Source organism: Micromonospora vulcania, from assembly GCF_042658605.1.
GTDB lineage: Bacteria > Actinomycetota > Actinomycetes > Mycobacteriales > Micromonosporaceae > Micromonospora > Micromonospora vulcania.
Genome location: NZ_JBHSQS010000005.1, coordinates 1 through 113,688, shown reverse-complemented (window position 1 = coordinate 113,688; position 113,688 = coordinate 1). Strand labels below are relative to the sequence as shown.

At 71.8% G+C, this 113,688-nt stretch carries 103 protein-coding genes, 1 tRNA gene and 3 pseudogenes (1 of these 107 only partly in view); 69 read left to right on the top strand and 38 right to left on the bottom strand.

Features of this window, described 5'->3' with window-relative positions; translation table 11 throughout:
- The 4 genes from ACFQGL_RS09710 to ACFQGL_RS09695 form a co-directional block, all read right to left on the bottom strand.
- Nucleotides 1-606, bottom strand: partial view of a S8 family serine peptidase gene (locus tag ACFQGL_RS09710; RefSeq protein ID WP_377508691.1) — the 5' portion only. It extends 441 nt beyond the left edge of the window; 606 of the gene's 1,047 nt are visible here — the first part of the coding sequence; it begins with the start codon at nt 604-606; the stop codon falls past the left edge of the window.
- Nucleotides 607-698: 92 nt separating this feature from the next.
- Nucleotides 699-2,093: a hypothetical protein gene (locus ACFQGL_RS09705; protein WP_377508688.1), complete on the bottom strand. Its 1,395-nt coding sequence runs from the start codon at nt 2,091-2,093 to the stop codon at nt 699-701.
- Nucleotides 2,090-2,545, bottom strand: coding sequence for a hypothetical protein (locus tag ACFQGL_RS09700; RefSeq protein ID WP_377508686.1), 456 nt, complete (start codon nt 2,543-2,545; stop codon nt 2,090-2,092). The genes ACFQGL_RS09705 and ACFQGL_RS09700 overlap by 4 nt, the downstream gene beginning before the upstream one ends.
- 88 nt (nt 2,546-2,633) lie before the next feature.
- A complete protein-coding gene (locus tag ACFQGL_RS09695) occupies nt 2,634-2,846 on the bottom strand; it encodes an acyl-CoA carboxylase subunit epsilon (protein WP_377508683.1) in 213 nt (70 codons plus the stop codon).
- Nucleotides 2,847-2,936: 90 nt separating this feature from the next.
- On the opposite strand from ACFQGL_RS09695, the gene ACFQGL_RS09690 reads away from it, so the two are divergent.
- Nucleotides 2,937-4,913 (top strand): serine/threonine-protein kinase, encoded by a 1,977-nt coding sequence (locus ACFQGL_RS09690; RefSeq protein WP_377508680.1) that lies wholly within the window; start codon nt 2,937-2,939, stop codon nt 4,911-4,913.
- 89 nt (nt 4,914-5,002) lie between these two features.
- Complete coding sequence (locus ACFQGL_RS09685) at nt 5,003-5,245, top strand: hypothetical protein (RefSeq protein ID WP_377508677.1); 243 nt, start codon at nt 5,003-5,005, stop codon at nt 5,243-5,245.
- 109 nt (nt 5,246-5,354) lie between these two features.
- On the opposite strand, the gene ACFQGL_RS09680 is transcribed toward ACFQGL_RS09685, so the two are convergent.
- Both ACFQGL_RS09680 and ACFQGL_RS09675 read right to left on the bottom strand, forming a co-directional pair.
- Entirely contained in the window at nt 5,355-6,110 is a 756-nt protein-coding gene (locus ACFQGL_RS09680; RefSeq protein ID WP_377508675.1) for a GH25 family lysozyme, read from the bottom strand.
- A 123-nt stretch (nt 6,111-6,233) separates the two neighbouring features.
- On the bottom strand, nt 6,234-6,785 hold the full coding sequence (locus ACFQGL_RS09675) for a Uma2 family endonuclease (RefSeq protein WP_377508672.1): 552 nt from the start codon (nt 6,783-6,785) through the stop codon (nt 6,234-6,236).
- A gap of 101 nt (nt 6,786-6,886) precedes the next feature.
- Between ACFQGL_RS09675 and ACFQGL_RS09670 the strand changes: the two genes are divergently transcribed.
- The 5 genes from ACFQGL_RS09670 to ACFQGL_RS09650 all read left to right on the top strand — a co-directional run bounded on the left by ACFQGL_RS09670 (nt 6,887) and on the right by ACFQGL_RS09650 (nt 10,706).
- Nucleotides 6,887-7,630 carry a M50 family metallopeptidase gene (locus tag ACFQGL_RS09670; protein ID WP_377508669.1) on the top strand — a complete coding sequence of 248 codons (744 nt, stop codon included), beginning with the start codon at nt 6,887-6,889 and terminating at the stop codon, nt 7,628-7,630.
- 33 nt (nt 7,631-7,663) lie between these two features.
- Nucleotides 7,664-8,272, top strand: coding sequence for a class I SAM-dependent methyltransferase (locus tag ACFQGL_RS09665; RefSeq protein WP_377508667.1), 609 nt, complete (start codon nt 7,664-7,666; stop codon nt 8,270-8,272).
- A gap of 4 nt (nt 8,273-8,276) precedes the next feature.
- Entirely contained in the window at nt 8,277-9,260 is a 984-nt protein-coding gene (locus ACFQGL_RS09660) for a ketopantoate reductase family protein (RefSeq protein WP_377508664.1), read from the top strand.
- 62 nt (nt 9,261-9,322) lie between these two features.
- Nucleotides 9,323-9,823 carry a sigma factor-like helix-turn-helix DNA-binding protein gene (locus tag ACFQGL_RS09655; RefSeq protein ID WP_377508661.1) on the top strand — a complete coding sequence of 167 codons (501 nt, stop codon included), beginning with the start codon at nt 9,323-9,325 and terminating at the stop codon, nt 9,821-9,823.
- Nucleotides 9,816-10,706 (top strand): hypothetical protein, encoded by an 891-nt coding sequence (locus ACFQGL_RS09650; RefSeq protein ID WP_377508658.1) that lies wholly within the window; start codon nt 9,816-9,818, stop codon nt 10,704-10,706. Before ACFQGL_RS09655 ends, ACFQGL_RS09650 begins: the two co-directional genes overlap by 8 nt.
- A gap of 122 nt (nt 10,707-10,828) precedes the next feature.
- Here the strand turns inward: ACFQGL_RS09650 and ACFQGL_RS09645 are convergent, their stop codons facing one another.
- Nucleotides 10,829-12,412, bottom strand: a complete 1,584-nt coding sequence (locus ACFQGL_RS09645; protein ID WP_377508655.1) for an acyl-CoA carboxylase subunit beta — start codon at nt 12,410-12,412, stop codon at nt 10,829-10,831.
- An 84-nt stretch (nt 12,413-12,496) separates the two neighbouring features.
- On the opposite strand from ACFQGL_RS09645, the gene ACFQGL_RS09640 reads away from it, so the two are divergent.
- Together ACFQGL_RS09640 and ACFQGL_RS09635 are read left to right on the top strand one after the other, a co-directional pair.
- Complete coding sequence (locus ACFQGL_RS09640) at nt 12,497-13,372, top strand: biotin--[acetyl-CoA-carboxylase] ligase (RefSeq protein ID WP_377508652.1); 876 nt, start codon at nt 12,497-12,499, stop codon at nt 13,370-13,372.
- 148 nt (nt 13,373-13,520) lie between these two features.
- Nucleotides 13,521-14,093, top strand: a complete 573-nt coding sequence (locus tag ACFQGL_RS09635) for a PH domain-containing protein (RefSeq protein ID WP_377508649.1) — start codon at nt 13,521-13,523, stop codon at nt 14,091-14,093.
- A 37-nt stretch (nt 14,094-14,130) separates the two neighbouring features.
- Here the strand turns inward: ACFQGL_RS09635 and ACFQGL_RS09630 are convergent, their stop codons facing one another.
- The 4 genes and pseudogenes from ACFQGL_RS09630 to ACFQGL_RS09615 form a co-directional block, all read right to left on the bottom strand.
- Complete coding sequence (locus ACFQGL_RS09630; RefSeq protein ID WP_377508646.1) at nt 14,131-14,661, bottom strand: MaoC/PaaZ C-terminal domain-containing protein; 531 nt, start codon at nt 14,659-14,661, stop codon at nt 14,131-14,133.
- Nucleotides 14,658-15,353: a GtrA family protein gene (locus ACFQGL_RS09625; RefSeq protein WP_377509545.1), complete on the bottom strand. Its 696-nt coding sequence runs from the start codon at nt 15,351-15,353 to the stop codon at nt 14,658-14,660. Before ACFQGL_RS09625 ends, ACFQGL_RS09630 begins: the two co-directional genes overlap by 4 nt.
- A gap of 63 nt (nt 15,354-15,416) precedes the next feature.
- The gene (locus tag ACFQGL_RS09620) at nt 15,417-15,953 is read right to left on the bottom strand and encodes a GtrA family protein (protein ID WP_377509542.1); all 537 of its coding nucleotides are present in this window, start codon (nt 15,951-15,953) and stop codon (nt 15,417-15,419) included.
- A gap of 202 nt (nt 15,954-16,155) precedes the next feature.
- Nucleotides 16,156-16,245, bottom strand: a pseudogene (locus ACFQGL_RS09615) (GtrA family protein); the annotation flags it as partial.
- Between the two features lie 136 nt (nt 16,246-16,381).
- On the opposite strand from ACFQGL_RS09615, the gene ACFQGL_RS09610 reads away from it, so the two are divergent.
- The 4 genes from ACFQGL_RS09610 to ACFQGL_RS09595 all read left to right on the top strand — a co-directional run bounded on the left by ACFQGL_RS09610 (nt 16,382) and on the right by ACFQGL_RS09595 (nt 21,277).
- Nucleotides 16,382-18,226, top strand: a complete 1,845-nt coding sequence (locus ACFQGL_RS09610) for a phosphoenolpyruvate carboxykinase (GTP) (protein WP_377508643.1) — start codon at nt 16,382-16,384, stop codon at nt 18,224-18,226.
- A 37-nt stretch (nt 18,227-18,263) separates the two neighbouring features.
- Nucleotides 18,264-19,127: a hypothetical protein gene (locus ACFQGL_RS09605; RefSeq protein ID WP_377508640.1), complete on the top strand. Its 864-nt coding sequence runs from the start codon at nt 18,264-18,266 to the stop codon at nt 19,125-19,127.
- A 205-nt stretch (nt 19,128-19,332) separates the two neighbouring features.
- Nucleotides 19,333-20,475, top strand: coding sequence for an NAD(P)/FAD-dependent oxidoreductase (locus ACFQGL_RS09600; RefSeq protein ID WP_377508637.1), 1,143 nt, complete (start codon nt 19,333-19,335; stop codon nt 20,473-20,475).
- Nucleotides 20,476-20,506: 31 nt separating this feature from the next.
- The gene (locus ACFQGL_RS09595; RefSeq protein ID WP_377508634.1) at nt 20,507-21,277 is read left to right on the top strand and encodes an isoprenyl transferase; all 771 of its coding nucleotides are present in this window, start codon (nt 20,507-20,509) and stop codon (nt 21,275-21,277) included.
- 20 nt (nt 21,278-21,297) lie between these two features.
- On the opposite strand, the gene otsB is transcribed toward ACFQGL_RS09595, so the two are convergent.
- The 3 genes from otsB to ACFQGL_RS09580 form a co-directional block, all read right to left on the bottom strand.
- Nucleotides 21,298-22,122 (bottom strand): trehalose-phosphatase, encoded by an 825-nt coding sequence (gene otsB, locus ACFQGL_RS09590; RefSeq protein WP_377508631.1) that lies wholly within the window; start codon nt 22,120-22,122, stop codon nt 21,298-21,300.
- Nucleotides 22,123-22,189: 67 nt separating this feature from the next.
- Nucleotides 22,190-22,543 (bottom strand): hypothetical protein, encoded by a 354-nt coding sequence (locus ACFQGL_RS09585; protein ID WP_377508628.1) that lies wholly within the window; start codon nt 22,541-22,543, stop codon nt 22,190-22,192.
- A gap of 162 nt (nt 22,544-22,705) precedes the next feature.
- Entirely contained in the window at nt 22,706-23,149 is a 444-nt protein-coding gene (locus tag ACFQGL_RS09580; protein ID WP_377508626.1) for an XRE family transcriptional regulator, read from the bottom strand.
- 264 nt (nt 23,150-23,413) lie between these two features.
- Between ACFQGL_RS09580 and ACFQGL_RS09575 the strand changes: the two genes are divergently transcribed.
- From ACFQGL_RS09575 to ACFQGL_RS09545, 7 genes are all read left to right on the top strand, one after another.
- Entirely contained in the window at nt 23,414-23,758 is a 345-nt protein-coding gene (locus tag ACFQGL_RS09575; RefSeq protein ID WP_377508623.1) for a hypothetical protein, read from the top strand.
- Nucleotides 23,759-23,789: 31 nt separating this feature from the next.
- Entirely contained in the window at nt 23,790-24,125 is a 336-nt protein-coding gene (locus ACFQGL_RS09570; RefSeq protein WP_377508621.1) for a hypothetical protein, read from the top strand.
- 427 nt (nt 24,126-24,552) lie between these two features.
- Nucleotides 24,553-25,968 (top strand): PhoH family protein, encoded by a 1,416-nt coding sequence (locus tag ACFQGL_RS09565; protein WP_377508619.1) that lies wholly within the window; start codon nt 24,553-24,555, stop codon nt 25,966-25,968.
- A gap of 277 nt (nt 25,969-26,245) precedes the next feature.
- The gene (locus tag ACFQGL_RS09560) at nt 26,246-26,920 is read left to right on the top strand and encodes an aggregation-promoting factor C-terminal-like domain-containing protein (protein WP_377508616.1); all 675 of its coding nucleotides are present in this window, start codon (nt 26,246-26,248) and stop codon (nt 26,918-26,920) included.
- Between the two features lie 115 nt (nt 26,921-27,035).
- Nucleotides 27,036-27,689, top strand: coding sequence for a rhomboid family intramembrane serine protease (locus ACFQGL_RS09555; RefSeq protein ID WP_377508613.1), 654 nt, complete (start codon nt 27,036-27,038; stop codon nt 27,687-27,689).
- A gap of 104 nt (nt 27,690-27,793) precedes the next feature.
- Nucleotides 27,794-28,762: an NAD(P)/FAD-dependent oxidoreductase gene (locus tag ACFQGL_RS09550; RefSeq protein WP_377508611.1), complete on the top strand. Its 969-nt coding sequence runs from the start codon at nt 27,794-27,796 to the stop codon at nt 28,760-28,762.
- A 65-nt stretch (nt 28,763-28,827) separates the two neighbouring features.
- Nucleotides 28,828-30,441: a hypothetical protein gene (locus ACFQGL_RS09545; protein ID WP_377508608.1), complete on the top strand. Its 1,614-nt coding sequence runs from the start codon at nt 28,828-28,830 to the stop codon at nt 30,439-30,441.
- 18 nt (nt 30,442-30,459) lie between these two features.
- On the opposite strand, the gene ACFQGL_RS09540 is transcribed toward ACFQGL_RS09545, so the two are convergent.
- On the bottom strand, nt 30,460-31,431 hold the full coding sequence (locus ACFQGL_RS09540) for a DMT family transporter (RefSeq protein ID WP_377508605.1): 972 nt from the start codon (nt 31,429-31,431) through the stop codon (nt 30,460-30,462).
- A complete protein-coding gene (gene glpX, locus ACFQGL_RS09535) occupies nt 31,428-32,459 on the bottom strand; it encodes a class II fructose-bisphosphatase (protein ID WP_377508602.1) in 1,032 nt (343 codons plus the stop codon). The genes ACFQGL_RS09540 and glpX overlap by 4 nt, the downstream gene beginning before the upstream one ends.
- A gap of 156 nt (nt 32,460-32,615) precedes the next feature.
- Here glpX and ACFQGL_RS09530 point away from each other — a divergent pair, with 156 nt between their 5' ends.
- Together ACFQGL_RS09530 and ACFQGL_RS09525 are read left to right on the top strand one after the other, a co-directional pair.
- Complete coding sequence (locus ACFQGL_RS09530; RefSeq protein ID WP_377508599.1) at nt 32,616-33,473, top strand: DUF4245 domain-containing protein; 858 nt, start codon at nt 32,616-32,618, stop codon at nt 33,471-33,473.
- A 194-nt stretch (nt 33,474-33,667) separates the two neighbouring features.
- Nucleotides 33,668-34,519, top strand: coding sequence for a hypothetical protein (locus ACFQGL_RS09525; RefSeq protein WP_377508596.1), 852 nt, complete (start codon nt 33,668-33,670; stop codon nt 34,517-34,519).
- Between the two features lie 43 nt (nt 34,520-34,562).
- On the opposite strand, the gene ACFQGL_RS09520 is transcribed toward ACFQGL_RS09525, so the two are convergent.
- Nucleotides 34,563-34,784: an exodeoxyribonuclease VII small subunit gene (locus ACFQGL_RS09520; RefSeq protein ID WP_377508593.1), complete on the bottom strand. Its 222-nt coding sequence runs from the start codon at nt 34,782-34,784 to the stop codon at nt 34,563-34,565.
- Nucleotides 34,785-34,831: 47 nt separating this feature from the next.
- Nucleotides 34,832-36,046, bottom strand: a complete 1,215-nt coding sequence (xseA, locus tag ACFQGL_RS09515) for an exodeoxyribonuclease VII large subunit (protein ID WP_377508590.1) — start codon at nt 36,044-36,046, stop codon at nt 34,832-34,834.
- Nucleotides 36,047-36,201: 155 nt separating this feature from the next.
- On the opposite strand from xseA, the gene ACFQGL_RS09510 reads away from it, so the two are divergent.
- A complete protein-coding gene (locus ACFQGL_RS09510; RefSeq protein ID WP_377508587.1) occupies nt 36,202-37,188 on the top strand; it encodes a 4-hydroxy-3-methylbut-2-enyl diphosphate reductase in 987 nt (328 codons plus the stop codon).
- Nucleotides 37,189-37,246: 58 nt separating this feature from the next.
- Entirely contained in the window at nt 37,247-37,681 is a 435-nt protein-coding gene (locus tag ACFQGL_RS09505; protein ID WP_377508584.1) for a hypothetical protein, read from the top strand.
- Nucleotides 37,682-37,715: 34 nt separating this feature from the next.
- Here ACFQGL_RS09505 and ACFQGL_RS09500 read toward each other — a convergent pair whose 3' ends face one another.
- Nucleotides 37,716-38,879, bottom strand: a complete 1,164-nt coding sequence (locus ACFQGL_RS09500; RefSeq protein WP_377508581.1) for a DNA recombination protein RmuC — start codon at nt 38,877-38,879, stop codon at nt 37,716-37,718.
- Nucleotides 38,880-38,933: 54 nt separating this feature from the next.
- On the opposite strand from ACFQGL_RS09500, the gene ACFQGL_RS09495 reads away from it, so the two are divergent.
- Complete coding sequence (locus ACFQGL_RS09495; protein ID WP_377508579.1) at nt 38,934-39,758, top strand: hypothetical protein; 825 nt, start codon at nt 38,934-38,936, stop codon at nt 39,756-39,758.
- 63 nt (nt 39,759-39,821) lie between these two features.
- On the opposite strand, the gene ppc is transcribed toward ACFQGL_RS09495, so the two are convergent.
- Nucleotides 39,822-42,608, bottom strand: a complete 2,787-nt coding sequence (gene ppc, locus ACFQGL_RS09490) for a phosphoenolpyruvate carboxylase (RefSeq protein ID WP_377508576.1) — start codon at nt 42,606-42,608, stop codon at nt 39,822-39,824.
- 124 nt (nt 42,609-42,732) lie between these two features.
- A complete protein-coding gene (locus tag ACFQGL_RS09485) occupies nt 42,733-43,746 on the bottom strand; it encodes a hypothetical protein (RefSeq protein ID WP_377508573.1) in 1,014 nt (337 codons plus the stop codon).
- Between the two features lie 84 nt (nt 43,747-43,830).
- On the opposite strand from ACFQGL_RS09485, the gene ACFQGL_RS09480 reads away from it, so the two are divergent.
- On the top strand, nt 43,831-44,871 hold the full coding sequence (locus ACFQGL_RS09480) for a S66 family peptidase (RefSeq protein ID WP_377508570.1): 1,041 nt from the start codon (nt 43,831-43,833) through the stop codon (nt 44,869-44,871).
- A gap of 41 nt (nt 44,872-44,912) precedes the next feature.
- Here ACFQGL_RS09480 and ACFQGL_RS09475 read toward each other — a convergent pair whose 3' ends face one another.
- Nucleotides 44,913-45,833: a cyclase family protein gene (locus ACFQGL_RS09475; protein WP_377508567.1), complete on the bottom strand. Its 921-nt coding sequence runs from the start codon at nt 45,831-45,833 to the stop codon at nt 44,913-44,915.
- Nucleotides 45,834-46,517: 684 nt separating this feature from the next.
- Between ACFQGL_RS09475 and mfd the strand changes: the two are divergent.
- From mfd to ACFQGL_RS09455, 4 genes and pseudogenes are all read left to right on the top strand, one after another.
- A pseudogene (mfd, locus tag ACFQGL_RS09470) lies at nt 46,518-49,994 on the top strand (transcription-repair coupling factor); the annotation flags it as partial.
- A 47-nt stretch (nt 49,995-50,041) separates the two neighbouring features.
- Nucleotides 50,042-50,860 (top strand): hypothetical protein, encoded by an 819-nt coding sequence (locus ACFQGL_RS09465; protein ID WP_377508564.1) that lies wholly within the window; start codon nt 50,042-50,044, stop codon nt 50,858-50,860.
- Between the two features lie 2 nt (nt 50,861-50,862).
- A complete protein-coding gene (locus ACFQGL_RS09460) occupies nt 50,863-51,855 on the top strand; it encodes a nucleoside triphosphate pyrophosphohydrolase (RefSeq protein ID WP_377508561.1) in 993 nt (330 codons plus the stop codon).
- Between the two features lie 164 nt (nt 51,856-52,019).
- The gene (locus tag ACFQGL_RS09455; RefSeq protein WP_377508558.1) at nt 52,020-53,639 is read left to right on the top strand and encodes a DUF885 domain-containing protein; all 1,620 of its coding nucleotides are present in this window, start codon (nt 52,020-52,022) and stop codon (nt 53,637-53,639) included.
- Nucleotides 53,640-53,721: 82 nt separating this feature from the next.
- Here the strand turns inward: ACFQGL_RS09455 and nudC are convergent, their stop codons facing one another.
- Nucleotides 53,722-54,582: an NAD(+) diphosphatase gene (gene nudC, locus ACFQGL_RS09450; protein ID WP_377508555.1), complete on the bottom strand. Its 861-nt coding sequence runs from the start codon at nt 54,580-54,582 to the stop codon at nt 53,722-53,724.
- On the bottom strand, nt 54,579-55,271 hold the full coding sequence (locus ACFQGL_RS09445) for a hypothetical protein (RefSeq protein ID WP_377508552.1): 693 nt from the start codon (nt 55,269-55,271) through the stop codon (nt 54,579-54,581). The genes nudC and ACFQGL_RS09445 overlap by 4 nt, the downstream gene beginning before the upstream one ends.
- A 213-nt stretch (nt 55,272-55,484) precedes the next feature.
- On the opposite strand from ACFQGL_RS09445, the gene eno reads away from it, so the two are divergent.
- The 16 genes from eno to ACFQGL_RS09365 all read left to right on the top strand — a co-directional run bounded on the left by eno (nt 55,485) and on the right by ACFQGL_RS09365 (nt 69,229).
- Nucleotides 55,485-56,768 (top strand): phosphopyruvate hydratase, encoded by a 1,284-nt coding sequence (eno, locus tag ACFQGL_RS09440; protein ID WP_377508549.1) that lies wholly within the window; start codon nt 55,485-55,487, stop codon nt 56,766-56,768.
- A gap of 32 nt (nt 56,769-56,800) precedes the next feature.
- Complete coding sequence (locus tag ACFQGL_RS09435; RefSeq protein ID WP_377508546.1) at nt 56,801-57,442, top strand: septum formation initiator family protein; 642 nt, start codon at nt 56,801-56,803, stop codon at nt 57,440-57,442.
- Between the two features lie 34 nt (nt 57,443-57,476).
- The gene (locus tag ACFQGL_RS09430; RefSeq protein ID WP_377508543.1) at nt 57,477-58,034 is read left to right on the top strand and encodes a DUF501 domain-containing protein; all 558 of its coding nucleotides are present in this window, start codon (nt 57,477-57,479) and stop codon (nt 58,032-58,034) included.
- Nucleotides 58,031-58,573 (top strand): amino-acid N-acetyltransferase, encoded by a 543-nt coding sequence (locus tag ACFQGL_RS09425; RefSeq protein ID WP_377508540.1) that lies wholly within the window; start codon nt 58,031-58,033, stop codon nt 58,571-58,573. Before ACFQGL_RS09430 ends, ACFQGL_RS09425 begins: the two co-directional genes overlap by 4 nt.
- 53 nt (nt 58,574-58,626) lie before the next feature.
- Nucleotides 58,627-59,556 carry a Ppx/GppA phosphatase family protein gene (locus ACFQGL_RS09420; protein ID WP_377509540.1) on the top strand — a complete coding sequence of 310 codons (930 nt, stop codon included), beginning with the start codon at nt 58,627-58,629 and terminating at the stop codon, nt 59,554-59,556.
- Between the two features lie 158 nt (nt 59,557-59,714).
- Complete coding sequence (locus ACFQGL_RS09415) at nt 59,715-60,047, top strand: PadR family transcriptional regulator (RefSeq protein WP_377508537.1); 333 nt, start codon at nt 59,715-59,717, stop codon at nt 60,045-60,047.
- On the top strand, nt 60,044-61,015 hold the full coding sequence (locus ACFQGL_RS09410) for an HAAS signaling domain-containing protein (protein ID WP_377508534.1): 972 nt from the start codon (nt 60,044-60,046) through the stop codon (nt 61,013-61,015). Before ACFQGL_RS09415 ends, ACFQGL_RS09410 begins: the two co-directional genes overlap by 4 nt.
- Nucleotides 61,016-61,145: 130 nt before the next feature.
- Nucleotides 61,146-61,652, top strand: a complete 507-nt coding sequence (locus tag ACFQGL_RS09405) for an LppU/SCO3897 family protein (protein WP_377508531.1) — start codon at nt 61,146-61,148, stop codon at nt 61,650-61,652.
- A 217-nt stretch (nt 61,653-61,869) separates the two neighbouring features.
- Entirely contained in the window at nt 61,870-62,556 is a 687-nt protein-coding gene (locus tag ACFQGL_RS09400; protein WP_377508528.1) for a dienelactone hydrolase family protein, read from the top strand.
- A 19-nt stretch (nt 62,557-62,575) separates the two neighbouring features.
- The gene (locus tag ACFQGL_RS09395) at nt 62,576-63,289 is read left to right on the top strand and encodes a uracil-DNA glycosylase (RefSeq protein WP_377509537.1); all 714 of its coding nucleotides are present in this window, start codon (nt 62,576-62,578) and stop codon (nt 63,287-63,289) included.
- Between the two features lie 20 nt (nt 63,290-63,309).
- Nucleotides 63,310-64,113 carry a DUF4129 domain-containing protein gene (locus tag ACFQGL_RS09390; protein ID WP_377508526.1) on the top strand — a complete coding sequence of 268 codons (804 nt, stop codon included), beginning with the start codon at nt 63,310-63,312 and terminating at the stop codon, nt 64,111-64,113.
- Nucleotides 64,110-64,697, top strand: coding sequence for a hypothetical protein (locus tag ACFQGL_RS09385; protein WP_377508523.1), 588 nt, complete (start codon nt 64,110-64,112; stop codon nt 64,695-64,697). The genes ACFQGL_RS09390 and ACFQGL_RS09385 overlap by 4 nt, the downstream gene beginning before the upstream one ends.
- Nucleotides 64,697-65,704, top strand: a complete 1,008-nt coding sequence (locus tag ACFQGL_RS09380; protein WP_377508520.1) for an AAA family ATPase — start codon at nt 64,697-64,699, stop codon at nt 65,702-65,704. Before ACFQGL_RS09385 ends, ACFQGL_RS09380 begins: the two co-directional genes overlap by 1 nt.
- Nucleotides 65,704-67,155 carry a DUF58 domain-containing protein gene (locus ACFQGL_RS09375; RefSeq protein WP_377508517.1) on the top strand — a complete coding sequence of 484 codons (1,452 nt, stop codon included), beginning with the start codon at nt 65,704-65,706 and terminating at the stop codon, nt 67,153-67,155. Before ACFQGL_RS09380 ends, ACFQGL_RS09375 begins: the two co-directional genes overlap by 1 nt.
- Before the next feature lie 82 nt (nt 67,156-67,237).
- On the top strand, nt 67,238-67,798 hold the full coding sequence (locus ACFQGL_RS09370; RefSeq protein ID WP_377509534.1) for a hypothetical protein: 561 nt from the start codon (nt 67,238-67,240) through the stop codon (nt 67,796-67,798).
- 102 nt (nt 67,799-67,900) lie between these two features.
- Complete coding sequence (locus ACFQGL_RS09365) at nt 67,901-69,229, top strand: NAD(P)/FAD-dependent oxidoreductase (protein WP_377508514.1); 1,329 nt, start codon at nt 67,901-67,903, stop codon at nt 69,227-69,229.
- A 73-nt stretch (nt 69,230-69,302) separates the two neighbouring features.
- Here ACFQGL_RS09365 and ACFQGL_RS09360 read toward each other — a convergent pair whose 3' ends face one another.
- Nucleotides 69,303-71,168, bottom strand: a complete 1,866-nt coding sequence (locus tag ACFQGL_RS09360) for a hypothetical protein (protein ID WP_377508512.1) — start codon at nt 71,166-71,168, stop codon at nt 69,303-69,305.
- A gap of 101 nt (nt 71,169-71,269) precedes the next feature.
- Between ACFQGL_RS09360 and ACFQGL_RS09355 the strand changes: the two genes are divergently transcribed.
- From ACFQGL_RS09355 to ACFQGL_RS09340, 4 genes are all read left to right on the top strand, one after another.
- Nucleotides 71,270-71,353, top strand: a tRNA-Leu gene (locus ACFQGL_RS09355).
- A gap of 108 nt (nt 71,354-71,461) precedes the next feature.
- Nucleotides 71,462-72,277, top strand: coding sequence for a Bax inhibitor-1/YccA family protein (locus ACFQGL_RS09350; protein WP_377508509.1), 816 nt, complete (start codon nt 71,462-71,464; stop codon nt 72,275-72,277).
- Nucleotides 72,278-72,419: 142 nt separating this feature from the next.
- Nucleotides 72,420-73,178 (top strand): Bax inhibitor-1/YccA family protein, encoded by a 759-nt coding sequence (locus ACFQGL_RS09345; RefSeq protein ID WP_377508506.1) that lies wholly within the window; start codon nt 72,420-72,422, stop codon nt 73,176-73,178.
- 45 nt (nt 73,179-73,223) lie between these two features.
- Nucleotides 73,224-73,544: a hypothetical protein gene (locus ACFQGL_RS09340; RefSeq protein ID WP_377508504.1), complete on the top strand. Its 321-nt coding sequence runs from the start codon at nt 73,224-73,226 to the stop codon at nt 73,542-73,544.
- 13 nt (nt 73,545-73,557) lie between these two features.
- Here ACFQGL_RS09340 and ACFQGL_RS09335 read toward each other — a convergent pair whose 3' ends face one another.
- The 3 genes and pseudogenes from ACFQGL_RS09335 to ACFQGL_RS09325 form a co-directional block, all read right to left on the bottom strand.
- On the bottom strand, nt 73,558-74,820 hold the full coding sequence (locus ACFQGL_RS09335; protein ID WP_377508501.1) for an acetyl-CoA C-acetyltransferase: 1,263 nt from the start codon (nt 74,818-74,820) through the stop codon (nt 73,558-73,560).
- A 78-nt stretch (nt 74,821-74,898) separates the two neighbouring features.
- Nucleotides 74,899-75,711 carry an SGNH/GDSL hydrolase family protein gene (locus ACFQGL_RS09330; RefSeq protein WP_377509531.1) on the bottom strand — a complete coding sequence of 271 codons (813 nt, stop codon included), beginning with the start codon at nt 75,709-75,711 and terminating at the stop codon, nt 74,899-74,901.
- Nucleotides 75,694-76,760, bottom strand: a pseudogene (locus ACFQGL_RS09325) (SGNH/GDSL hydrolase family protein); the annotation flags it as partial. The pseudogene ACFQGL_RS09325 and the gene ACFQGL_RS09330, both read right to left, overlap by 18 nt.
- A gap of 150 nt (nt 76,761-76,910) precedes the next feature.
- Between ACFQGL_RS09325 and ACFQGL_RS09320 the strand changes: the two are divergent.
- Together ACFQGL_RS09320 and ACFQGL_RS09315 are read left to right on the top strand one after the other, a co-directional pair.
- Nucleotides 76,911-77,267: a YkvA family protein gene (locus ACFQGL_RS09320; RefSeq protein ID WP_377508498.1), complete on the top strand. Its 357-nt coding sequence runs from the start codon at nt 76,911-76,913 to the stop codon at nt 77,265-77,267.
- A gap of 72 nt (nt 77,268-77,339) precedes the next feature.
- Entirely contained in the window at nt 77,340-78,710 is a 1,371-nt protein-coding gene (locus tag ACFQGL_RS09315; protein ID WP_377508495.1) for a cystathionine beta-synthase, read from the top strand.
- Between the two features lie 268 nt (nt 78,711-78,978).
- Here ACFQGL_RS09315 and ACFQGL_RS09310 read toward each other — a convergent pair whose 3' ends face one another.
- The 4 genes from ACFQGL_RS09310 to ACFQGL_RS09295 form a co-directional block, all read right to left on the bottom strand.
- The gene (locus tag ACFQGL_RS09310) at nt 78,979-79,488 is read right to left on the bottom strand and encodes a GNAT family N-acetyltransferase (protein WP_377508492.1); all 510 of its coding nucleotides are present in this window, start codon (nt 79,486-79,488) and stop codon (nt 78,979-78,981) included.
- Nucleotides 79,485-80,414: a ribonuclease Z gene (locus tag ACFQGL_RS09305; protein WP_377508489.1), complete on the bottom strand. Its 930-nt coding sequence runs from the start codon at nt 80,412-80,414 to the stop codon at nt 79,485-79,487. Before ACFQGL_RS09305 ends, ACFQGL_RS09310 begins: the two co-directional genes overlap by 4 nt.
- A 367-nt stretch (nt 80,415-80,781) precedes the next feature.
- On the bottom strand, nt 80,782-81,444 hold the full coding sequence (msrA, locus tag ACFQGL_RS09300; RefSeq protein WP_377508486.1) for a peptide-methionine (S)-S-oxide reductase MsrA: 663 nt from the start codon (nt 81,442-81,444) through the stop codon (nt 80,782-80,784).
- Between the two features lie 105 nt (nt 81,445-81,549).
- On the bottom strand, nt 81,550-81,960 hold the full coding sequence (locus tag ACFQGL_RS09295; RefSeq protein ID WP_377508483.1) for an HIT family protein: 411 nt from the start codon (nt 81,958-81,960) through the stop codon (nt 81,550-81,552).
- 259 nt (nt 81,961-82,219) lie between these two features.
- Between ACFQGL_RS09295 and ACFQGL_RS09290 the strand changes: the two genes are divergently transcribed.
- Genes ACFQGL_RS09290 through ilvA form a run of 4 tightly spaced genes read left to right on the top strand, consistent with a single transcriptional unit; the run spans nt 82,220 to nt 86,986 of the window.
- A complete protein-coding gene (locus ACFQGL_RS09290) occupies nt 82,220-83,362 on the top strand; it encodes a cystathionine gamma-synthase (RefSeq protein ID WP_377509528.1) in 1,143 nt (380 codons plus the stop codon).
- A gap of 12 nt (nt 83,363-83,374) precedes the next feature.
- A complete protein-coding gene (locus ACFQGL_RS09285; RefSeq protein ID WP_377508480.1) occupies nt 83,375-84,784 on the top strand; it encodes an amidase in 1,410 nt (469 codons plus the stop codon).
- A gap of 43 nt (nt 84,785-84,827) precedes the next feature.
- A complete protein-coding gene (locus ACFQGL_RS09280; RefSeq protein ID WP_377508477.1) occupies nt 84,828-85,769 on the top strand; it encodes a DUF4328 domain-containing protein in 942 nt (313 codons plus the stop codon).
- Complete coding sequence (gene ilvA, locus ACFQGL_RS09275; RefSeq protein WP_377508474.1) at nt 85,766-86,986, top strand: threonine ammonia-lyase; 1,221 nt, start codon at nt 85,766-85,768, stop codon at nt 86,984-86,986. Before ACFQGL_RS09280 ends, ilvA begins: the two co-directional genes overlap by 4 nt.
- Nucleotides 86,987-87,042: 56 nt before the next feature.
- Here the strand turns inward: ilvA and greA are convergent, their stop codons facing one another.
- Nucleotides 87,043-87,540 carry a transcription elongation factor GreA gene (greA, locus tag ACFQGL_RS09270; protein WP_377508472.1) on the bottom strand — a complete coding sequence of 166 codons (498 nt, stop codon included), beginning with the start codon at nt 87,538-87,540 and terminating at the stop codon, nt 87,043-87,045.
- 169 nt (nt 87,541-87,709) lie between these two features.
- Complete coding sequence (locus ACFQGL_RS09265) at nt 87,710-88,150, bottom strand: DUF4307 domain-containing protein (protein WP_377509525.1); 441 nt, start codon at nt 88,148-88,150, stop codon at nt 87,710-87,712.
- Between the two features lie 198 nt (nt 88,151-88,348).
- On the opposite strand from ACFQGL_RS09265, the gene mca reads away from it, so the two are divergent.
- The 7 genes from mca to purE all read left to right on the top strand — a co-directional run bounded on the left by mca (nt 88,349) and on the right by purE (nt 97,169).
- The gene (gene mca / locus ACFQGL_RS09260) at nt 88,349-89,230 is read left to right on the top strand and encodes a mycothiol conjugate amidase Mca (protein WP_377508469.1); all 882 of its coding nucleotides are present in this window, start codon (nt 88,349-88,351) and stop codon (nt 89,228-89,230) included.
- A gap of 48 nt (nt 89,231-89,278) precedes the next feature.
- Nucleotides 89,279-89,572: a hypothetical protein gene (locus ACFQGL_RS09255; RefSeq protein WP_377508466.1), complete on the top strand. Its 294-nt coding sequence runs from the start codon at nt 89,279-89,281 to the stop codon at nt 89,570-89,572.
- A gap of 181 nt (nt 89,573-89,753) precedes the next feature.
- Entirely contained in the window at nt 89,754-92,285 is a 2,532-nt protein-coding gene (locus ACFQGL_RS09250; RefSeq protein ID WP_377508463.1) for a putative bifunctional diguanylate cyclase/phosphodiesterase, read from the top strand.
- Between the two features lie 91 nt (nt 92,286-92,376).
- Nucleotides 92,377-93,288: a hypothetical protein gene (locus ACFQGL_RS09245; RefSeq protein WP_377508460.1), complete on the top strand. Its 912-nt coding sequence runs from the start codon at nt 92,377-92,379 to the stop codon at nt 93,286-93,288.
- Nucleotides 93,289-93,383: 95 nt separating this feature from the next.
- On the top strand, nt 93,384-95,420 hold the full coding sequence (locus tag ACFQGL_RS09240; protein WP_377508457.1) for a thioredoxin domain-containing protein: 2,037 nt from the start codon (nt 93,384-93,386) through the stop codon (nt 95,418-95,420).
- A gap of 85 nt (nt 95,421-95,505) precedes the next feature.
- Entirely contained in the window at nt 95,506-96,681 is a 1,176-nt protein-coding gene (locus ACFQGL_RS09235) for a 5-(carboxyamino)imidazole ribonucleotide synthase (RefSeq protein ID WP_377508454.1), read from the top strand.
- Nucleotides 96,678-97,169 (top strand): 5-(carboxyamino)imidazole ribonucleotide mutase, encoded by a 492-nt coding sequence (gene purE, locus ACFQGL_RS09230; protein ID WP_377508451.1) that lies wholly within the window; start codon nt 96,678-96,680, stop codon nt 97,167-97,169. Before ACFQGL_RS09235 ends, purE begins: the two co-directional genes overlap by 4 nt.
- A gap of 9 nt (nt 97,170-97,178) precedes the next feature.
- Here purE and ACFQGL_RS09225 read toward each other — a convergent pair whose 3' ends face one another.
- A complete protein-coding gene (locus ACFQGL_RS09225; RefSeq protein ID WP_377508448.1) occupies nt 97,179-102,065 on the bottom strand; it encodes an SCO7613 C-terminal domain-containing membrane protein in 4,887 nt (1,628 codons plus the stop codon).
- 151 nt (nt 102,066-102,216) lie between these two features.
- Nucleotides 102,217-103,644, bottom strand: coding sequence for a UDP-glucose dehydrogenase family protein (locus ACFQGL_RS09220; protein WP_377508445.1), 1,428 nt, complete (start codon nt 103,642-103,644; stop codon nt 102,217-102,219).
- 251 nt (nt 103,645-103,895) lie between these two features.
- Between ACFQGL_RS09220 and ACFQGL_RS09215 the strand changes: the two genes are divergently transcribed.
- The 3 genes from ACFQGL_RS09215 to ACFQGL_RS09205 all read left to right on the top strand — a co-directional run bounded on the left by ACFQGL_RS09215 (nt 103,896) and on the right by ACFQGL_RS09205 (nt 107,850).
- Entirely contained in the window at nt 103,896-105,059 is a 1,164-nt protein-coding gene (locus tag ACFQGL_RS09215) for an acyl-CoA dehydrogenase family protein (RefSeq protein ID WP_377508442.1), read from the top strand.
- 290 nt (nt 105,060-105,349) lie between these two features.
- Nucleotides 105,350-106,951 carry an alkaline phosphatase D family protein gene (locus ACFQGL_RS09210; RefSeq protein WP_377508439.1) on the top strand — a complete coding sequence of 534 codons (1,602 nt, stop codon included), beginning with the start codon at nt 105,350-105,352 and terminating at the stop codon, nt 106,949-106,951.
- An 11-nt stretch (nt 106,952-106,962) separates the two neighbouring features.
- The gene (locus ACFQGL_RS09205) at nt 106,963-107,850 is read left to right on the top strand and encodes a discoidin domain-containing protein (RefSeq protein WP_377508436.1); all 888 of its coding nucleotides are present in this window, start codon (nt 106,963-106,965) and stop codon (nt 107,848-107,850) included.
- A gap of 89 nt (nt 107,851-107,939) precedes the next feature.
- Here the strand turns inward: ACFQGL_RS09205 and ACFQGL_RS09200 are convergent, their stop codons facing one another.
- Nucleotides 107,940-108,458, bottom strand: a complete 519-nt coding sequence (locus ACFQGL_RS09200; RefSeq protein WP_377508434.1) for a DUF4395 domain-containing protein — start codon at nt 108,456-108,458, stop codon at nt 107,940-107,942.
- Nucleotides 108,459-108,724: 266 nt separating this feature from the next.
- On the opposite strand from ACFQGL_RS09200, the gene ACFQGL_RS09195 reads away from it, so the two are divergent.
- Nucleotides 108,725-110,020: a multidrug effflux MFS transporter gene (locus tag ACFQGL_RS09195; protein WP_377508431.1), complete on the top strand. Its 1,296-nt coding sequence runs from the start codon at nt 108,725-108,727 to the stop codon at nt 110,018-110,020.
- Between the two features lie 32 nt (nt 110,021-110,052).
- Here the strand turns inward: ACFQGL_RS09195 and ACFQGL_RS09190 are convergent, their stop codons facing one another.
- Nucleotides 110,053-110,724 carry a hypothetical protein gene (locus ACFQGL_RS09190; RefSeq protein ID WP_377508429.1) on the bottom strand — a complete coding sequence of 224 codons (672 nt, stop codon included), beginning with the start codon at nt 110,722-110,724 and terminating at the stop codon, nt 110,053-110,055.
- 23 nt (nt 110,725-110,747) lie between these two features.
- Here ACFQGL_RS09190 and ACFQGL_RS09185 point away from each other — a divergent pair, with 23 nt between their 5' ends.
- Both ACFQGL_RS09185 and ACFQGL_RS09180 read left to right on the top strand, forming a co-directional pair.
- Nucleotides 110,748-111,266 (top strand): acyl-CoA thioesterase, encoded by a 519-nt coding sequence (locus tag ACFQGL_RS09185; RefSeq protein ID WP_377508426.1) that lies wholly within the window; start codon nt 110,748-110,750, stop codon nt 111,264-111,266.
- 231 nt (nt 111,267-111,497) lie between these two features.
- On the top strand, nt 111,498-113,495 hold the full coding sequence (locus tag ACFQGL_RS09180) for an acetoacetate--CoA ligase (RefSeq protein WP_377508423.1): 1,998 nt from the start codon (nt 111,498-111,500) through the stop codon (nt 113,493-113,495).
- Nucleotides 113,496-113,688: the final 193 nt, after the last annotated feature.

The following is a 113,688-nucleotide window of genomic DNA, read 5'->3' as shown; positions in this document are numbered from 1 at the left end:
CACGTCGATCTCGGGCCCGGTGACCGACACGGCGGCGTGAATCCCGTTGCGATCTACGCCCCCAACAGCAATTACTCCGGGATAGGCGGCCGGGAAGCCTACAAAACTGTCGCGTGGCCTATTCCCAGATCCTGCTACAACGACAACGTTTGCCCGCATGGCCATCTCGATGGCGCGTCTGAGTCGGTCGTTTGGTCCGGCCACAGACGAGACGCTGACGACGGTAGCTCCTCGCCTGACGGCAAACTCGATCCCGGCCGCGAGGTCATCGCTGTTGCCATCTTGATCGGTCAGACTTGTTCGGATGGGAAGGACGTTCGCCTCTGGGGCGATGCCGAGTGCGCCAATCTTTCCAGGCTGGCCGTGCGCAGCGATCAACCCGGCCATTCCAGTGCCATGGCTGCTGCCGTCCCGCCGACCATCGCCGCTGCCGCCTGCGACGATATCGGTACCGCTTAGAAGATTTTCGCGAATGTCAGGGTGTGGTTCCACGCCAGTGTCTGGCACTGCGACGATTACCCCTTTGCCGCGACTGATCTGTTGCGCTTCGGTTGCTTCAAGAAAACTTAGGTGCCATTGATCTTTGCGTACTTGGTCTACGCCCACAGGGCCCGGCTTGGCCCCCACTCTTCCCGGGACGGACAGGAGTGCGACCGTGAGACTTATGGTAATAAATGTCGCCCGGGAGGTACGCAGGATCAACGGTCAAGACCGATAGCCGGGCCGGGGTCGATGGGCCCCTCTTCATTCGGTGGGCGAACAACTGGGGCAACGCCCTCATCGGTATCCCATGGCTGGTCGGGGTCCCAGTGACGCTTCTCCTCGCGGGGCGTTTCATGGGCATCGGGACGCACGGTTGGGCGGCCACCTGTAGTTGCACCGATCCCCCCGTTGGCGCCAACGCCGTAGCCGGAGGGCGAAAGCCCGTGCATGGCACCCGATATCCGGCCCCCGCCTGGACGGGAGCCAGCCCCACCTGTGGGTCCTGTTCCTGCGCCACCCCCGCCGATTACACCGCCCACCGGGTTGATGCGGCGAGGCGAGCTGCTACCGCTTCCAGGTTGCCCAAGGCCCATCCCAGGTGTCCCACCGATCAAGCCCCCCGGGGGCATCGGTCGCGGCTGCGTGGGGGAATTTCCCGTGGTAGCTGAAGGGTTTCGGCTGCCCAGCTGATTAGTCGGGGAGGGCTGGGGGCGTGGCGTCCCCGATGAATCACCACGTGCAGAGGTGGTAGGCGGCAGCGGCGGTGCCCCGAAGCCGGGTGTTGGGTTGGGCGGCGTTGGCGGTGTGGCATTGATTGGTGGAGGTGAATTTGTTGGGCCGGGGGTGATTGTGCCGAGTACTCCGCCCAGCACCGGACCGACGCCGGGTGCGGTTGGCGCCGGCACCGAAGCCGTTGCGGGGGGTGGCTGGATTGTTGACTTGTTTGAGAGCGGCACTGGGATGATCGGAGGAAGGACCGGAGCGGCAATTGCGTCATACGCGTCTGCGTCACTCTGATCGATGCCGGGGTTGGTCTTCGGCCTGGGCGGTGGTTTTTGGAGGGTTGCTTGGGCTTGCTGGAGTTCCCCGCTGAGGTTGAACATCATCCCGCGCGCCTGCACGTTGAGCCGTTCCAGCTCGGCGTCGGTCACCGGTGATTCCGTGACCCGGCTGCCCATGACGGCTTTCGGGTCGGCGGCCGTGGCCTCGTACGCCTGCCTCTGTTGGAGCTTGCCCGCGTACTCCTCGTAGACCTTGCGGAGTTCGGCGCGGGTGGTGCCGATGGCCTGGGTGGCGGCGGACAGCGCCGTGTAGTTGGCCGCTGCGGCGTCGTGGGTGTGCTGAACCTTGGCGATAAGTTCGTCGAGTTCGGCGAGGTACGTGCCGGAGGCGGCGCTGGTCTCCGGCGGCCACGCCTCGGCAAGGCCGCGCCGGTACTCCTGAAGCCGGCCAAGGTGGATCTGTGCGAGGTCGCAGACCTTGCGCCAGCCGGCGACCTGCTTCCAGTGGTTGGCGGTGTCGTGGTCCTGCAGGCACGCCCACATGCTGTTGACGTCCATGAGTTGCCAGTCGGTGAGGCCGGAGGTGCGGCCGCTGCCCCTCTCGATCACGGCAGCACCACCGGCGTCTCGTCGGGGCCGGTGGGGTCGTGCAGTGTCGGCGTCGGGCCACCGGACAGGACGGCCCCCGGGTCGGCGAGGGCTCGTTCCACGTCCACCACCCGGGCGGCGGAGAAGGCGTCGGTGTCTCCGTATTTCGTGGCGACCCGGTCGGCCACGGCGGCCAGGTGGCCGGTGGCGCCGCGGACCGCGTACACCATGTCGGTGGTTGCCTGCTGGGTCTCGTGGTGTGCGTGCAGGAAGGCGACCAGCTCGATGAAGGCGTCGCACGGGTTGGGCAACTTGGCGGACATGTCGTCGGCGATGTACGACAGGTGCGGCGCGTAGTTGCTCTCGACCTCTGCGGCGAGCCGGTCGGCGAACTCCCGGAGTTGGCGGATGTCGGCCTCGATGCCGCCGTAGTTGCTCAGCCAGGGCGCTGGGCGGTCCTCTTCGGGGATCATCGGTACTCCCTACCCGTCACTGCACCGTTTCTCTCAGTGAGGTTAACGGCTCAAAGCGACCCTGGCAGCCCCCGTACGGCGGGTCGGGTCAGCGGGGCAGGCCAGCGGCGCGCCACGCACCCGGCCCGGCTGCCGGCGTCGTGCCGGCCGGTCGGCCGCTGCGGGCCCAGGTGGACGTGCTGGCCCGCGCGGGTGCGGCGGCCGGGCGGGACCGGACGACGATCGCACCCACCAGGGCGGCCAGTTCCTCTGCGGTGGGCACGCCACGAACGACCCGGAACAGGGGCTCTTCGGCAGACATGACCTCAGGGTACGCGGCGCGAAGGTCCGGGAAACGCACAGTGGCGTGCCGGCGGTGTGACGATCAGGGGGTCCGGGTACCGTCTCACCGATGTCGAACGCGCTTCCCCAACTTGTCGCTGACCGATACCGGCTTCTATCGCCGCTCGGCCAGGGCGGCATGGGTCGGGTGTGGAAAGCGCGCGACGAGGTGCTGCACCGGGACGTCGCCATCAAGGAGTTGGTGCCGCCGCCCGGTCTCACCGACGAGGAGCGCCGCGAGATGCGGGAGCGCTCGTTGCGTGAGGCGCGGGCCATCGCCCGACTCAACCATGCCAATGTCGTACGCATCTTCGACGTGCTGCGCACCGACGGCGACCCGTGGATCGTCATGGAGTACGTGGCGTCGAAGTCACTGCAGGACACGCTCGCCACGGACGGGCCGGTCTCGCCCGCCCGCGCGGTGGAGATCGGCCTTGGGGTGCTGGGCGCGCTGAACGCGGCGCACAAGGCCGGCGTCATGCACCGTGACGTCAAGCCCGGCAACGTGCTGCTCGGCGACGACGGCCGGGTGGTGTTGACCGATTTCGGTCTCGCCACCATTCCGGGCGACCCCAACGTCACCCGCACCGGCATGGTGCTCGGTTCGCCCGCGTACATCTCGCCGGAGCGGGCCCGGGACGGCACCGCCGGGCCGGAGGCCGACCTGTGGTCGCTGGGCGCGACGCTCTACGCGGCCGTCGAGGGCAAATCGCCGTACGCCCGGCCGTCGGCGATCGGCACCCTCGCGGCGCTGGCCACCGAACCGATGCCGCCGCCGAAGAACGCCGGCCCGCTCAAGGCCGTGTTGAACGGTCTGCTTCGCAAGGACCCGAGCGAGCGGATCACCGCCGACGTGGCCGAGCGCCTGCTGCGCCGGGCCGGTGGCAAGCGGACCCGTGGCATCTCGCTGCTCGATGGCGTACGCCGGCCAGGGCCGAACGGTCCGCGCGAGCCGCGCCCACCTCTCGTACCGGCACCGCGCCCCGGTGAGGAGCAGGCCGATCGGCCGGTCTCCCCGCCCGCGCCGCGTACCCCGATCGCCTCCGCCGCCGACGCCACGCCGACGGCCATCGTGCCCTCCGGTGCGGATGCCGAACCCACCGCGACGGTGCCGGCCGAGCCGACGGCCACGATCGACCGCCCGGCCACGTCCGATGCCGAGCCGACCGCGACCGTCGGGGCCCCGGGCGACACACCCGCCGACGGTACGACGACAGCGGCCGATGACGAACCGACCGAGGTCGACGGCCCGGTGGTCGAGCCGGTGCCCCCGGCGCAGCGTCGGCGGACCACCCCGACGTCGGTCATGCCAGCCCAGATGGGCTCGTCCGGGCGCGCGGCGGTGCCGCTGTCCGACGGTACGAAGCCCAACAACACCCGCCGCAATCTGCTGATCGGTGCCGTGGTGGCACTGCTGCTGATCGGCCTCGTGGTGATCGTGCCGGTGCTCACCAAGGGCGACGACGAGACGCCACAGGTCGGTCCGACCGGGACTGCCGTGACCTCGGGGCCGGCGCAGACGTCCGCTCCGGCGACGCCCCCGCCGACCACCGGTGCTCCGAGCCCGACGCCGTCGGCCACGCCGTCCGTGGACCCCAACGCGCTGCCGGCAGGCTGGACGCTGCACAGGGACCCGGCCGGCTTCGCCCTGCCGCTGCCCAACGGCTGGGTGCGCAAGCAGGTCAGCGGCGACACGGTCGTCTTCGACCAGGCCAACGGGCCGGGCGAGTTGCTCGTGCAGTGGACCCCCACACCGGGCAAGGATGCGGTCAAGGACTGGGAGGAGCAGGAGCCGAACCGCAAGGACTTCGTCAAGGACTACAAGCTCCTCCGCATCAAGAAGTGTGTCTTCTGGAAGACCTGCGGGGACTGGGAGTGGCTGGAGACCCGAGACGGGACCAGGATCCACGTCCGTAACCGCGGCTTCGTGACGGCCAGCAACCGCGGCTACGCGCTGCGGTGGGAGATCGCGGAGAAGGACTGGCAGGCCAACCTGCCGAACTTCGACCGGATCGCCAACGGCTTCGTGCCCGATCGCAAGGACTGATCGGCGGGATTCGCGCCGCCGCGAAACTGATTCGCATGACCTTCCGTCGTCCGGGGTACCTGACCTTCGACGACGGAAGGAGGTACGACATGAGTTACCGACGGAGGGACGCCCGGCCCCGGCTGGCACTGTGGATGCTCGTCGCCCTGGGCGACGCGGTCCTGTTGCTGGTCAGCGCCGGAATCTGGGCGTTCATCGCCCTGCTCAGCGTCGTGACCATTGCCGTCTGCGGGGTTGTCGCCTGGCGGCTGACCCGGCGGGGTGCGCTGGCTCACGACGATGCCAGGTCGGTGCCGGTGGCGGTGCCGATGGCCACCCGACGGCGGGCCTGACCCGTACTTGTGGACGTGGCGGCAGCCGGACCGATTGTCAACCAGGTGCTGACAGCCGATCCCGCTGCCGCCAACCGCCTCCCCAGGCGGATCGGGCGGACGGAACCGATCAGGCCGTGTTGTTGGCCAGTGCGATCAGCCGGGTCCGGTCCCCGTTCCAGTAGTTACGGTCCACGTTGCCGCTGATTCCGGAGACGCTGCCGGTGCTGGTGTACTGCCAGAAGCTCCAGACCGGCGCACCGGCCGGCAGGGTGCCCGGCGCGCTCGCCCAGCGGGCCAGCCAGAGCGGGTGGTTCGCCCACGGGCCGGTCCAACTGCCGGTGCACTGGTTCCACCAGCTGGTGGTGGTGTAGATGACCGCGTACCGGCCGGTGCGGGAGCGGTAGGTGTTCAGGAAGTCCTGGACCCAGTTGCGCATTCCGGTGGTGCTCAGCCCGTAGCAGTAGCCCCCGCTGTACGGGTTGGCCTCGATGTCCAGCGCGGCCGGCAGGGTGCGGCTGTCCGCCGACCAGGCGCCGCCGTTGGAGGCCAGGTAGTTCGCCTGGGTCGAGCCGGCGGAGATGTTCGGCCGGGCGAAGTGGTACGCCCCGCGGATCACCCCGGCGTTGTACGAGTTGACGTAGTTCGCGTTGAAGGCCGAGTCCTTGACGCTGGTGCCCTCGGTCGCCTTGATGAAGGCGAACTGGATGCCGGCGTTGCGGACGCTCGTCCAGTTGATGGTGCCCTGGTAGTGCGACACGTCAATGCCGGGGGTGGTGGCGGCGGCCGCCGGGCCTGCGGTCGCGACCAGGGTCGCCGCCGCGGTGGCGAGGACGGTGAGGCCGGCCGCGAGCACGCGGCGCAGCGGTGATCGGGTACGGGCCATGGCTGCCTCCAAGGACGCCGGCTATTGATGCCCATCATTGAAGGTAACTGCCCAAGATCGCAAGACTTGTTGAAGAAAGCTTCACTCCGGGGGCATGGCGGTGCCGCGACGGAGCGGACGTGATCAGCGCAGGCTGGCGGGGTCGAGCTGCCAGCGGAACGGCTCCACGATGGTCAGCGTCTCGCCGTGCTTGGCCACCTGGTCCTCGACGTAGTGCCCGCCGTCCAGTCGGAACAGCCGCAGCGAGTGACCGTCACCGTCCTGCTCGACCAGCAGGTACCACGGGATCCGCGCGATGGCGTAGAGCTGCATTTTGAGCAGGCGGTCGGCGGCCGCGTTGCCCGGCGAGACGACCTCGCCGACGAGGGACACCCGATCGACGTCGAGGAAGGTGCCCTCGTCGTCGACGTCGGTTACGACGAGATCCGGAATCACGACACGGTCGATGCCGAGCCGGACGTTGATCGCGTCGTAGACCGAAAGACCACGGGTTGCTGCTGCTGCCTCGATGCTGTTCGCGAGTCGGCGCGACACCCGCTGATGTCGTCGGCTCGGTGCAGGGCTCACGATCAGGCTCCCGTCGAGCAACTCGATCCGGTCCGGGGTCTCGCCCAGGGCGAAGTAGTCGGCCTCGGTCCACAGGCCGATGTGCGGCTCCAGGGGTGCTGCGCTCACCTGCGTTCACCTCCCGCTCCGCTCGCCACCCGATCAGTTTCACAGGATACGAGTTGGCGTCCCGGTAACGACACGGAACGCCGCCGGTAGGCTCGCGCCCCATGATGTCGATCGACGGGCTGGGCGACCTGTGGGACATGCTGTTCGGTGCGCAGCCGGACCCGCCCCCACTGCTGGTACTGATCACCGCTGCCGTCGCGCTGGTGGTGGTCGCCACCCGATTGCCCTGGCGGATCGCCCGCAACGCGATCACCATCGCGCACGAGGGCGGTCACGCGCTGGTCGCGCTGCTCACCGGCCGTAAGCTGCGCGGGATTCGGTTGCACTCGGACACCTCCGGGCTGACGCTCTCCGCCGGTCGGCCCACCGGGCCGGGCATGATCCTCACCCTGCTCGCCGGCTACATCGCCCCACCGCTGGTCGGGCTTGCCGGTGCCTGGCTGCTCGGCGGCAACCGGATCACCCTGCTGCTCTGGGTCGCGGTAGCGCTGCTGTTGGCCATGCTGATCATGATCCGCAACGCCTTCGGCGTGGTGTCACTGCTGGTCACCGGCGCGCTGGTGCTCGCCGTCTCCTGGTACGCCACCCCGCAGGTGCAGGCCGCGTTCGCGTACACCGGGGTGTGGTTCCTGCTGCTCGGCGGGGTGCGGCCGGTGGTGGAGCTGCAACAGCTGCGCGCACGCGGCCGGATGCCGGCCTCCGACGCCGATCAGCTCGCCGGGCTCACCCCGTTCCCGGCGTTCTTCTGGGTGACCGTCTTCGCCCTGGTCAACCTGGTCGCCCTGATCGCCGGCGCGCTGCTGCTGGCCGGAACGATCCTCACCGACGCCGGCCTGACCGTCTGACCCGAGTGGGGGCGGTCGGTACGGTGGCTGGCCATGGACGAGTTGACGACCCGGAACCGGAACGCGTACGACCGGATCGCGGGTGAGTTCGCGGCCCGTAACGCAGGCATGCCGCCGAGTTACCTGGCCGTCGCCGACGAGGTGCAGGACCGGTGCGTCGGCCCGCTGCTCGACCTCGGCTGTGGCGTCGGGCGCGACCTCGCCTTCTGGTCGGACCGGGGTGTGGCCGCGGTGGGGCTGGACCTCTCCTGGGGGATGCTCGACTTCGCGCGTACCCGGACCGCCGCACCACTGGTGCAGGCCGACATGCTGCGGTTGCCGTTCCCCGACGCCGCCTTTGGGGCGGTGTGGTGCTCCGCCTCGTTGCTGCATCTGCCCAAGGCGCTTGCGCCGGCAGCGCTCGTCGAGATGCGCCGGGTGCTGCGGGCCGACGGGCCACTGTTGGCCTCCCTGCAGGAGGGCGACGGCGAGAGCTGGGAGCGGTGGCGGGGTGAGGAAGCCGACCGCTACTTCGCCCGCTACTCCGGCGAGGAGTCCCGAGCGCTGCTGGTCGAGGCGGGCTTCACCCCGCTGCGGCTGGAGCGGGCCGTGTCACCCGTGGGGCAGAGCTGGCTCTGCCACCTTGCCGTGCGGGCAGAATGAGGCCATGCGATACGTGATCATCGGGGCGGGCGCGGTCGGCGGGACCATCGGCGTACGGCTGGCCCAGGCCGGCCAACAGGTGACCCTGGTGGCGCGTGGCGCGCACCTGGACGTGATCCGGGCGCGCGGGTTGACCCTGCGCCAGCCCGACGGTGAGGTCACCTCCCGGCTCGCCGCCGTGCCCGGCCCCGGAGACCAGCCGCTGCCCGCCGACACGGTGCTGATCCTCACCGTCAAGTCGCAGGACACCGACGGCGCGCTGGCCGCCTGGGTGGACGCGCCGGTCGCTGGCGGGGGTACGGCCGGCGAGCGGCTACCACTGTTCACGGCACAGAACGGGGTGGCCAACGAGCGGGCCGCGCTGCGACTCTTCGCCGCGGTGCACCCGGTCTGCGTCTGGCTGCCGGCCACCCACCTGGAGCCGGGCGTGGTGGTGGCCAACGGCTACCCGCATCCAGGGATGCTGCACATCGGGCGGTACCCGACTGGCGCCGACGACACCGACCGTGCGGTGGCCGCCGACCTGACCGCCGCCGGATTCGTCGCGCCGGTGCGCGCGGACGTGTTGCGCTGGAAGTACGGCAAGCTGCTCAGCAACCTCGGCAACGGTCTCCAGGCCCTGCTCGGCCGGGACATCCCGGAGGAACTGGCCGAGCGGGTACGCGCCGAGGGAGTTTCCGCGCTGGACGCGGCGAGGATCGCGTACACCTCGTCCGAGGAGGAGAGAGCCGAACGCGGTGACCTGGTTCAGCAGCGCCCGGTCGACGGCGAGGCCCGCTCCGGCGGCTCCACCTGGCAGAGCCTGGCCCGAGGCGCGGGGTCGACCGAGGTCGACCACCTCAACGGGGAGATCGCGCTGCTCGGTCGGCTGCACGGCGTACCGACGCCGGCCAACGTGGCCGTGCAGCAGGCGGTACGCCGAGCGGTCCGGGAACGGATCGCGGCCGGCGGGTTCCCGCTGGCCGAGTTGGAGAAGATGATGGCCTGATCGGGGCAACCGACGGCCCCGCCCGGCGCGTGTTCCCACCGACCGACACGGGGAGGTAGCGGGTGCCGGACGTCGACGGGTTCGACGAGTTCTACCGCGCGAGCCGACAACGGCTGCTCGCCTTCGTCTACGCGCTCACCGGTGACCGGGGCGAGGCGCAGGACGCCGTGCAGGAGGCGTACATCCGGGCGTGGCAGCGCTGGTCGACGATCAGCCAGTACGACGACCCGGAGGCGTGGGTGCGGGTGGTGGCCAGCCGGGTCGCGGTCAGCCGGTGGCGCAGCCTGCGCAGTCGCGCTCGGGCATACCTGCGGCACGGGGCGACCGAGACCGTTCCCGGGCCGGGCACCGACACCGTCGAGGTGGTCGCCGCGCTGCGTCAACTGCCCGAGGAGCAACGCACCGCCCTGGCGCTGTACTACCTGGTCGGAATGCCGGTGGCCGAGGTGGCGCGGGAGACCGCGGCACCGGTCGGCACGGTCAAGGCCCGACTCTCCCGGGGGCGCGCCGCGCTCGCCGGGCTGCTCGCCGTCTCTGACCTGGGGGAGGCAACCGATGCGTGACGAGATGGCATTCGTCGAACGGATCCACCGGGACCTGAGCGGCACCCGGTGGCCGGAGCCGCAGGAGATCCGGGCCCGAGCCCGACGGCGCAGCCGGCGGACCGTCGTGCTGGCGGTGGTCGCGGTGCTCGCGGCGGTGACGGGGCCGGCGTACGCCATCACGGTACGACCGCAGGCCCCGCACGAGACGACTGTGCCGGGACCGACCGGGACCGTCGCCACGGCGGAGATCCCGCACGAGTCCCTGCTGACGCCGCGCGATGTCCCCGTGGCCACGGGCGTCCAACTCGGCGAGGCCGGCCTCGGTGAGGTGGTCCGGTCGGACCCGCTGCTCGAGAGGTGCGGCCACGAGCACGACCTGCCACTGGTCAACGCCTTCTCCCGCTACTCGCGGTCGCAGACCCTCTTGTCGCTGACGACCGACGGCGCGTCCGGTGGAGTGACGCTCAGCCAGGACATCTACCGGCTCGACCCGAAGGTGAGCGACGAGTTCTTCCGTGGGCTGGCCATGCTGTTGAGCGCCTGTGCCGAGTGGCGTCTCGTCGGGTCCACCGTGGTGGCCGGCGAGCCGTTGCCGAGCGAGACCGTGCACACCTGGAAGCTGGCGGCGCGCGATTTCGCCGGCGACGAGTCGATGCTGGTACGCCACGAATCACTCGCTCCGCGCGGCCAGGCCGATGGCAGGACACTGGGACCGACCGGGCCGGTCGGGATGACGATCGTGGTCCGGGTGGGTGACCTGGTCACGGTGCTGGTGCCCGGCCCCGGTGTCGTCGGCGTCGGCCCCGGCATCGTCGGACTCGGCCTGAACTACGCGGATCTGAAGGCGCTGGGCCAGGCGGCCGCGCTACGAATGTGCACCGCCGCCAACCCGTCCTGCTGACCGCGCGCCATTCTTGATCGGCACAACATCAGGGATGTAGTGGCCTCGTCCGGGTCGGGAGGCCACTACATCCTGGTAAGTGCGCCGACCAAGGCGCAGAGCGCAGAGCGCAGACGCAGCGCTCAGAGGGGGATGTTGCCGTGCTTCTTGGCCGGGAGGGTCTCGCGCTTGGTGCGCAGGACGCGTAGCGCCCGGACGATCTGGGTCCGGGTCTCGTGCGGCGGAATCACCGAGTCGATGTATCCGCGCTCGGCCGCCACGTACGGGTTGGCCAGGGTGTCCTCGTACTCGGCGACCTTCTCGGCCCGGACCGCCGCCGGGTCCTCGGCGCCGGCCAACTCCGAGCGGTAGAGGATGTTCACCGCGCCCTGCGCGCCCATCACCGCGATCTGCGCCGTCGGCCAGGCGAAGTTCAGGTCCGCGCCGAGGTGCTTGGAGCCCATCACGTCGTACGCGCCGCCGTACGCCTTGCGGGTGATCACGGTGACCTTGGGGACGGTGGCCTCGGCGTACGCGTAGATGAGCTTGGCGCCCCGGCGGATGATGCCGTCCCACTCCTGCCCGGTGCCGGGCAGGAAGCCGGGAACGTCCACAAAGGTCAGTACCGGGATGTTGAACGCGTCGCAGGTGCGGACGAACCGCGCGGCCTTCTCCGAGGCGGCGATGTCCAGGGTGCCGGCGAAGTGCATCGGCTGGTTGGCGACCACGCCGACCGGGCGCCCCTCGATCCGGCCGTAGCCGACCACGATGTTCTGCGCGTAGAGCGGCTGGACCTCCAGGAACTCCCCGTCGTCGAGGACGTGTTCGATGACCCGGTGCATGTCGTACGGCTGGTTGGCCGAGTCCGGGATCAGCGTGTCCAGCTCGCGGTCCTCGTCGCTGACCTCGAGGTCGGCGTCGGCGGAGTAGACCACCGGCTCGTCGAGGTTGTTCGACGGCAGGTACGACAGCAGCGCCTTGACGTAGTCGACCGCGTCCTCCTCGTCGGTGGCGAGGTAGTGCGCGTTGCCGCTGCGCGAGTTGTGCGTACGCGCCCCGCCCAGCTCCTCCATGCCGACGTCCTCGCCGGTCACCGTCTTGATCACGTCCGGACCGGTGATGAACATGTGCGAGGTCTGGTCGACCATGACGGTGAAGTCGGTGACCGCCGGGGAGTAGACCGCGCCGCCGGCGCAGGGACCCATCACCAGCGAGATCTGCGGGATGACGCCGGAGGCCCGGACGTTGCGGAAGAAGATCTCGCCGTAGAGGCCGAGCGAGACCACACCCTCCTGGATACGCGCCCCGCCGGAGTCGTTGATGCCGACCACCGGGCAGCCGATCTTCATGGCCAGGTCCATCACCTTGACGATCTTCTGCCCGAAGACCTCGCCCAGCGAGCCACCGAAGACCGTGAAGTCCTGCGCGAAGACGCAGACCTGCCGGCCGTCCACCGTGCCGTAGCCGGTGACCACGCCGTCGCCGTACGGGCGGTTCTTCTCCAACCCGAACGCCGTGGACCGGTGCCGGGCCAGCTCGTCCAGCTCGACGAAGGAGCCCTCGTCGAGCAGCATCTCGATCCGCTCGCGGGCGGTCTTCTTACCGCGCGCATGCTGCTTCTCGACCGCGCGCGCCGACCCGGCGTGCACCGCCTCGTCGACCCGTCGCTCCAGGTCCGCCAGCTTGCCCGCGGTGCTGTGGATGTTGATCCCGGTCTCGGTAGTCACCCAGGGAATATAACGATGGTTCAGGTCGACGCCGTTGTGCAGTACGCCTCAGTGCCGGTCCCGTCACCGTCGTAGGCTGGCGGGATGCCGGGCTCCCCGTACACCGATCTGGACCGCCCGCCGCTGTCGGCGCCCCGGCTGCGGCGCGCGTTGGTCGCCCCGCACGGGCCGTGGGCCCGGCTGGAGCTGCTCGCCGAGACCGGTTCCACGAACGCCGACGTGGCCGACGCGGCCCGGTCCGGCGAGCCGGAGGGCCTGGTCGTGGTCGCCGAGCGGCAGACCGCCGGTCGCGGCCGGCGCGGTCGGGTCTGGCAGTCGCCGGCCCGGGCCGGCATCGCCACCAGCGTGCTGCTGCGGCCGGGTGTGGCCGTGCCGGACCGCGGCTGGCAACCGGTGCCACCCACCGGGTACGGCTGGCTGCCGCTGCTGGCCGGCGTCGCGCTGGTCGAGGCGGTGGCCCGGCTGGCCGAGCTGGAGGCCACCCTCAAGTGGCCCAACGACCTGCTGATCGGCGACGCCAAGTGCGCCGGGGTGCTCGCCGAGGCGGTGCCCGGGGGCTCGGTGGATCAGCCTCCGGCGATCGTCCTCGGTATCGGGCTCAACGTGACGCTGCGCGCCGACGAGTTGCCGGTGAATCCGACCGGGCTGGCGGCCACCTCGCTGCAACTGGCCGGCGCGGCGGCCACCGACCGGGACCCTCTGCTGCGGGCGCTGCTACGCGCGGTCGCCGACTGGTACGACCGCTGGCGCTCCGCGGGCGGGGACGCGGTGGCCAGCGGCCTGCGTGACGCCTACCTGGCGGCCTGTGCCACGGTCGGCCGCGAGGTGCGGGTCCTGCTTCCCGGTGGCGACGAGCTGACCGGCACCGCCACGGGCGTGGACGCCGACGGCCAACTGCTGCTCACCACCTCGACCGGCGACCGCGCTCTGGCGGCCGGCGACGTCCTGCACCTGCGCTGATCCGCCGATCACCCGGCGCTGGCGTGCGAGCCGGGGTTACCACCGGATTGCAAGATCACTAAGAGTGTGGTCCGGCCGCGTGGCGGATGTTGTGGGGGGAGGTGGGGGGTTTACGGTCAGCGCGACTGTTTCTGCGTTGGAGGTTGCCGTGGCTTTCCCCGAAGACGTGCTCACTGAAGACGAGCATGTCGTGTTGCACCTGCACCCGCACTGGAAGGCGCTGATCCGACCGATCGTGGTGCTGGTGCTGGCCATCGCCGCGGTGGTGGTCGGCGTGCTCCTGCTGCCGGAGACCAGCGGTGGTTCGATCGGGCTGGCCGTGATCGGGCTGATCGCCCTGGTCGCGGTGGTCTGGCTCGGGCTGTGGCCGTTCCTGGTCTGGCGCACCACGCACTACCTGTTCACCAACGAGCGGGTGCTGCTCCAGCAGGGTGTCTTCTCCCGGGACCGGCGGGACATCCCGCTCACCCGGATCAACGACCACTCGATGAACCAGCACTTCCTCGAGCGGATGCTCGGCTGCGGCACGCTCACCATCGAGTCGGCCGGCGAGCGGGGCCAGTCGGTGCTCGCCGACGTCCCGGGTGTCGGCCAGGTGCAGACCAAGCTGTACGAGCTGGTCGAGGCGCAGCACGACAAGCACTCGCTGGGCGACGGGGAGATGCGTGACATCCTCGCCGACATGCGCGAGGGCAAGCCGCTGCGCGACACCACGACCTGATCCTGACCCCCGCCACCGCCTCGGAGGCGGTGGCGGGTCAGTCGCTCGGGTCGCCCTCGGGCGGGGGATCGGCCGGGCGCAGGGCGAACCAGCCACGAAAGCGGGTCCGCAGCACCTCCTGCTCGGGCCGGTCGTCGGGGCCGAGACGCAGCATGGTGCCGGTGAGGCTCACGGTGCCGAGGCCGGGGCGGGCGGTCGACGGGCGAGCGCCCATCACGTCCACCCGGACGGCGAGCCGGTCACCGGCGCGCACCGGTGCGAGCCAGCGCAGCTCCTCCAGACCGGGGGAGGCGTCCGCCGCGGCACGGGACAGCAGGTGGTCGACGTACGCCCGCATGAACAGACTGACCGTGTAGAAGCCGCTGGCGATCAGCCCCTCGTGCCGGCTCGCCTCGGCCAGCTCCGGGTCCACGTGGTACCACTGCGGGTCGAAGCGACGAGCGAAGGCCACCATCTCGTCGCCGTCGACGGTGACCACACCCAGGTCGACCGTCAGACCGGGCGCGAGATCCTCGAAGAACAGCTCGGCGGGGGCTCCGGTGCCGGAGCGGGTGGCGGGTGGAGTCACCGGCGGGGCGCGCGACGGGTGCCGGCGTGCAGTTCCGCGGCGAGTTCCGCGTCCAGATCGGCCGTCATGTCCTGCACGGCTCCCGGCCGTCCCTGGGTGGGCGTGCCGTTCGGTCGGTCACCTGCCGGTGGTGGCTGCTGCTCCTCCAGCTCCGAGACCGACTCGGCCAGCTCGGCCACCGGGTCCATCTCGGCCATGGTGTCCCACTCGTCCCGGGGAATCGCCGACCAGCTGGGCTCGGGCGCTGCCGCGGCCGGTGCGCTGGGCTGGAAGACGAAGGTCCGGTAGGACCAGAACCGGAAGAGCGTGGCCAGGCCGACACCGGCGGTCTTGGCCACGTTCAGCGCCAGCAGGCTGGTCAGGCCGAGCCCGTACTTGGCCACTGCCACGGCACCCAGCTCAATGAGCAGGCCGGCCCCGTTGAACAGGAAGAACAGGACGTATTCCCGACGAAGCGCCGATTTCGGGCGATCCCGGTACGTCCAATGCCTATTCATCAGGTACGACGTGATCGTGGCGACGATGGTCGCAATCACGTTGGCCTTCAACTGACCATTGACGAAAACGGTCAGTGCAAGGGCATTGAACACCGCGTAATTGATGACGGTGTTGATGCCGCCGACGATGCCGAATTTGAGCGCCTCGTGGATGAACTTCTGCCAGCGCTCAGGCAGCAGACGGACAAGACGCATGCGAAACACCTTAGGGCAGTCGGTGAAGCCGGCGATCACCGGCCGGTCGAGGTGGGCGGCAGGTCACGCCCCGTGATCACGGTCGTGCTTCACCTGCGGAACGATCGGGGTTCCCGCTTCGATGAAGACGAACCGCCGGTACGACCAGAATCGGAACAGCGTGCCGAGGCCCGTGCCGACGACGAAGCTGGCGATGTTGTCGGCCAGCGGGGTCTGGAACACCGCCGGCCAGATGCTGCCGAGGCCGTACCGGCTGATCGCGAGGCAGCCCACCGCGATGCCGAGGCCGACCGCGTTGAAGAAGAAGAACAGCGCGTACTCGCGGGCCGGGTTGTTGCGCTGCCGGTGCCGCCAGGTCCAGAACCGGTTGCCGACGAAGGCGACGGTCGCCGCGATCACGGTGGAGATCGTCTTCGCGGTCACCTGCTCGACGCCGCGCACGGTCGTCAGGTAGTTGAACAACGCGAAGTCGATGAGGAAGGCGATCCCGCCCACCGTGGCGAACTTGCTCAGCTCGTGGATGAGGTGACCGAACCGGTCGAGCAGCGCGCGGACCAGACCCGGTCGGGTCTGCCGGGGACCCGGTTGCTCCCCGGTCATCGTGGCGGCCACGGGGCGAGCCTACCGGCTGCCGGCCAGTCCGGGGTGCAGCAACGGCGAGCGGGCGTCGCATCCCTCGCCGGGTACGCCGCCATTGAACGCAGCGTAACCAACCGGGAGGACTGACGCGCCCCGGAACGGGAACCCACGGACCGGTCGGCGGGGCCGGTCCACGGCTCCACCGCAACTCACGTCGGCCGGGGTGCACAACAAGATTTGCGTGAAACTGCGCGGGAAAGCGGGTATCAGCTCGTGATGCCGCAGCGAAGCCGTACCTTGTGCAGTTCTTCACAACCAGTCCCACTGACTCGGAAGGCTGCCCGGTTTACGCTGAGGCCAATCCCAGGTTTCCACGAAGGCGACGCATCGCGCCGCTGAGACTCGTGCATCCCATAGATCGGTCAGCGTCGACCACAAGGAGATGTGACATGGTTGCTCCGGCTGTTGTTCGGGGTATCGATCAGGCCCCGACGTCCCATCCGAAACTGCTCGCCTGGGTCCGTGAGGTCGCGGAACTGACCACTCCCGACCGGGTCGTCTGGGTGGACGGGTCCGACGAGGAGTGGCGCCGCCTCACCGACGAGCTGGTCGAGGCCGGCACCCTGATCCGGCTGAACCCGGAGAAGAAGCCGAACTCGTTCTACGCGCGTACCGACCCGACGGACGTCGCCCGGGTCGAGGAGCGCACCTACATCTGCTCCGTCGACGAGGCGGACGCCGGCCCCACCAACAACTGGATGGCGCCGGCCGAGATGAAGCGGACGATGACCGAGCTTTACCGCGGCTCGATGCGCGGTCGCACCATGTACGTCATTCCGTTCGTGATGGGTCCGGTCGAGGCCGAGAGCCCGATGTTCGGCGTGGAGATCACCGACAGCCCGTACGTGGTCGCGTCGATGCGCATCATGACCCGGATGGGCGCGAAGATCCTCGAAGCGATGGGTGACGACGCGAACTTCGTGCACGCGCTGCACTCGATCGGCGCGCCGTTGGCCCCGGGCCAGCAGGACGTCCCCTGGCCGGCCAACGAGACCAAGTACATCTCGCACTTCCCGGAGACCCGGGAGATCTGGTCGTACGGCTCCGGCTACGGCGGTAACTCGCTGCTCGGCAAGAAGTGCTACTCGCTGCGGATCGCCAGCGTGATGGGGCGCGACGAGGGCTGGCTCGCCGAGCACATGCTGATCCTGAAGATCACCTCGCCGGAGGGGCAGGTCTACCACATCGCCGGCGCCTTCCCGTCCGCCTGCGGCAAGACCAACCTGGCCATGGTGGAGCCGACCATCCCGGGCTGGAAGGTCGAGACCATCGGCGACGACATCGCCTGGATGCGCTTCGGTGCGGACGGCCGGCTGTACGCGGTCAACCCGGAGTACGGCCTGTTCGGCGTGGCACCGGGCACCGACTGGAAGACCAACGCCAACGCGATGCGCACGCTGGACCGTGGCAACTCCATCTTCACCAACGTGGGCCTCACCGACGACGGGGACATCTGGTGGGAGGGCATGGGCGAGCCGCCGTCGCACCTGATCGACTGGAAGGGCAACGACTGGACGCCGGGGAGCGACAGCCTCTCCTCGCACGCGAACAGCCGGTTCTGCACCCCGATCACCCAGTGTCCGATCCTCGCCGACGAGTACTTCGACCCGAACGGCGTACCGATCGACGCGATCCTCTTCGGTGGTCGCCGTCGGGATACCGTTCCACTGGTGACCGAGGCCCGGGACTGGGTGCACGGCGTCTACATGGGTGCCACGCTCTCCTCGGAGACCACCGCCGCCGCGTCCGGCGCGGTCGGCGTGGTTCGCCGCGACCCGATGGCGATGCTGCCCTTCATCGGCTACAACGCCGGGGACTACTTCCGGCACTGGATCGAGATGGGCAAGGGCGCCGACGGCGACGAGGCGAAGCTGCCCAAGATCTACTACGTCAACTGGTTCCGCAAGGACCCGGACGGCTCGTTCCTCTGGCCTGGTTTCGGGGAGAACTCCCGGGTGCTCAAGTGGGTCATCGAGCGGATCGAGGGCCGGGCCGACGCGGTGGAGACCCCGGTGGGCATGGTGCCCACGCCGGACTCGCTCGACGTCGAGGGCCTGGACATGACGCCGGAGGACGTCCGGATCGCCCTGAAGGTCGACCCGGACGAGTGGCGTAACGAGTTGCCGCTGGTCACCGAGTGGTTCGAGAAGTTCGGTGACAAGCTGCCCGGCGTGCTGTGGGCCGAGCTGGACGCACTGCGGGCCCGGCTGGACGCCGCCCAGCCGCAGCGCTAGGTGTGAACGTTGCCCGGCACGGGCATCATCGGATCCCATGAGGACGGCCGCCGAGACCGAGGTCCGGCGGCCGTCCGCCGTCCGGGTGCTCACCATCCTGCTCGCGACGACCGCGGCGGCCACCGTCGTGGTCGAGGTGCTCAATTGGTGGTACGCCCCGGAACAGGGCTTCGGGCTGGCCGTACGGACCGGCTGGGCCATGCTGCGCTCGTTCGGCTTTCTGCTGCTGATCGGGCACGTCCGGCGGGGCCGCACGGTGGCCCGCCCGTTCGGGCTGATCCTCGCGGTGACGACGATCTTCGCCGTCGGTCGGCTGATCGTGCCCCGGCAGGGTGTGCCGCCACTGCCCGGGTTGCTCGGCTTCGCCCTGCTCACCGTGCTCTGCGCGGCGGTGGTCCTGCTGCTCTACCGCTCTGCGGCGCTGGCCGGGCACCTGGTCCGGCATCGGCCCCGGCTGGTCATCGACCGGGCCGGCATCTCCTGGCGGGAGACTCCACCCCGCCGCCCGCAGGCCAGCGGTTGGCTGCTGACCAGTCGGGTGGCCGCGTTCACCTACAGTCCGCTGATGCTGGTGCCGGCCCTGGTGGCCGGTGGCTCCATCCTGGACGACCGGCTGGCGGCGGTGCCGGGAGTGCTGTTCTGGCTCGGTGCCGGCATCGCGGCCAGCTACGCGGTGCTGTTCTGCACCGCGTTCGTCCTGCGCGGTAAGCGGTGGGCCCGCGTCCTGCTGGTCGTCGTCACGGCGGCCGTGCTCGCCGTGGACCTGCCGTTGTGCTGGTGGCTGCTGGGGATCGACGGCCTGGTCCGGGACGGCGGCCCGTTGCTCGCCGCCGCCGCCCTGACGCTCTACGGGCTCTGGCGCGCGTCCCGCGCCGAGGAGTCCGCGCCGGCCCCGGCCTGAACGACGCCCGCACGGCTCAGCCAGCGACCCCTCGGCATACGGGTGGCAGCAATGTCCCGGATGGTGCTGCGGTCGGCTTGGCTGCGCAGGGGGCAGGATGGCGGGTGGCGTCGGTCACCGCGGCCGGCATCAGCGGCGCAGGCGGGTCGTCGGCCGGGGGCTGACACGTCCGCGCCGCCCGTGGGGCCGGTCGGAGGGAGGCGCGGTGAGCGACGAGTTCGACGTGGTGGTGGTGGGAGCCGGACCGGCCGGGGCGGCGGCCGCGCTGACCGCCCGCCGGGCGGGTGCCAGCGTGCTGCTGCTGGACCGGTCCGACTTTCCCCGGGACAAGGCGTGCGGTGACGGGATCGCCGCGCACTCGGTGGACGTGCTCACCGAGCTGGGGGTGACCGAGGCGGTGGCGGGCTACGCACCGCTGCCCGCTCTGCGCCTGGTCGCCCCGGGCGGCGGTGCGGTGGCCCGGGCGCTGCCCCGGCCGGCGTACACCGTGCCCCGGGAGGTGTTCGACGCGCGGCTGGTGGCGGCCGCGGTGGCCGCCGGGGCGCAGCTACGCCGACACACCGTCCGTCGGGTCGAGCCGCGCGCCGACCGGGTGGTGCTCGACGGGGAGCTGTCCGGCCGGGTGGTGGTCGGTGCGGACGGGGCCGGATCGGTCGTGCGTCGGGCGCTCGGGCAGCCGGTGAACCCCGACCGGCACCTGGCCCTGGCCATCCGGGGGTACGCGCCGGCGCTGCCCGGCCCGTCCGAGCAGCTCATCGTCACCTCGCAGCGGCGCTGGCCGGCGTACGCCTGGTCGTTTCCGATCGGCGACGGGCGGGCGAACGTCGGGTACGGGGAGGTGTTGCGCGGTGAGCCGCTAAGCCGGGCGTACCTGCTGGACCGGCTGGCCGCGCTGCTGCCCGACACCGATCCGGCAACGGTGACCGCGCTGCGCGCCCACCACCTGCCGCTGTCCACCCATCGGCCGGCACCGGGCCAGGGGCGCACGCTGCTGGCCGGGGACGCGATGTCGTTGATCAATCCGTTCACCGGTGAGGGCATCTTCTACGCGCTGCTCTCCGGCGCGTTGGCGGGGGAGGCGGCGGCCAACTCGCCGCAGGTCGCGGCCCGCCGCTACGCCGACGGGTTGCGTCGTCGGCTGGGCACCCACCTGCGGCACAGTTCGGTCGCGGCCTGGTTGGCGCGGCGCCGACGGGTGGTCGACGCGGCGGTCCGAGCGGCCCGTCGGGACGACCGGGTGTTCGACGATGTGGTCGAGTTGGGGCTGGGCGACGGCCGGCTCACCGCCCGTACCCTGGGCATGATCGGCATCGGACTCCCCGGCGGGGATCGGGCTCCGAAGCGGTGATCTGCCCGACGGGTCGCTACGCTGCTAGGTGATGACGCTGCGGGACCTTATCTACTCCGTGTACGAGCGCCGGCTCACGGCGAAGCTCGCGGGCAAGCCGGTGCCCCGGCACGTCGGGGTGATGTGCGACGGCAACCGCCGGTGGGCGAGGGAGATGGGCTTCGTCGACCCGAACGACGGTCACCGGGTCGGCGCGGCCAAGATCAAACATGTCCTCGGCTGGTGTGACCAGGCCGGTGTCGGGCACGTCACCCTCTACCTGCTGGCCACCGACAACCTGCGCCGGCCGGCGAGCGAACTGGACCCGCTGCTCAAGATCATTGAGGATCTGGTGGTGGAGCTCGCCGAGGAGGGCAACCCCTGGCGGCTGCGCATCGTCGGGGCACTCGACCTGCTGCCGGCGCAGACCGCGGCGGCGCTCAAGGGCGCCGAGGAGCGCACCCGCGACCGCAGCGGCGGCGCGGAGGTCAACATCGCGGTCGGCTACGGCGGTCGACGGGAGATCACCGACGCGGTCCGCTCGCTGCTGCTGGAGCACGCCGCCGCCGGGGGCACCCTGGAGGAGCTGGCCGAGGTGCTGGACGTCGAGCACATCGCGGAGCACCTCTATACCCGCGGTCAGCCCGACCCCGACCTGGTCATCCGCACCAGCGGCGAGCAGCGACTGTCCGGCTTCATGCTCTGGCAGTCAGCGCACTCGGAGTTCTATTTCTGCGAGCTGAACTGGCCGGATTTCCGGCACATCGACTTCCTGCGCGCCCTGCGCTCGTACGCCACCCGGCAACGCCGCTACGGCGCCTAGCGCCGGAGTTCCGGCCCGTCTCAGGGCAGGTGGGTCAGCGCCCGGGTGAGAAAGTCACCCAGGGCGGCCGGGGAGTCGATCGTCAGGTCGGCGGCGTTGGCCACCTCGTGGCCGGTCTCCGGGTTGGCCACCGCGACGCAGACCCCGAGGAAGTCCGGGTCGGCCGCCGCCCGGGCGCGGAGCGCGGCGAACGCCTTGATGTCCGAGACGTCGTCGCCGAAGTACCAGGCGCCGGTGGCGTCCCGGATCACTTCGCCGATCACCATGCCCTTGTCCCGGTCGACCGGCGGCTTGAGCTCCAGAACCATCCGCCCGGCCTGCACCCGCAGCCCCAGCCGGTCGGCCTGTGCCTGCCCCCACTGCTGCACGGTCGCGCCGAGCTGCGGGGCGGTACGCCAGTGCAGGGCGACGGAGAGTCGCTTGAACTCGACCAGGGTGCCGGGCGGCAGCTCCGCCCGCGCCAGCTCGGCCAGCTCGGCCATGGTCGGCACCCAGGGCAGCGCCGCCGGCTCGGTGACGGTCTCGCCACCGGAGTGGCTGTGCTCCAGCCCGTAGAGGCCGTAGAGGTCCACACCGGCGAGGCCGCCGAGGTGGTCGCGCAGGAAGTCCACCGGTCGGGCGGAGACGATCGCGATCCGCTGCACCACCGGGGCCAGCGCCTCGATCGCGGCCAGCGCGTTGGGGGCCGGACGTACCGCGGTCGGATCGTCGTCGACGGGCGCGAGTGTGCCGTCGAAGTCGAAGAAGAGCACGGTGCCGGCGGCCCGGCCGGCGGTGATCCGCCATGCCTGGTCGGCGTTCAACGGGGTCCTCGGCTGCTGATTGCTCAGATTCAACGGCGGCACGCGCGTCAGCGTACCCCGGCAAAGGTGGCTCATTCCTGGTCGAGCGAACCCGCTCGGCGGTACGCGATCAGCGTTCGGCGGCTCCCCTTCCGCGCCGTCCGAACGGCACCACCGCTGCCTCCTGGCCGTGGCTCAGCAGATAGCCCTCCACGAACCCGGTGTTGCGATCTCCGGTGTGGTTCTCGATCTCGTTGAGCCGTGCCACCAGGAACTCGGTCAGCGCGCTGATCCGGTCGTTCAGCCGTTCGTGCAGCTCAGCCACCACGGCCAGGATGACCGCGGTGCCGGCGGTGGTGAGCACGAAAAGGTTGACGAGCAGCGGAAGCTGCCCCCCGTTGACCGCCAAGGTCACTACGTTGCCGGTCGCCCACAATGTCATCGACACAGTGGCGACCACGACTGCCAACCACTTCAGGGTCATGGACAGACCCCTCCTTCTGTCCCGCAGGGCTTGGTTCGGCCTTGTCCCGTCCCCCCGCCGATGACGAGCCCAAGCAGTACGAATAGGGACGCTAGCCTGCCCATTCCTGCCTCGGAGCCAAACGGATGAACCTGACCGGCCGTTCTTTCGCCATCTGAGGAACTACCCGGCCTGATTGCCCCTTTTTCGGACATCGACCGGCAGCGTTGGGCGGTATGCGAGATATCGTATGGTTTCCCGGATGTGGAACTTCTCCGCGTCCGACACGTTCGGGTCGACCAGCCGGCGCAGCAGAGCCTCCACGTCGGGGTCCATCGGCGGGGCCGGTTGACCGGCGCGCGGGCCGGTGGCGGTGCGGTCCCAGCCGAGCGCAGCGAACGCCGCGGCCGGGTTCAGGCCGAGGCCCTCGCAGAACGCGACCACCCGTTCGGCCTCCGGGTCGCTGGCCCAGTCGCCCCGCACCCACCGGTTGATGGTCTGCCGGGAGACGCCGGTCCGTCGGGACACCTCGGTGCCGCTCCACGCCCGGGTCGCCCGGGCCTCGTCGAGCGCCCGCCGGACAAAGGTGGCGAAGGCGATCTTCCGCGCATTGGCCGTCTCGGTCACCCCGTGACGGTACGGCCACCCGGCCGTCGGCGTACGCCCTGGCACGCCACTGTCACGCAGACGTGACGGGGGCCTCGGATTTTCGGTAAACGATCCAGTGCCGTTCTCGAGGGGCCTCACGCGGGCAGAATAGATGCCTTTAGAGGCGGCGGTAAACGGCCGAAAAGCTGATACTGTCACGCTCATGGGACAACCTACGGTGTGTCACGTGCATGAGACGACTGTTGCTCACATGCGTCACCACCCCGGTGCCAGGGGGGTGTGGTGACCGAACTCGCCACCCGTGCCCAAGCCTTCGGGCTGATCGCCGAGGGGGTCGCCGCAGGGCTCAGCGCCCCGTGGCGTCTCTACCTCGCCCGAGGCTGCCGCTACCTGTCGCTGAGCGTCGGCGACCGCGCCGAGTGGAACGCCTGGCGTACCCATCTCGGTTGCCCGGAGCTCAGCGTCCGGGTGTACGACGCCGGCGGTGAGATCCGCCGGTCCTCGATGGCCGAGATCGTGCTGGACGGCTGCCGGATCAGCGTCGAGCTGGTCGAGGAGGTCAGCACCGACGACCTGGACCGGCTACTGGTCGCCGATCCCACCACGGTCGAGCCGGAGGAGCGATGACCCGTTGTCCGGGGCGGGCGGGAGCCGCCCGATGAGCCCGTTCCTCGCGGTCTTCCTCGTCCTCGTCCTGGGCGCGACCAGCTATGCGGCCGGGCGGCTGCACGGGCAGCTCAGCTACCGCATCGGCTACCGCTTCGGCTACCGGCAGGGCTACTTCGACGGCGATCGGGGTGCCTGGAACCGGCGGCGGCGCGACGCCCAGGCGGCGATCGCCACCGCGCTGTCGGTCTCCCCGGCGAACGCCGTCCGCGCGGCCGGCACGGTCGCCCGCCCCGGCACCACGTACACCGGCTCGTCCTTCGCCGCGCCGGCCGCCCCGATCACCGGGCGGCACCCGACCGGCACGCTCGTTCGACGGACCGGCTGAGGCCGGCCGGCGGGCCGCCCCGTGCGGTCCCGCCGACCGGCACCGCGAGCGCGGTGCGTCGTCCGCGGCGGACACGCACCGTCGGGGCCACGTCAGACCGGTGACGGTGGTCCCACCGGCCGGGATGCGCGCAGGGGGCATGCATCCCGGCCGGGTCCGCCGCGCCTCGGTCGTCGTACGCCCCGCCGCCGCCGGCCGGCGTGGGTGACGTCGTGTTCACACGGCCGACTCCGGAGATCCACGATCGCCCTCTAGCCGGGACGGTCCGCCGCCGCTAGCGTCTAGGCATGGCACGGGGTTCTCCCGAGCCAACCGGCCCGCCCGGACCTGCGACCTCGCGCACGGGGCCCGCATCCGACCCCGTGTCTCCGGGCACCGGACGAGGCGGAACACGGGTGGCCGGGTGCCCATCCGTCGGAGCAGGCCTGTGACGACTCGCCGTACCACCGCCGGTGCCGACCAGACCCCGGCCGCGACTGCCACGACCCGCCGCGCCACCCGGAGCCGCCGTTCGGCGGCTGCCGAGCCGGCCGACGGCAAGGAGCCCCGACCAGCCGGCCAGGCCTTCGTCCTGGACACCTCAGTGCTGCTCTCCGATCCGGCGGCATTCCACCGGTTCGCCGAGCACGAGGTGGTGCTGCCGCTGGTGGTGATCACCGAGCTGGAGGGCAAGCGGCACCATCCGGAGCTGGGCTGGTTCGCCCGGCAGTCGCTCCGCATGCTCGACGAGCTGCGGATCCGTCATGGCCGGCTGGACCGGCCGGTGCCCGCGAACGACGCCGGCGGCACGCTGCGGGTGGAGCTCAACCACACCGACGACGGGGTGCTGCCGCCCGGGTTCCGCACCGAGAGCAATGACGCCCGGATCCTCTCCGTGGCGCTCAACCTCGCCGGCGAGGGCCGGGACGTCACCCTGGTCAGCAAGGACATGCCGCTGCGGGTCAAGGCCGCCTCGGTGGGCCTGCGGGCCGACGAGTACCGGCACGGCCAGGCCAGCGACCCGACCTGGACCGGCATGTCCGAGCTGGAGTTGGGTGAGGAGCAGATCGGCCGGTTGTACGCGGGCGAGACGCTCGACGTCGACGAGGCGGCCGGCCTGCCCTGCCACACCGGCCTGGTGCTGCACTCGGCGCGCGGTTCCGCGCTCGGCCGGGTGCTGCCGGACAAGTCGGTCCGGTTGGTCCGTGGTGATCGGGAGGCGTTCGGGCTGCACGGTCGTTCGGCCGAGCAGCGGGTCGCCCTCGATCTGCTGCTCGACGAGTCGATTGGGATCGTCTCGTTGGGTGGCCGGGCCGGCACCGGCAAGTCGGCGTTGGCGCTCTGCGCCGGGCTGGAGGCGGTGATGGAGCGCCGCCGGCACAAGAAGGTGATCGTGTTCCGCCCGCTGTACGCCGTCGGCGGCCAGGAGCTCGGCTACCTGCCCGGGTCGGAGTCCGAGAAGATGTCGCCGTGGGCCCAGGCGGTCTTCGACACGCTCGGCGCGGTGGTGCACGAGAACGTGCTGGAGGAGGTGACGTCGCGGGGCATCCTCGAGGTGTTGCCGCTGACCCACATCCGCGGGCGCAGCCTGCACGACGCCTTCGTGATCGTGGACGAGGCCCAGTCGCTGGAGCGCGGGGTGCTGCTGACCGTGCTGTCCCGGATCGGGCAGGGCTCGCGGGTGGTGCTCACCCATGACGTGGCCCAGCGGGACAATCTGCGGGTCGGCCGGCACGACGGTGTGACCGCGGTGATCGAGGCGCTCAAGGGCCATCCCCTCTTCGCCCACGTCACGCTCAGCCGTTCGGAGCGGTCTCCGATCGCGGCGATGGTGACTGATCTTCTGGAGGACATACCGATCTGATGGTGCTTATGTAGGATTTTGTCCACATTCTCTTTGTGGCGCAGGTCACAAAGAGGGCGGTTGGTTTCCCATCAGCCTCACTGTGCGCGATGGTGTCCAACGAGCGCCCACGCACCGTAGGAATCGTCGGTGATCGTTCGTCCCGAGATGGATGACATCGGCGAAGGTCGGTGCGTCGGCGCGACCGGCATCGGTCGGGGCGCTCACGGCACAGCAGACGACCCTCCTGTGGTCCGATGCCGCGCCGTGACCCTGCCCCCGACGAAGGGACCACTTCGTGAGTCGGCTGTGGAGCCGGTTGGGTGCCCGTACGGCCGCCGTGGCGCTGCTCTCCGTGGGCGTTGCCGGCGGCTATTACCTGGGCGAAGACCGGGAAACCCAGCAACAGGGCCTGACCGCGCAGGTCGGCCTCGAGGTCGACCGAGCCGATCTCGCGTACCAGCGCGAGCGGCAGGCCGCCCATCAGGTGGCGTTCGCCAAGCAGCGGGCCGCCGAATACCAGGCCAAGCTGCGTGCGGCGCAGGCCGCCAAGGAAGCCGCCGAGCGGGCCCGCAAGGCCGAGGCCGCCGCAGCGTCCCGTAAGCGCGAGCGGGATGCCGCGAAGGTCGTCAAGCCGTACGACGGGCCGATCCCGGCGTCCTGCGAGGAATACAGCGGCAACCGCAAGATCGGGTGCGCCCTGATGCTCGAGGCGGGCTTCGGCATCGCCGAGTTCCCCTGCCTGGAGAAGCTCTGGACCAAGGAGAGCGGCTGGAACCACAAGGCCCGCAACTCCGGTTCCGGTGCCTACGGCATCCCGCAGGCCTACCCGGGCAGCAAGATGGGCAAGATCGCGTCCGACTGGGAGAACAACCCGGCCACCCAGATCAAGTGGGGGCTGGGCTACATCAAGGGCAAGTACAAGACGCCCTGCGGCGCCTGGTCGCACTTCCAGAGCGCGGGCTCTTACTGACGATATCGACGGCGGGGTGGGTGGGTGACCACCTGCCCCGCCGTTCGGCGTACCCGGGGCCTCTTGCTCGGGATGCGAGTGGCGGCCGGCTCGGTTTGCTGATAGCAGTTGGGGGGTGACCCTGCACCCCGGAAGCGGCGACCCCTACCAGTTCGGCACCGAGGCGTTCTACGCCGCGCTCGGCCGGGCCTTCGTCGCGATGTGCGCGGTGGTCCCGTTCCTGTTCCTCATCGAGGCCGTCGACCAGGGGCTGGCGTTCGGCCTGGACGCCACGGCCGGCATCATTCCGCACCGCATCGACGGGCTGGACGGCGTCTTCTTCTCCCCGTTCCTGCACCACGGCTTCGACCACCTCTACAGCAACAGCATCCCGCTGATCCTGCTGGGCACCTTCGTGCTGGCCGCCGGTGCCCGCCGGTTCCTCTGGTCGACGTTGATCATCATCCTGGTGAGCGGGCTCGGCGTCTGGTTCACCGGCTCGCCCAACTCGGTGGTGGTCGGCGCCAGCGGGGTGATCTTCGGTTACCTGGGCATCCTGCTCACCCGGGGCATCGTCGAGCGCAGTTGGTGGAACTTCGCGGTCTTCCTGCTGGTCGGCCTGCTCTACGGCTGGCAACTGGTCGGCATCCTCCCCACCGACGAGCGGATCTCCTGGCAGGGGCACCTGTTCGGGCTGCTCGGTGGGGTGGTGGCGGCCATTCTGTTCCGTCGTCGCCGGCCGGTCGTCGGTGGGTCGGACTATTCCGGGTCCACCCTCACCCTGCCCTGAACTGCCCGGCGGCGCGGTCTGGGACATGCTTGCCCGGTCGCCGCCACCCGCCTACCGTCGTGATCAGCACGCGTTGATCTGTGTGCGGAAAGTGACGGTACGTCATGCGCGAGGTCGATGTCGCCGTGATCGGGGCCGGTCCCGCCGGTCTCTTCGCCGCGTACTACGCCGGGTTCCGAGGGCTGTCGGTCGCGGTGATCGACGCGCTGCCGGAGCCGGGCGGTCAGGTCACCGCCATGTACCCGGAGAAGCTGATCCTGGACGTGGCCGGCTTCCCCGCCGTCAAGGGCCGGGATCTGGTCGCCAACCTGGTCGCCCAGGCCGCCCCGTTCAGCCCGCACTACCTGCTCGGCGTCCGGGCCGAGAAGCTCTCGTACGCCGACGGCCGGCCGGTGCTCGGCCTGGCCGGTGGTGAACAGCTCGCCTGCGGCGCGGTCGTGGTCACCGGCGGGCTGGGCAGCTTCACGCCGCGACCGCTGCCCTGCGCCGACGGCGCACCCGGTACCGGGATCGTCTACTTCGTGCCGGAGCCGGCCGAGCTGACCGGCCGGGACGTGTTGATCGTCGGTGGTGGCGACTCCGCCTTCGACTGGGCGTTGACGTTGCAACCGCTGGCCCGCTCGGTGACCCTCGTACACCGGCGCGAGAAGTTCCGGGCGCACGCCTCGACGGTCGCCCGGGTGCTGTCGCTGCCGGTGCGGGTGGTGGTCAACGCCGAGGTCACCCGGCTGATCGGCGACGGCACGGTGACCGGCGCCGAGGTGACCGCACGCGGTGGTGCGACCGAGACGCTCCCGGTGGACTCCGTGGTGGCCGCCCTCGGGTTCACCGCCGACCTGGGCCCGCTCGCCGAGTGGGGCCTGCGGCTGGACCGCCGGCACATCCTGGTGGACAGCGCGATGGCGACGAACCTGCCCCGGGTCTTCGCGGCCGGCGACATCACCGAATACCCGGGCAAGGTCCGGCTGATCGCGACCGGCTTCGGCGAGGCCGCGACGGCGGTCAACAACGCTGCGGTGGCCATCGACCCGAGCGCCCACCTCTTCCCCGGGCACTCGTCCGACGCCGGCTGATTGTCGATATCGGACACTGACCGGCCCGTGTCCGATCCGAGACGAGCCGGCCGGACCCTGAGGGGATGACGGGGCCCGAGACACCACGCGACGGCGCGCCCACGACGCTGGCGTGGCTCTGCCATCCGGTGTCTCTGCTGGCTCTGGCCCTGCTGTTGGTCAACGACCACGTGCTGAAGTCGGCTTTCCCCGGCGTGGTGACCGGCAAGTTGAGCGATGTCGCGGGTCTGGTGCTCGCGCCGCCGTTGGTCGCGGTGCTGTTGACCCTGCTGGTGCCGCGGTTGCCGGCCCGGGCCGCCGCGCCGGCCGGGCTGGTCGCGGTGGGTGCCGGGTTCGCGCTCGTCAAATCCAGCGGGTACGCGGCCGAGCTGGCCTCCTCGGCCTGGACCGAGCTGGCGGGGCCGTCGTTGGTCCGGGCGGACCGGACCGATCTGCTCACCCTGCCGGCGCTCGGCCTGGCCTGGTGGAGCTGGACCCGGGCCCGGGAGCGGCCGGTGCGTTATCGGAGGGCTCGGCTGGTCCGGCTGTTGGTGGTCCTGCCGCCGGCGGTGTTGGCGGTCGCCGCCACCAGCGCGGTCCACTACCCGTACGCCCTGGGCACCACGGTGCTCGACGGTCACCCGGCGATCTCGGTCGGCTCCGGCACCGTCGTATCTCCCTGGCCGGAGAACGCCAGCGAAGGCCGGTGGTCGGTCAGCGACGATGGCGGGACCACCTGGCATCCCGCCACCGTCGAGGAGCAACGGCGACTGTCCGATCAGCATTCCGCGCAGCAGCAGGCGTGCGTCCCGGACGAGCCCCGGCGCTGCTACCGGGTGGTCGCCGGGCACCTGCGGGTGGAGCAGAGCGACGACGCTGGGGCGACCTGGCAGGTGTCCTGGGAGGTGTCGGACGGGAAGCGGGAGGCGTTGGCCCGCCGGTCCCCGAACCCGGGCGACATCCGCCAGCACTTCGCGTCCCGGGAGTTGATCGTCTATCCGCACGCGAACGGTGGGTACGAGGTGCTGGTCGCCAACGGTCGGGACGGCTTTGTGCGCCGCCTGACGGACGGCGGATGGCGGCGCGAGGGCTTCCTGGGTGGTGCCCGGCACCTCGGTCCGACGGACGAGCCCCCCGCACTGGATGACGGCGGGCCGGTGCAACGCGAGACGGACCTGCTGCTCGCTATCGCGCTCGCGTTGACCCTCGGCTTCCTGGTCGCCGCGGTCGCCGGTCACCTGGCGATCCGCCGTGCCGGCGGTCGGCGCTGGTGGGGGATCGCCGGCAGCCTGGCAATGTTGCTCGCCGGGGACCTGCTGGTGGCCGTTTGGTCCCGCGAGGACGACGTCGACACCGTGCTGGCGGTGCTGTTCTTCGTCCTGCCGTTGGGCGCCCTGACGGCGCTGGTCCTGCTCATCGTCGCCACGAAGCAAGGCGCGTCGAGCCGTTGGGCCGGGTGGGCCGTGGGTGACCTCCTGCTCACCGCGTTCCTGGCCGGGGTGCCGCTGGTCGGCTGGCTGAACGGCACTCCGTCGCAGACCCGGGTCGCGGTGGCGCTGGCCCTGCTGGCCACCGTGCCGGGACTACTGCTGGCCGTCCGGCTCGCCAGGCTGGTCGATCCACCCCCGGCCCTGCACCACCGGGTCGAGCCGCCCTACCCGGCGTACCTACCCTTCCGCAATGACCAGCCGTCCCGCTGACCGCGCTGTCTGGACGGGTCAGCGGCGCGCGGGCGGTGCCAGCGCGGCGATCAGCACGGCCACCATGGTCAGCGCGGCCCCGAGCAGGGTGGCCGGGCTGGGGTGTGAGGCCGTGGTCGGCAGCACCAGGTCCAGCACCACCGCCCCGACGATCTGACCCGCGATGGTGGCCAGGCCGAGCAGCAGCACACCGGTGAAGCGCACGATCGCCGCGGCGATCGCGATGAACACGATTCCGATCGGACCACCCAGGTAGAGCCACGGCTCGGTGGGCAGGTGGCCGGTCGGGAATCCGCGTACCGCGATGTCGATCGCGAACGCGACGAGCAGCGCGACCGTACCCACGGTGAAGTTGACCAGGGTGGCGGTCAGCGCGCTGTCGGCGGCTGCCCGTACCCGCCCGTTGACCGCCTGCTGCCAGGCGATGCCGATCCCGGCCAGCAGCGGCAGCAGGGCCAGCGCCAGCGCGCCCGGGTCGCCGAGCCGGTCGGAGACGGACAGGCCCACCGCGAGCACGGTGAGCATCGCGCCGGCCAGCCGCTGCATCGTGACCGGCTGCCGCCCGGTCGGCCCGATGCCGGCCCGATCCACCGCCAGACTGCTGCCGGACTGGCCGGCGACCACCGCCACGGTGAACACCGCCACGCCCAACGAGCCGATGGTGAGCCCCTGGGTGGCCACCAGGAACGCACCGCACACCCCGCCGAGGCACTGCCACGGGCGCAGCGCGCCGGCCGCGAGGGCACGCCGGAACGCCACGATGCCGCGCCGTCCGCCGGGGGTGGCGGGCACCAGCACCAGCAGCACCACCAGCCCCAGACCGAACGAGACCACCGCGGCGGCGAACCCGTCGGCCAGGCGTACGCCCAACTCGCCGTTGATCCGGGACTGCAACGCCACCGCGACTCCGGAGACCGACGCCAGTGCGACGCCAGCGATCCGGCGCGCGGCGGACAGGGTCTGCGGCGTCGCCGTCCCGGTGTTGCTCACTCCTGTTCGGCCAGCGGCCGGCCGTCGAAGTCGACCGCCGAGTAGAGCGCCAGCTTCTCCAGCCGGTGGTACGAGTCGATCACCCGGATGGTGCCGCTCTTCGAGCGCATCACGATCGACTGGGTGTACGCGCCGCCGGCCCGGTAACGCACCCCGCGCAGCAGGTCGCCGGAGGTGACTCCGGTCGCCACGAAGAAGCAGTTGTCCCCGGTCACCAGGTCGTCGGTGCTCAGCACCCGATCCAGGTCGTGCCCGGCGGCGAGGGCCTTCTCCCGCTCCTCGGCGTCGCGCGGCCAGAGCTTGGCCTGCATCGCCCCGCCCATGCACTTCAGCGCGCACGCGGAGATGATGCCCTCGGGGGTGCCGCCGATGCCCATCAGCACGTCGACGTCGGACTCTCCCCGGGCCGCCGCGATGGAGCCGGCGATGTCCCCGTCGGAGATGAACCGGATGCCCGCACCGGTCCGGCGGATCTGCGCGACCAGATCGTCGTGTCGACCGCGGTCGAGTACGCAGACGGTCACCTCGGAGACGTCGGTGCCCTTGACCTTGGCGATACGACGCAGGTTGTCCGCCACCCCGGCGTTGATGTCCACCACATCGGCGTACGCCGGCCCGACGGCGAGCTTCTCCATGTAGAAGACCGCGCTCGGGTCGAACATCGCACCCCGCTCGGAGACGGCGAGCACCGCCAGCGCGTTCGGCATGCCCTTGCTCATCAGCGTCGTACCGTCGACCGGGTCGACGGCGACGTCCACCTCCGGTCCGGTGCCGTCGCCGACGTGTTCGCCGTTGAAGAGCATCGGGGCGTTGTCCTTCTCGCCCTCGCCGATCACCACGATGCCGCGCATCTGGATCGAGTTGATCAGCTTGCGCATGGCGTCGACGGCGGCTCCGTCGCCGCCCTCCTTGTCGCCTCGACCGACCCAGCGACCAGCGGCCATCGCTGCGGCCTCGGTGACCCGGACCAGGTCGAGGGCAAGGTTACGGTCGAGATCCTGTGGGATCCTCGTCCTGCTGGTCGTCATGAAGGCTCCTCCTCGCGACGGTGCGGGGTGGACCGGCGGCGGGGTGCCCCCCGCTGCCGGCTTTGTCGCTGATCCTCACACGATGGCGCACCCGGTGTCGGGTCGGGGCGGCGATGGCCCGGATACCGCCGGTCGTGCGGCTGCGAAGATGGCAGGGTGGAACCCGCACAGCCAGCCGACCGCGTACCCGCCGACCGCACGCCGCCCGACGGCCAGCCGCCGGCCGACCTTCCCGCCGGTCCGGCCGTGACCGGCCCGACGCCGCCGGCCGGCGAACCCGCCCCGGCCGGGCCGTCCCCGGCCGGTGTCAGCGCCGGGCCGTCCCCGGCCGTCTCTGGCGGCGAGCCCTCTCCGGCCGTCGCCGGCGGCGAGCCGGCCCTGGTCGCGTTGGGTCCGGCCGCCGCGTCGCCGCCGGACGAGCCGTCCCCGGCCGAGCCCGCCCCCACGATCGACGGCGCCACCGAGGCCGGTGAGCGGCCCGCGCCACCTCCTCGGATGGAGTCGGCCAAGGCCGAGCGGTCGCCGAAGGACATGGCGATCTCGCTGCTCGTGCTGCTGGTGCCGATCGCACTGCTGCTGGCGTTCTACCGAGGGTTCCTCGGCGGCGACCAGGCCAGCACCGTGGATCCGTCGCCCGCGATCGAACAGGCCCGGTCGGCGAACGTCTTCCCGGTGAGCCAGCCGCAGGGGCTCGGCTCCGGCTGGCGTACGGTCAGCGCCCGCTACCAGACCGTCGAGGGCGGTGCGAACCTGCGGATCGGCTACCTCACGCCGGAGGGGCGGGGCGTCCAACTGCTGCAGAGCAGCGTGCCGGCGGAACGGCTGCTCCCGGCCGAGCTGACCGACCAGGGTCAACCGCAGGGGCCGACGGAGCTGGCCGGGCGCAGTTGGCAGCGCTACACGGCCCGGGGCAACCAGCAGGCGCTGGTTCTGCTGGAGCCGACCCGCACGGTGCTCATCGTCGGCGACGCCCGGGACAACGAGCTGCGTGAACTGGCCGGCGCGCTGCGCTGAGCGGAGGCCACTGACCCAGCGTTCGCCCGGTAACCGGACAGACGGGTGATTGTGCGGCGCCCCGACAGGGAACAAGGAGGGAGCGACCCGGGCGCACGTTCGGCCCGGATCGCGCGGCGCAGCCGACGGTGCTGCTGCGTCGCCCGGTTTCCGGCGCCGTCCAGGCCGTCGGGCGACCCCCTTGGAGACAGGTCATGACCGTACGACGACTCAGCGCCGGCCTGGTAGCCGCAGCGCTGTTCACGCCAACCCTCGCAGCCTGCAACGCCAGCGGGCCGGGTACCGCCGGAGGGACCCCGTCCCCGACGACGACCGTTTCCCCGTCGGCGAGTGCGTCCGGTGGCGCGCCGGTGGCGGGAGACGCCAAGCAGGCTCTGCTCGACTCCACCAAGGAGATCAGCAACGGCAACTTCCGGTTCTCCCTCGTCGGAGCCGGGTCGACGGCGGAGGGGCAGGTGCACCAGCCGAGCCAGAGCGCCACGATGAAGGTCAGCCTCGGCGGCCCGTCATCCGATCTGGCGATGAAGCTCGACGTCATCCACGCCAAGCCGGACAGCTGGGCGAAGCTGGAGCTGACCGGCCCCACCGCCGACAGCCTGCCCGCTCTCAAGCAGCTCAACCTCGGCAAGTACCAGCATCTCGACCAGAGCCGGATCAAGGGCAACCGGAGTCTCGGCTTCGACTTCGAGAAGTTCGACCCGGCCGGCAGCGCGGTGCTGACCCAGGGCATCACCGAGGTCCGCAGCACCGGCACCGGCGCGTACGCCGGCACCATCGACATCACCAAGGCGGCCGAGGCCGGTTCGCTGAACGCCGCCACGATCGCCGCGCTGGGCACCCAGGCCAAGACGGTCCCGTTCACCGCGAAGGTGGACCCGCAGGGCCGGCTCAGTGAGCTTGTGCTGCAGATCCCGGCCGCCGGGCAGACCACCGCCCAGGAGATCAAGATGACGTACTCCGACTATGGTGCCGCCACCGCCGCGCAGAAGCCGCCGGCGGACCAGGTCGTCGAGGCGCCGAGCGAGCTGTACGGCCTGTTCGGCTGACGGTCGTACGCGGGTGGGGCGGCTCCGGCCGCCCCACCGGCGCTCAGGAGGCGGGTTCCTGGCGTGCGGCGTCGATCCGGGCCCGCGCACCGTCCAGCCAACGCTGGCAGATCACCGCCAACGCCTCGCCGCGTTCCCAGAGCGCCAACGACTCCTCCAGGGACGTGCCGCCGGCCTCCAGCCGTTCGACCACCGAGGCCAGCTCGGCCCGGGCCTGCTCGTAGCTGGGCCGCTCGTCCGGCCCGGCCTTCGTGTCGTCAGTCATCGCGTCCATCTCAGCACATCGCTCCCCGGGTCACCGCGCCGCGCCGCTCAGCCGTCCACCGTGGCGGCCAGCTCACCGTCGGCCAGCCGGACCCGCAGCGGGTCGCCCTTGCCGACCTCGGCCGCCGCGCGCACCACGTGGCCGTCGGCGCGCTGCACGATCGCGTACCCCCGGTCGAGGGTCGCGGCGGGGGAGAGCGCGCGCAGCCGGGCCAGGGTGTGCCGCAACTCGTTGTCGGCGGCGGCGAGCCGGTGGTCCAGGCAGCGCCCGGCCCGCTGGCGCAGGGCGGTCAGCTCGGTGGCCCGCTGCTCCACCATCACCTGGGGCCGGGCCAGCACCGGCCGGGACCGCAGCCCGTCGAGTCGGTGCGACTCCCGGTCGACCAGGTTGCGTACCGCCCGTTCGAGGCGGTGCCGGGCCTGGCCGATGAGGCGTACCTCCTCGGTGAGGTCGGGTACCACCCGCTTGGCCGCGTCGGTCGGGGTGGAGGCGCGGACGTCGGCGACGTAGTCGATCAGCGGCGCGTCCGTCTCGTGGCCGATCGCGCTCACCACCGGGGTACGACAGCCGAACACCGCGCGGCAGAGTGCCTCGTCGGAGAAGGGCAGCAGGTCCTCGATACCGCCACCACCTCGCGCGATGATGATCACCTCGATGCTCGGATCGGCGTCCAGCACCTTGAGCGCGTCGATGATCTGCGGCACCGCGGAGGGGCCCTGCACCGCGACGTTGACCGTGCGGAACTCCACCGCGGGCCAGCGCCGCCGGGCATTGGTGAGTACGTCCCGCTCGGCCGCCGAGGCGCGGCCGGTGATCAGCCCGATCCGACCGGGCAGGAACGGCAGCCGGCGCTTGCGGGCCCGGTCGAACAGGCCCTCGGCGGCGAGCAGCTTCTTGAGCTTCTCCAGCCGGGCCAGCAGCTCACCGAGCCCCACCTGGCGGATCTCGTCGGCCCGCAGGCTCAGTGTGCCCCGCGCGGCATAGAACTCCGGCTTGGCGTGCAGGACCACCCGGGCACCCTCGCGCAGCTCCGGAGCGCCCGCGTCCAGCACGTCCCGGTTGGTGGTGACGGTCAGGCTCAGGTCGGCCGACGGGTCACGCAGGGTGAGGAAGACGGTGCTGGCCCCGGGCCGGCGGCTGATTTGTGCCACCTGCCCGTCCACCCACACCCAGCCGAGCTTGGCGATCCACGCCCCGACCTTCTGGCTGACCACCCGGACCGGCCACGGCTCCTCCGCGCTGCTGCGCGCCCCGTCACTCACCCGCCCACCCTACGGACCCCTCGCGGTGATCAAGAAGTTTGCGTCGGCGCCGGCGCGTTTTCTGACGCGAACCTCTTGATCAACTCGGTTGGACCGGAAGGGCGGAGGGGGTTGTGGGCGGTGGTGGCGGGGAATCGGGCACGTACGATGGGCGGGTGACCGAGGCTCAGGCGACCCCCCAGACCGGCAAGCGCGTGCTCCTGGCCAAGCCCCGCGGCTACTGTGCGGGCGTCGACCGTGCGGTGCAGACCGTCGAGGAAGCGCTGAAGCTCTACGGCGCCCCGATCTACGTCCGCAAGCAGATCGTGCACAACAAGCACGTCGTGCAGACCCTGGAGTCCCAGGGCGCGATCTTCGTGGAGGAGAACGAGGAGGTGCCGGAGGGCGCCACCGTCATCTTCTCGGCGCACGGGGTGGCCCCCGAGGTCTACGAGCAGGCGAAGCAGCGGTCGCTGAAGGCGATCGACGCGACCTGCCCGCTGGTCACCAAGGTGCACCAGGAGGCGAAGCGGTTCGCCGCCGAGGACTACGACATCCTGCTGATCGGCCACGAGGGGCACGAGGAGGTCATCGGCACCGCCGGTGAGGCCCCCGCGCACATCCAACTCGTGGACGGCCCGGACGGCGCTGACAAGATCACCGTCCGTGACCCGGAGAAGGTGGTCTGGCTCTCCCAGACCACGCTGTCGGTGGACGAGACGCTGGAGACCGTGGCCCGGCTCAAGCAGCGGCTGCCGCTGCTCCAGTCCCCGCCCAGCGACGACATCTGCTACGCCACCTCCAACCGGCAGCACGTGGTCAAGGAGATCGCCCCGGAGTGCGACGTGGTGATCGTCGTCGGCTCGACCAACTCGTCCAACTCGGTCCGGCTGGTCGAGGTCGCCCTGGACGCCGGCGCCCGCGCCGGTCACCTGATCGACTTCGCTCACGAGATCGACGACGCCTGGCTGGCCGACGCCCGCACCGTCGGCGTCACGTCCGGCGCGAGCGTCCCGGAGGACCTGGTCGCGGACGTGCTGACGTACCTGGCCACGCGCGGTTTCGGCGACGTCGAGGAGATCACCACCGCCAACGAGCGGCTCACCTTCTCGCTGCCGCAGGAGCTCAAGCGGGACATGAAGGCCGCAGCGGCCCGGCGCTGAGCGACGTCGGCCCGGTCCGGACGGGAACGCTCCGCCGACCCGGCGCGTCGAACCCGGCATGAGGACCTTTCGGCTCGTCGTTCCCGCCCTGCTGGCCTGCGTGGCGCTGAGCGCCTGCGCTGAAACGGACGGACCCGCGACCCCCACCCCGAGCGGTTCGTCAGCGGTGACCGGGCAACCCACCCCGTCCGCGCCCGTCCCCACGACCCCCGCGACCCCCGACCCGGGTACGACTCCTCGTTCGCCGACGCTCAAGCCGCCGGGTGGGCCCTCCATCCCGCCGCAGGTCGGCGCCACCGAACTGACCGGCACCATCACCGGCGGTGTGGAGCCGAACTGCGTGCTGCTCGACGGCTACCTGCTGATCGGCGGCCCCCGGGACGTGCTGGCGGTCGGTGCCCGCGTGGTCGTCACCGGCCGGGTGGAGCCGGGCATGATGACCACCTGCCAGCAGGGCACGCCGTTCGTGGTGGAGGGCGCCCACCGCAGCTGATCCTCCCGCTGGCCGCCGACCCGCCGGCCAGCGGTCAACGGTCGCGGTCGGCGGGTACGACGTCGTCCAGCAGCTCCGGTGCCTGGGGCTGGCGGGGAGTCAACTCGACCTGGGCCGGGCTGGTCAGCTCCTCGTCCGAGACACCCAGCTCGGCGAGCTTGCGGGCGCTGACCAGCACCCGGGCCTCCAGCGAGCCGACCGCCCGGTTGTACGCGGTCACCGCGCCGGCCAGCGACGACCCGAGCTTGCCCACGTGGTCACCGAGGGTGGAGAGCCGGCCGTACAGCTCCCGGGCCAGGGTGTGCACCGCCAGCGCGTTGCGGGCCAGCGCCTCCTGTCGCCAGGAGTAGGCCACCGTTCGCAGCAGGGCGACCAGGGTGGCCGGTGTGGCCAGCACCACGTTGCGGGTGAAGGCGTGCTCCAGCAGCGTCGGGTCGCGCTGGAGCGCCACGTCGAGGAACGGGTCGGCGGGGACGAACAGCACCACGAACTCCGGTGAGCTGTCGAACGCGGACCAGTAGGACTTGGCGGCCAGGGCGTCGACGTGCCCCCGCAGGTGCCGGGCGTGCGCGTCGAGGTGGGTGTCCCGACCACGCTCGTCGCGGGCCTCCATCGCGGTGAGGTACGCGTCGAACGGCGCCTTGGCGTCCACCACCACCGACCGGCCACCGTGCAGTCGGACCACCAGATCCGGGCGGACCACCTGCTCGTCGGTGGCGGCGGTGACCTGCTCGGAGAAGTCGCAGTGCTCCAGCATGCCGGCCGCCTCGACGATCCGGCGCAGTTGGTGCTCGCCCCAGCGGCCCCGCACCTGCGGCGCGCGCAGCGCGGCCACCAGTTGCTTGGTCTCGGTGCGTAGCTCGCCGGAGACCGCGTTCATCGAGCGGACCTGCTCACGCAGCTCGGCGTACGCGTCCACCCGGTCGTGCTCCAGCTCGGCCACCCGCAGCTCGTAGCGGCGCAGGGTGTCGTGCAGCGGCGCCACCGCGCGCGCCACCGCCTCCTGCGACTGGGCGGTGGCCTCGTAGCTGAGCGCCCGCATCGACTGCTCCAGCCGCCCCTCGCCCTCCCGCGTGGCGGTCAGGGTGGCGTCCAGGCGAGCGATGTCGGCCGCCGACCGGGACCGGGCCGCGAGCCAGCCCACCGCCCCGCCGGCACCGAGGCACACGATCACCAGGAGCAGCGTGGAGACGTCCATCACCGGAGCTTGCCAGACGGATGCGACGAGACAGCCGGGAGTACGTTCGTAGACATGGAACTTGTGCTGTGCCTCGCCATCGTGGTGGTCGGCGCGCTGGTTGCCGCGGCGATCGCCCGCGCCCAGGGCAGCGCCCGCCGGGGCAACGAACTGGCCGACGCCCGCGCCGAGGCGCAGCGTTGGTACGAGCGTCTGGGCGGGCAACTGCTGAACCTGCAGGGCGACCAGCCTGCGGTCCGCCAGGCGCTGTCCGACGCCGGTGAGCGGTACAACGCGGCGGGCTCGCAACTTGAGCAGGCACGGACGCCGCACCAGTTCGGGCTGGCCCGGGAGACCGCGCTGGAGGGGCTGGCGTACATCCGGGCGGCGCGGAACGCGCTGGGCATCGATCCCGGCCCCGAGCTGCCGCAGCTGGCCGCGGCGCGTGGTGTGGGGCAGCTGACCAAGGAACGCCAGGTCGACGTGCAGGGGCAGACGTTCCGAGCCGGCCCGCAGCCCGGCCGGGACACGCCCTACTACTACCCCGGTGGTCGGTACGAGGGCCGGGCGGTTCCGGCCGGCTGGTACTCGACGCCGTGGTGGAAGACGGCGCTGGGCGCCGGCGCCGGTGTGATCGGCGGCATGTTGATCGCCGACGCGTTGTTCTCGCCCGCCTTCGCCGACCCGGGGTACGGCTATGACGCCGGCTACCAGGAGGGCTTCGGCGACGGCGCCGACCAGGCCGGCGACGCTGGCGACCAGGGCGGCGACCAGGACTTCGGCGGCGCGGACCAGGGCGGAGACGTCGGCGGCGGCGACTACGCGGGCGGCGACTTCGGTGGCGGCGACTTCGGTGGTGGGGACTTCGGTGGCGGCGACTTCGGCGGCGGCGACTGGTGACCGACAGCTGAATACGGACAGGCCCCGGTCGAGCTGACCGGGGCCTGTCCGTCTGTCCGTTGTTCAGCCGGTGTTGCGCATTCCGGCGGCGATGCCGTTCACCGTGGTGAGCAGCGCCCGCTCCAGGGCCGTACCGTCGCTCGGGGCACGTCGGCCGCCCGGCGCGGTGGCCACCGCCCGTCCGGCGGCACCGGACTCCCGGTACTGCCGCAGCAACGCCACCTGAAGGTGGTGCAGCGGCTCCAGGTAGGTGTCCCGTACCGCCAGGGTGCGCTGGAGTACGGGTGAGTTCTCCAGCAGGGCGGGCGAGGCGGTCACCGCCAGCACCTCCCGCTTGGTCAGCTCGTACTCCTGCTCGATCTGCTCGAAGATCGGGTGCAGCTTCTTCGGCACCAGCGTCTCGACGTACCGGCGGGCGATGCTCAGGTCGGTCTTGGTCAGCATCATCTCCACGTTCGAGAGGAACGTGCGGAAGAAGTGCCAGTTGCGGTGCATCTCGGCCAGCACGTCCGCCAGCCCGGCCTCGCGGGCGGCGGCGAGCCCGGAGCCGACGCCGAACCAGCCCGGCACGATCTGCCGGGTCTGCGTCCAGCCGAACACCCACGGGATGGCCCGCAGCCCGGAGAGCCCCGCGCCGGTGTTCGGGCGCTTCGCCGGCCGGGAGCCGATGTTCAGAGCGCCGAGCAGCTCGGTGGGGGTGGAGGCCCAGAAGTACGCGGGCAGGTCCGGGTCCTCGACCAGCGACCGGTACGACCGGAACGCCGACTCAGAGACCACGTCCATCGTGGCGTCCCAGCGCTCCAGCATCTCGGCCGGTTGACGGGGCGCGGTGTGCAGCAGCGTCGCCTGGAGCACCGCGGCGAGGGTCAGCTCCAGGTTCTCCCGGGCCAGCGAGGGCAGGGTGTACTTGTCGGAGATCACCTCGCCCTGCTCGGTCACCTTGATCGCGCCGTCCATGGTGCCGTACGGCTGGGCCAGGATCGCCTCGTGCGTCGGGCCGCCGCCACGTCCCACCGTGCCGCCTCGGCCGTGGAACAGCCGCAGGTGCACCCCGTGCCGGGCGGCCACGTCACGCAACGCGCGCTGCGCCCGGTGGATCGACCACTGGCTGGTGGTGATCCCGGCCTCCTTGTTGGAGTCGGAGTAGCCGAGCATGACCTCCTGCACGTCGCCCCGGGCGGACACCAGCGCGCGGTACGCGGGCAGCGACAGCAGCTCGTCGAGGAGTTCACCGCCGGCGTTCAGCTCGGCGGGGGTCTCCAGCAGCGGCACGAACCCGACCCGGGCCCGCCCGCTGTGCACGTCCACCAGCCCGGCCTCGCGGGCCAGCACCACCGCGGCCAGCACGTCGTCGACGCCCAGGGTCATCGAGATGATGTACGACTCGATCACCTCGGTGCCGAACCGGTCCTGTGCCTCGCGGATGGTTCCGAAGACGTCGAACGTCTTGCGGGCCTGCTCGGACAGCGGCGTGTCCAGGGTGGACAGCGGCCGGCGGCCGGTCAGCTCGTCGGCGAGCAGCTTGGTGCGTTCCAGCCGGGACAGCGCCGGGTAGTCGGAGACCTCACCGACGGCCCCGTACAGCTGGGCGAGCACGGCGTGGTGCGCCTCGGCGTGCTCCCGGACGTCCATGGTCGCCAGGTGCAGGCCGAACGCGGAGACCGTCCGGATGGTGGAGGCCAGCCGGCCGACGGCGGTGAGCTGCCCGGAGTTGCGGGCCAGCGAGGCGCGCAGCAGATCCAGGTCGGCGATCAACTCGGCCGAGCCCCGGTAGTCCCGGCCCGGGACGTGCGCGGTGCCCTGCCGCAACCGCTGCCGGGTGTTGGCCAGCTTGGCCTTCACACAGCGCGCCTTGAGCCGGTACGGCTCCTCGGCGTTGACCCGACGGAACCGGGGCGCCACCTCGGGCAGCGCGTCCAGGTCGGCGGCCAGGCTGGCGGAGAGATCCAGGGACACCCCGCGCAGCCGGCGGGAGACCGAGATCTCGTTGATCAGGTGATCCATCGCCTTCTCGGTGGCCGCGATGCCGTGCTCGTGCTGGATGGCCAACACGTCGCGGGTGACCGCCGGGGTGACGAACGGGTTGCCGTCCCGGTCGCCACCGATCCAGGTGCCGAAGCTCAGCGGACGGGCCGTCGGCGAGGTCTCCACGCCGAGCGTGCGCAGCGTGTCGGCCAGGTCGTCGAGTACCTGGGGGGCGGCCTCGGCGTACAGGTCACGCAGGTAGTAGATGGCGTTACGGGCCTCGTCGGTCGGGTCCGGCCGGTCCAGCCGCAGCTCGTCCGTCTGCCACATCAGGTCGAGCAGCTCGGCCAGCCGGCGGTTCGCCGGGCCCTCGTCGCTGGCGCCGTAGAGGATCGCGTTGGCGGTCTCGGTGTCCAGCTCGTCGGCGATGGCCCGCAGCTTGGACAGGATCGAGCGGCGGGCCGCCTCGGTCGGGTGGGCGGTGAACACCGGCCGGACCGCCAGCCGGCGGGCGGCGTTGGCGATCTCCTCGGCCGGCACCCCGCGCTCGGCGATCATCTTGGCGGCCTGGTCCAGCCAGCCGCCCTGCACGGCGCGGCGGCGGCGCAGGTCGCGGGCGCGGTGCACCTGCTCGGTGATGTTGGCCAGGTGGAAGTAGGTGGAGAAGGCGCGGGCCAGCTTGGTGCCGGTGGTCACGTCGAGCCCACCGAGCCGTTGGGCGGCTGCCGGGACGTCGGTGCGGACCTGGGCGCGGATCTCCTCGACCAGGTCGAGCAGCGGGCGGCCCTCCTGGCGGGCCAGGGTCTGGCCGAGCAGGGTGCCGAGCCTGCGGATGTCAGCGCGCAGCGCGGCATCTGGGCCGTCGTGGTCGTGCTGGTCGGTCACGATGCGCTCCTTACGTGAGTACGAAGGACAGCGCTGTCCGACTCCCTGGATGGTATCCGCGCCGGGCGGGATGTAAGGAAGGGCCCCTTGTTATCGCCTGGTGTATAGGAGGGGACCCTTGCAATCACTTTGCGGCGCGGACGGCCGCCCGGCGACCTCGTACCAGGGTCGCGGCGATCAGCGCGGCCAGCCCGAGCACCGCCCAGAGCGCCAGCCCGGCGACCGGCCAGCCGACCGAACGCCGGTCGAAGTACACCGCTGACTTGATCAGGTCGGTGGACAGCCCGGGCACGTTCCAGCGGTGCATCCCGCGTAACCAGGTGGGGAGGAACTCGGGGGCGTAGATGCCGCCGGAGCCGGGGTTGCCGAGCACCACCAGCAGCAGGATGACCAGCCCGGTACCGAGCACGCCCAGCCAGCCCTGGATCGCGGCGGCGACCATCGCGGCGGCGAAGGCGGCCAGCATGCCGGTGGCGGCGAGGGCCGGCAGGTCGTGGTGCCAGACGTCCAGCACCGGGCCGACGATCACCGCGCCGATGATGCCGAGCGCCACGCTGTGCGCCGCCAGCGCGCCGATGCGCAGGCCGGCACGGCGCAGGCTACGCGGGGTGGTGCCGAGGGCGAGGCCGAGCGCGGTCGAGGCCAGGTAGCCGCCGAGAACGAACCCGATGGCCAGGTAGAAGGGCACCAGGCCGCGCGGGTCGGCGTCGGCCACCGGCACCTGGTCGGTCACCCGCAGCGGCACCTGGGCCTGCTGGGCTGCCGGAGTGAGCACCTGCACGATCAACTCACTGGCGGCCGGGGCGCTGGCGGTGGCGGTGGTCAGGACGAGACCACCATCGGGTGCGGAGCCGAGCACCGCGTACACCTCGCGGCTGGTCAGGCCGTCGTCGGCGGCGCCCGGGTCGTCGTACTCGATGGCTTTGATCTTGTTGGTCCGGTCCCGGACGGCGGCCAGGACGGCCTGGGCGCGTTGGTCGCCCGCTGCGACCCCGACGGGCACGTCCCTGGGTGTGGGCTGGTGCAGCGCGCCGACGTAGGCGGCGATGAAGGCGGTGGCCAGCACCAGCGTGCCGAGCAACAGGCCGGCGGCACGGGGGAGCCAGTCCCGCACCCGGATCTCCGGCTCCTCGTCCACCAGGTCAGCCTAGGGTGGTATTTGCCCTGGTTAAGGCGTTTAGCCGGGCGGAAATTCGCTGGCCGGGGTCACTACCGTTTGATCATGGCGTCTCCGAATTACCCCGCGAAGCCAAAACCGGGAGACCGCGTCGCGGTCGTGTCACCGTCCGCCGGCCTGCCGGCTCTCTTTCCTGAGGTGTACGAGCTGGGGCTGCGCCGGCTGCGCGAGGAGCTGGGCCTGGAACCGGTGGAGTATCCGACCACCCGGGTGCTGGGAGCCGACCCGCGCGACCGGGCCCGCGACCTGACCGCGGCCTTCGCCGACCCGACGATCACCGCGGTGCTCGCCACCGTCGGCGGGGACGACCTGATCACGGTCACCCCGCACCTCGACGACGCGGTACTGCGCGCCAACCCCAAGCCCTACTTCGGGTACTCGGACAACACCAACGTGCTCAACCACCTCTACCGGCTGGGGATCGTGGCGTACCACGGTGGCTCGGTCCTGGTGCACCTCGGCCGGCCCGGCCGGCCGCACCCGCTGACCTTCGACTCGCTGCGGGCCGCCCTCTTCACCTCCGGTTGGTACGACCTTGCCCCGGCGGCAGAGTGGGGTGACCGGCCGAACCCGTGGTCTGAGCCGGAGACGCTGGCGTACGAGCCGGAGATGCTGCCGGGTGAGGGCTGGCGCTGGCAGGGGCCGGCGCGGGTGGTGCAGGGGCGTACCTGGGGTGGCTGCCTGGAGATCGTGCACTGGCTGCTGGCCACCGGCCGGGTGCCGTCGGCCGAGGAGTTGGCCGGGTCGATTCTGGTCTTCGAGACCTCCAACGAGCTGCCCACCGCGCAGGAGGTGTTCCGGATCGTGCGGAACCTGGGCGAGCGGGGGCTGCTCGCCGGCTTCCCGGCGATCGTCGTCGGCCGGCCCAAGGCATGGGACTTCGGCAAGCCGCTGTCGGTGCCGGAGCGGCTGGCGTGGGGCGCGGCGCAGCGGGACGCGATCACCCGAGCGCTCGACACGTACGCCCCGGACGCGGTGGTGGTCTTCGACGTCGACCTCGGCCACACCGACCCACAACTGATCATCCCGTACGGCGGGGAGATCCGGGTCGACGCCGTACAGCGCCGAATCGCGGTGCGCTACTGACCTGCTGCGTCACTGATCTGCTGCGTCACTGGCCTGGTGTGTTACCGACCTGCGTCGACGACGGCGAAGGCGCGGACCGGGAAGGTGCCCATGCCGGCCACCAGCGGCGGTGCGGCGGTGAACCGGAAGCCGCTCGGCGGCAGCGCGTCCAGGCCGGTCAGGTGCTCCACGATCGGAATGCCGGCGGCGAGCAGCGCGCTGTGCGCGGGGCGGGCACCACCGGCCGCCGGGCTCATGTCGTCGATGTTGATCGAGTCGATGCCGACCAGGGTCGCGCCGGCGTCGACCAGTGCCTGGGCCGCGTCGGCGGTGAGGTGTGGCGCATCCGACCCGCCGTACCGCTCGGTGCCGAAGTGAGCGTCCCAGCCGGTGTGCAGGAGCACGGCACGCCCGGCCACCTCGTACGGGGCCAGCAGCAGGCGGTCCACGGCCCGGGTGCCGGCCGGCACCCGGACCAACACGCCGGGCAGGTCGGCGAGTCGGTCCAACGGCACTCCGGTCAGGTCGTCGCCGTCGGCCCAGCGATGGGCGGGGGTGTCCAGGTACGTGCCGGTATTGGCGATCATGTCGATCCGGGCCACCCGGAACTCGGTGCCCGGCGCATAGTTCGCCCGGGACGCCGCGAAGGTCAGCCAGTCGCCGATCTGCGGCGCAGACCAGCCGGGCAGCGTGGTCATCCCGTCCCGGATCACGTGGCTCAACTCGACCAGTCGTCGACCGGCGCCGGACGAACCGACGGCGACGCCCCGGCCGCCCTTGTGCGCCTCTTCGATGATCGTCTTCGCGCTGATCCGGACCTCGGCGACCATCAACAGCCCGAGGTGCCGGACGAACAACGCCGCCAGATCCCCGTCGGTGATCTCCCGATCCGGGATGTCCAGCCGGAACCCCTCGGTACGCAGCCCGCCCCCGTTGGCGAAGCTCACCTCCGCGTCGAACTGCGCCCGCCACTGCCCACTCATCGCCAAACCCGATCACGACCAGCCACTCTCGTCAAGATCCACCCCTTGAGGCGGTCGTGCAGTCAGGCGCGCTCGCGCAACATCCAGGTTCTAGTGGTGTTCCAGGGAGTCGGAGGCCACTACAACCAGGATGTTGCGCGGATCTTGAGACCCGGAGGTGCGGATCTTGAGACCCGGAGGCGCGGATGTGGGCCTGGGGGCGGATGTTGGACCCCCGGGGGATGCGGATCGGGGACCAGGGCATCGGTCTTGAATCCGGGGGCGCGGATCTTGGACCTGGCGGGGGTGCGGGGAGCGCGGCGGTGTGGGACCTGGGCGGAAGGGGGTGGGTGTCGGTGCACGGGGATAGGCTGGTAGTCATGCACCCCCCGTCCGGCTGGACGCGGGGCCGCCGTCGTGTGCGTCGACTCCCCTGGAAGTGATCACATGCTCACCGGTCTGTTCTCCGCCGCCCTGGCCGACCCCGGGCTGACCCGGGCGCGTGACCTGGCGCGCTCCGGTGCCGCGCAGGTCGACGGTCTGGACATCACCGCCCCGCCCGCGCTGCGCCCGTTCGCCGTGGCGGCGGTCGCCGCGGATCCAGACAACGGCGCCAACAGCACCAACAGCACCAACGGCGCCAACAGCACCAACGGCACCAACAGCACCAACGGCGCCAACAGCACCAACGGCGGCAACAGCACCGGTGGGGGCGCCGGGCGGCCGGTGCTGGCGGTGACCGCCACCAGCCGGGAGGCCGACGATCTGGCCGCCGCGCTGGGTGGGCTGCTGCCGGCGGAGCAGGTGGCGGTCTTCCCGTCTTGGGAGACCCTGCCGCACGAGCGGCTCTCCCCGCGTTCGGACACGGTCGGCCGACGGCTGGCCGTGCTGCGCCGGCTGGCACATCCCGAGTCGGCCGACGCGTACGGCCGTACCGGGCCGTTGCGGGTGGTCGTGGCCCCGATCCGTTCGCTGCTCCAACCGCAGCTCAAGGGGCTCGGCGATCTGGATCCGGTGCAGCTCGCGGCGGGCGACGAGGCGGATCTGGAGGAGGTCGCCCGTCGGCTGATCGACATGGCGTACGCCCGGGTCGACCTGGTTACCAAGCGCGGCGAGTTCGCGGTGCGCGGCGGCATCCTGGACGTCTTCCCGCCGACCGACGAGCACCCGTCCCGGGTCGAGTTCTGGGGCGACGAGGTGGAGGAGATCCGCACCTTCGCCGTCGCCGACCAGCGGACCATCGACCAGGTGCCGCTGTTGTGGGCGCCGCCCTGCCGAGAGCTGCTGCTCACCCCGCCGGTCCGGGACCGGGCCGCGGCGCTGGCCGAGCAGCACCCCGAGCTGGCCGAGATCCTCGACAAGCTGGCCGAGGGCATTCCGGTGGAGGGGATGGAGTCGCTGGCGCCGGTGCTGGTCGGCCCCGACTCGCTGGAGTTGCTGCTGGACGCCATGCCGGCCGGCACCCACGTGCTGCTCTGCGACCCGGAGCGGATCCGCACCCGGGCGCACGATCTGGTGCGTACCTCTGAAGAGTTTCTCCAGGCCAGTTGGGCCGCCGCCGCGGTCGGCGGCCAGGCGCCGGTGGACGTCGGCGCCGCCGCGTTCCGCACGCTGGGCGAGGTCCGCGCCGCCGCCGGCAAGCTCGGCCAGCCGTGGTGGACGCTGTCCCCGTTCGGCCTGGTCGAGGGGGAGACCGCCGAGACGCGGCAGCCCTGGGAGGACGCGCCGGAGCAGGCCGCCGTCCGACCGGACGACGCCATCGCGGTGACCCTGGCTGCCCAGCCGGCCCCGCTCTACCACGGCGAGACGGCACGGGTGGTCGACGACCTCAAGCGCTGGGCCGGTGAGGGCTGGTCGATCGCGCTGGTCTTCGAGGGGCACGGGCCCGCCCAGCGGGCGGTGGAGGTGCTGCGGGACGCCGGGTTGGGTGCTCGGCTCGTCGAGGAGGTGCCGACCGCGCCCGTCCCGGGTGAGCTGGTGGTCACCTGTGGCGCGTTGAGCAGCGGGTTCGTCGACGAGGCGTCCCGCTTCGTGCTGCTCACCGGCAACGACGTGACCGGCGGCCGGGGCACCTCGACGCGGGACATGCGCAAGATGCCGAGCCGGCGGCGCAACACCATCGACCCGCTGGAGCTCAAGGCCGGCGACCACGTGGTGCACGAGCAGCACGGCATCGGCCGGTACGTCGAGCTGGTGCAGCGCACCGTCAACGGCGCAAGCCGGGAATACCTGGTCATCGAGTACGCGGCGAGCAAGCGGGGCCAGCCCGGTGACCGGCTCTTCGTTCCGACCGACCAGCTCGACCAGCTCTCCCGCTACGTGGGCGGCGAGCAGCCGACGCTGCACAAGATGGGCGGCTCGGACTGGCAGAAGTCCAAGGCCCGTGCCCGCAAGGCGGTCCGGGAGATCGCCGCGCAGCTGATCCAGCTCTACGCGGCTCGCAAGGCGTCCAAGGGTCACTCGTTCGGCCCGGACACCCCCTGGCAGCGGGAGTTGGAGGATGCCTTCCCCTGGCAGGAGACGCCGGACCAGCTCGCCGCGATCGACGAGGTCAAGCGGGACATGGAGCAGACCGTCCCGATGGACCGCCTGATCTGTGGCGACGTCGGCTACGGCAAGACCGAGATCGCGGTCCGGGCGGCGTTCAAGGCGGTACAGGATGGCAAGCAGGTGGCGGTTCTGGTGCCGACCACACTGCTGGTGCAGCAGCACTACAACACCTTCGCCGAGCGGATGAGCCAGTTCCCGGTGGAGATCCGACAGCTCTCCCGGTTCCAGACTCCGAAGGAGACCGAGCGGACGTTGGAGATGGTCGCCGACGGCACCGTCGACATCGTCATCGGTACCCACCGACTGCTGCAGACCGCCACCCGGTTCAAGCAGCTGGGTCTGGTGATCGTCGATGAGGAGCAGCGCTTCGGCGTCGAGCACAAGGAGCACCTGAAGACGCTGCGCGCCTCGGTCGACGTGCTGAGCATGTCGGCGACCCCGATCCCGCGCACCCTGGAGATGGCGATCACCGGCATCCGGGAGATGTCCACCATCGCCACCCCGCCGGAGGAGCGGCATCCGGTGCTCACCTTCGTCGGCGCGCACGACGACCGGCAGGTCGCCGCGTCCATCCACCGCGAGTTGCTGCGCGACGGGCAGGTCTTCTACCTGCACAACCGGGTCGAGTCGATCGACCGGGCGGCGCGGCGGCTGCGGGAGCTGGTGCCCGAGGCGCGGGTCGCGGTGGCGCACGGCCAGATGGGCGAGGAGGCCCTCGAAAAGGTGATGGTCGGCTTCTGGGAGAAGGAGTTCGACGTCCTGGTCTGCACCACCATCGTGGAATCCGGAATCGACATCCCGAATGCCAACACCCTGATCGTGGAGCGGGCGGACCTGCTCGGCCTGGCTCAGTTGCACCAGATCCGTGGCCGGGTCGGTCGGGGTCGGGAGCGGGCGTACGCCTACTTCCTCTACCCGCCGGAGAAGCCGCTGACCGAGCACGCCCACGAGCGGCTGGCCACCATCGCCCAGCACACCGAGCTGGGTGCCGGCATGTACGTCGCCATGAAGGACCTGGAGATCCGGGGCGCCGGCAACCTGCTCGGCGGCGAACAGTCCGGGCACATCGAGGGCGTCGGCTTCGACCTGTACGTGCGGATGGTCGGCGAGGCGGTCTCCGCGTTCAAGGGTGAGCGGCCGGAGGAGGAGGCCGATGTCAAGATCGACCTGCCGATCGACGCGCACCTGCCGCACGACTACGTCAGTGTGGAGCGGCTGCGCCTGGAGATGTACCGCAAGCTCGCCGAGGCACGCGACGAGGACCGGCTGCGCGAGGTAATCGCCGAGATGACCGACCGGTACGGCGAACCGCCCGCCCCGGTGCAGAACCTGGTCGAGGTGGCCCGGTTCCGCCTGCTGGCCCGCCGCTACGGCCTGTCCGACGTGTCGATGCAGGGCAAGCACGTCCGCTTCGGGCCGCTGCCACTGCCCGACTCGAAGCAGTTGCGGCTCAAGCGCTACCACCCGGACTCGGTCTACAAGCAGGCCACCGACCAGGTCAGCGTGCCCCGACCGAGCACCCGTCGGATCGGTGGCGAGCCGCTTCGCGACCAGGCGTTGCTCCAGTGGTGCGCCCAGTTGCTCTCCGACGTGTTGGGCGCCCCCGCCCCACTGGCCACCGCGGCCGGGTGAGGTGGGGGCCGTCACAACGCGGATCAGCCCATGAGAGAGTGACGGGCATGCGTGCTCGCCGTCTGATCGCCGCCGCCAGCGTCGCGGCCCTGGGTGTCCTCTCCCTCGCCGCCTGCGAAACTCCCGCAGGGGACGTCGCCGCGTACGTCGGTGACACCTCCTACTCGCTGGATCGGGTGAAGACGATCCACGACGAGGCGCAGACCAAGTACGCCGACCAGGTCCGCGCGGCGTTCCAGCAGCAGAACGGTCCGTCCGCGTCTCCCGCACCCGAGCAGCTGAAGCTGGACCTGAGCAAGCAGGACGTGCTCAACCTGCTCGTCGGTCTCGAACTGGCCAAGCGGGTCGTCGCCGAGAAGAAGATCCAGGTGCAGGACCAGATCACCGAGGGTCAGTTGGGTGAGGGCTTCGGTGTTCCCGGCACGGAATACCGGAAGCTCGCGGCCGACTGGTACGACCTGTTCATCGCGCTCCAGACGGCCCTGCCGGCGGCGGAGCTGACCGACGAGGCGCGCACCGAGGTCTACGACGGTCTGGTGAAGAGTGGGGTGGCCCCCGCCGGCTGGACCGTCGAGCAGCAGCGCGAACGGTTCGCCGACCCGGCCGTCGCCCGGCAGGTGGCCGCGGTGGTGGCACTCAGCGCGGCGTTCCGGGACGAGGTGAAGCGGCAGGACGTCGAGATCAACCCGCGGTATTCCACGCTGGAGATTCCGGCGTTGTTCGAGGTGCCGGGGAACAGCGGCGACATCCGCCGGTACGACCTGCCCTACCTCGAACTGGAGCCGTCGGTCACCGACCTGCCCAGCCAGGAGCCGCAACCTTCCACGTCGAGCGTGGACCCGGCGGCCGAGGGTACGGCCAGCTGAGCATGACGGCACGGATCGTCCTCCTGGTCACCTCGCCCCGGCTGCCGGCCGGCCTGCTGACCGCAGCCGCCTGGGATGTCGTACGCCAGCACCCGGTGTTGACCGGCGCGGAGAGCGAGCAGGTCACGGCGCTGCGCACGGCGGGGGCCGAGGTCAGCGTGGTGGATGGCCCGGCGACGCAGCCGCTGCTGGACGCGGTCGCGGCGCACGGCGTGGTGGTCTGGCTGGCCGGTCCGACCGGCGACGAGTCGCTGGCCCGGCAGTTGGGTCTGCGGCTGGCTCGGGAGCCGGGGTTGGCCGAGTTGGAGCTGATGTACGGCTCGTGGGATCCGCCGGGCGCCCGTCTGCTGGACGCGGTGGCCGTGCTGGACCGGTTGGCCTCGCCCGGCGGCGACCCGTGGAAGCGGGCGCAGACGCATCGGAGTCTCGCCGGTTATCTGCTGGAGGAGAGCTACGAGGCGTACGACGCGATTAGCGCCGGCGACACGGATGCGCTGCGCGAGGAGTTGGGCGACGTGCTGCTCCAGGTGGTGCTGCACGCCCGGCTCGCCGAGGAGTTGCCCGAGGATGAGCGGTGGAACGTCGACGATGTGGCCGGTGGCCTGGTCGACAAGATGATCCGGCGCAATCCGCACGTGTTCGCCGGTGCGGAGGCGGGCACGCTGGAGGAGATCACCGCCAACTGGGAGCGGATCAAGCAGACCGAGAAGGCGCGTGACTCGGTGCTGGACGGCGTGGCGATGAGCCAGCCCGCCCTCGCCCTGGCCGCACAGATCCTCGATCGCGCCGCCCGCAGAGGGGTGGCGGTTCCGCCCCCACCGCCGCACGAAGACTCAGACGCCGAAGCGGCCCTGGGCGCCGCCCTCCTGGCAACGGTGGCGGAGGCCCGCACAGCAAACCTGGACCCGGAGGCGGCCCTCCGCCGCGCCACCCTGGCCCACGCCCAAACCATCCGCGCAGCCGAGCCCGCACCCACCCCGGCCGAGCCACGTTGATCAAGAGGTTTGCGTCGAAACACAGCCCGAACCTGACGCAAACCTCTTGATTACCACTGCCGGCGGCGCTGGCGGCGCGCCGGCGGCACCGGCGGCACCGGCGGCACCGGCGGCACCGGCGGCACCGGCACCGGCGGCGCCGGGCGGTCGGTAGGGTCGGGGGGGTGGAAGCGTTTGGGGTGCTTGCCGAGCGGGTTGTCGAGGCTTTGCTGGAGAGTCGGCCGGGGGTTGCGACCGCGGCCGGGGATCACCGGTTTGACGACCGGTTGCCCGATCTGTCCTCCGACGGGTTGGCCGTTGATCGGGCGATGCTCTCCGACGCGGCGAACGCACTGTCCGAATTGGACCCCGACTCGCTGGACGTCGACGAGCAGGTGGACCACGCGCTGCTCACCTCGTACGTGGACCGGGAACTGTTCGAGCTGACCGAGATCAAGGCACACGAGTGGGACCCGCTGCACCACAACCCCGGCCCGCTGCTGCACGCACTGCTGGCCCGCCCGTACGCCCCGGCCGAGGTGCGGCTCACCCAGCTCGCCGGCCGGCTCGCCGCCGTACCGGATGCGCTGTCGACCGCCCGCGCGACGCTCCGGGACATGCCGCGGATCCACGCCGAGACGGCGGTCGGGCAGTTCACCGGCACGGCCGCGTTGATCCGTGACGAGCTGCCGGCGCTGATCGCCCAGGCCCCGAGCAGCCTTGACCGGGTGGAGCCGGCGGCCACGGCGGCCATCGCCGCGCTGGAGGAGTTCGTCGCGTGGCTGCGTACCGGTCTGGCCGCCGATGCCGGCCCGGGCCGCGATCCCCGGCTGGGTCGGCGCCGCTGGGAGGCTCGGCTCTGGCACACCCTGGACACCGAGCTGGGCGCCGCCGAGATCCAACGCCGCGCCTGGGCCAACCTGGACCGGGTCACCACGGAGATCCGCGAGGCGGCTGTCGAGCTGGTCGGCGGCCGAGCCGACGACGAGGCGGTACGCCGGGCGCTGGACGTGCTCGCCGCCGAGCACCCGGACAATCGGACCATCGTCGAGCTGGCCGGGGTGACCCTGGACGAGGCGACGGACTTCGTCCGCGCACACGACCTGGTCAGCCTGGTCGACGACCGGTGCGTGATCCAGGAGATGCCGGAGTTCGCCCGGGGCGTCGCGGTGGCGTACTGCGACTCGCCCGGCCCGTTGGAGACGGCGACGGTGCCGACGTTCTACTGCATCGCACCCACTCCGGCGGACTGGCCGGCGCATCGCGTGGAGTCGTTCTATCGCGAGTACAACGACCACATGGTGCGCAACCTGACCGTGCACGAGGCGATGCCCGGGCACTTCCTCCAGCTCGCCCACGCGCGCCGCTACGTCGGCGGCACCCGGGTCCGGGCGCTGGCCGAGTCCGGTCCCTTCATCGAGGGCTGGGCGGTGTACGCCGAGGAACTGATGGCCGGGCGTGGCTTCGGCGGTCTGCCGGTGCGGTTGCAGCAGCTCAAGATGCAGCTACGGATGACCATCAACGCGCTGCTCGACCAGTTGGTGCACGCCGAGGATCTGCCCGAGGCCGAGGCGATGGCGCTGATGACCGAGCGCGGGTTCCAGGAGGTGGGCGAGGCGGCCGGCAAATGGCGTCGGGCGCTGCTCACCTCCACCCAGCTCTCCACCTACTTCGTCGGCTACAGCGAGGTGGCCGAGATCGCCGCCGCTCGTCCGGCCGAGATGTCGGTGCGTGACTGGCACGACGCGATGCTCGCCCACGACTGCCCGCCCCCACGCCACCTGCGTACCCTGCTCGGCGTCTGAGCCCGCCGCGCCCGCGTCAAGATCTGCGCAACTCTTCCCCCGAACTTGCGCAGATCATGGAAAACCCCGGCCCGCGCCGGGGTCACGGCCGCGCGGCGGTCGCCGTCGCGTCGATCAGCCAGCGCGAGATGGAGTACGCGGGCGGCAGTTCCGCCGGCAGCGCATCCAGGCCGAACCAGCGGGCCTGGGTCAGCTCCCGGCCGTCGACCACCGGCTCGGCGTGCGGGTCGGCGGCACGGGCGGTGAAGCCGGCGAGCAGCACTCCGGGGCCGGAGATCGCCCACGGCTGACTGCCGAAGTAGGTCAGCCGGTCGACGGCCAGTCCGACCTCCTCGCCAACCTCCCGGTGCACCGCCGCCTCCAGCGTCTCACCGGCCTCGACGAAACCGGCGACCAGCGCCCACAGCCCGGTCGGGCCGGTGGCGTGCCGCACCAGCAGCAGCTCGTCAGGGCTGCCGGCCGCCCCGGGTCGGGTGATCGCCACCAACACGGCGGCGGAGAGCTGCATCGGCACGTACAGGCGGCATTCGGGGCAGCGCCGGGCGGTCTCGCCAGGCTGGTCGGTCAGCTCGGCCCGGCATGCGCCACACCACCGGTGGGTACGCCGCCAGGTGACGACGGCCAATGCCCGGCCGGCCAGCGTGGCGAGTGGCTCCGGCACCTCGGCGGCCAGCGCCGCCCAGCCTCGGGTCAGGCCGGGCAACTCGTCGGCGGTGGCCAGTTCGGTGGCCCAGGCCGGCACCCCGTCGAGGGTGCCCAGCGGCACCCAGTCGGTGTCGGCGGGCAGGTCGGCGACGCGCAGCGGGCGGCCGTCGGCGGTGGTCAGCAGCTTCGCGCCGATCACCGGCAGAGCCAGGTCACCGGCGGCGGGGGGCTGGCTCCGGTCGGACCCGGGCAGGAACCCGGCGGGCAGCATTCCGGGGCCGGCGGCCGTGTCGGTCACTGTCCGCCCGGGCGGCGGTCCACCACGCTGGCTCCCGCCGGCACGTCGAACGCGCTGCTCGCCACCGAATCCGAGTAGCGGCTGAGCGCCACCTCCATCGGTTTGCCGTCGACCGGGCCGGTGAAGCTGCCCAGCACACCCTCGGTGGTCACACAGGCGGTGAAGTCGCCGCCGGAGCTCTGCACCTCGACGCAGGTGGCGTGGTGCCCGGCGACGGTCGTGTCGCTCTGCTTGATCACCGCCGCCGGGTCGAGGGCGGCAGCGGTCAGCATCCCGACCACGACCGGCGGCGTGACCAGGCCCTGCTCGTTGGCCTCGCTGAAGAGCGCCACGGTGGGCTTGCTGCCCGGGGTGGGTGGTGCGACCAGGGTGCACACCGTGCGGCCGTTGGTCGCCGCGCATCGGGTGGTCGCGTCCGGGGTGACGGTCAGCCGCCCACCCGGGTACGTGTACGCGGAACGGGCCGGATCCTGCGCCTGCACGATCGCGGCGCTCTGCCCGCCGGGGAGCTGGTAGTCGGCCGAGTAGGTGAGTTCCAGTGCCCGGTCGAGCCGGGCGGCGAGGTCGTTGACCAGATCGGCCCGGCCCATGGCCCGGCCGGCGTCCTCGAATGTTTGACAGCCGGTGACGGTGAGCGACGCGATGACCGACACGGCGAGCATGCGGAGGGTGGTCGAGGCGGCGGGCATGGCGACCAGCCTGGTGGATCGGGTTGGCGCAGCGCAAACCCGTTGCCGGTTGACGCCCGGAAATCCGGGAATGTCCGTCACCGCGGGGCGACTCGGGTGCGCAGGCGACGCCGTGTCCGTTCCTGCGGCCCGATACGCTGCGTTCAACACCAGCCTCAGCCGCACCGTCGCGGCCCACAGATGGACCGGATCACAACAACGAGGAGCGACTCAGTGGCAACCATCGAGGGAATCGTCGCCCGGGAGATTCTCGACTCGCGGGGCAACCCGACGGTCGAGGTCGAGGTCGGCCTGGACGACGGCACGGTGGCCCGCGCCGCAGTGCCCTCCGGCGCCTCCACCGGTGCCTTCGAAGCGATCGAGCTGCGCGACGGTGACGCCGACCGCTACCAGGGCAAGGGCGTGGAGAAGGCGGTCTCCAACGTCGAGGACAAGATCGTCCACGAGATCATCGGGTACGAGGCCAGCGAGCAGCGGCTGATCGACCAGAAGATGCTCGACATCGACGGCACCGACAGCAAGTCGGAGCTGGGCGCGAACGCGATCCTCGGCGTCTCCCTGGCGGTGGCCAAGGCCGCCGCCGGCAGCGCCGAGCTGAGCCTCTTCCGCTACCTGGGCGGCCCGAACGCGCACCTGCTCCCGGTGCCGATGATGAACATCCTCAACGGTGGCGCGCACGCCGACTCGAACGTCGACATCCAGGAGTTCATGGTCGCGCCGATCGGCGCCCCCAGTTTCCGTGAGGCACTGCGCTCCGGCGCGGAGGTCTACCACGCGCTCAAGTCGGTGCTGAAGAAGAAGGGCCTGTCGACGGGGCTCGGCGACGAGGGCGGCTTCGCGCCGAACCTGCCGACCAACGCGGCGGCGCTGGACCTGATCGCCGAGGCGGTCGAGAAGGCCGGTTACCGGCTCGGCACCGACATCGTGTTCGCGCTCGACGTGGCGGCCACGGAGTTCTTCGACAACGGCACCTACACCTTCGAGGGCGCCGCGAAGTCCGCCGAGGAGATGAGCAACTACTACACCAAGCTGGCCGGCGACTACCCGATCGTCTCGATCGAGGACCCGCTGGCGGAGGACGACTGGACCGGCTGGCAGACGCTGACCGCGTCGATCGGTGACCGGGTCCAGATCGTCGGTGACGACCTGTTCGTCACCAACCCGCAGCGCATCGCCCGCGGTATCGCGGAGAAGTCGGCCAACGCGGTGCTCGTCAAGGTCAACCAGATCGGTTCGCTGACCGAGACCCTCGACGCGGTGGACCTGGCTCACCGGGCCGGCTTCAAGTGCATGATGAGCCACCGCTCCGGCGAGACCGAGGACACCACCATCGCCGACCTCGCGGTGGCCACCGGCTGCGGCCAGATCAAGACCGGCGCGCCGGCCCGCTCGGACCGGGTTGCCAAGTACAACCAGCTGCTCCGGATCGAGGAGGAGCTGGCCGACGCGGCGCGCTACGCCGGCGCCGGCGCGTTCCCGCGCTACCGTTCGGCCTGAGACGCGCGAAGCCTCGGGGGAGGGGTGTGACGATGCAGCAGCGCCGCACACCGGGTGGTCAGCGTCCCGCCCGCCGGCCCGGTCTGTCCGGCCGGCCGGGCGGCGGCCGGGCCACCCGGGGATCGGTCCGGGACGCCGGCGTACGCGCCGAGCCTCGGGGCGCCGCCGGTCGGGCCCCGGGCGCGGCCCGGGGCGCCGAGGGCGTGCGCTCCGCGAACCGTCCGGCCGCCGCTCGGCGTACCGCCGCCGGTGGTGCCGTCAAGCGGCTCGTCGCACCCCACCCCCGACGCTTCACCGGTCGAGCCACCGTGCTGTTCGCGGTGCTGATCGCGCTCGCCCTGGCCTACACCTACCCGGTCCGGGTCTACCTCGACCAGCAGACCGACATCGAGCGGATGGAAACGGCCCAGGCGGCGCAGGAGAAAGAGATCGCCGAGCTTGCCGCCGAGGCGGCCAAGTGGGAGGACAAGGCGTTCATCGAGACCAAGGCCCGGGAACGGTTCTTCATGGGCCGCCCCGGCGAGAAGTTGATGGTCGTGATGCACGACCCGGCGGGCGCCGCCCGGGACGCCGGAAAGCCGGCCGGGCCGGGCACTCCGGCTGGGCCGGTGACCTGGTACGACACCCTCTGGTCGAGCGTCCAGGCGGCGGACAGCCAGCGGCCGGGCAAGTGAACCACCGACCAGCGCACCAGGAGTGATGGGCACCGTGACTGTCGTACCCCCGCCGGAGTCGGCGGCGGATTCCGTACCCCTGCCGCAGCGGGAACCGGCCACCGAGGCCGACCTGGCCGCGGTGGCCGCGCAGCTCGGCCGCCCGCCCCGGGGCACCCAGGCGGTGGCCCATCGTTGTCCGTGCGGCCTGCCGGACGCGGTGGAGACGACCCCCCGGCTGGCCGACGGCACGCCGTTCCCGACGCTCTACTACCTGACCTGCCCCCGGGCCACAGCGGCGTGCAGCCGGCTGGAGTCGGCCGGGCTGATGAAGGAGATGGCCGAGCGGCTGGCGACGGATCCCGAGCTGGCCGCCCACTACCGGGCGGCGCACGAGGACTACCTCGCCCGTCGGGAGGCCATCGGCGACGTGCCGGAAATTGCCGGCATCTCGGCCGGCGGCATGCCGGGCCGGGTGAAGTGCCTGCACGTGCACCTGGGCCACGCGCTGGGTGCCGGGCCGGGCGTGAACCCGTTCGGCGACGAGACGCTGGCGCTGGTCGAGCCGTGGTGGACGGCCGGTCCGTGCGTGGACGTGCCGGCGACCGAATGAGCGCGGATGCCGGTTCCTCGGCGCCGAGCGCCGAGAACAAGATCCTGGTGCGGCGGGCCCGTACCGGGGATGTGCGGGGCATCCGGCGGTTGGTGGACACCTACACCGGCGACCGGCGGCTGCTGAGCAAGGCCACCGTCACCCTGTACGAGCAGGTGCAGGGGTTCCGGGTCGCGGTCCGGGCCGAGGACGACGTCGTGCTGGGCTGTGGCGCGCTGCACGTCATGTGGGAGGACCTGGCCGAGATCCGTACGGTCGCGGTGGATCCGTCCTGCCGGGGGCAGCGGATCGGTCACCGGCTGGTCGGCGAGCTGATCGACGCGGCCCGGGAGCTGGGCGTGGAGCGGATCTTCGTGCTCACCTTCGAGACCCGGTTCTTCGCCTCCTTCGGGTTCCGGGCGATCGACGGCGCCCCGGTGCCCCAACCGGTCTACGAGCAGCTGCTGCGCTCGTACGACGAGGGTGTCGCGGAGTTCCTCGACCTGGAGCGGGTCAAGCCGAACACGCTGGGCAACACCCGGATGCTGCTGCGCCTCTAGTCAGGGCCGACGGCACCCTGGCCTGCCGTAGGGTTGCTGCCGTGACGACGCGTGTGGCGGCCATCGACTGCGGAACCAACTCGATCCGACTGCTGGTCGCCGACCTGCCCGACCCGTCGGTCGGGCCGGAGGCGCCGCTGACCGACCTGAGCCGGCGGATGGAGATCGTCCGCCTCGGCCAGGGCGTGGACCGGACCGGCCGGCTGGCGCCGGAGGCGATCGAGCGCACCCGGGTCGCGCTGGCGTCGTACGCCACGGAGATCGACAAGCTGGGTGCCGAGCGGGTACGGATGTGCGCCACCTCGGCCACCCGGGACGCCGCCAACGCCGCCGACTTCACCGAGATGGTGCAGCGCACCCTCGGGGTCGCGCCGGAGGTCGTCAGCGGCGACGAGGAGGCACGTCTCTCGTTCACCGGTGCGGTACGCGGGCTGCCCACCGACGCGAAGGAACCCTTCCTGGTCGTCGACATCGGCGGCGGCTCCACCGAGTTCGTGGTGGGCGACCGGGCCGAGGGGGTGCGGTCGGCGATCTCGATGGACATCGGCTGCGTCCGGATGACCGAACGGCACCTGCACGGTGACCCACCCACCTTGGCCGAGATCGACGCCGCGCAGGCCGACATCGCCGCGGCGGTGGACCGGGCGCTCGCCGCGGTGCCCGGCCGGGAGGCGGCCACGCTGGTCGGTCTCGCCGGGTCCGTCACCACCGTGGTCGCCATCGCCCAGGGCCTGCGGGAGTACGACCCGGAGCGCATCCACCACGCCCGGGTGTCCTACGAGGCGGTGGCGGGGGTGACCGCCGATCTGCTCGGCAAGACCAGCGAGCAGCGGTTGGCGAACCCCGTGATGCACCCGGGGCGGGCCGACGTGATCGGTGCCGGCGCGCTGGTGCTCCGCGTGATCATGGAGCGGGCCGGCATGCCGTCGGTGGTCGCCTCCGAACACGACATTCTCGACGGCATCGCCTGGAGCCTCCAGTAACGTCCGATCGTGTCGACCTGGTCCCTGACCCTCTTGATCAGTATGTCCTGAGTAGTTGTCGAGACCTCCTTCCAACTGCTCAGCACAAAGTGATCACTCTGGAGCCGGTACGGCGATTTCGTTGACGGTATTTCGCACTGCACACTAGTGTGCAGTGCGTGGACACCACACAGTTGCTGAAGGGCGTGCTCGATCTGGCCGTCCTCGCCGTGCTCCGGGAGGAGGACGGCTACGGCTACGACATCCTGCGTCGGCTCCGCGAGGCCGGGCTGGAGGAGGTCGGCGACGCCTCGGTCTACGGCACGCTGCGGCGCCTCTTCGCCGCCGGCCTGCTCACCACCTACGTCGTGCCGAGCGAGTCCGGCCCGCACCGCAAGTACTACGCGCTCAACGCCGCCGGTCGTGACCAGTTGACCCGCTCCGGCAAGCTCTGGCGATCGTTCGCCACCACCATGGACAGTCTGCTCGACGATCGGGGGCTGGCGGCATGACCGTCACGGAGCAGGAAATCACCGACTACGTGGCGCGGGTCCGGGCCGCGCTCGCCGACCTGGCGCCCGCCCAGCGCGACGAGTTGACCGAGGACCTGGCCGACCACCTCGCCGAGTTTGCCGCCGAGACCGGCGGCACCCTCGTCGAGCGGCTGGGTGAGCCCGAGACGTACGCCGCCGAGCTGCGCGCCGCGGCCGGTGCCCCCGGCAGCGGGCGCAACCTCGACCAGCGGGTCGCCAGCGCGGTGGTCCGCGTCCGCCGCCGGCTGCGCGCGATCGACACGCGACTCGGCCCACCCCTGGGGTACGAGACGGCCAGCGACTTCCTCCGGTTGCTGCGCCCCGGCTGGTGGGTGCTGCGCGGCTACCTGGCGGCGATGCTGGTCACCGTGTTCAGCACGGGCGGCAGCTTCGGCCTGCTGCCCCGGTTCGGTGGAGAGTTGCTCGCCGGTCAGGTCATGCTGGTCGGTTTCGTGCTGGCCTCGATCTGGCTCGGTCGCCGCTCCGGGCGGTTGACCCGGTGGCCGCGTTGGGCACTGCACGCCGGCAGTCTGGTGTTGGTGATCTTCGCGCTCTCCGCGCTGGTCCAGGCGGAGGACCGGATGCGCTACGGCGACTACTACTACGACCCGACTTCGGTCGAGGACCCGTACGACCGGGTCCGGGACGTCTTCGTCTACGACAGTGAGGGTCGGCTGGTGGAGAACGCCCGGCTCTTCGACCAGAACGGTGATCCGATCCGGCTCGGCTACCCGGACTGCAGGGACCCTGCCGAGGCGTACAACAAGTCGGTTCTGCCGCCGTACCCGTACTGTCCGGAGCAGGCGCCCTTCGGGCCACGCGGCCCAGGCGCACCCGTCCCGCCGCAGGAGTCGACCGCGACGCCGACGCCGACCGCGACGCCAACGCCAACGCCAACCGTGACGCCGACGCCGACCGCGACGCCGACGCCGACCGTCACGGGTTGAACGGCCGTGTGAATTGGATCATGCATACGAAGCTGGGAAATAGCTGAACGGACGAGGCGAGCGGGACGACGCCGGAAATCAATGATCGTTACGGTGTCGTCTGCTCATCAACCCCTCGGAAGGACCCCCCGTGTCAGAGCAGGTCGCACCGCCCCCCGCGTCCGACGCCGTGCCGCCCCAGCCGGCCGGCGAGACGCCGTCGCCGATCGAGCCGGTGCCGCCGGCGCCGGTCGAGTCGGAGACGAAGAAGTCCGGTGCAAGCAAGGTGCTCAAGGTCGTTGGCGCGATCGTCGTCATCGTCGTCATCGCGGGCCTGAAGTTCGGCCTGGCCTCGGCGATCGGCAACTTCCTGAACAAGGACGAGACCGCTGACGCCAAGGTCGGCGACTGCATCGCCGAGCTGCCCGAGGTCAGCGGCACCAAGGAGGAGGAGGCCAACGACGCCAAGGTCGTCGAGTGCACCTCCACCGACGCGGCGTACAACGTGGTGGGTCGCGTGGACGGGCAGACCGAGGCCCAGGCCAAGGCCGGCACCGCCTGTGACCAGTACCTCAAGGAAGGCGAGGAGGGCTACCTCTTCTACAGCATCGAGCCGGGTAAGACGGGCTACCTGCTCTGCCTGACCAAGAAGGCCTGACCAAGAAGGCCTAACCGGCAGACTGGCACCAGCGCCGACGGCGGCGGGGGAAACTGTCCCCGCCGCCGTCGGCGTACCGGGAGTCACCGCCGAGCGAACGGGAGGTGAATGCCACTGTTCCGGCGTCTTCCCGGCGACGGCGCGGCATGGCAGGCTACCGGCACGTAGGACCACTGGGCGACCAGCCAACGATGACTGACCGCTAGGAGGACGGCCGATGGGCGAAATGGTTAGCTACCGCAGCAACGGGGGCACGAGCGAGGGGTATCTCGCGATACCCGCCAGCGGCACGGCCAGCCCTGCGGTCATCGTCATCCAGGAGTGGTGGGGCCTGGTACCCCACATCCGGTCGGTGGCCGACCGGTTCGCCGAGGCCGGCTTCGTCGCCCTCGCCCCGGATTTCTACCACGGTGCGACCACCAGCGAGCCGGACGAGGCGCAGCGGCTGCAGATGGCCATGCGGATGGACGAGGCCGCGAAGGACATCGCCGGTGCTGCCGACTATCTCGCCGCGCGGCCGGAGGTCACCGGTAAGGTCGGTGCCGTGGGCTTCTGCGCCGGTGGCAGCCTGGCCCTCTGGTCGGCCACCATCTCCGAGCGGATCGTCGCCTCGGTGGGCTTCTATCCCGTCCTGCCCTGGGAGGCGATGCGTCCCGAGTGGGCCGACTACGCCGGTAAGTCCGCCGTCATTCACTGCTCCGAAGAGGACGGCACCTCTGCCGGTGAGGGCGTTCAGACCGCCCGTCGGGCCATCGAGGAGGCGGGCGGCACCTGCCACCTCTACGACTACCCGGGCACCTCGCACGCCTTCTTCAACGACGACCGGCCGGAGGCGTTCGACCAGCGGGCGGCCGCCAGCGCCTGGGCCCGAACCCTGGAACTCTTCCGGGCCAAGCTTGGCTGAGCCGCGTACCCCCGAACAGGTGGTCGCCCGCGCCGCGCGGGCGACCGACCTGGCCGGCCTGGACGCCGCCGTCAGTGGCTGTTTCGCCTGCCCCCGGCTGGTGCAATGGCGCGAGGAGGTGGCTCGCACCCGGCGGGCAGCCTTCCGCGACCAGGAGTACTGGGGCCGGCCGGTGCCCGGCTTCGGCGCCGCCGACGCGCGGATCGCCATCCTCGGCCTGGCACCCGCCGCCCACGGCGGCAACCGCACCGGCCGGATCTTCACCGGTGACCGCTCCGGCGACGTGCTCTTCGCCGCGCTGCACCGGGCCGGGTTGGCCAACCAGCCGACCAGCGTCGCCGCCGACGACGGGCTGACGCTGCGGGACCTGCGGATCTTCGCGGCGGTCCGGTGCGCACCACCGGACAACAAGCCGACCCCGGTCGAACGGGACACCTGCGCGCCCTGGGTGCACCGCGAGGTCACGCTGATCCGGCCCACCCTGCGCGTCGTGGTCGCGCTGGGTGCGTTCGCCTGGGCCGCGTGGTGGCCGGTGCTGCGTCAGGTGTACGGGCAGCGCCCGCCCAGCCCGCGACCGGCGTTCGGCCATGGGGCACACTGGTCCGGCACGGCCGCACCGGAGTTGCTCGGCTGCTACCACGTCAGCCAGCAGAACACCTTTACCGGGCGGCTGACACCAGAGATGCTGGATGACGTCTTCGGCCGAGCCAAGCAGCTGGCCGGAGTGGACTGAGACTGCGTGGGGTGGTGGCGATGACGAACGGAACGCGCCCACCCACGCCGTACCCGGCCGCCGAGCAGGGCGTGCTGCGTCCGGCGCTCAGCCTGCTCCGTCGTTGGTGGCCGGTGGGTGCGGTCGCCGTCCTGCTGGCCGGGGCCGCGCTGGCCGCCACGAACTCGTCGATCGGGTCCAGTCGCATTCCGCCGGCCGCGGACAACGTCCCCTGGGTGCCCGAGTACCCGACGGCGGAGCCGTCGCCGTCGATTCCGATCGAGCCGCGGCAGGCCGGCGAGGCGACCCAGGCGCACATCCCGCAGTGGGTCGCGACGGTGGCGATGTGGCTGCTCGGGTTGGCCATCCTCGCCGCGTTCGGCTACCTCATCTGGATCCTGATCCGGGGGGTGGTGCGCCGTACCACCCGGGCGCTGCCCAAGCAGCGGGCCCGGGGCACGGCCGAGGGCACCGCCCGTGAGGTGGTCGCCGCCCTCGACGCCGGCCTGCTAGAGCTGGACGACCGGGACACCGACCCGCGCGTCGCGGTGATCGCCTGCTGGGTGCGTCTGGAGGAGGCCGCCGCTACGGCCGGTGTTCCCAGACGGCCCGGCGACACCCCCACCGACCTGGTCACCCGCCTGCTGCGCGGTGACCCGGAGGCCGGTGTGCCGGCCATCGTGAGTGCCGACGTGCTGGCCGAGTTCGCACACGTCTACCGCGAGGCCCGGTACGCCACCCACCCGGTCGACGAGCGCACCCGCGACCAGGCCCGCGCCGCGCTGCGCCGGCTGCGCGGCGAACTGGCCGCCGTGACGCAGAGTGCCACCGAGGTGCCGGCATGAGCGGCAGCGCCAGCATCGACGACCTGCTCACCTTCGAGGAGGATCGGGCCAGGCACGACGAGCCGGAGCGGGGCGGCAGGTTCGGGCGGATCATGCGCGCCCTGGCCGGCATCGCGGCGGTGGTCGCGGTGCTGGTCGTCGGCCTGCGAGCGGTCGGCCTGCAGGTCTCGCTGCTGATCCTGATCGCCGGGGTGTTCGCCGTGTTCGTGGTACGCCGGGTCGTCGCCGCCCTCGCGCCGCCGCCGATCTCGACCGGGTCGCGGGCCCCGGCCACCCACGACGACGACGCCACCTGGAACTGGGGTGCCCGGGACGCGCTGCGTACCGCGATCAACGGGTGGGAGTGGCCGTTGGACTGGTCCAACACCCGGCCCGAGCGCTTCACCAGCGTCGTCCTGCCCCGCCTCGCGGAACTGGCCGACGAGCGGCTGCGCCTGACGCACGCCGTGACCCGTGAGTCTGATCCGGCTCGCGCCCGTGTCCTGCTGGGCGACCGGCTGTGGACCTTCCTGGAGAGCCCGCCCCGCCGCCCTCCGTCGCCGCGCGACCTCGCGGTGATCGTCGCCGAACTGGAGAAAATCTGATGAACGACGTGGACCGGAGCATGCCCGCCGCCGAGGTCGGCCAGTTGGCCCGGGCGGTCCTGGACGCGGTCGGCTCGGTCATGGTCGGCAAGCGGGACGCCCTGGAGTTGGTCCTCGCCGGGATCCTGGCCGGCGGCCACGTGCTCCTGGAAGACCTGCCCGGGCTGGGCAAGACGCTCACCGCACGCTCCTTCGCCCAGGCGCTGGGGCTGGACTTCCGTCGCCTCCAGTTCACTCCCGACCTGCTGCCGGCGGACGTCACCGGCTCGTTCCTCTACGACCAGCGCAGCGGCGACTTCGCCTTCCGCGCCGGTCCGGTCTTCACCAACCTGCTCCTCGCCGACGAGATCAACCGGACGCCACCGAAGACGCAGTCCGCGCTGCTGGAGGCCATGCAGGAGAAGCAGGTCTCGGTGGAGGGTGTGACCTACAAGCTGGACGAGCCGTTCCACGTGCTGGCGACCGCCAACCCGATCGAGTACGAGGGCACCTACCCGCTGCCCGAGGCGCAGCTCGACCGGTTCCTGCTCCGGGTCTCCTTCGGCTACCCCGAGCGGGAGGAGGAGTGGGAGGTGCTGCGCCGCCGGATGAGTCGCCGCCGCGAGGAGGCCGAGATCAAGCCGGTGGTCGACGCGGCAACCCTGCGGGCGATGCAGGCCGCCCTGGAGGACGTCGAGGTGGAGGATTCGATCGGCCGGTACATCGTGGACCTGACCGCCGCCACCCGGGAGCACCCGTCGGTGCTGGTCGGCGCCTCGCCACGCGGCTCGCTCGCGCTGCTGCTGCTGGCCCGGGTCCGGGCGGTGTTCGGCGGTCGGGACTACGTGGTGCCGGAGGACGTCAAGGAGGTCGCGGCGCCCGCGCTCGCGCACCGGATCACCCTGCGCCCGGAGATGTGGCTGCGCCGGGTCGACCCGGCGTTCGTGGTCGGCGAGGTGCTGGCCGGCACCCCCGTTCCGGCCAGCGGTGCGCTGCCCAGCTACGCCGCCGGCGGGCACCGGCACTGATGACCGGACCGACCGTGCCCGCACCGCGAGCCGCCGAGCCGGAGCCGGCCGCCGGCTGGGCACCCACCCGGGCCCTCGGCCGGGCGGTGCTGATCGCCGGGCTGCTGCTGGTGGCGGCGGTGCTGCTGGGGCGGGTCGACCTGATCGTGCTGGCGACGCCGTTCGCGCTCGGCACCGCGTACGCCTTGCGCCGCCGACCCACCGCGTTGCCGCAGGTCTGGATCAGCCCCGGCGACGACGGGCCGCTGGTCGAGGGCGGCGAGGTGACGGCGGTGGTGAGCGTCGGCAACCCGGACACGGTCGACTACGACCTGGTGGTGCTGCGGACCCGGGTCTCGCCGTGGCTGCGGATCGAGCGGGCCGGCTTCGCCGTCGCCGGTCCGGACGACGAGGCGACGTCCGCCCCTGAGGCGAAGCCGTTCGGGGTCGTGTCGCCGCCGGGCGGCAGCCGTCGGCCCGTCGTCGACCGGCCGTTCGTGACCTCGGTTCCCACCGCCTCGGCGGTGGACCTGGAGTTGGCCGGGAAGGCCCGGCGCTGGGGTCGGCACCCGGTCGGCCCGGCCGGTGCCCGGGTCGCCACGGCGGCTGGCCTGCTGATCTCCCGGGCCGTGCTCACCGAGCCGGTCCGGGTGCGGGTCTACCCGCGTACCGAGCCGTTCGAGGCGGTGGAGGCGATGCCGCGGGCTGCGGGCCTGGTCGGGGCACACCACTCCCGTCGGCCGGGCGAGGGCGGCGAGCTGGCCGGCGTCCGGATCTTCGCCCCCGGTGACCGGCTGCGCCGGATCGACTGGCGGGTCTCACTGCGCGCCCGGCAACTGCACGTGGCGGCCACCCTCTCGGACCGGGACGCCGAGGTGGTGGTGCTGCTCGACGTGCTCGCCGAGGCGGGCCGCTCCGGCGGGGTGGGCGGTGCCGCCTCGGTACTGGACACCACCGTGCGGGCCGCCGCCGCGATCGCCGAGCACTACCTACATCGAGGTGACCGGGTCTCGATGCTGGAGTACGGGCCGGGAGCCCGCCGGCTGCGTCCGGCCGCCGGCCGCCGGCAGTACCTGACCGTGCTGGAGTGGCTGCTCGACGTACGCGCCGAACACTCCCCGCACGAGCCGTACGACCAGGTGTTCGGTCCGCAGGTGCTGTCCTCGGACGCGCTGGTGGTGGTGCTCACCCCGCTGCTGGACGAGCGCTCGGCGCAGATGCTGGCTCGGCTGGCCCGCTCCGGCCGGTTCGTGGTGGCTGTCGACACCCTGCCGACCGACCTGACGCCTCCGAAGGACCGGGGCTGGGCCGAGGTGGCGTACCGGCTGTGGCGGCTGGACCGGGAGACCATGATCGGCCAGCTCCGGGAGCACGGCGTGCCGGTGGTGCGCTGGGCCGGTGCCGGCAGCCTGGACGAGGTGCTGCGCGATGTCGCCCGAATGGCCACCGCCCCACGGGTCGGTGGCCGGTGAGCGCGCGGAGTGCGGTCGCGAGCCCCGCGGTCGCGAACCCGAAGGCGGGCGCGGTGAACGTGAACAGGAGCGGGCGCAGATGATCGACGCCGTCAGCGGGCGGGTCCGGGCTGCGCAGAACGCGGTCGCCCGGCTCACCCTCACCCCGCTGCTGGTCCGGGGCGGGATCTTCGTCACCGTGCTGGCGGGGTTCGTGCTGGCGTTCCCCGCCGAGGTGCTGATCGGCCGGCCGATCCTCTTCCTGTCGGTGGCCGCGCTGCTGCCGGCGATAGGTCCGCGCCGGATCTGGTCGACCTTTGCGGCGTTGGTCACGGTCGGCGGCTGGCTGCTGGCCACCGACGGGTACGGCCGGCCGGTGGCGCTCTGGCGGCTACTCGCCCTCGCCGCGCTGCTCTATCTGGGGCACACGCTGTGCGCGTTGGCCGCGCTGCTGCCCTACGACGCGGTGGTCGACCCAGAGTTGATCAGCCGGTGGCTGGTGCGGGCAGCCGCGGTGCTGTTGGGTTCGGCGGTGCTCGGGGTGCTGTTGTTGCAGGTGGCGGGCTTGGGCGGGGATACCGGCCACCAGTGGGCCACCGTGCTCGGGCTACTCGTGGCGATGGGCACGGCAGCGTTGCTGGGTTGGCTGTTGCGCCGTAGGTGATCCGGTGTGAAACAACGTTATGCAGGTCACAGGGGTTGTGCTCCGTCACAGATGGGGGGCGCGAGCGGGATTACCTGAGCAGGCCGGGGAAAGATAGATAACGTGAATCCGAAGCGGATCCTTGTGGTGGGTGCTGGGCATGTCGGTCTCTACGCTGCCCTGCGTCTGTCGAAGAAGCTCAGCTCCCGTGAGGCTGAGGTCATCGTGGTTGACCCCCAGCCGCACATGACCTATCAGCCGTTCCTGCCCGAGGCTGCGGCGGGCAACATCTCCCCGCGGCACTCCGTGGTGCCCCTGCGGCGAGAGTTGCGCCGGTGCAAGATGGTCGCGGGCACCGTCACGCGGATCGAGCACGACCGCAAGGTGGCCACCGTGCAGCCGATCAGCGGCCCGGCCCGCGAGATCGCGTACGACCACGTGGTCGTGGCCCCGGGTTCGGTGTCCCGCACGCTGCCGATTCCCGGCCTGCACGAGCAGGGCATCGGGTTCAAGACCATCGGCGAGGCGATCTACCTCCGCAACCACGTGCTGGACCGGCTCGACGTGGCCGCGGCCACCCCGGACCAGGACGTCCGCCGTTCGGCGCTGACCTTCACCTTCGTCGGTGGTGGTTACGCCGGCATCGAGGCGCTCGCCGAGATGGAGGACATGGCCCGCGACGCCCTGCGCTACTACCCGGAGCTGGAGCCGGAGGACATGCGCTGGGTGCTGGTCGAGGCCACCCAGCGGGTGCTGCCCGAGGTGGACCGGGACATGGGCGCCTATACCGTCCAGCAGCTGGTCAAGCGGAACATGGACATCCGACTGGACACTCGGCTGGAGTCCTGCGTCGACGGGGTGGTCAAGCTCTCCGACGGCGATTCCTTCCGGTCCGACACGATCGTCTGGACGGCCGGGGTGAAGCCCTCGCCGATGCTGGACGCGACCGACTTCCCGCGCGACGACCGGCGGCGGGTCACCTGCCTGCCCACCCTCCAGGTGGTCGACGGTGACCAGGTGGTCGAGGGCGCGTGGAGCGCCGGTGACTGTGCGGCCGTGCCGGACCTGACCAAGGAGCCGGGCAACTTCTGCTCGCCGAGCGCCCAGCACGCGGTACGCCAGGCCGCCCGGATGGCCGACAACATCGCCCTGGTGATCCGGGGTCGTGAGCCGGTCAACTACAAGCACAAGCACGTCGGCAGCGTGGCCAGCCTCGGCCTGCACAAGGGTGTCGCCCAGGTGTACGGCATCAAGATGACCGGCTGGCCGGCCTGGGTCATGCACCGGACGTACCACATGAGCCGGATCCCGTCGTTCAACCGCAAGGTCCGCGTGGTGGTCGACTGGACGCTGGCGTTCTTCCTCAAGCGTGAGGTGGTCGCCCTGGGCCAGCTGCACGACCCGCGCGAGGAGTTCGTCGAGGCGTCGCAGCCGGTCGCGCCCCGCGTCTGAACTTGTTGAAAGGAAGGGCCCCTTCTTACCGCCAGGCGGTAAGAAGGGGCCCTTCCTTTCAACAGAACGGGCGTCAGACCCGCCAGATCCAGACGTCGGCAATCCGGGTGGCCGGGCCGTAGAGCTGCTCCAGGGTGGCGCGCAGGCTCTCCACGTGTGGAGCGTCGTCGGCCAGTGCCACGCAGGAGGCACCCCAGAAGTCCGCGTCCCGGGCGGCCTGCCGACGTTGCTCGTCGCCGATGGCCGGCTGGTCGCCGCGTTTTGCGACATCCGCCAGCAGGGCGGAGGTGGGCTGCTGGAAGGTGCCCATCGCCGCGGTGCCGCCCCGCCCGTACGGGCCGATGAAGAAGCCCTCCGGCATGCCGAACCCGGCGTCGGCGGCGGCTGCCCAGCGCATCGGCCAGGGCTCCTTGGGCGTGGGCAGCGGCACCGGGACCAGCACCCCGCCGGGACGGACGCACTGCCGCCAGTGCCCGCCGGTGACGAACTCCGGCACGGCGGGCCGATCGGCGGTCGGCAGCGGGGTCGGGAAGAGCGGCAGCAGCGCCGCGACGACGGCCAGCGGCACCAGCCGTCGAGCCCGACCGGTGCCGCGCAGAGCCCGGTCGACCGCCAGCACCAGCAGCGTCGCCACGAGCGGTAGCAGTGCCAGGCCGAACCGCATCGGCAGCGCGCCGTCCACCACCGGCAACCCGGCCAGCAGGGCGTACGGCCCGGGCAGCGCGGTCCGGGTGCCGCCGAGCACCACCTCGGGGCCGAGCGAGAGCGCACCCATCACCAGTGCCGCCACCACGCACGCGAGCACCAGCCGGCGCCGCCCGGCCCAGATCGCCGAGGCCGCCGCGACCAGCAGCAGTGGCCAGCCGAGGAAGGTGTTGTATTCGGCCGGGCCGGTGGTCAGTCGGGCCGACTCGGCGCTGCCGGCGACCGAGAGCGGGGAGAGCGTCCACCAACTGCTCAGGTCGGCCGAGAAGTACCGCGGGCTGAACATCCCGTCGGAGACGCCCTGGGGGCCGGCGAACTGGAACCACAGCGGATAGCCGAGCACCAGCAGGGCCAGCCCGGCGGCGATCGCCAGCCCGGCGGCGAAGCCGGGCAGCGCCCGCCGTGCCAGATCCCGGTCCGCGAAGGCGTAGCTGACGGCCATCACCAGCAGCGTGCCGGCGGCGAGGAACAGCACCTCCTCGCCGATGAAGACCTGGGCGGTGACCGCTGCGGCCAGCCCGGCGGCGGAGCTGAACATCCGCCGCCGGTTCGGCCCGGTGGGCGGGGCCTCCTCGGGCGCGGTCCCGGCCGGCGGCGTGGGCCCCGGGTCGGCCGCCCGCAGCAGCCGGACCACCAGCCAGACGATCACCGGCACCAGCCACTGGGCGGTCATGTGCAGGTGGCTGTTGGTCTGGGAGATCATGCCCGGGCCGAATCCGCAGAGCGCCCCGCCCAGCGCGGCGGCGAGCCGCCGGGTGCGCAGCGTCCGGTGGAACAGCAGGTACCAGGCGAGGGCGGTGCCGGCGAGGTTGGCGGCGGCCAGCAGCGCGAAGGTGACCGGCGCGCCGAGCAGCAGGGTGATCGGCGCGCAGGCGATGCCGAGGGCGATGACCGTGGTGTTGGCCATCAGGTTTACCCCGTCCGGGGCGTTGAGCCGATCGGTGAGCAGACTGAAGTCGCCGAGCAGGGCCCGCGCGTCGACGGCCAGGAACCACTCGTAGAGCGCCTGGTCCTCGGGGTTGAGCGCCAGCGTCCGGCCGGACGGGTCGGGCCAGAGCCCGTGGGTCAGCCAGCCGGCGAGCACCGTGAAGACGAGCGCGGCCAGCAGGTCCGCGCGGTGCCGGCGGACGGCGGCCAGCAGGCGGACGCCCCAAGCTCGGCGGATGACCTGATCGGCGAGGCGAAGTGCCTGGCCAGGGGCGGCGTCGGGGGCCGTGGGGGCTGCGCTGCTCACGGCATCGACCCTAGTGTGGCGCGACCAGCGGGGTACGCCGGGTCGCCGCCGACCGGCTACCGTGACATTGCACCGCGCGTGTCGGCACGCCGGTGCCACCCGCCCGGGTGGTGGAACGGCAGACACGGCCGCCTTAAAAGCGGCTGCCGCAAGGCGTGCGGGTTCGACCCCCGCCCCGGGCACCAGCGCGCCACGGGCCGCATTGTCCATTCGTGATCACCAGGAGTGGGCCGGGCAGTTTACTCTTGGAGGGCACGTTCTCGTGCAAACGACCCCCTGAGGGAGGCCAGACAGTGAAGACCTCGAACCCGGTGCTCGCCCGGCTCGGCCAGGCGGCTGAGCGGGAGCGCTCCGCCGGGTACGCACCGACCGGGCCGTACGGTCAGCCCGGCATTCCCCAGCAGTACCCGTCCCAGGCCGGTTACCCGGCCGCGCCGCCGTCCGTGGCGCCCATGACCGTCGACGACGTGGTGGTCAAGTCCGTCGCGCTGCTCGGCATCCTCGGCGTCACCGCCGCGGCCGCCTGGGTGCTCGTGCCCGATGCGCTGGTCGGTCTCGCCTGGGGCGGCGCGGCGGTGGTCGGCCTGGTGCTCGGCCTGGTCATCTCGTTCTCGCGGATGGCCAACCCGGCGCTCGTCATCGCGTACGCGGTCGTCGAGGGCGTCTTCGTCGGCATGGTCAGCAAGGCGTTCGAGACCGCCTACGACGGCATCGTGCTGCAGGCCGCCGCGGCTAGCTTCGGCATCTTCTTCCTGATGGCGATGCTCTACCGGGCGAAGGTCATCCGGGCCACCCCGGTCTTCGTCAAGGGCATGATCGCGGTGATGACCGGCCTCTTCGCCGTCATGCTGATCAACCTGGTGCTGGCGCTGTTCGGCGTCAACACCGGTCTGCGTGACGGCAGCCCGCTGGCCATCGGCTTCAGCCTGGTCTGCATCGTGGTCGCCTCGCTGAGCTTCGTGCTCAGCTTCAAGGAGATCGAGGACGGCGTCCGGATGGGCCTGCCCCAGCGCTACTCCTGGGTGGCCGCCTTCGGCATCCTGGTCAGCCTGGTCTGGCTCTACATCGAGATCCTGCGCCTGCTGAGCTACTTCCAGGGCGACGACTGATCTCGTCCGCGCTGCCGACCGGCGCCCGCTCCCGCACCGGGGGCGGGCGCCGTCGTCCGTACCGGGCGCGCTGTTTGCCCGTCGCCGCCGCGCCGTCCGGGGCAGAGTGACTGCCAGGGGTACGCGGGCGAAGGAGGCGGCGGTGCGCAGCAACAACCCGGTGCTCAACCGGCTGGACGAGACCGGCCGGGTGCAGGCCCGGGTGCTCGGCGTGGGTGGCGTCGAGACGATGACCGTCGACGACGTGGTGGTGCGTACCGTCGGATTGCTGCTGGTCACCGGCGCGGCGGCGGCCGTGTCCTGGGCGGTGGTGCCGCAGGCGGCCTGGCTCTCCGCCGCGCTGGCCGGTAGCGCGCTCGCCTCGATCGCGCTGGTCCTGGTGATCTCGCTGCGCGGGATCACCAACCCGGTGCCGATCGTCGGCTACGCGGTACTCCAGGGCCTGCTGTTGGGGGTGGCCAGCCGCGCCTTCGAGCAGGTCTATCCGGGCATCGTGGTGCAGGCGGTGGCCGGCACCTTCGGTGTCTTCCTCGGCATGGCGGCCCTGTACCGGGCCCGGGTCGTCCGGGCCACGCCCCGACTGGCCCGCCTGGTGATCGGCACGCTGCTCGGCATCGCCGTGCTGAGCGTGGTCAACCTGGTGTCGTACCTGGTCACCGGGCGGTCCGGGTTGGCGGTCTACAGCGTCAGCGGGCAGGTCGGCTGGCTGCCGTACGCCTTCTCGGTGGTCGCCATCATCGCCGGTGCGTTCAGCTTCATCCTCGACTTCGACCTCGTCGAGCGCTCGGTGCGCGACGGCCGACCCCGCCGGTACGCGTGGCTCAGCGCATTCGGCCTGCTCACCGGGCTGGTCTTCCTCTACTGGCAGTTGTTGCGACTGCTCAGCTACCTGCGTCGCTGACCGGTCGGCGTGGCGCGCACGGTGTCGGCCGTAGACTCGGCGGCGATGAGCGCAGCGGAGTTGGACCAGGCGGTGGAGTTGTTGGTCCGTCAGGTCAGGCACTGGGAGCAGCCCCGCTGGGCGGCCGCCGCGACCACCGGCAACGTGCCCCGCGCCGACCTGGTGCACCGGCTGGTGCAGGAGATCGCCAATCTGGCCGCCGATGCCGAGGGCGAACCTCGCCGGACGGTACCCCGGTTGGACAACGACCTGGCCCTGCCCGACCAGGTGCGGGTCGTGGCGGCGGACCTGGTGGCCGCCGCACCGGATGCCAAGGCGCTGGCCCGGGCCGCCGCCGAGGTGACGGCGACCCGCAGCGCGCTCTAGCGCCGGCGTCGGCTCAGCTCAGCCGTTCCAGCACCATGGCCATGCCCTGGCCACCGCCGACACACATGGTCTCCAGACCGATGGTCTTGTCGTGCCACTCCAACGCGTTGAGCAGGGTGCCGGTGATCCGGGCGCCGGTCATGCCGAACGGGTGGCCGACCGCGATCGCGCCGCCCATCACGTTCAGCTTCTCCTCCGGGATGCCGAGCTGCCGGTACGAGGGGATCACCTGCGCGGCGAACGCCTCGTTGATCTCAACGAGGTCGACGTCGTCGATGGTCATGCCGGCCCGCCGCAGCGCCTGTCGGGACGCCTCGACCGGGCCGAGACCCATGATCTCCGGCGACAGCGCGGTCACACCGGTGGAGACGATCCGGGCCAGTGGGGTCAGCCCCAGTTCCTCGGCCCGCTGGGCACTCATCACCACGACGGCGGCCGCGCCGTCGTTGAGCGGGCAGCAGTTGCCCGCGGTGATCCGGCCGTCCGGGCGGAACACCGGCTTCAGACCGGCAACAGCTTCCAGGGTGACGCCGGCACGTGGGCCGTCGTCGGTGCTCACCACGGTGCCGTCCGGCGTGGTCACCGGGGTGATCTCCCGGGCCCAGAAGCCGTCGGCGATGGCCTTCTCGGCGAGGTTCTGGCTGCGGACGCCGAACTCGTCCATGTCGGCGCGGGTGACGTCGTACACCTGGGCCAGGTTCTCCGCGGTCTGCCCCATGGTCAGGTAGACGTCGGGCAGTTCGCCGGCCTCGCGCGGGTCGGTCCAGGTCTCGGCGCCGCCCTGAGCGCGGAGCTTCGAGCGCTCGCCGGCCGCCGCGAAGCGCGGATTCTCCCAGCCGCCACCGACCAGCGCCTGAGCCTCGGAGGGCAGCCCGTCCGAGCTGCCCCGGGCGTACCGGGAGACCACCTCGACGCCGGCGGAGATGAACACGTCGCCCTCGCCGGCGCGAATCGCGTGCATGGCCATCCGGGTGGTCTGCAACGAGGAGGCGCAGTAGCGGGTCAGCGTGGCGCCGGGCACCGTGTCCAGACCGAGCAGGGTGGACACCACCCTTGCCATGTTGAAACCCTGCTCACCGCCGGGCAGGCCGCACCCGAGGTAGAGGTCGTCGACCGTGGTCGGGTCGAGCTGGGGAATCTTGTCCAGGGCGGCCTGGACGATGGTCGCGGCGAGGTCGTCGGAGCGGACGCCGCGCAGTGAACCCTTGTGCGCCCGACCGATGGGGGAGCGGGCGGTGGCGACGATGACGGCGTCGCGGGACGACTCAATCGGCATGCATTCACGTTAACCCGCCGGTAACTTGGCGCGGAAGAAGGCGGCCCGGCGGGAAATGTCACCCCGGGGCGTGCCCGGCTAGCGCCGGGAGGTGACCGCCGCCGCGGCGGCCACGGCGGGCAGCAGGGCGTGCGCCCAGACCCGGTAGCCGTCGGCGGAGGGGTGGAAGCCGTCGTGGCAGAGCGTTCCCGCGTCGGCTCGGAACACCGGCCCGGTCTCGGTGGCCAGGTCGACCACCGTGCCGCCGGCGTCCAGCACGGCGGTGGTCTGTGCGCGGGCCATCCGCCGCCCGGCCCAACCAACCACCTGGCGCAGTGGCGGCGCGATGGCCCGCACGGCACCGAGATCGGGGCAGGTGCCCACCACCACCTCGACCCGCGCCTCACGCAGCCGGTGCACGGACGAACCCAGGTAGGCAGCGGCGTCGGTGGGTCGACGCAGCCCGGTGGCGTCGTTCGCCCCGATCAGGATCAGCGCCACGTCGGGCCGTTCGCCGAGCAGGGCACGGGCCACCTGGGTGGCCAGGTCCGTTGAGCGGGACCCGGAGACGCCGACGCTGGACAGGTGCACCAGCCGCCCGCCCGGACCCTCGGCGAGCAGGTTGGCGAGTTGCCCGCCGATGGTGTCTTCGAGTCGGTCGACGCCCACGCCCAACGCCGACGAGTCACCGAGCAGCACCAGCCGCAGCGGCGGGGCGCCTGCCCGACCGATCGTGGCCCGTAGGGCCAGCCCCAGCTCCGGTTGGGCGTAGCGCCGGTGTCGGGCGACGAACGCCTCACTGGCCAGGACGGCGGCGCCGCCCACAGTGCCGGCGAGCAGCGAGAGCGCCGCCGCCCGACCCAGTCGGCCCGGAAGGCCGGCGGTCACGCCCCGCTCGCTGCGCTCGTTCATGCCAGTCCCTCCACTGTCGAGGTGTCCGGGGCGGGCCCAGGCTGGGGCACCGTGCCGACACCGAAGAACGCCCGGCGACGCAGCTGCGCCCACCGGCCGGCCGGCCCTCGGTCGCGGCCCCGGACCTGGGTGCCGCTGACCTCCGTGCCAGCGTGCCGGGCCGCCTCCTGCGCGGCCTCCGGCAGCGACCGTACGCCCTCGCCCCGCACCGGCGTGGCCCGTCTTTCCTGCCCGACGCCGAGTGCGGAGAGCATCGTCGGCAGCAACGCGGCGGCGGCCATCGCATAGCCCTCGGCGGAGGGGTGGAAGCGGTCCCAGGCGAACATTCGGGCCGGTTCGGCGGCGAACCGAGGGCCGAGCAGGTCACCGAGGGAGACCGTCCAGCCGCCCGCCTCGACCACGGCCACCGTCTGAGCAGCGGCGAGCTGCCGGCTCCACCGGTGCGCCAACCAGCGCAGCGGTGGCTGGATCGGACGGATCGCGCCCAGGTCGGGGCAGGTGCCGACGACGACCTCGCAGCCGGCGTCACGCAGCCGGCGGACCGCCTCGACGAGGTAGCGCACGGCAAGCCCGTGCGGGGTGCGGTTGGTGATGTCGTTGCCGCCGATGAGGATCACCGCGATGTCGGGCTGGCGCTCCAGCGCCGCCTCCACCTGGTGCCGTAGGACCGCCGAGATGGCACCGACGACCGCGAACCGGTGCACCTGCACCGGGCGGTGCAGCCGACGGGACAACCCGGTGGCGAGCAGCGCGCCGGGCGTCTCGCGGCGGCGGTGCACCCCGTAGCCGGCCGCCGACGAGTCGCCGAGCACGACCATGGTGAGCGCGGGACCGGGGAACTTGGCGCCATAGATCCCGTCGCAGCGCGGCGGCGGCGCCTCGGCCATCGGAATCGTGCGCCGGGCCTGCCTGGCCTGGCCGAGCAGCACCCCGCCGGTCGCCATCGCGGCCGCAGCGGTGGCGCCCGTCCCGATGACCGCCAGGCGGGCGACCCGCCGGGCACGTTGCCAGCGCGGACCAACAGGTACGACGGAACCAGCCACCCCCATACCGCGACATTATCGCGCCGGCCCGACACGCCGCTGTCGTCGTGACGGCTCGCCGGTGCCTGGAAACCGACGCGACGGGGTACCTGTCCGGTGGAGGCCGGCCGGCTTGCGCCGGCCCGTCACGCTGATCCGGCGGAGAGGAGCATGACGATGGGGAAGACACTGAAGCGCGGCGCGGCGTTCGCGGCCCTGGCCCGGGCGTTGGCCGCCGGGTCGCGCGGCGGGCCGTCACTGGGTACGCGGTTGGCGGCGCTGCCTCGGATGATCATGGCGACGGTCCGGAGGGAGTACGACGGCGGCCTTCGGCTGGTCCTGATGACGGCGGCGACGGCGTACATCGTTTCGCCGATCGACCTGCTCCCGGAGCTCCCGCTGGGAATCTTCGGCCTGGCCGACGACGCCGTCATGGTCACCTGGCTGGCCGGCAGCGTGCTCGCCGAGACCGATCGCTTCCTGGAGTGGGAGGCCCGCCGCAGCTCGGTCATCCCCGGCAATCTGGTGCCCTGATGACACGTACGCTGGGCGGCGAGTAAACGTCTGCCCGGCCGCCGTCGCCGGCGCCGCAACGAAGGGCACACCGTGCAGTACTACGACAACGTCGTCGACATGATCGGCAACACCCCGCTGGTCCGCCTGCGTAACGTCACCGAAGGCATCCAGGCCACCGTGCTCGCCAAGGTCGAATACCTCAACCCGGGCGGCTCGGTGAAGGACCGGATCGCGCTGCGGATGGTGGAGGACGCCGAGGCGGCCGGCCTGCTGCGACCGGGCGGCACCATCGTCGAGCCGACCAGCGGCAACACCGGTGTCGGGCTGGCCCTGGTGGCCCAGCTCAAAGGCTACCGCTGTGTCTTCGTCTGCCCCGACAAGGTCAGCCAGGACAAGCAGGACGTGCTCCGGGCGTACGGGGCCGAGGTGGTGGTCTGCCCGACCGCGGTCGCCCCGGAGGACCCGCGCTCGTACTACAACGTCTCCGATCGGCTGACCCGGGAGATCCCCGGCGCGTGGAAGCCCGACCAGTACAGCAACCCGGCGAACCCGCGCTCGCACTACGAGACCACCGGCCCGGAGCTGTGGAAGCAGGCGGGCGACGGGCTCACCCACTTCGTGGCGGGTGTCGGCACCGGCGGCACCATCTCCGGCATCGGCCGCTACCTGAAGGAGGCGTCCGAGGGCAAGGTGCGGGTCATCGGGGCCGACCCGGAGGGCTCGGTCTACTCCGGTGGCACCGGCCGGCCATACCTCGTGGAGGGCGTTGGCGAGGACTTCTGGCCGGAGACGTACGACCGGGGCATCGCCGACGAGATCGTCGAGGTCTCCGACAAGGCGTCCTTCGAGATGACCCGGCGCCTCGCCCGCGAGGAGGGGCTGCTGGTCGGCGGCTCCTGCGGGATGGCCGTGGTCGCCGCGCTCGAGGTGGCCCGCAAGGCCGGCCCGGACGACGTGGTGGTGGTGCTGCTGCCGGACAGCGGCCGCGGCTACCTCTCCAAGATCTTCAACGACACGTGGATGGCCCGCTACGGCTTCCTCGACAACTCCGGCACCGAGCCGACCGTCGCCGACGCGCTGGCCAACAAGCCCGGCGGGCTGCCCGAGCTGGTGCACGTGCACCCGACCGAGACGGTCCGCGACGCGATCGACTACATGCGCGAGTACGGCGTCTCGCAACTGCCGGTGCTCAAGGCCGAGCCGCCGGTGGTGACCGGTGAGGTGGCCGGCTCCATCGCCGAGCGGGACCTGCTCGACGCGCTGTTCACCGGTCAGGCCCACCTGCACGACACCATCGAGCGGCACATGGGCGACCCGCTGCCGATGATCGGTGGAGGTCAGCCGGTGAGCGAGGCCGTCGGGTTGTTGGAGAAGTCCGACGCCGCGCTGGTCCTGGTGGACGGCAAGCCCAAGGGCGTCCTGACCCGCCAGGACCTCCTGGCCCACCTGGGCGCCCACTAGTCCTCAGTCAGGCCACCCCCCACCCCCGCGCCCGCGCGCCCCCCGCCCCGCCCCGGGGCTCGCCTTCTCCGCGTCGATTCCCGCGTCGATCTAGGGAAGAATGTGGTCAGATGATCTCCGATCACGACGATTCTCCCTAGATCGGCGCGGGCGGCGCGGGCGGCGCGGGCGGCGCGGGCGGCGCGGGCGGCGCGGGCGGCGCGGGCGGTCCTTGTCGCTTTGGTATGCGAAGCGGCCTTGATCGGGAGGGAGTAGGTCTGGTTCCGAGTTAGAGGGGGCGGGTGTAGCGGAGTTGGCGGGTCGGCGCGGCGCCGATCGCTTCGTCCCGTTCGTCGCCGGTGGGCGTCCAGCCGCCTCGGCGGTAGAACTTGAGGGCGTGGGCGTTGTCGCGCAGCACCCACAGCACGGCCCGCTGCCAGCCCCGGGCCCGCATCGCGTCCAGCGCATCCAGCATCAGCATCCGGCCGATGCCCCGGCCCTGCTCGGCCGGGTCCAGGTGGATCGCGTTGAGCAGCCCGGTGTCCGGGTCGTCCTCGTCGTCCGGCCCCAGGTGGCTGAACCCGACCAGCGTCCCGTCGCGCTCCACCACGGTCAGTCGGTGCGTGTCCCGCTCCCAACGCCACCGCTCGGTCCAGTACCGTCCCATCGCCTCCGGCGTCGGATCGGCCAGCGCCTCGGTCGGCAGGAACGAGGAGTACGCGGCGACGCGGGACTCTTGGTGCAGGGCACCCACCCCCATCAGGTCGTCAGCGGTGGCGGGACGGAGTGTGACGGTCATCCGGCCGAGGCTACCCGGCGTGGCGGGACCTGCACGGTGGTCAGGTCCTCCGCGATGATCAGCTCGCCGTCGAAGTGTGCGCGCGCCTCGTCGTGAAATCGGCGCGGGTCGGCGTACCGCTGGGAGAAGTGGGTGAGCACCAGCCGGCGTACCCCGGACTCGGTCGCCACCCGGGCGGCCTGCGCCGCGGTCAGGTGGCCGACCTCGGCGGCGAGCGCGGCCTCCGACTCCAGGAACGTCGACTCGATGACCAGCAGGTCGGCGTGTTCGGCGAGGGCGTACACGCCGTCGCAGAGGCCGGTGTCCATCACGAAGGCGAACCGCTGCCCCGGTCGGGGCACGCTCACCTCGGCCCGGGTGACGCGACGCCCGTCGAGGTCCAGGTGCCCGGCCCGGATCAGCTCGCCGACGGCGGGCCCGGCGATGCCGTACGCGGCCAGCTTCTCCGGCAGCATCCGGTGGCCGTCCGGCTCGACCAGTCGATAGCCGTACGTCTCGATCGGGTGCCGCAGTCGGCGTGCCTCCAGCGTGCCGCAGCGCAGAGCGATCCGCTGGCCGTCGGCCTCGATCGGGGTGACCCGCAGTTCGGCGGTCTCGTAGAAGGAGGTGGCGTGCCGCAGCCGGGCGAAGTATTCGGCGCCGCCGGCCGGGAAGTGCACGGCGACCGGGTGGGCCACCCGGTCCAGGGAGAGCCGCTGGATCGTGCCGGGAAGGCCGAGGCAGTGGTCGCCGTGGAAGTGGGTCACGCAGATCCGGGTCAGGTCGGTCGCGGTGACCGTGGTGTGCAGGAGTTGACGCTGACTGCCCTCGCCCGGGTCGAACAGGATCACCTCGTCGTCCCAGCGCAGCACGTACCCGTTGTGGTTGCGCTGCCGGGTCGGAGCCTGACTGGCCGTCCCCAGCACCACCAGCTCGCGCATGGACATCCCGGTCCCCCAGACATGGAGCGACCCCCGGGGTTTTCCACGCTTTCGCGCGGGCCGGCTGGACTGAGGCCGGCGCCCCGGGGGTCGGGTGGCTGTCGTGGATTCGCCGCACCGCTGCCACACGGTCTCGACGATGGTGCTGGTGCCCGCCTTGCGGCGGACCGATCACTGTCGAGGACAGCGGCTAGCTGACAGCCACCTCACGAGTCCGATTGCTATACAAGTCTGGACCACCTCCTTTCACGTGTACGGCCACGTTATCGAGTCTCCGGCGGGCTCGGCAACGGATTTCGATCACAGGGGCAAACGGGAATGCCCGGCCGCCTGTTCGGCGGCCGGGCAGCGAGGTTGTCCAGGTGGGCGGTGGTCAGCCGGCGGTACGGGCCACGCCGACCGGGCAGCTCAGCCCGTTCGGGCCGTGGTTGCAGTACCCGTTCGGGTTCTTCGTGGGTGCCAGGTACTGCTGGTGGTAGTCCTCGGCGAAGTAGTAGCTGCCGAGCGGGGCGATCTCCGTGGTGATCTCACCCTTGCCGGCCCGCGTCACGATCGGCTGGAACGCGTCCCGGGACGACTCCGCGATGGCCCGCTGCTCGTCGGTGGTCGTGTAGATCGCCGACCGGTACTGGGTGCCCACGTCGTTGCCCTGGCGCATGCCCTGCGTCGGGTCGTGGTTCTCCCAGAACACCTTCAGCAGGTCCTCGTACGTGATCTTGCTGGGGTCGTAGACCACCTGGACGACCTCGGCGTGCCCGGTCCGGCCGGAGCACGTCTCCTCGTACGTCGGGTTCTTGGTGATGCCACCCGCGTAGCCGGCGGAGGTGGTGAACACCCCGGGGAGGGTCCAGAACAGCCGCTCGGCGCCCCAGAAGCAGCCCATGCCGAAGACGGCGACCTGGGTGCCCTCCGGGAACGGGCCCTTCAGCGGGGTGCCCAGCACCTCGTGCCGGTCGGCGACCGGCATGGCGATCGGGCGGCCCGGCAGGGCCTGGTCGGGGGTGGGCAGCTCAGCCTTGGACTGGCGAAGGAACACGGTGGAACTCCTCTCAGTACCTCTGCCGCTGTGCAACGCCGGCGGGCTCTGGTTCCTTACCCGCGCCACAGTGACTCAGGCCCCAACCCGGCCCCGAACGGCCGGTCAGAGGGCTGCGGCAATCCGGGCCGCGACGTCCCGGGCGTCCTCGTCGCTCGGATACCGGGTGCGTGGCCAGAAGAACCCGCGCAGTCCGTCGCCCTTTGTCCGGGGTACGACGTGGGTGTGCAGGTGTGGCACCGACTGGGAGACTTTGTTGTTCATCGCCACGAACGTCCCACCGGCCCCCAGGCCGGCCTCCACCGCCACCGCCAGCCGTTGGACCAGCGCGAAGTAGCCGGGCAACAGGTCGTCCGGCAACTCGGCCAGCGTCACCAGGTGGACGCGGGGCACCACCAGCACGTGTCCCGCGAAGACCGGGCGGGTGTCCAGGAAAGCCACCCCGTCCGGCTCGTCGGCCACCCGGAACGCCGGCACCTCGCCGGCCACGATCCCGCAGAACACGCACCCGCTCATCGGTCCAGGCTATGCCGCCACCCCGGCGTTTCCGCCGCCCCCCACGTACGCATCGACTGTGATAGCAATTCACCCGTCTGAAATCGACCTGGGCCGCCAGCCGGCCTGGCTGAGCACCGGCGTGGCCGAACAGGACTTCTACAACGCTCCGCTGCTCTCCGCGGCCGGGCAGAACCGGTCGGTGCTGTTGGCCGGGCAACCGTCGGTGCCTGGCAGGTTCCCGTTCCAACCTGCGGGACGGGGCACTAGCCTCACCAGCATGAACCACGGCTTCGAGACGCTCGCCATCCACGCCGGTCAGGACCCAGAGGCCCGCACCGGCGCGGTGATCCCACCGATCTACCAGACCAGCACGTACGCCCAGGACGCGGTCGGCGCGCCCCGGCTCGGCTACGAGTACAGCCGCTCCGGCAACCCGACCCGCGACGCGCTCCAGGAGTGCCTGGCCGCGCTGGAGGGCGGGCCGGTGGGGCTGGCGTTCGCCAGCGGTCTGGCGGCCGAGGACGCCCTGCTGCGGGCCGTGTGCCAGCCGGGCGACCACGTGGTGATCCCGGACGACGCGTACGGCGGCACGTACCGGCTCTTCGCCCGGGTCGCCCAGCGCTGGGGTCTGGAGTTCACCCCGGCCAAGGTCTCCGACCCGGCCGCGATCCGCGCCGCCGTGCAGCCCGGCCGGACGAAGATCGTCTGGGTGGAGACGCCGACCAACCCGCTGCTCGGCATCGCCGACATCGCCGCCCTGGCCGGCGTGGCGCACGACGCGGGCGCGCTGCTGGTCGTCGACAACACCTTCGCCTCGCCGTACCTCCAGCAGCCGATCGCGTACGGCGCGGACGTGGTGGTGCACTCCACCACCAAGTACATCGGTGGGCACTCCGACGTGGTCGGTGGCGCGCTCGTCGTCGCCGACGCCGCGCTCGGCGAGGAACTGCGCTACCACCAGAACGCGATGGGCGCGATCAACGGCCCGTTCGACGCCTGGCTCACCCTGCGCGGCATCAAGACCCTCGGGGTACGGATGGACCGGCACTGCGACAACGCCGAGCGGCTGGCCGCGTACCTCGACGGGCACGCCAAGGTGGCCCAGGTGATCTACCCGGGGCTGCCCTCGCACCCGGGTCACGAGGTGGCCGCCAAGCAGATGCGGCGGTTCGGCGGCATGATCTCGTTCCGGGCCTCCGGGGGCGAGGAGCACGCCGTGGAGATCTGCAACCGGGCCAAGCTCTTCGTGCTCGCCGAGTCGCTCGGCGGGGTGGAATCCCTGATCGAGCACCCGGGCCGCATGACACACGCAAGTGCTGCCGGCTCGCCGCTTGAAGTTCCCGGCGATCTCGTGCGACTGTCTGTCGGCATCGAGACGGTCGACGACCTGCTCGCCGATCTGGAGCAGGCACTGGGCTGACCGCTGGGGAGGGTGGCCGTGCAGGACATCATGCCGACGTGGGTCGGGGCGACCGCCAAACAGATCGCCCGAGGCGTACGCCGGGGCGACGTCTCGGCCACCCAGGTCGTCGCCGACCACCTCGAATACATCTCCCGGGCCGACGGTGAACTGGCCGCGTTCCGCGCCGTACGCGGCGGCGAGGCGATCACCGAGGCGGAGAAGGTCGACGAGCAGGAGGACCTGGCCAACCTGCCGCTGGCCGGAGTGCCGGTGGCGGTCAAGGAGAACACCCCGGTCGCCGGTCTGCCCACCTGGAACGGGTCGGCCGCGGTGCGTACCGAGGTCGCGGAGGCCGATCACGAGGTGGTCCGCCGGCTCCGCGGCGCCGGGGCGGTGATCCTCGGCGTGACCCGGATGCCCGAGCTGGGGCTGTGGGCGTTGACCGACGACGACAGCGCGGTGACCCGCAATCCGTGGGACAGCGCGCGTACCCCCGGCGGCTCCTCCGGCGGCGCGGCCGCCGCGGTGGCCGCCGGTCTGGTGCCGATCGCGCACGGCAACGACGGCCTCGGCTCGATCCGGATCCCGGCGGCCTGCTGCGGCCTGGTCGGCCTCAAGCCCGGCCGGGGGGTCGTCCCCTGCCAGCTCGGCGCGGACGACTGGTTCGGCCTCACCGAGCACGGCATGTTGACCAGCACGGTCGCCGACGCGGCGGTCGGCTTCTCGGTGCTCGCCGGTCGCCGTCCGGACAAGTTGGTCCCGCCGCAACGGCTGCGAGTGGGTGTCTCGCTGCGCTCCCCGGTGCGTGGTGTCTCGCCGGACGCCCCCAACCGGGACGCGGTCGCCGCCGCCGGTCGCCTGCTGGCCGCCGCCGGGCACGACACCGTGCCGGCGGACCCGGTCTACCCCACCGCGCTCGGCCTGCAGGGCATCGCCACCTGGTTCGCCGCCGCCGCCACCGACGTCCGGGCCGCCGGGCTGGACCGACGCGGCCTGCAACGACGTACCCGGCGGCACGTCGCGCTGGGGGAGTGGGCGCAGCGTCGCGGCTACGTCCGGGAGGCAGCCCGCGCGGCCTGGCGAGAGCGGTCGGTCGGCTTCTTCACCGACCACTCGGTGGACCTGCTGCTCACGCCGGCGCTGGCCACCGCCCCGCCGGAGGCGGCCCGGTGGTCCGACCGGTCCTGGCGGGCGAACATGACGGCCAACATCCGGTACGCCCCGTACGCCGCGCCGTGGAACATCGCCGGCCTGCCGGCGATCGTCGTACCGGTGGGTCGCCGCCCGGATGGCCTGCCGGTCGCCGTGCAACTCGTCGGTCCGCCCGGCTCGGAGCTGCTGCTGCTCGGTGTGGCCGGCCAGTTCGAGATGGCCGCTCCGTGGTCCCGGCACGCCCCCGGCTATCCCCGGGTCGGAACGGGGTCGCCGGCCACCGCATGATCGTCTACGGTGTGCGCATCGTCGCGCTGACCGGGGGACGTCAATGTTCTGCCAGACCTGCGGGGACGCCACGTCTCCCGAGTACGACGAATGCCAGCGCTGCTACACACCGCTCGGCCAGCCCGCCGTCACGCCGGGGCTGCCGACCTACTCCGTACGCGGCATCGGTCTGGCCGCCAGCATCGCGGTCGGCGCGACCGCCGTGCTCTACCTGGTGGCGGCACTCGCCCCACTGCTGGGGTTGGCGATGGCGCGGCAGGCTCGGGCCGACGGCGACCGGGATCTGCTGGACGCTGCGCTGATCGTCGAGGGGTTGTTGGCGCTGCCCATGGTGGCCGGCTACCTCACCGCCGCCGTGCTGGTGATCATCTGGACGTGGCGCGCGCGCAAGAACATCGAGGCGTTCCCGGGTGCGCTGCCGTCGCTCGGTGCCGGTTGGGCGATCGCCGGCTGGCTGGTGCCGTTCGCGAACTTCGTGGTGCCGGCCCGGGTGATGGCCAACGTGGCGCGGGACAGCCTCTGGCAACGGTTCACCCCGGATCTGGTGTACGTCTGGTGGACCGCATGGCTGGTGTTCAGCGTCGGCGAGCGGCTGGTCAGTCGCCTCGACAGCCGGGCGTACGACAAGCTCCCGGAGCTTCCCTCCACCGACGCCGGCTACCAGACGTACGTCGACTACTACCGGGACTCCCTGCTGCGCAACGCCGTGCCCGCGGTGGCCTGTGTGATCGCCGCGGTGACGCTGATCGTGCTGGTCCGGCGGATCTCCACCATGCAGGCGGCGCGCATCGCCCGCGCGGCGCCGGTCTGGCCGACCGCCCCGGGTTGGCCGGCGGTCGCGGTGCCGGCCGGGCCGGCGTCGATCCCGCCGAACCCGTCGGCCGGGCCGGCGTCGATCCCGCAGACCCCGGCGACTCCGCCGGCCCCGGAAACCCCGGTAGCGCCGGAGGGGGCGCCGGGGGCGAGTGGCACGATCGGGGCATGACGGAACTGGTCGGTCTCGACGACGTGCGGGCTGCGCGTGAACTGCTCGCCGGCGTCATCCGGACCACCCCGCTGGAGCCCTTCCGGCCACTGACCGCGGCGTTGGGCGGGCCGGCCTGGCTCAAGTGCGAGAACGTGCAGCGGGCCGGCTCGTACAAGGTGCGCGGCGCGTACGTGCGGATCTCCCGGCTGTCGGCCGCGGAGCGCGAGCGCGGTGTGGTCGCGGCGAGCGCCGGCAACCACGCGCAGGGGGTGGCGCTGGCCGCCGGCCTGGTCGGCACGCACGCCACGGTCTTCATGCCGGTCAACGCGCCACTGCCGAAGGTGGCCGCCACCAAGGGGTACGGCGCTCAGGTCGAGTTGGCCGGCAACACCGTAGACGAGTCGCTGGTCGCCGCGCAGACGTACGCCGAGCGCACCGGCGCGGTGTTCATCCACCCGTTCGACCACGCGGACGTGATCGCCGGTCAGGGCACCGTGGCGCTGGAGATCCTGGAGCAGTGCCCGGAGGTCCGGACCATCATCACCGGGGTGGGCGGCGGCGGTCTGATCTCCGGCATGGCGGTGGCGGCCAAGGCCCTGCGGCCGGACGTCCGGATCATCGGTGTGCAGGCGGCGGGCGCGGCGGCCTTCCCACCCTCACTGGTCGCCGGGGAGCCGGTCCGGCTGCCCGCCTTCTCCACCATCGCGGACGGCATCGCGGTCGGCCGGCCGGGGGAGATCACCTTCAACCACGTCCGCAAGCTGGTGGACGAGATCGTGACGGTCTCCGAGGAGGACATCTCGCGCGCCCTGCTGATGCTGCTGGAGCGGGGCAAGCAGGTGGTGGAGCCGGCCGGCTCGGTGGGGGTGGCCGCCCTGCTGGCCGGTGCGGTGGAGGTGGAGACGCCGGTGGTCGCGGTGCTCTCCGGTGGCAACATCGACCCACTGCTCATGATGCGGGTGATCGAGCATGGTCTGGCCGCCGCCGGGCGCTACCTGCGGGTGACGGTGCGCTGTTCGGATCGGCCCGGTCAGCTCGCCTCACTGCTCACTCAGATCGCCGAGCACCGGGCCAACGTGGTGGACGTGGAGCACCAGCGGGCCAACCCGCATCTGAGCCTCGGCGAGGTGGAGGTGGCGCTCTCGGTGGAGACCCGAGGGGTGGAGCACTCGGACACGTTGATCAGCGCGCTGCGGGCCAGTGGCTATCAGGTGGTCTTCGCCGCCGAGGCGTGACACCTCGGGTGACACGCCTCGGCGGTGCCCCGCCCGGCTGGGCGGGGCCTGCCACGTCAGCCGGAGAACGGCTCGAAGTTGACCACGGTCACCTTGATGTCGGCGCCGCTGGGCGCCGTGTAGGTGCAGGTCTGCCCGGGCCGGCCGCCCAGGATCGCCTTGCCGAGCGCCGACTCGGGGCTGTAGACCGTCAGGTCGGTGGTGGACGCGATCTCGCGAGAGCCGAGAAGGAAGGTCTCGGTGTCGGCGGTGTCGTCGTCGAAGTAGATCGTCACGACCATGCCGGGCGACACGGCGTCCGCCGTCGGCGCCTCGCCGACCTTGGCGGTGCGCAGCAGCTCCTGCAGGTAGCGGATGCGGCCCTCGGCCTTGCCCTGCTCCTCGCGGGCGGCGTGGTAGCCGCCGTTCTCCTTCAGGTCGCCCTCTTCGCGCCGGGCGTTGATCTCCGCGGCGATCGCCGGGCGGTTGGCGATGTGCTCGTCGAGCTCGGCCTGGAGGCGGTCGTACGCGTCCTGGGACAGCCAGGTGGCGGGCGCCTTGTTGCCAGTGGACACAGGCGTTCTCCTCGGTTGTGCGTGGCTGGCTGACAGGTGAACTACCAAGTTACCAGTGCGGTACGACACAGCGTGTCGTCGATTACCGCTGGTGTCCGGTTACCGGCACCAGCGCAAACTGGTCGGGCGGGAGCCCGCCGGTGGCCTCCCGCGATGCTGTCCTGGCTGATCAGGCGGGAGGCCCGCAGCGCAGCACCTCACCGATGAACGGCCGCGCGGTGGTGGCCAGTCGGTGCCGGGTGGTGACGTGCCGTTCGCCCGCGTCGGCGGTCACTGTGACCTGCTCGCGGGCAACCTCGGTGCCGGCACGGTCCCGGGCACGCAGGACGCAGACCGCCGATCCGCCCTTCGGCACGGTCACCCGGAAGTCGACCACCACCTGCTTGTCCGTGATGTCGGTATAGGTGATCACCTGGGCGTCGTACACCGGATCGCCGTACTGCCGGTAGAGCCGGACCGAGATCAGGGTGAGCGCCGCGACCAGCAGCACCAGCGCGAGCGCCGCCAGCAGCGTCCGACGGGTCCGCCCGCCGGGTGCCCGACGGCGGCCGTAGCGCCCGGCTGGGAAAATCGGAGCGCCCGACGAAATTGTGGCGTGCGTCTCGGTCACCGGCGGGTATCTCCTGGCGTTGTTGTCGGCGGCATCGGCAAGAATGACAGGGTCCATCCTCCCAGCCCGGCCTTACGGCGGTAATGGCAGGTCGGGCCCCCGGCGGTGCCGACCGGCTACGGGGTGAGGGGATCCCGGCAGGTCAGCCGGTCGAGCCCGGTCGGGTCCACCGGCCGGCACAGACGAGGAGCGCCGACGTTGGCAGAGCAACTGCGTCTCATGGCCGTGCACGCGCACCCGGACGACGAGTCGAGCAAGGGCGCGGCGACCATGGCGAAATACGTCGCCCAGGGGGTCGACGTGCTGGTGGTGACGTGCACCGGCGGGGAGCGCGGCAGCGTGCTCAACCCCAAACTCGACCGCCCAGACGTGTGGGCCAACATCGCCGACATCCGGCGTGCCGAGATGGACGCCGCGCGGGCGATCCTCGGCATCGAGCAGGCCTGGCTCGGCTTCGTCGACTCCGGGCTGCCCGAGGGTGACCCGCTGCCGCCGCTGCCCGAGGGCTGCTTCGCCCTCCAGGACGTCGAGGTGGCCGCCGGCCCTCTGGTCCGCCTGATGCGCGAGTTCCGTCCGCACGTCGTGACGACGTACGACGAGGAGGGTGGCTACCCGCACCCCGACCACATCATGTGCCACAAGGTGAGCATGGCCGCCTTCGAAGCCGCCGGTGACCCCGAGCGCTACCCGGAGCTGGGCACCCCGTGGCAGCCGCTCAAGCTCTACTACGACATCGGCTTCTCCAAGGGCAAGATCATGGCCCTGCACGAGGGCATGCTGGCCGCCGGTAAGGAGTCGCCCTATGAGGAGTGGCTGCAGCGCTGGGAGGACCGTCCCGACAAGGGCCCCCGTATCACCACCAGGGTGAACTGCGCCGAATACTTCCCGGTCCGTGACGACGCGCTGCGCGCCCACGCCACCCAGGTCGACCCGGACGGCTTCTGGTTCCAGGTGCCGATGGAGCTTCAGCAGCGCGCCTGGCCGACCGAGGACTTCCAGCTGGCCCGTTCGGTGGTGGACAGCCCGCTGCCCGAGTCCGATCTCTTCGCGGGCGTGCGGGAGACGGCGCACGCGCGCTGATTCCGTACGGCGCTACGCTGGTCACCAACCGCACATCGGAGGAACGCCATGTTGACCGCTGCCCAGGTGCTCGCGGAGAACAACTTCGGGGACACCCGCACGGGTGGCCTGGCCGGGCCGATGGGCCTCTTCCTCATCCTGCTGCTGGCCACCGCCACCGTCCTGCTGATCCGCAACATGAACTCGCGGCTGCGCCGGCTGCCCGACCAGTTTCCGCAGCAGCCCCGGCCGACCGACCCCACCAGGGCCGACTCCGCAGTCGTCGATCCGACAGACGAGACCGGAGCGCGGGATTCATCCACGCCCGCTCCCAATGGGCACCAGCAGCACCGGAACGGGTAGTCCACGCATGATTCACGTCGAACCGGGTGGTCGCCCCCTGTTGCGGCCACCCGGTTTGGCTTAGCCTTCCGCCGGGGGGACCAAAAGTCCCCGAGCCGTGCGCGCGGAAGGGGCCGCCGATGACCGTCACAGCACCGGCCACCCGCCGTAGCGTCGGTCGGCCGGCTGACGGGCGAGGTCGATGACCTCCGGCCCGGTCGGCGACCCGTTCGACCGGCTCGGGGTGCGCGGCACGCCGGCCCGGGTGCTCGTGCTCACCGCCGCCGTGACGCTCACCGCCCTGGCCGCCGCCGCGGTCGGGTTGACCCTCCCGGCCAAGCTTCCTCCCGACGACCCGCTCGGCGGCCCCGCCCGTTTCGGCATCGCCGTCGCCGTCCTCGCCGTCGCCCAGCTCGCACGGCTGCGGTTCCGTTCCGCCGCCGGCATGGTCAGCATCACCTGGGGCGAGGCGGCACTGATCGTCTGCCTCTACCTGGCGCCCGCCGGCTGGCTGCCCTCGGCCACCCTGCTCGGCGCCGGGCTGGCCTGGACGGTGCTGTCGCTGCACACCGACCGCCGTCCGTTGCTGGAGATCGTCCGGATCGCCGCCTCGCTGGCCGCCGCGTCGGCACTGGCCGTGTCCGTGACCACCGCGCTCGGGCACCCGCTGCTCTCCCCGCCGACCCCGATGCTGGCGCTGGCCGTGATCGCCGGCTCGGTGACCTATCTGCTCGTGACCGCCTGGCTGGGCGGGGTGACGCTGGGCCTGCGGCACGGGGTGCCGATCGCGCCGCCGCTGCTCGCCGCGCTGCGCGGCAAGCTGCTGATGTTCGTGGGTAACGTGGCCGTGGGGCTGGTGGTGGTCGCGCTGCTGGAACTCGATCCGCGCTGGCTGCTGCTGCTTCCGCCGCTGCTCTGGCTGCTCCAGCAGACCTACCGCTACCGGCTACGTGCCGACCAGGAGCGGCGTACGTGGCGGGCCTTCGCCGAGGCCACTGCGGCTCTCAACCAGCTCGACGAGCGAGGCGTGGCGAGCGCGGCGGTGACCGGCGCGTTGGCGCTGTTCAACGCCGAGTTGGTCGACGTGGACGTGGCCCGCGCCGACGGCCGGTGGCACCGCTACCGGGGCGACGCCGGCGGCCAGCTCGTCGACCGGGAGCTGGGGCCGCCGGACCGGTCCGAGCCCGACGAGCACGAGCTGATCCGTCCGCTGTCGGTGGGTGCCGCGCCGGTCGGGCGCCTGCGCGTCCGGTTCCCCCGATCCGCACTGCCGGCCACCCGCGACCGCGACGCGGTGGCCGCGTTCGGCGACGCGCTCGCCGCCGCGCTGCACGACGCCGCGACCCATCGTGAGCTGCGGCTGGTCACCGCCCGGTCGTCGTACGAGGCGGTGCACGACCCACTCACCGGATTGGCCAACCGGGCGGCCATGCTCGGCAAGGGCGATCAGTCGCTGCGGCAGCTCGCCCACGACCACCCGGTGGCGCTGCTGCTGCTGGACATCAACCAGTTCAAGGAAGTCAACGACACCCTCGGGCACGCCGCCGGCGACCAGCTGCTGCGGCTGACCGCGAACCGGCTCAGCGCGCTGGCCCGCCCTGGCGACCTGCTCGGTCGACTCGGTGGCGACGAGTTCGCGCTGCTGCTCACCTCGGTGCCGGTGCGCGGCGACCGGGCCGCCCCGATGGCGCACGCGCTGCGCCAGGCCCGCGAGATCGCCGAACGACTGGCCGCGCCGACCGAGGTGGCCGGGGTGCGGATGTCCATCGAGGTCTCCGTCGGGGTGGTGGTGGCCGACGCCGGCACCGCCGACCTGACCGAACTGCTGCGCCGTGCCGACATCGCCATGTACCAGGCGAAGGAGGGCGGCGGCAGCGTCGCCGCGTACGACGGCACCCGGGACGCGGCCAGCACCGACCAGCTCGCCCTGCTGGCCGAGCTGCGCGAGGCGCTACAGGTCGACGACCAGCTGGTGCTGGCGTTGCAGCCCGCGGTCGACCTGGCCACCGGCGCGCCCACCGGGGTGGAGGCGCTGATCCGGTGGCGGCATCCCCGCCGCGGCTGGCTCGGCCCGGCGGACTTCATCCGCCCGGTGGAGAACAGCGAGCAGCTCGGCACCTTCACCCGGTACGTGCTGGACAAGGCGCTCGCCGTGGCTGCCAGCTGGGCTCGGGAGGGGTTGGACGTCCCGATCTCGGTCAACCTGTCGGCGCGCAGCCTGCTCGACCCCCGGCTGCCGGCGGAGATCGCCGACGCGCTGCGTCGGCACCAGGTCCCGCCACACCGCCTGGTTCTGGAGATCACCGAGACGGTGGTGATGAGCGAGCTGGAGGTCATCGACGAGGTGCTGGCCACGCTCCGGTCGATGGGTGTCCAGCTCGCGGTGGACGACTTCGGCACCGGCTTCTCCTCACTGACCTTCCTCACTCGGATCGCGGTGGACGAGCTCAAGGTGGACCGCTCGTTCGTGATCCGGATGGCCGAGTCGCCGGAGGCGGCGGCGATCGTGCGCACCACGGTGGGTCTCGCCCACGAGTTGGGGCTGCGCGTGGTGGCCGAGGGGGTGGAGACCGCCGAGCAGCGGATCGCCCTGGCCGAGCTGGGCTGCACCTCCGCGCAGGGCTACCACTTCTTCAAACCGATGCCGGCAGACAAGATCGGCGCGGTGCTCGGGTCGCTGCGCGACTCGGCGGAGTCGAACGTCTTCCGGCTCCGCGCCGACGGCGCCTCCTGACCGCCGACCGGTCCCGGACGGGGCAGTCAACCGGCCGCCGAGCCTCTACAGTCGATCGAGCTGCGCAGATGCATCGATCTGTGGAGCCGCCATGTCCACCTGCCGAAGGGACAACATGCGACTCTCCGGGAAACGGCCCATCCTCGCGCTGGCACTCGCGCTGGGCGTCGCGGCGTTCGGCGTCCTCGCCGTCGCCGTACCCGCGCAGGCCAAGGCTCCCCAGTCCGGCTCGCTGGCGGTCACCGGTGATCTGGACGACCCGGTCACCGAGGGCGTGAGCAAGTCGTTCACCACGGCGGCCGGGGACGGCTTCGACGTCTGGGGTACGGCCAACCAGCTCAACGTCCAGGTCTTCGACCTGCCCGCCGGCCCCTGGCGGATCACCCTGAGCGCACCGGTGGGCCAACCGCTGGCCGTGGGCACCTACACCGGTGCCACCGGGTACACCTACGAGAGCCCGCTGCCGGGGATCTCCCTCAGCGGCAACGACCGTTACTGCTCGGACGGGCAGACCGGCTCGTTCACCGTCACCGACATCTCCTGGGGCCCGTACGGCTATCTGGAGCGGTTCGACGCCACGTTCGAGCAGCGCTGCAACTACCACACGGGGTCGGCCCGGGGTGAGGTGCACGTCGCCAACCCGCCGGCGCCGCCGGTGCTCGCCGTCGGCGTGCAGGTGGCCAGCTCGGGCACGATCGACACCGGAACCGACGAGGTGACGCTGCACGGCACGGTGACCTGCACCGCACCGGCCACGGTCTACGTGGATGCTTCGATCACCCAGACGTGGCATGGGCAGAGCGCCGAGGGCCTCGTCCGGGCAGAGGTGGCGTGCACTCCGGGTGCGCCCCTCGCGTGGACGTCGAGTTCACCCTCGTTCACGTCCAACCCGTTCCGTCGGGGTGCCGCCCAGGTGTCCGCCACCGCCACCTCCTACGACACGACGTACGACATCTTCGTCGTCGACGACGATGACGCCGTGGTCCGGCTGAAGAAGGGCTGACCGCGAGTCTGGCCCGGGCCCCACGTGGCCCGGGCCGGGCGGCTCGTCCGGGCGGAGCCCGCGCGGCCCGCCTCGGGGCTGGCTATGGTCGTCGGGTGAACCGACTCGCCGATGCCACCAGTCCGTACCTCCTCCAGCACGCCGACAACCCGGTCGACTGGTGGCCCTGGTGCGACGAGGCGTTCGCCGAGGCGAAGCGGCGGGACGTCCCGGTGCTCATCTCGGTCGGCTATGCCGCCTGCCACTGGTGTCACGTGATGGCGCACGAGTCGTTCGAGAACGAGCAGGTCGGCGCACAGCTGAACGCCGACTTCGTGTCGATCAAGGTGGATCGTGAGGAACGCCCGGACGTCGACGCGGTCTACATGACCGCCACCCAGGCGATGACCGGTCAGGGCGGCTGGCCGATGACCGTCTTCGCCACCCCGGACGGCACCCCGTTCTTCTGCGGCACCTACTTCCCGCGCGCCAACTTCGTCCGACTGCTCCAATCGGTGACCAGCGCCTGGCGGGACCAGCGCGAGGAGGTGCTGCGCCAGGGCGCCGCGGTGGTCGATGCGATCGGCGGCGCCCAGGCCGTGGGCGGGCCCACCGCGCCGCTGGACGCCCCGCTGCTCGACGCCGCGGCCGCCAGCCTGGCCAGCGGGTACGACGCGACGAACGGCGGCTTCGGTGGCGCCCCGAAGTTCCCGCCACACATGAACCTGCTCTTCCTGCTGCGCCACCACCAACGCACCGGTGACCCCCGCAGCCTGGAGATCGCCCGGCACACCGCCGAGGCGATGGCCCGCGGCGGCATCTACGACCAACTCGCCGGTGGCTTCGCCCGGTACTCGGTGGACGCGCACTGGACGGTGCCGCACTTCGAGAAGATGCTCTACGACAACGCGCTGCTGCTCCGGGTCTACACGCAGCTCTGGCGGCTGACCGGCGACGCGCTGGCCCGCCGGATCGCCCGGGACACCGCCCGGTTCCTCGCCGACGAGCTGCACCGGCCGGGGGAGGGCTTCGCCTCCGCGCTGGACGCCGACACCGACGGGGTGGAGGGGCTCACCTACGCCTGGACCCCCGCCCAACTGGTCGAGGTGCTGGGCGAGGACGACGGCCGGTTCGCCGCCGACCTGTTCGCCGTGACCGAAGAAGGCAGTTTCGACCACGGCACGAGCGTGCTCCGCCTCGCCCGGGACGTCGACGACGTGGCTCCCGAGGTTCGGGCCCGCTGGCAGCAGGTCGTCGGACGGCTGCTCGCGGCCCGGGACACCCGTCCCCAGCCGGCCCGCGACGACAAGGTGGTGGCGGCCTGGAACGGCCTCGCGATCACCGCCATCGCCGAGTTCCAGCAGGTCGCCGCGCTGTACGCGTCGCCGCAGGACGAGGACGCCAACCTGATGGAGGGCGTCACCATCGTCGCCGACGGCGCGATGCGGGACACCGCCGAGCATCTGGCCACCGTGCACCTGGTGGACGGCCGGTTGCGCCGGGTCTCCCGGGACGGCAAGGTCGGCGAGCCGGCCGGTGTGCTGGAGGACTACGGCTGTGTGGCCGAGGCGTTCTGCGCGCTGCACCAGCTCACCGGCGAGGGCCGCTGGCTCACCCTGGCCGGTGGGCTGCTGGACACCGCGCTGGAGCACTTCGCCGCGCCCGGCGGGGCCTTCTACGACACCGCCGACGACGCGGAGCGGCTGGTCGCCCGGCCGGCCGACCCGACCGACAACGCCACCCCGTCGGGTCGGTCGGCGCTGATCGCCGCGCTGGTGGCGTACACGGCGCTGACCGGGGAGACGCGCTATCGGGAGGTCGCCGAGGTGGCGCTCGGCACGGTCGCGCCGATCGTCGGGCAGCGCGCCCGTTTCGCCGGGTACGCGGCCACGGTCGGCGAGGCGCTGCTCTCCGGCCCGTACGAGATCGCCGTGGTGACCGACGACCCGGTCGGTGACCCGCTGGTGGCGGCGGCCCGCCGGCACGCCCCGCCCGGTGCCGTGGTGGTCGCCGGGCTCCCGGACCAGCCCGGGGTGCCGCTGCTCGCGGACCGGCCGCTGGTCGACGGCGGGTCCGCCGCGTACGTCTGTCAGGGGTTCGTCTGTCAGCGGCCGGTCACCTCGGTCGAGGATCTGGTCGCCCAGCTCGGCTGAGCGTCCACGCCGGGCGGTGGGCCGACGCCGCGAGCGCCGGCCCACCGGCTGGCCGTGCCGATCGCCCGGATAGGCTGGCCAGGCTATGGATTCCCGTACCGGTCTTCCCGTTGTCGGCATGGTGGGCGGCGGCCAGCTGGCCCGGATGACCCACCAGGCCGCGATCGCCCTCGGCCAGTCACTGCACGTGCTCGCGGTCGCCCCGGACGACGGTGCGGCGCTCGTCGCCGCCGACGTCCAGTACGGCGACCACACCGATCTGGCCGCGCTGCGCACCTTCGCCAAGGGCTGCGACGTGGTCACCTTCGACCACGAGCACGTGCCCACCGAGCACATCCGCACGCTGGCGGCGGAAGGGGTGACCCTCTACCCGCCGGCGGACGCGCTGCTGCACGCCCAGGACAAGCAGGTCATGCGGGAACGCCTGGCCGAGCTGGGCGCCCCCAACCCGACGTGGCGGCCGGTCAGCGAGCCGGCCGACCTGGTCGGCTTCGGCGAGCAGGTCGGCTGGCCGGTGGTGCTCAAGGCGGCCCGGGGCGGCTACGACGGCCGGGGAGTCTGGATGGTCGACGACGCCGTCCAGGCGACCGAGTTGGCACGGACGCTGCTCGCCGGTGGCACCCGGCTGATCGTCGAGGAGCGGGTGCCGCTGCGCCGGGAGTTGGCCGTCCAGGTGGCCCGCTCGCCGTTCGGCCAGGTGGCCGCGTACCCGGTGGTCGAGACCGTGCAGCAGGACGGCATCAACGTGGAGGTGCTGGCTCCGGCGCCCGGCCTGGACGAGGAGCTGGCGGTCGCCGCGCAGCAGCTCGCCATCGACCTGGCCACCGCGCTCGGCGTGGTTGGCCTGCTCGCGGTGGAGCTGTTCGAGGTACGCGACAAGGCCGGCCGACCGGCGATCGTCGTCAACGAGCTGGCGATGCGTCCGCACAACTCCGGGCACTGGACCATCGAGGGGGCCCGGACCTCCCAGTTCGAGCAGCACCTGCGGGCGGTGCTGGACTACCCGATGGGCGACACCGGGCTGGCGGCGCCGGTCGTGGTGATGGCGAACGTCCTGGGCGGTGAGCCGGGCGGGATCTCGATCGACGAACGGCTGCACCACCTCTTCGCCGCCGAGCCGGGGGCCAAGGTGCACCTCTACGGCAAGCAGGTGCGACCCGGCCGCAAGATCGGGCACGTCACGGTTCTCGGTGACGACCTGGACGACCTACGGGCGCGGGCCGCGCGGGCCGCGCGTTGGCTGCGAGAGGGGCACGAGTGACCACCGTCGGGCTGATCATGGGCAGCGATTCGGACTGGCCGACGATGCGAGCGGCGGCCGAGGTGCTCGACGAGTTCGACGTGTCGTACGAGGTCCGGGTGATCTCGGCACACCGGACGCCGGTCGCGATGATCGACTACGGTCGGGACGCCGTGGGTCGGGGCCTCAAGGTGATCATCGCTGGTGCCGGTGGGGCTGCCGCGCTGCCGGGCATGGTCGCCTCGGTGACGCCGCTGCCGGTGATCGGCGTGCCGGTGCCGCTGAAGCACCTCGACGGTATGGACTCGCTGCTGTCCATCGTGCAGATGCCCGCCGGGATCCCGGTGGCCACCGTGTCGATCGGCAACGCCCGCAATGCCGGCCTGCTCGCCGTACGGATCCTCGGCGCGTCCGACGAGACCCTGCGTACCCGGATGGCGACCTTCCAGCAGGACCTGGAACAGCTGATCGTCACCAAGGACGCCGCCCTCCAGGCGACCCTCAGCTGACCCTTTCGTTCATCTCATGCCGCGTAGGGCGGTCTGGAGGCGTTCCTGGGCGCGGCGACGGCGTTCGTTGCTGGCGCCGAGCACCAGCAGCAGAATGCCGACCGGGATCAGCGCCAGCCACGGACCGAGGCTGAACAGCGCGTGAATCGCGGCGATCGCGGTCACCGACGCACCGACGATCACCGGTGCCTGCTGCCGGCTCGACGAGCCGAACACCAGCACCGCCACCGCGCCGAGCAGCAGCAGCATCTGCCGCAGGGTGCTGGACTCGGTGGCCAGCACGATCGCCAGAGTGGGCACGAACGCGGCCACCAGCGCCGGCCCGTACGCCACCCAACTGCTCAGGTCCGGTCGGTGCCGCAGCTCCAGCACCCCGACCAGCAGAGCAAGCGCGGCGAACGGCAGCGTGTATGCCTCGGGCAGCGCGACGTCGGCGACCCGCATCAGGATCCACCAGGCGGTGATCTCGCATACCACCACCGACCAGAAGAGGATCCGGCGCTCCACCGGCCGGCGACCGGGTCGGGTGGCCGCCACCCCGAGGACCGCGCCCCAGGCGGCCAACAGGGCGGCGATGTGTCGGGGCGAGTCGAAGGCGAGGGCCAGCGCGATCAGCGCCGCCGCGTACCCGGTCCACTGCACGGTGGCGGCCTCGCGCTGCGCCTCCGGGCGGCGTAGCCGGGGCAGGGTCGCGGCGAACACCTGTAGGGCCGCCCCGACGGCGAGCACCCCGAACGCGGACCAGACCGCGGCCAGCCCGGCGACCAGGCCGGCGGTGAGCACGAAGAGCTGGGCCATCAGCGAGGCGAAGAGCCAGCCGAGGATGCGGGCCCGCTGGGTGGTGCCGAACAGGGCTGCCACCGCGCCCACACCGACCGCGCCGCCGAGGGTGAACAGGGTCAGCTCCCGGGTGGCCAGGCTGCCGGCGAGCCCGGCGCCGCCAGCGGCCAGGCCGATGACGAACACCAGCACCCGGGCCAGCCGCAGCGAACGGGCCGGCTCGGCCAGCGGCGGCGGTGGGGTCAACGCGAGGCCGAGCATCGAGATGGTGAAGACGGAGAGCGCGGCCAGGGCGCTCGCCGGCCAGCCGCTGCCCAGCGCGATGGGCGTGATCAGCAGCGTGACGGCCGCGCCGGGCAGCACCACCGGTACGGCACGGGACCGTCGACCGCCGCTGAACCCGGTCGCCGCCAACGCCGCCGTCGCGGTGAGCAGCAGCGCGGTCAGCACGTGGGTCGGATCGACCACGTCGGGTGGCGGGTTGAGCAGTTCCGGCGGTGGTCCCTGCCAGATGCGGGTCAGCGTGCGGTGTGGGTCGACCAGGGCGGCGAACAGCGTGGGAGCGATCGACACGAGTGCCAGGGCGGTCGGCAGGGCCGCCGCGGCCAGCGCACCGGCGGCCGGGTCGATCCGCCATCGCCGGCGCTCCGGGTCGTCGGGCAACCGTCGCAGGGCGCCGTTGAGCAGTACGGCCCACCGCCGGACCGGTTGAGCCGAGCCGGCCGGTGGCACCGTGGCCGCCCGGATCAACTCGGCCAGTACGCCGAGCAGCCCGGCGGCGGCCGCGTAGACACCGGCGGCGAGGCCGGTGGGGATGGCGGCGAGCGCACTGATGCTGGCCCCGCCGACCACGGCCACGCTGACCCAGGGCAGGTACTGCGGCACCTGCCGACGGACCGCGGCCACCGCCGCGAGGCCGAGACTGGACGCGGCCAGCGCGGCGGTCAGCACCACCTGCGCCGAGTGGCCGAACTCGGCGGCCAACGCCGCCACGGCGCCGGGGAGTGCCAGCAGGGCGGCACCGGCGGCGGCACCACCGATCTGCACCAGGTGCGGTGGCATCCCCTCGGTCTCGATGTCGGTCACCTGTGGACCGGCCAGTACGCGCGCCAGCATGGCCACCACCACGCCGATCAACGCGATGCTGCCCAACGCGAGCGCGGTGGTCCACGGTCGGACCAGCCCGGCACCGGCCGCGTGCAGCGCGACGACCCCGGCCACGGTGGCTCGGGACAGCCCGGCCCGTGCCTCCTCGGTGGCGACGGCGGCCATTCCGAAGACGGTGGCGACCATGCCGCCGACCAGGACCGGCGACCACCAGGGCAGGTCGAACGCCGCCGGCGCGCCGATCGTGGCGAGCACCACCGCCACGCCGGACACGTCCCACCGCCAGGGTGGCGGGAGCAGGATGCCGGCGGCGACCGCCAGCAGCGCCAACGCGACCGGAGCCTGCCAGGTGTCGCCCCCGGTGGGCGCGGCCGGCCAGCCGGACAGGTCGCCGGCCCAGATCGGCCCGGGCGTCGCCAACACGCCGAGCCCGCCGCGCAGCGCCGTCCAGCCGGCGAGTACACCGATCAGCAGGCCGCCGACGGCGATACCGAGGATCGGCCCACGCCGCCACTCCTCGGGCATCGCGCGGGCGCCCACGGCGACCACCAGCACCAAGCCGGCGGCCACCGCCAACTGCCCGCCCGGGGTGAGTACCGCGGCGATCCGGACCAGCGTGGCGATCAGGGCGGTGGTCACCGCGGCGGCGGCGAGGTCCGAGCCGTCCAGGGTGAGATCTGAGCGGCGTCCGGCGTCGATCGACGGTGCCAGGAAGAGCAGCACCGCGGCGACCAGCAACAGCGCGCCCACCCAGGCGTCGGCGACGGTCGCACCGGGCGCGCCGAAGGCGGCGGCGGTGACCACCAGCGCGCCCAGCCCGGTGCCGATCGACAGCGGCGCTGGGATGCGCCGTTGGGAGACCTGCACCACGGCCGCGTAGCCGAGGGTCACGCAGACCGCGAGGAAGCTCGCCGCCAGCACCGGGACGGTCACCTCGCGCAGGCTGGCCGGGGTGGGGGTCGGGTCGGTCGGCGCGGTCGCGGCCACGAACGCGGCCACCGCGCCGGGCAGGGCGAACGCGGCGCCTCCGGCGGCCCAGGCGGTGACGGTGTCGGCGGCGGACGAGGCGATCCGGATCCGGGACGCCAGCGCGACCAGCGTGCCGGCCGCGACGAGGGTGAGCAGGACGGCGGCGGTGAGCGCCGGTCTGGCGAGACTGGCCCCCGCGCCGAAGAGGCCCACCACGGCGGCCCCGACGGCGTGTGCCAGCGCGGCCCGGCTGGTCCGCGCGGAGAGGCCGATCACCCCGATGCCGACGGCGGTGAGCACCATCGGCCAGGGTGCCGTCGCCCAGCCGAGAGCGAACGAGGCCGGTACGGCGAGCGCGGTCAGTGCCGCCCCGGCGACCGCGAACTCCCGGCGGATCTCCGGCGGCAGGGCCAGCATCGCGGCGATGGTGAGCAGGAACGCGGCGGCGGCGAGCTGCCAGGCGGTGGGACCGACGGCGGCGGCCAGTTCGCCCGGGTACCGGTCGAGGTCGGCGGCCCAGGCGGGCAGCGCGGCCCGGACCGGGGCCACGCCGGCGCGCAGCGCGCCCCCGGCGACCACCAGGCCGCTGACGGTGAGCGCGATGGCCGAGGCGATCTGCGGCCCGCGTCGGGCGTTCTCGGGGACCGCGCGGACCGCCAGCCCGGTCACCGTGATGACGGCCGCGATCAGCAGCAACGCGCGGCCGGGAAGGGCCACCGAAGCGATCCGGCCGAGGGCGCCGATCACGGCCAGCGTGAGGATGCCGGCGGCGACGTCGGGCAGCGGCGGGCGGCGCAGGACCAGCGCGCCGGCCAGCCCGACCGCGGCGGCCAGCAGCAGCACCAACCCGGCGCCGGTCGCCACCGGCACGGTCTCGGCCCGGAGCAGGGCGGTGACCGCGTACGCCAGGGCGACGGCGACCGCCATCCCGTGCAGCAGCCAGATCAGCTCCCGCAGCCCGGGCACCGGATGGGTCGGCTGGGTCTCGGTGCCACCCGCGCCGCCGTCGATCAGCTCGGCGGCCTCCTCCGGGTCGGCCTCGGGTCGGCTCTCGGTGCTGCGCTGGCGGGGCGTCGACGGCGTGCCCGGGGCCGGTAGCTCCTGCGGGACGGGCCGCTCCACCGTCACCGGGGAGCGGGCCAACCAGAGGTCGAGGAGGGCGACCAGGGTCAGCACCAGGGCCCAACCGCCCGGCCCGGTGATCCGGTCGTACGCCAACAGGGGCAGCACCGGTTGTGCGGCGAGCACGGTGGCGAACCGGGGTGCGCGAAGGCCCGTCCAACTCGCGTACCCGAAAGCGACGGCGGCGGTGACCGCGAAGATCACCCCGGCGAAGACCGTGCCGGAGGCGCCGCCGCCGAACGGGTCAACCGCCCAGAGGGCGTACCCGGCGAGCGGCACCAGGAGCAGGCCGACCGCGGAGATCGTCTCGGCGGTCGAGGTGAGCCCGCGCCGCACCAGCACCGCCGGGGCGATCAGCATCAGCACGGTGGCGAGGAGCAGGATGCCGAGCCGGGCCAGCGCGTCCATCGAGCTGGTCGCCACCGCGGCGAAGACCACCGCGGCCACCCCGAGCAGCAGCGCGCCCAGCCCGAGCGGGATGTTCTGCACCTCCCGGGAGGACGCCTCCGGCGGGTGTGCCGGGTCGTCCGCGTCCAGCCAGGACGGCGGCGGCGGGTCCTGTGGCGGGGGCGGCGGTGCGCCCTGACGGGGCACCCGGGGCGGCGGGGCACCGGGTGCGGCGGTCGGTGGGCGGCGGCCGGGACGGCGGCGCAGCACCCGACGTGGCCGGGTCGCCTGCTTGAGTCGTTCCTCGCTGGCGTGCGCGAGGATGTCCCGCTGGAACAGCGCGGCCTGCATCTTGGCGGCGATCTGCCGCTGTTCGCTGGCGATGGCGGCGTCGCGCGCCTTCATCTCCGCGATCGAGCGCTCGACCTCGGCCAGGTGTTCGACCCACTGCGGCTGGTCAGCCCCGCAGTGCGGGCAGCGGACGGCCGGCTTGATCTCCCGGCCGCACGAGGAGCATTGAAAGGTCGCCACGACACCCCTCCACCCGCACTGTGGACTCCCACTGTCGCAGCATGCACAAAGCTGGCGCGGATTTCGACTCTTGTCGGCGGGTCCGGGGCAAACAAAGCCACCGGCCGGCCACGGAGGGGTACTCCGCGACCGGCCGGTGGGGTTGGATCCGTCAGGGGCGGCCCATGCCCCGGTACTCCCAGCCGGCCTGGGTCCACAGTGTCGAGTCCAGGCAGTTGCGGCCGTCGACCACCTTGCGACCGGCGACCAGCTCACCCAGGACGACCGGGTCGGCGTTGCGGAAGTCGGCCCACTCGGTGAGGACGCAGACCAGGTCGGCGCCGGTGACCGCCTCGTTGATGCCGGGCTCGTAGGTCAGCTCGGGCACCGCACGGCGGGCGTTCTCGGTGCCCTGCGGGTCGTACACGTGCACGTCGGCGCCGGCCTTCTGCAGCAGCGCGGCGACGGCGAGCGCCGGGGCGTCGCGGACGTCGTCGGTGTTGGGCTTGAAGGTGGCGCCCAGCACGGCGATCCGGGTGCCGGAGAAGTCCGGGCCGGCCGGGCCGGAGCGGCGGCCGAGCAGGTCCGCGGCGAGCTGGAGCACCCGGGTCCGGCGGCGCAGGTTGATCAGGTCGACCTCGTGCAGGAAGCGCAGCGCCTCACCGGCACCCAGTTCCTGGGCCCGGGCCTGGAACGCCCGGATGTCCTTGGGCAGGCAGGCGCCGCCGAAGCCGAGGCCGGCCTGGAGGAACCGGTTGCCGATCCGCGGGTCGTAGCCGATCGCCCGGGCCAGCTGCGTCACGTCGCCGCCGGAGGCCTCGCACACCTCGGCCATCGCGTTGATGAAGGAGATCTTGGTGGCCAGGAAGGCGTTCGCGGCGACCTTGACCAGCTCGGCGGTGGCGAAGTCGGTGACCACCAGGGGCACCTCGCGGTCCTCGGTGGCGGCCAGGTCGAAGACGCCCTTGTGCGCGGCGTAGAGCATGCCGTTGGCCCACTCGCTCTTCACGCCGACCACGATCCGGTTGGGGCGCAGCACGTCGTCGACGGCGAAGCCCTCCTGGAGGAACTCGGGGCTCCACGCCACCTCGACGCCCAGGTCGGTCTGGGTGTGCTTGCCGACGAGCTGCTCCACCCACTCGGCGGTGCCCACCGGCACGGTGGACTTGCCGACGATCAGCGCCTTGCGGGTCAGGTGCTGAGCGAGGCTGGTCACCGACGCCTCGACGTACGACAGGTCGGCGCCCATTCCGCCGGCCCGCTGGGGGGTGCCGACGCAGATGAAGTGCACGTCGCCGAAGTCGGCGGTCTCGGCGATGTCGGTGCTGAACCGCAGCCGGCCGGCGGCCAGGTTGCGCTTGAGCAGCTCGTCCAGGCCGGGCTCGTGGATCGGCACCTCACCGGCGTTGAGCATCGCGATCTTGTCGGCATCGACGTCGAACCCGAGGACGTCGTACCCGAGTTCGGCGTAGCAGATGGCGTACGTCGCGCCGAGGTAGCCGGTCCCCAGGAAGGTCACCCGGGGCCGAGGCGCGCCACTGGGCGGGGTCACCGCGGCGATGGCGGGTGTCGGCTGGATGGTGGGGTAGGGGATCGTCACGCCTGTCTTCTCCGCTCGCACTGGCGGCGCTCCATCGCGTCGCATTTTGCTGCGGCGCCTGGCCGGGCACCGGAGGGGTGGCTCAACTGTCTGTGTTCCATCATCGCCCAGCGTCGTGGGTGCTCCGTCATGCCTGTACCTACGCGCCGGTAACATCACCTGAACTGCAGTCGCTAGTCTTCAGTCTGCGCGGTCGGCGGTCAGGAGACGCCACAGACTGCGCATGATAGCGGTGAAGGGGAGGGGCCGACATGGCCGCAGGCGAGTCGTTCGACGTCTACCGGTTGCCCGAGGAGCACGAGGCGATCCGGGCGGCGGTCCGTGAGGTCTGCGCGGCGAAGGTGGCCCCGCACGCCGCCGAGGCCGACGAGACCGGGGAGTTCCCAAAGGCGTCCTACGACGCACTGCGGGCGGCCGACTTCCACGCACCGCACATCCCCGAGGAGTACGGCGGCGCGGGCGCGGATGCGCTGGCCACCGCCATTGTGATCGAGGAGGTTGCCCGCGCCTGCGCGTCCTCCTCACTGATCCCGGCGGTGAACAAACTCGGCACCATGCCGCTGCTTCTGTCCGGTTCGGCGGAGCTCAAGCGCCGCTACCTGACGCCGGTCGCGGCCGGCGACGCGATGTTCTCGTACTGCCTCTCCGAGCCCGAGGCGGGCAGCGACGCGGCGTCGATGACCACCCGGGCGGTGCGTGACGGGGATCACTGGGTGCTCAACGGTGTGAAGCGCTGGATCACCAACGCCGGCGTCTCGGACTACTACACCGTCTTCGCGGTCACCGACCCGTCCGCCCGTTCCCGGGGCATCTCGGCCTTCGTGGTCGAGAAGTCCGATGCCGGGGTCAGCTTCGGGGCTCCGGAGAAGAAGCTCGGCATCAAGGGCTCGCCCACCCGCGAGGTCTACCTGGACAACGTGCGGATCCCGGCGGACCGGATCATCGGCGCGGAGGGCACCGGCTTCGCCACGGCGATGCGCACCCTGGACCACACCCGGGTCACCATCGCCGCGCAGGCCGTCGGGATCGCGCAGGGCGCGCTCGACTACGCCAAGGGGTACGTGGCCGAGCGCCGGCAGTTCGGCAAGGCGGTCGCGGAGTTCCAGGGCGTCCAGTTCATGCTCGCCGACATGGGCATGAAGCTGGAGGCGGCCCGGCAGCTCACGTACGCCGCCGCTGGCAAGTCCGAGCGCGGCGACGCGGACCTGACCTACTTCGGGGCGGCGGCCAAGTGCTTCGCGTCCGACGCGGCCATGGAGATCACCACCGATGCGGTGCAGCTGCTCGGCGGCTACGGCTACACCCGGGACTACCCGGTCGAGCGGATGATGCGCGACGCCAAGATCACCCAGATCTACGAGGGTACGAACCAGGTCCAGCGAATCGTCATGGCCCGGCAGCTCCTGCAGGGCTGATCGCAGGCTGTTTACCCGGCTCGGGCGTGACCGCGTCCTGAGTCGGGTGGAAAACCGTTGCGGGCGCCAGGGAGGTCTTCCCTGGCGCCCGTTCGCGTGCGGGTCGGCGTCGGATGACCAAGATCACGCTAGCGGCGCCGTGACCTGGCATTGCTCGGCCGTTGTCGGGTGGATGTCGGGACGAGTCCACACCATGCTCAGCGCCTCGCCACCCGAGGGTCATCTGGCTACCAATTAATGATCAACGTTTGCAGGACGAATCGTGCCCCTTTCGAGAGGAGCCCCTGCGCGTGATCGCAGAGGAAGACCCCAGACCAGCCGCCCGTCTGGCGCGGCGGCGGTTCCTGACCGTCACCGGTGCCGCGACGGCGCTCGCCTTCGCCACCAACCTGCCCAACGGGTCGAGCGCCACCGCGGCCACCGCGACCCTGCCCGACGACCCGTTCACCCTCGGCATCGCGTCCGGCGACCCGTTGCCCGAGGCAGTGGTGATCTGGACCCGGTTGGCGCCGCGACCGTACGAGCCGTTGGGCGGTATGCCGTACCACGCGGTCGAGGTGGAGTGGCAGGTCGCGAGCGACGAGCGCTTCCGGCGCATCGTGCGCTCCGGCAAGGCGACCGCGCGGCCGGAGTACAGCTACAGCGTGCACGTGGACGTCCGCGGGCTCCAGCCGAGCCGGCGCTACTGGTACCGCTTCAAGGTCGGCCGGTACATCAGCCCGGTCGGCCGTACCCGGACCACTCCGGCGCCCGGCCAGCGGGTCGACCAGCTCACCTTCGCCGTCGCCTCCTGCCAGTCCTTCCCGGACGGCTACTACACCGCGCACCAGCACATCGCCGCCGAGGACGTCGACGCCGTCCTGTTCCTCGGCGACTACATCTACGAGTACGGCGTCTCCACCTCGGGCGGCCTGCGTAACCTCGAACAGCCGGTGCCGAACCAGTTCCGTACCGAGGCCGACACGCTCGACCGCTACCGCCTCCAGTACGCGCTGTACAAGTCCGACCCCGACCTGCGCGCCGCGCACCAGTCGGCGCCGTGGATCCCCACCTGGGACGACCACGAGGTGCAGGACAACTACGCGGGCCTGATCTCCAAGAGCAACGCCCCGGTCGAGGACTTCCTGGTCCGGCGGGCCAGTGCCTACCGGGCCTACTGGGAGCACATGCCGCTGCGCTCACCGGCCCCGCGCGGACCGAACTACATGCTCTACCGCCGGTTCACCTTCGGTCGGCTGGCCGAACTGAACGTGCTCGACACCCGCCAGTACCGCGCCGACCAGGCATCGAGCGACGGCTGGAAGGTCGACTCCGAGGAGCGGCGTGATCCCGCCCGCGCCTTCGCCGGCGCGCAGCAGCAGCGGTGGCTGCTGGACGGCGTACGCACCTCGCACGCGACCTGGAACCTGCTGGCCAACCAGGTGATCATGAGCCGGATGGACCAGGACCCGACGGCCGGGGACCTGTACAACATGGATGCCTGGGACGGCTACGCGGCCGAGCAGAAGGTCACCCTCGACGGGCTCGCCATGCTGCGGGGACGCAACCCGGTCGTGCTCACCGGTGACGTGCACGCCGCGTACGCGCTGGACATGAAGAGGGACTTCGCCGACCCCACCTCGCAGACGTACGGCGTGGAGTTGGTGGCGACGTCGATCAGCAGCGGCGGCAACGGCAGCGAGGTCTCCGCGACCGGGCAGAAGTTCCTGGACAGCAACCCGCACCTGAAGCTCGTCAACGAGCGGCGGGGCTACCTCAGGGTCAAGCTCACCGAGCGCGAGCTGCGGGCCGACTACCGGGCGGTGCCGTACGTCGACCGGCCCGACGCCCCGGTCGCGACGATCAGTTCGTTCGCCGTCGAAGCCGGCAACCCCGGCCTGAACCCGGTATGAGGAAAAGAGTCATGACACGTACTCTCTGGCGCCGGATCGTCGGCCTGTCCCGTGGCCGCAAGGCCGCTGTCGCCGGTGCGGTCCTCGCCCTGGTGGCGATCGGCGGCACGGCCCCCGCGGTCGCCAACCGCCCCGACCCGACGCGGCTGAGCCTCGCCGCCGACGTCAACCTGGTCCAGGTCAACCCGATCCCCTGCGCCAACCAGGGGTTCCAGCTCCAGTTCGGCAACACCGGACGCGCGGACGTGTACGCCGACGCGTTCCTCGAGGTGAGCGCACCGCTGCAACTGTCCAGGAACCTGGTCTCCAGTTACCTGCCGGCCGGCTACACGCTCAAGGTGCCGATCACGGTCACCGCACCCCGGGACACCCCGCCCGGCCGGTACGCGGTCACCGTCCGGTCCGGCGAACGCCGGCTCTCGGTGCCGGTGGAGGTCGTCCCGGGGCCGGTCGACACGACCGGAAACCTGGCGCGGTACGTGCCGGTGACGGCATCCTCGGAGAACCTGCCGCTGTATCCGGCGTGTGGCGCCGTGGACGGCGACCGCGACTCGAACCACTGGGCGACCACGACCGGTTGGAACGACGCCAACAAGGGCAGCTTCCCCGACTGGCTCCAGGTGACCTTCGACCGGCCGGAGACGGTCGGCCGGGTCGACCTCTACACGCTCGACTCCACCAAGTACCCGGCCGCCCGGTACGGCCTGCGTGACTGGGACGTACAGGTGCGGGTCGGCGAGAGCTGGCAGACCGTCGCCCAGGTACGCGGCAACGTGGCCGGTCTGGTCAGCTCGACCTTCACGCCGGTGACCGCGACCGCGTTCCGGATCCTCACGCTGGCCAGCAACGAGACCGCCGGCTACTCGCGGGTGGTGGAACTCGAGGCGTACGCCTCCTGACAACGGGCACGGCGACACGTCGCCGTATGCCAGGTCCGGGCCGAGGCGACTCGGTCCGGACCCGGCGTCTCAGGGGCGTCGCCCGGGGCTCAGCGGGCGCGCGGCTGCACCGGCCGCGCGGCGGGCGCGCGGTTCCAGATGTCGTTGCACTCGGCGCAGACGGCCTCGGGCACCAGTCTGAGCCGCATGAGCCAACCAAAGATCGTGCAGCCCACGCAGAAGGCGAACACCGACTCCAGGGTGGCCGCCACGACCACCGCGCCCAGGACGACGTACGCCGCGCCGTGCTGACCGAAACCCAGTGCCAGCACGCTGGCGGTGACGGTCAGTGCGGCTCCGATGCCCTGGGCGAACCGCTTGGGCGCACCGGGAACGAGCTTCTCCCGTACCGGCAGCCGGGGCGTGATCACCCGAGTGGCGAGTAGGCCGAGTGGACTGAGCTTCGGACCGGTGAGCACCCGCGCGACGAACCCGTACGCGATGACGGCGGTGAGCCACGGTTGGTCCAGCGCGATCGACGCGACGGACAGGATCACCACCCCGCCGGCGACGAGACGGGCCGACACCTCGTTCACCGGGTTCGGGAAGCTGAACAGCGACTTGGTCATGGATCCACTCCCTCGACCGTCCGAGCATACCCGCTATTTCCGATAGCTTTAGTAGTCTTATCGTCTCGTCGATGCGTCTGCGACGCACGTGAGTCGCCACACACTGCCTCGTCGTACGGCTCCACCACGGTCCTGAGAAGGGAGAATCACAGAGCCCGATCGTCCGGCCGCCACTGGGCGGCCCGCCACCACCACTCACCTCGTCCCACTCGCTGCCCAACGTCGGGCACGTCTGACGACGTACGGCCACCCGCAGAGAGACCGAGATGATGAAGCAGTTGGTGGACAAGACCGAGCGCGAGTCCGTGACGGTGTCCGAGGAGGTCCTGCCCGGTGACCTGATGACCGGTCGTCAGCGTGCCCAGCTCGTCCTCGTGCTCGGCGCGCTGATCGCGGTCGGGCCGCTGACCATCGACATGTACCTGCCGGCGTTGCCCGCCATCACGACAGGTCTGCAGACCACCGAGACCGCGGTGCAGTTGACGCTGACCGGCACGCTGGTCGGTCTCGCGCTGGGTCAGTTGCTGGTCGGGCCGCTCTCCGACGTGCTCGGCCGGCGCCTGCCGCTGCTGGCCGGGTTGGCCGTGCACGTGGTGGCGTCCGTGCTCTGCGTGCTGGCGCCCAGCATCGCCGTGCTCGGCGCGCTGCGCGTACTCCAGGGGCTCGGGGTGGCCGCCGCCACCGTGGTCGCCACCGCCGTGGTGCGCGACCTGTTCAGCGGCGCCGCCTTCGCCCGGATCTTCTCCCGGCTGATGCTGGTCATGGGGCTGGCGCCGATCCTCGCGCCGACCCTGGGCAGTGGCCTGCTGCGGTGGACCGAGTGGCGGGGCGTCTTCGCGGCGTTGGCGGTGCTGGGCGCACTGCTGATCGCCGTCGCCGCGTTCCGGTTGCCGGAGACCCTTCCGGTGGCCCGCCGTCGGCGCGGCGGGGTCGGTGCCACCCTGCGCGACTACCGGGGGCTGCTCAACGACCGGGCCTTCGTCGGACTGGTGCTGGTCGCCGGGCTGGCCATGGCCGCCCTGTTCGCGTACGTCTCCGGGTCGTCGTTCGTGCTGCAGAAGCAGTACGGCCTCGACGAGCAGCAGTTCGGCCTGGCCTTCGGTGCCGGCTCGGTCGGCCTGATCGGCGCCACCCAGTTCAACGTCCGGCTGCTGCGCCGGTACACCCCGCAGCAGATCCTGCGCGGCGCCCTGATCGCCGGGACCGTCGCCGGGCTGCTGCTGGTCATGTTCGCGGCGACCGGTATCGGTGGCCTGGGCACCCTGCTGGCGTCGCTGTGGCTGGTACTGGCCGCGGCGGGCCTCGCGCTGCCGAACGCGCCGGCGCTGGCCATGACCCGGCACAGCGAGGCCGCCGGGACCGCCGCGGCGCTACTCGGCGCCGTGCAGTTCGGTGTCGGCGCGCTGTCGGCACCCCTGGTGGGGCTGCTCGGCACGGGGAGCGTACCGATGGCGATCGTGATCGCTGGCGGCATGGCCGCCGCGCTGGCGGTCATGCTCCTCGTCGTGCCTCGCGCCGCCCTCGGCACCGTCGACGCGGAGCTGGCCGTCGCCCTGCACTAGGGGGCGGGCCGGTCACCCGGCCCGCCCGACGATCAGCGGATCTCGGTGGTGTCCTCACCGCGCGGCTGGCCGCGCGGCGGCGCCGACCACGGCGACTCGCCACCCACCCGGCGGGGCAGCGGCTCGGTCGGCGTCGGATCTGCCGGGTAACCCAGAGTGAGCGGAGCGGTGTCGCGCTCCGCGGGCTCGGCCGGCGGCCAGTCGGTGAGCGTGAAGTTGTCGCCACGGGGGGTGTCCGCCGGTGCCGGCACTGGCTCGGTGACCGGCTCGGTCGCCGGACGCGGCCACTGCCGCCAGCGCTGCCCGCTGAACGTCGCCATCAGCAGCAGCAGGCCGATCAGGAAGAGCGTGCCGTTCTCCACCGGCAGCCGCAGCGGCAGCGGATCGCCGAACACCTTCCATTCCTGCGGGATGGCATCCCGCACCTCGAACGGCGCCACGAACATCCCGACGTACGGGGTGACCAGCAGCAGCCCGGCCACCAGCGGGCCCAGCGGCGAGACACGCAGTGTGGCGACCAGGCCCAGCAGGACACCGCCGACACCGAGGTACACGGCCGGCTCGATCAGGTTGGCCGTGTTGAAGGTGCCGATCTCCACCCAGCGGTCGACCGTCCGGCTCGACCCGTCCTGCCCCAGTGTGACCAGCGCCCACGTGATGGGTGCCACCACCAGCCCGGCGAGGAAGCTCCAGAGATGTCGCATCCGCGCACCGTACCGTTTCCAGCATGACCGAGCACCCCTCCGCCGCACCAACCGGCAAGCCGACGTCGTACTCCAGGGTCACGCTGAGTAAGATCATGACCGCCGTCGACGTGAACCTGTACGGCACCGTGCACGGTGGCGTCCTGATGAAGTTCGTGGATGACGTGGCGGGAGCCGCCGCCGCGCGGCACAGTGGCGGCACCGCGGTGACCGCGGCGATCGACGAGATCGTCTTCTCGGAGGCCGTCCGGGTCGGTGATCTGGTGCACGCCCACGCCCAGGTCAACTGGACCGGGCAGACCTCGATGGAGGTGGGCGTCCGGGTGGTCGCGGAACGGTGGGACTCGGCCGAGGACGCGCCCGTCCGGGTGGCCACCGCGTACCTGGTCTTCGTCGGGGTCGACGTCGGCGGTGCGCCACGGACGGTCCGCCCGGTGCTGCCGGAGACGGCCGAGGACGAGCGCCGCTACAAGGAGGCCGAGATCCGCCGCGCGCACCGGCTCGCCCGCCGCCGCGCCATCCAGGCGCATCGCGCAGGCTGAGATGTAAGGAAGGGCACCTTATTAACGCCTGGCGTTGTACAAGGTGCCCCTATTAACACCCGGCGTTAACAAGGTGCCCTTCCTTCGTCCCACATGGGTGGGCGGGTTGGAGTGTGGGGTGGGCACGCGTCGGTGGTCGTAACCGGTGCGCAGAATGGCGCTTCGAGGTAGGGCAAGATGGCGCCACGGCCCATGCACAGTGCCGTGCCGGGCCAGGGGGAGGGTGGAGCAGTGGGTGACGTGCTGTGGACGCCGCCAGCGGACGTACGCGAGCGGTCCCGGATCGGCGGCTACCTGCGCTGGCTGCGCGAGCACCGTGGGCTGGACTTCGCGGACTACGACGCGCTGTGGCGGTGGTCGACCACCGACCTGGACGGGTTCTGGCGCTCGATCTGGGACCACTTCGAGGTGGTGGCCCACACCCCGCCGACCGCGACCCTGGCCGAGCGGGCCATGCCGGGGGCGCGCTGGTTCCCCGGCGCCACGCTCAACTACGCGGAGAACGTCCTGCGGATGCCGGGGCGCGCCGACGACGACCCGGTGGTGATCGCGCACGGACAGACCCGTGCGCCGGTCACGCTGACCGCCGGGCAGTTGCGCGATGAGGTCCGTCGGGTGGCCGCCGGGCTGCGCCGGCTGGGCGTCACCGCCGGCGACCGGGTGGCGGCGTACGCCCCGAACATCCCTGAGACGTACGTCCTGCTGCTGGCCACGGCCAGCCTGGGAGCGATCTTCACCTCCTGCGCGCCCGAGTTCGGCACCCGCAGCGTCACTGACCGTTGGCAGCAGATCGAGCCGACCGTGCTGGTCGCCGTGGACGGCTACCGGTACGGCGACAAGCCGGTGGACCGCGCTGCCGAGGTCGCCGCCATTCGCGCCGCCCTGCCGTCGGTGCGGCACACGGTCAGCATCGGTTACCTGGACACGACGGGCTCCCCGCCGGCAGGCGCGTTGGAGTGGGCCGAGCTGGCAGAGCCCACCGACGAGCCGCTGACGTTCACGCCGGTGCCGTTCGACCACCCGCTGTACGTGCTCTACTCCTCGGGCACCACGGGCCTGCCCAAGCCGATCGTGCACGGCCACGGCGGCATCCTGCTGGAACACCTGAAGATGCTCGCCCTGCACCACGACCTGGGCCCCGCCGACCGGTTCTTCTGGTTCACCACCACCGGTTGGATGATGTGGAACTTCCTGGTCTCCGGGCCGGCGGTGGGTGCGGCCATCGTGCTCTTCGACGGCAACCCAGGGGTCCGGGCCGAGCCCGGCCGGCCGGCCGAGCCCGACCTGAGCGGGCTGTGGCGGTTGGCGGCGGAGACCGGCACCACCTACTTCGGTACCTCGGCGCCGTTCCTGCTGGCCTGCCGCAAGGCAGGGCTGGTGCCCCGGGACGTCGCCGACCTGTCCGCGCTGCGCGGCCTGGGCTCCACCGGTGCGCCGCTGCCCGCCGAGGGCTTCACCTGGGTGTACGAAACCGTCGGCGACCACCTCCAGCTCCAGTCGCTCTCCGGCGGTACCGACGTCTGCACCGGCTTCGTCGGCGGGGTGCCACTACTACCGGTGTACGCCGGTGAGATCGCCTGCCGGGCGTTGGGCGCCAAGGTGGAGGCCCGGTCCGCCGACGGCACGCCGGTGATCGGCGAGCTGGGTGAGTTGGTGATCACCGAGCCGATGCCGAGCATGCCGGTGGGCTTCTGGAACGACCCGGACGGCACCCGCTATCGGGAGGCCTACTTCGACGTCTACCCGGGTGTCTGGCGGCACGGCGACTGGATCACCATCAACGCCCGGGGTGGCTGCGTGATCACCGGCCGCTCGGACGCCACCCTCAACCGAGGTGGGGTACGGCTGGGCACCGCCGAGTTCTACTCCGTGGTCGAGGGACTGGACGAGGTGGTCGACTCGGTCGTCGTACACCTGGAGGACGACGAGGGCGGCGCTGGTGAGTTGTTGCTGTTCGTGGTGCTCGCCGAGGGCTTGAAGCTGGACGACCCGCTGCGCGGAAAGATCAGCCGTGAGCTGCGTACCGCCCTGTCACCCCGGCACATACCCGACGAGATCCACCAGGTACGCGCGGTGCCCCGCACCCTCTCGGCGAAGAAGCTGGAGGTGCCGGTCAAGAAGATCCTCACCGGCACTCCGATCGACCAGGCCGCTGCCAAGGGCGCCCTAGCCAACCCCGAGTCCCTAACGGCCTTCGCCACCTACGCCAAGTCCCGCCCCCACGCGTAACCCGCGCCCCGCTGCGTCCGCCCCCGCCCCGCTGCGCCCGCGCCCCGGCCGCGCCGCGCCCGCGCCCCGCTGCGCCCGCCCCGCCGCGTCGATCTAGGGAAAATCAGCGCTGATTGATCTCAATCCACGACGATTTGCCCTAGATCGACGGGGTGCGGTGCGGGGCGGCGCGGCGCGGGGCGCGGGGCGGGCG

What these genes read in the sequence shown, in the direction of transcription:
- ACFQGL_RS09330 (WP_377509531.1), bottom strand. Translation starts at nt 75,711, where the DNA reads ATGAACGAGCGCAGCGAGCGGGGCGTGACCGCCGGCCTTCCGGGCCGA.
- ACFQGL_RS09650 (WP_377508658.1), top strand. Translation starts at nt 9,816, where the DNA reads ATGCGTGACGAGATGGCATTCGTCGAACGGATCCACCGGGACCTGAGC.
- ACFQGL_RS09255 (WP_377508466.1), top strand. Translation starts at nt 89,279, where the DNA reads ATGTTGACCGCTGCCCAGGTGCTCGCGGAGAACAACTTCGGGGACACC.
- ACFQGL_RS09610 (WP_377508643.1), top strand. Translation starts at nt 16,382, where the DNA reads ATGGTTGCTCCGGCTGTTGTTCGGGGTATCGATCAGGCCCCGACGTCC.
- ACFQGL_RS09195 (WP_377508431.1), top strand. Translation starts at nt 108,725, where the DNA reads ATGATGAAGCAGTTGGTGGACAAGACCGAGCGCGAGTCCGTGACGGTG.
- ACFQGL_RS09595 (WP_377508634.1), top strand. Translation starts at nt 20,507, where the DNA reads ATGACGCTGCGGGACCTTATCTACTCCGTGTACGAGCGCCGGCTCACG.
- ACFQGL_RS09190 (WP_377508429.1), bottom strand. Translation starts at nt 110,724, where the DNA reads ATGCGACATCTCTGGAGCTTCCTCGCCGGGCTGGTGGTGGCACCCATC.
- ACFQGL_RS09585 (WP_377508628.1), bottom strand. Translation starts at nt 22,543, where the DNA reads ATGACCCTGAAGTGGTTGGCAGTCGTGGTCGCCACTGTGTCGATGACA.
- ACFQGL_RS09465 (WP_377508564.1), top strand. Translation starts at nt 50,042, where the DNA reads ATGCGTGCTCGCCGTCTGATCGCCGCCGCCAGCGTCGCGGCCCTGGGT.
- ACFQGL_RS09445 (WP_377508552.1), bottom strand. Translation starts at nt 55,271, where the DNA reads ATGCCCGCCGCCTCGACCACCCTCCGCATGCTCGCCGTGTCGGTCATC.
- ACFQGL_RS09250 (WP_377508463.1), top strand. Translation starts at nt 89,754, where the DNA reads ATGACCTCCGGCCCGGTCGGCGACCCGTTCGACCGGCTCGGGGTGCGC.
- ACFQGL_RS09670 (WP_377508669.1), top strand. Translation starts at nt 6,887, where the DNA reads ATGATGTCGATCGACGGGCTGGGCGACCTGTGGGACATGCTGTTCGGT.
- ACFQGL_RS09215 (WP_377508442.1), top strand. Translation starts at nt 103,896, where the DNA reads ATGGCCGCAGGCGAGTCGTTCGACGTCTACCGGTTGCCCGAGGAGCAC.
- ACFQGL_RS09460 (WP_377508561.1), top strand. Translation starts at nt 50,863, where the DNA reads ATGACGGCACGGATCGTCCTCCTGGTCACCTCGCCCCGGCTGCCGGCC.
- ACFQGL_RS09380 (WP_377508520.1), top strand. Translation starts at nt 64,697, where the DNA reads ATGAACGACGTGGACCGGAGCATGCCCGCCGCCGAGGTCGGCCAGTTG.
- ACFQGL_RS09390 (WP_377508526.1), top strand. Translation starts at nt 63,310, where the DNA reads ATGACGAACGGAACGCGCCCACCCACGCCGTACCCGGCCGCCGAGCAG.
- ACFQGL_RS09505 (WP_377508584.1), top strand. Translation starts at nt 37,247, where the DNA reads ATGAGGACCTTTCGGCTCGTCGTTCCCGCCCTGCTGGCCTGCGTGGCG.
- ACFQGL_RS09290 (WP_377509528.1), top strand. Translation starts at nt 82,220, where the DNA reads ATGAACCACGGCTTCGAGACGCTCGCCATCCACGCCGGTCAGGACCCA.
- ACFQGL_RS09425 (WP_377508540.1), top strand. Translation starts at nt 58,031, where the DNA reads ATGAGCGCGGATGCCGGTTCCTCGGCGCCGAGCGCCGAGAACAAGATC.
- ACFQGL_RS09480 (WP_377508570.1), top strand. Translation starts at nt 43,831, where the DNA reads ATGGCGTCTCCGAATTACCCCGCGAAGCCAAAACCGGGAGACCGCGTC.
- ACFQGL_RS09280 (WP_377508477.1), top strand. Translation starts at nt 84,828, where the DNA reads ATGTTCTGCCAGACCTGCGGGGACGCCACGTCTCCCGAGTACGACGAA.
- ACFQGL_RS09660 (WP_377508664.1), top strand. Translation starts at nt 8,277, where the DNA reads ATGCGATACGTGATCATCGGGGCGGGCGCGGTCGGCGGGACCATCGGC.
- ACFQGL_RS09385 (WP_377508523.1), top strand. Translation starts at nt 64,110, where the DNA reads ATGAGCGGCAGCGCCAGCATCGACGACCTGCTCACCTTCGAGGAGGAT.
- ACFQGL_RS09495 (WP_377508579.1), top strand. Translation starts at nt 38,934, where the DNA reads ATGGAACTTGTGCTGTGCCTCGCCATCGTGGTGGTCGGCGCGCTGGTT.
- ACFQGL_RS09245 (WP_377508460.1), top strand. Translation starts at nt 92,377, where the DNA reads ATGTCCACCTGCCGAAGGGACAACATGCGACTCTCCGGGAAACGGCCC.
- ACFQGL_RS09185 (WP_377508426.1), top strand. Translation starts at nt 110,748, where the DNA reads ATGACCGAGCACCCCTCCGCCGCACCAACCGGCAAGCCGACGTCGTAC.
- ACFQGL_RS09205 (WP_377508436.1), top strand. Translation starts at nt 106,963, where the DNA reads ATGACACGTACTCTCTGGCGCCGGATCGTCGGCCTGTCCCGTGGCCGC.
- glpX (WP_377508602.1), bottom strand. Translation starts at nt 32,459, where the DNA reads ATGACGACCAGCAGGACGAGGATCCCACAGGATCTCGACCGTAACCTT.
- ACFQGL_RS09320 (WP_377508498.1), top strand. Translation starts at nt 76,911, where the DNA reads ATGGGGAAGACACTGAAGCGCGGCGCGGCGTTCGCGGCCCTGGCCCGG.
- ACFQGL_RS09550 (WP_377508611.1), top strand. Translation starts at nt 27,794, where the DNA reads ATGCGCGAGGTCGATGTCGCCGTGATCGGGGCCGGTCCCGCCGGTCTC.
- ACFQGL_RS09335 (WP_377508501.1), bottom strand. Translation starts at nt 74,820, where the DNA reads ATGCCGATTGAGTCGTCCCGCGACGCCGTCATCGTCGCCACCGCCCGC.
- ACFQGL_RS09310 (WP_377508492.1), bottom strand. Translation starts at nt 79,488, where the DNA reads ATGACCGTCACACTCCGTCCCGCCACCGCTGACGACCTGATGGGGGTG.
- ACFQGL_RS09295 (WP_377508483.1), bottom strand. Translation starts at nt 81,960, where the DNA reads ATGAGCGGGTGCGTGTTCTGCGGGATCGTGGCCGGCGAGGTGCCGGCG.
- ACFQGL_RS09235 (WP_377508454.1), top strand. Translation starts at nt 95,506, where the DNA reads ATGGATTCCCGTACCGGTCTTCCCGTTGTCGGCATGGTGGGCGGCGGC.
- ACFQGL_RS09520 (WP_377508593.1), bottom strand. Translation starts at nt 34,784, where the DNA reads ATGACTGACGACACGAAGGCCGGGCCGGACGAGCGGCCCAGCTACGAG.
- ACFQGL_RS09400 (WP_377508528.1), top strand. Translation starts at nt 61,870, where the DNA reads ATGGGCGAAATGGTTAGCTACCGCAGCAACGGGGGCACGAGCGAGGGG.
- ACFQGL_RS09695 (WP_377508683.1), bottom strand. Translation starts at nt 2,846, where the DNA reads ATGTCTGCCGAAGAGCCCCTGTTCCGGGTCGTTCGTGGCGTGCCCACC.
- ACFQGL_RS09200 (WP_377508434.1), bottom strand. Translation starts at nt 108,458, where the DNA reads ATGACCAAGTCGCTGTTCAGCTTCCCGAACCCGGTGAACGAGGTGTCG.
- ACFQGL_RS09305 (WP_377508489.1), bottom strand. Translation starts at nt 80,414, where the DNA reads ATGTCCATGCGCGAGCTGGTGGTGCTGGGGACGGCCAGTCAGGCTCCG.
- ACFQGL_RS09625 (WP_377509545.1), bottom strand. Translation starts at nt 15,353, where the DNA reads ATGCGTCTTGTCCGTCTGCTGCCTGAGCGCTGGCAGAAGTTCATCCAC.
- ACFQGL_RS09410 (WP_377508534.1), top strand. Translation starts at nt 60,044, where the DNA reads ATGACCGTCACGGAGCAGGAAATCACCGACTACGTGGCGCGGGTCCGG.
- ACFQGL_RS09700 (WP_377508686.1), bottom strand. Translation starts at nt 2,545, where the DNA reads ATGATCCCCGAAGAGGACCGCCCAGCGCCCTGGCTGAGCAACTACGGC.
- ACFQGL_RS09375 (WP_377508517.1), top strand. Translation starts at nt 65,704, where the DNA reads ATGACCGGACCGACCGTGCCCGCACCGCGAGCCGCCGAGCCGGAGCCG.
- ACFQGL_RS09545 (WP_377508608.1), top strand. Translation starts at nt 28,828, where the DNA reads ATGACGGGGCCCGAGACACCACGCGACGGCGCGCCCACGACGCTGGCG.
- ACFQGL_RS09500 (WP_377508581.1), bottom strand. Translation starts at nt 38,879, where the DNA reads ATGGACGTCTCCACGCTGCTCCTGGTGATCGTGTGCCTCGGTGCCGGC.
- ilvA (WP_377508474.1), top strand. Translation starts at nt 85,766, where the DNA reads ATGACGGAACTGGTCGGTCTCGACGACGTGCGGGCTGCGCGTGAACTG.
- ACFQGL_RS09475 (WP_377508567.1), bottom strand. Translation starts at nt 45,833, where the DNA reads ATGAGTGGGCAGTGGCGGGCGCAGTTCGACGCGGAGGTGAGCTTCGCC.
- ACFQGL_RS09570 (WP_377508621.1), top strand. Translation starts at nt 23,790, where the DNA reads ATGAGCCCGTTCCTCGCGGTCTTCCTCGTCCTCGTCCTGGGCGCGACC.
- ACFQGL_RS09605 (WP_377508640.1), top strand. Translation starts at nt 18,264, where the DNA reads ATGAGGACGGCCGCCGAGACCGAGGTCCGGCGGCCGTCCGCCGTCCGG.
- ACFQGL_RS09665 (WP_377508667.1), top strand. Translation starts at nt 7,664, where the DNA reads ATGGACGAGTTGACGACCCGGAACCGGAACGCGTACGACCGGATCGCG.
- ACFQGL_RS09685 (WP_377508677.1), top strand. Translation starts at nt 5,003, where the DNA reads ATGAGTTACCGACGGAGGGACGCCCGGCCCCGGCTGGCACTGTGGATG.
- ACFQGL_RS09525 (WP_377508596.1), top strand. Translation starts at nt 33,668, where the DNA reads ATGACCGTACGACGACTCAGCGCCGGCCTGGTAGCCGCAGCGCTGTTC.
- ACFQGL_RS09435 (WP_377508546.1), top strand. Translation starts at nt 56,801, where the DNA reads ATGCAGCAGCGCCGCACACCGGGTGGTCAGCGTCCCGCCCGCCGGCCC.
- ACFQGL_RS09340 (WP_377508504.1), top strand. Translation starts at nt 73,224, where the DNA reads ATGAGCGCAGCGGAGTTGGACCAGGCGGTGGAGTTGTTGGTCCGTCAG.
- ACFQGL_RS09640 (WP_377508652.1), top strand. Translation starts at nt 12,497, where the DNA reads ATGCCGGGCTCCCCGTACACCGATCTGGACCGCCCGCCGCTGTCGGCG.
- ACFQGL_RS09680 (WP_377508675.1), bottom strand. Translation starts at nt 6,110, where the DNA reads ATGGCCCGTACCCGATCACCGCTGCGCCGCGTGCTCGCGGCCGGCCTC.
- ACFQGL_RS09690 (WP_377508680.1), top strand. Translation starts at nt 2,937, where the DNA reads ATGTCGAACGCGCTTCCCCAACTTGTCGCTGACCGATACCGGCTTCTA.
- ACFQGL_RS09620 (WP_377509542.1), bottom strand. Translation starts at nt 15,953, where the DNA reads ATGACCGGGGAGCAACCGGGTCCCCGGCAGACCCGACCGGGTCTGGTC.